82 protein-coding genes and 1 rRNA gene are annotated in these 94,407 nt (G+C 49.6%); 63 read left to right on the top strand and 20 right to left on the bottom strand.

Translation table 11 applies throughout. The features are described 5' to 3' along the window. Positions 1-158: 158 nt before the first annotated feature. The 3 genes from ACX1DY_RS26810 to ACX1DY_RS26800 all read left to right on the top strand — a co-directional run bounded on the left by ACX1DY_RS26810 (position 159) and on the right by ACX1DY_RS26800 (position 3,046). Complete coding sequence (locus ACX1DY_RS26810) at positions 159-1,166, top strand: restriction endonuclease (RefSeq protein WP_458967240.1); 1,008 nt, start codon at positions 159-161, stop codon at positions 1,164-1,166. 166 nt (positions 1,167-1,332) lie between these two features. Further along, complete coding sequence (locus ACX1DY_RS26805) at positions 1,333-2,208, top strand: hypothetical protein (RefSeq protein ID WP_458967235.1); 876 nt, start codon at positions 1,333-1,335, stop codon at positions 2,206-2,208. Between the two features lie 103 nt (positions 2,209-2,311). Beyond that, the gene (locus ACX1DY_RS26800) at positions 2,312-3,046 is read left to right on the top strand and encodes a Fic family protein (RefSeq protein ID WP_458967234.1); all 735 of its coding nucleotides are present in this window, start codon (positions 2,312-2,314) and stop codon (positions 3,044-3,046) included. A gap of 41 nt (positions 3,047-3,087) precedes the next feature. Here ACX1DY_RS26800 and ACX1DY_RS26795 read toward each other — a convergent pair whose 3' ends face one another. Beyond that, on the bottom strand, positions 3,088-3,969 hold the full coding sequence (locus tag ACX1DY_RS26795; RefSeq protein ID WP_458967233.1) for an AraC family transcriptional regulator: 882 nt from the start codon (positions 3,967-3,969) through the stop codon (positions 3,088-3,090). Between the two features lie 131 nt (positions 3,970-4,100). Between ACX1DY_RS26795 and ACX1DY_RS26790 the strand changes: the two genes are divergently transcribed. The 7 genes from ACX1DY_RS26790 (at position 4,101) to ACX1DY_RS26760 (ending at position 14,747) form a co-directional block, all read left to right on the top strand. Then, positions 4,101-6,170, top strand: a complete 2,070-nt coding sequence (locus ACX1DY_RS26790) for a glycoside hydrolase family 31 protein (RefSeq protein ID WP_458967232.1) — start codon at positions 4,101-4,103, stop codon at positions 6,168-6,170. A 29-nt stretch (positions 6,171-6,199) separates the two neighbouring features. After that, complete coding sequence (locus ACX1DY_RS26785; RefSeq protein ID WP_458967231.1) at positions 6,200-8,608, top strand: WD40/YVTN/BNR-like repeat-containing protein; 2,409 nt, start codon at positions 6,200-6,202, stop codon at positions 8,606-8,608. A gap of 121 nt (positions 8,609-8,729) precedes the next feature. After that, positions 8,730-9,407, top strand: a complete 678-nt coding sequence (locus tag ACX1DY_RS26780; RefSeq protein ID WP_458967230.1) for a response regulator transcription factor — start codon at positions 8,730-8,732, stop codon at positions 9,405-9,407. A 10-nt stretch (positions 9,408-9,417) separates the two neighbouring features. Continuing rightward, positions 9,418-10,683 (top strand): HAMP domain-containing sensor histidine kinase, encoded by a 1,266-nt coding sequence (locus ACX1DY_RS26775; protein ID WP_458967229.1) that lies wholly within the window; start codon positions 9,418-9,420, stop codon positions 10,681-10,683. Positions 10,684-10,789: 106 nt separating this feature from the next. Then, a complete protein-coding gene (locus ACX1DY_RS26770) occupies positions 10,790-11,548 on the top strand; it encodes an ABC transporter ATP-binding protein (RefSeq protein ID WP_458967228.1) in 759 nt (252 codons plus the stop codon). Between the two features lie 2 nt (positions 11,549-11,550). After that, complete coding sequence (locus ACX1DY_RS26765; RefSeq protein WP_458967227.1) at positions 11,551-13,905, top strand: ABC transporter permease; 2,355 nt, start codon at positions 11,551-11,553, stop codon at positions 13,903-13,905. 107 nt (positions 13,906-14,012) lie between these two features. Beyond that, positions 14,013-14,747: a Fic family protein gene (locus tag ACX1DY_RS26760; RefSeq protein WP_458967226.1), complete on the top strand. Its 735-nt coding sequence runs from the start codon at positions 14,013-14,015 to the stop codon at positions 14,745-14,747. A gap of 56 nt (positions 14,748-14,803) precedes the next feature. Here ACX1DY_RS26760 and ACX1DY_RS26755 read toward each other — a convergent pair whose 3' ends face one another. Beyond that, positions 14,804-15,226: a VOC family protein gene (locus ACX1DY_RS26755; protein WP_458967225.1), complete on the bottom strand. Its 423-nt coding sequence runs from the start codon at positions 15,224-15,226 to the stop codon at positions 14,804-14,806. Further along, positions 15,223-15,690 (bottom strand): AraC family transcriptional regulator, encoded by a 468-nt coding sequence (locus tag ACX1DY_RS26750; RefSeq protein WP_458967224.1) that lies wholly within the window; start codon positions 15,688-15,690, stop codon positions 15,223-15,225. Before ACX1DY_RS26750 ends, ACX1DY_RS26755 begins: the two co-directional genes overlap by 4 nt. Before the next feature lie 136 nt (positions 15,691-15,826). Between ACX1DY_RS26750 and ACX1DY_RS26745 the strand changes: the two genes are divergently transcribed. The 4 genes from ACX1DY_RS26745 (at position 15,827) to ACX1DY_RS26730 (ending at position 19,816) form a co-directional block, all read left to right on the top strand. Next, on the top strand, positions 15,827-17,095 hold the full coding sequence (locus ACX1DY_RS26745) for a helix-turn-helix domain-containing protein (RefSeq protein WP_458967223.1): 1,269 nt from the start codon (positions 15,827-15,829) through the stop codon (positions 17,093-17,095). Between the two features lie 51 nt (positions 17,096-17,146). After that, positions 17,147-17,818: a GNAT family N-acetyltransferase gene (locus tag ACX1DY_RS26740; protein ID WP_458967222.1), complete on the top strand. Its 672-nt coding sequence runs from the start codon at positions 17,147-17,149 to the stop codon at positions 17,816-17,818. Continuing rightward, complete coding sequence (locus ACX1DY_RS26735) at positions 17,818-18,978, top strand: GyrI-like domain-containing protein (protein ID WP_458967221.1); 1,161 nt, start codon at positions 17,818-17,820, stop codon at positions 18,976-18,978. The genes ACX1DY_RS26740 and ACX1DY_RS26735 overlap by 1 nt, the downstream gene beginning before the upstream one ends. A 130-nt stretch (positions 18,979-19,108) precedes the next feature. Then, entirely contained in the window at positions 19,109-19,816 is a 708-nt protein-coding gene (locus tag ACX1DY_RS26730) for a DNA alkylation repair protein (RefSeq protein WP_458967220.1), read from the top strand. Here ACX1DY_RS26730 and ACX1DY_RS26725 read toward each other — a convergent pair. The 4 genes from ACX1DY_RS26725 to ACX1DY_RS26710 form a co-directional block, all read right to left on the bottom strand. Further along, positions 19,813-20,649: an aminoglycoside 6-adenylyltransferase gene (locus ACX1DY_RS26725; protein ID WP_458967219.1), complete on the bottom strand. Its 837-nt coding sequence runs from the start codon at positions 20,647-20,649 to the stop codon at positions 19,813-19,815. The two genes, ACX1DY_RS26730 and ACX1DY_RS26725, sit on opposite strands and share 4 nt — an antisense overlap. Before the next feature lie 285 nt (positions 20,650-20,934). Continuing rightward, positions 20,935-22,710, bottom strand: coding sequence for an ABC transporter ATP-binding protein (locus ACX1DY_RS26720; protein WP_458967218.1), 1,776 nt, complete (start codon positions 22,708-22,710; stop codon positions 20,935-20,937). Next, positions 22,697-24,472 carry an ABC transporter ATP-binding protein gene (locus tag ACX1DY_RS26715; RefSeq protein ID WP_458967217.1) on the bottom strand — a complete coding sequence of 592 codons (1,776 nt, stop codon included), beginning with the start codon at positions 24,470-24,472 and terminating at the stop codon, positions 22,697-22,699. The genes ACX1DY_RS26720 and ACX1DY_RS26715 overlap by 14 nt, the downstream gene beginning before the upstream one ends. Positions 24,473-24,496: 24 nt before the next feature. Next, on the bottom strand, positions 24,497-25,492 hold the full coding sequence (locus ACX1DY_RS26710; protein ID WP_458967216.1) for a DUF4003 family protein: 996 nt from the start codon (positions 25,490-25,492) through the stop codon (positions 24,497-24,499). 212 nt (positions 25,493-25,704) lie between these two features. Here ACX1DY_RS26710 and ACX1DY_RS26705 point away from each other — a divergent pair, with 212 nt between their 5' ends. Next, a complete protein-coding gene (locus ACX1DY_RS26705) occupies positions 25,705-27,258 on the top strand; it encodes a glycosyltransferase family 39 protein (protein ID WP_458967215.1) in 1,554 nt (517 codons plus the stop codon). Position 27,259: 1 nt separating this feature from the next. Next, the gene (locus tag ACX1DY_RS26700; RefSeq protein ID WP_458967214.1) at positions 27,260-27,529 is read left to right on the top strand and encodes a hypothetical protein; all 270 of its coding nucleotides are present in this window, start codon (positions 27,260-27,262) and stop codon (positions 27,527-27,529) included. Positions 27,530-27,536: 7 nt separating this feature from the next. Here the strand turns inward: ACX1DY_RS26700 and ACX1DY_RS26695 are convergent, their stop codons facing one another. Both ACX1DY_RS26695 and ACX1DY_RS26690 read right to left on the bottom strand, forming a co-directional pair. Then, complete coding sequence (locus tag ACX1DY_RS26695) at positions 27,537-28,058, bottom strand: ClbS/DfsB family four-helix bundle protein (protein WP_458967213.1); 522 nt, start codon at positions 28,056-28,058, stop codon at positions 27,537-27,539. A gap of 252 nt (positions 28,059-28,310) precedes the next feature. After that, positions 28,311-28,361, bottom strand: a complete 51-nt coding sequence (locus ACX1DY_RS26690; RefSeq protein WP_229521449.1) for a hypothetical protein — start codon at positions 28,359-28,361, stop codon at positions 28,311-28,313. A gap of 153 nt (positions 28,362-28,514) precedes the next feature. Between ACX1DY_RS26690 and ACX1DY_RS26685 the strand changes: the two genes are divergently transcribed. The 8 genes from ACX1DY_RS26685 (at position 28,515) to ACX1DY_RS26650 (ending at position 35,003) form a co-directional block, all read left to right on the top strand. Next, positions 28,515-29,537 (top strand): LacI family DNA-binding transcriptional regulator, encoded by a 1,023-nt coding sequence (locus ACX1DY_RS26685; protein WP_458967212.1) that lies wholly within the window; start codon positions 28,515-28,517, stop codon positions 29,535-29,537. Between the two features lie 105 nt (positions 29,538-29,642). Next, complete coding sequence (locus ACX1DY_RS26680; protein WP_458967211.1) at positions 29,643-29,987, top strand: cupin domain-containing protein; 345 nt, start codon at positions 29,643-29,645, stop codon at positions 29,985-29,987. A gap of 145 nt (positions 29,988-30,132) precedes the next feature. After that, positions 30,133-30,303, top strand: coding sequence for a hypothetical protein (locus tag ACX1DY_RS26675; RefSeq protein ID WP_458967210.1), 171 nt, complete (start codon positions 30,133-30,135; stop codon positions 30,301-30,303). Positions 30,304-30,639: 336 nt separating this feature from the next. Further along, complete coding sequence (locus ACX1DY_RS26670; protein ID WP_458967239.1) at positions 30,640-31,173, top strand: GNAT family N-acetyltransferase; 534 nt, start codon at positions 30,640-30,642, stop codon at positions 31,171-31,173. Positions 31,174-31,435: 262 nt separating this feature from the next. Continuing rightward, positions 31,436-32,074 carry a glycoside hydrolase family 11 protein gene (locus ACX1DY_RS26665; RefSeq protein WP_458967209.1) on the top strand — a complete coding sequence of 213 codons (639 nt, stop codon included), beginning with the start codon at positions 31,436-31,438 and terminating at the stop codon, positions 32,072-32,074. A 141-nt stretch (positions 32,075-32,215) separates the two neighbouring features. Further along, positions 32,216-33,088 carry a formylglycine-generating enzyme family protein gene (locus ACX1DY_RS26660; protein ID WP_458967208.1) on the top strand — a complete coding sequence of 291 codons (873 nt, stop codon included), beginning with the start codon at positions 32,216-32,218 and terminating at the stop codon, positions 33,086-33,088. 163 nt (positions 33,089-33,251) lie between these two features. Then, positions 33,252-34,430 carry an MFS transporter gene (locus ACX1DY_RS26655; protein ID WP_458967207.1) on the top strand — a complete coding sequence of 393 codons (1,179 nt, stop codon included), beginning with the start codon at positions 33,252-33,254 and terminating at the stop codon, positions 34,428-34,430. Positions 34,431-34,442: 12 nt separating this feature from the next. Then, positions 34,443-35,003 carry a MerR family transcriptional regulator gene (locus ACX1DY_RS26650; RefSeq protein WP_458967206.1) on the top strand — a complete coding sequence of 187 codons (561 nt, stop codon included), beginning with the start codon at positions 34,443-34,445 and terminating at the stop codon, positions 35,001-35,003. 57 nt (positions 35,004-35,060) lie between these two features. Here ACX1DY_RS26650 and ACX1DY_RS26645 read toward each other — a convergent pair whose 3' ends face one another. Next, on the bottom strand, positions 35,061-35,942 hold the full coding sequence (locus ACX1DY_RS26645) for a LysR family transcriptional regulator (RefSeq protein ID WP_458967205.1): 882 nt from the start codon (positions 35,940-35,942) through the stop codon (positions 35,061-35,063). 99 nt (positions 35,943-36,041) lie between these two features. Here ACX1DY_RS26645 and zwf point away from each other — a divergent pair, with 99 nt between their 5' ends. From zwf to ACX1DY_RS26550, 19 genes are all read left to right on the top strand, one after another. Beyond that, positions 36,042-37,553: a glucose-6-phosphate dehydrogenase gene (gene zwf, locus ACX1DY_RS26640; RefSeq protein ID WP_458967204.1), complete on the top strand. Its 1,512-nt coding sequence runs from the start codon at positions 36,042-36,044 to the stop codon at positions 37,551-37,553. 39 nt (positions 37,554-37,592) lie between these two features. After that, positions 37,593-38,261, top strand: a complete 669-nt coding sequence (gene fsa, locus ACX1DY_RS26635) for a fructose-6-phosphate aldolase (protein WP_458967203.1) — start codon at positions 37,593-37,595, stop codon at positions 38,259-38,261. A gap of 40 nt (positions 38,262-38,301) precedes the next feature. Next, entirely contained in the window at positions 38,302-39,717 is a 1,416-nt protein-coding gene (gene gndA / locus ACX1DY_RS26630) for an NADP-dependent phosphogluconate dehydrogenase (RefSeq protein ID WP_458967202.1), read from the top strand. 206 nt (positions 39,718-39,923) lie between these two features. Beyond that, on the top strand, positions 39,924-40,397 hold the full coding sequence (locus ACX1DY_RS26625) for a VOC family protein (protein ID WP_458967201.1): 474 nt from the start codon (positions 39,924-39,926) through the stop codon (positions 40,395-40,397). Positions 40,398-40,587: 190 nt separating this feature from the next. Next, on the top strand, positions 40,588-41,967 hold the full coding sequence (locus ACX1DY_RS26620; protein WP_458967200.1) for an amino acid permease: 1,380 nt from the start codon (positions 40,588-40,590) through the stop codon (positions 41,965-41,967). Positions 41,968-42,121: 154 nt separating this feature from the next. Continuing rightward, positions 42,122-44,509 (top strand): GH36-type glycosyl hydrolase domain-containing protein, encoded by a 2,388-nt coding sequence (locus ACX1DY_RS26615; RefSeq protein WP_458967199.1) that lies wholly within the window; start codon positions 42,122-42,124, stop codon positions 44,507-44,509. Between the two features lie 131 nt (positions 44,510-44,640). After that, on the top strand, positions 44,641-45,867 hold the full coding sequence (locus ACX1DY_RS26610; protein WP_458967198.1) for a GGDEF domain-containing protein: 1,227 nt from the start codon (positions 44,641-44,643) through the stop codon (positions 45,865-45,867). 711 nt (positions 45,868-46,578) lie between these two features. Further along, positions 46,579-48,315 (top strand): peptide-binding protein, encoded by a 1,737-nt coding sequence (locus ACX1DY_RS26605; protein ID WP_458967197.1) that lies wholly within the window; start codon positions 46,579-46,581, stop codon positions 48,313-48,315. Between the two features lie 117 nt (positions 48,316-48,432). Further along, positions 48,433-49,404 carry an ABC transporter permease gene (locus ACX1DY_RS26600; RefSeq protein WP_458967196.1) on the top strand — a complete coding sequence of 324 codons (972 nt, stop codon included), beginning with the start codon at positions 48,433-48,435 and terminating at the stop codon, positions 49,402-49,404. Beyond that, entirely contained in the window at positions 49,401-50,381 is a 981-nt protein-coding gene (locus ACX1DY_RS26595; protein ID WP_458967195.1) for an ABC transporter permease, read from the top strand. Before ACX1DY_RS26600 ends, ACX1DY_RS26595 begins: the two co-directional genes overlap by 4 nt. Then, positions 50,348-51,364, top strand: coding sequence for an ABC transporter ATP-binding protein (locus ACX1DY_RS26590; RefSeq protein ID WP_458967194.1), 1,017 nt, complete (start codon positions 50,348-50,350; stop codon positions 51,362-51,364). Before ACX1DY_RS26595 ends, ACX1DY_RS26590 begins: the two co-directional genes overlap by 34 nt. Further along, positions 51,361-52,383, top strand: coding sequence for an ABC transporter ATP-binding protein (locus ACX1DY_RS26585; protein WP_458967193.1), 1,023 nt, complete (start codon positions 51,361-51,363; stop codon positions 52,381-52,383). The genes ACX1DY_RS26590 and ACX1DY_RS26585 overlap by 4 nt, the downstream gene beginning before the upstream one ends. A gap of 121 nt (positions 52,384-52,504) precedes the next feature. After that, complete coding sequence (locus ACX1DY_RS26580; protein ID WP_458967192.1) at positions 52,505-53,158, top strand: M48 family metallopeptidase; 654 nt, start codon at positions 52,505-52,507, stop codon at positions 53,156-53,158. Between the two features lie 320 nt (positions 53,159-53,478). Further along, on the top strand, positions 53,479-55,410 hold the full coding sequence (locus tag ACX1DY_RS26575) for an asparagine synthase-related protein (RefSeq protein ID WP_458967191.1): 1,932 nt from the start codon (positions 53,479-53,481) through the stop codon (positions 55,408-55,410). Positions 55,411-55,439: 29 nt separating this feature from the next. Further along, entirely contained in the window at positions 55,440-55,565 is a 126-nt protein-coding gene (locus tag ACX1DY_RS26570) for a paeninodin family lasso peptide (protein WP_458967190.1), read from the top strand. A 91-nt stretch (positions 55,566-55,656) separates the two neighbouring features. Continuing rightward, entirely contained in the window at positions 55,657-56,577 is a 921-nt protein-coding gene (locus ACX1DY_RS26565) for an aldolase (protein ID WP_458967189.1), read from the top strand. 15 nt (positions 56,578-56,592) lie between these two features. Next, the gene (locus tag ACX1DY_RS26560; RefSeq protein WP_458967188.1) at positions 56,593-56,898 is read left to right on the top strand and encodes a lasso peptide biosynthesis PqqD family chaperone; all 306 of its coding nucleotides are present in this window, start codon (positions 56,593-56,595) and stop codon (positions 56,896-56,898) included. Further along, the gene (locus ACX1DY_RS26555) at positions 56,895-57,353 is read left to right on the top strand and encodes a lasso peptide biosynthesis B2 protein (protein WP_458967187.1); all 459 of its coding nucleotides are present in this window, start codon (positions 56,895-56,897) and stop codon (positions 57,351-57,353) included. The genes ACX1DY_RS26560 and ACX1DY_RS26555 overlap by 4 nt, the downstream gene beginning before the upstream one ends. Before the next feature lie 13 nt (positions 57,354-57,366). After that, the gene (locus tag ACX1DY_RS26550) at positions 57,367-59,166 is read left to right on the top strand and encodes an ABC transporter ATP-binding protein (protein WP_458967186.1); all 1,800 of its coding nucleotides are present in this window, start codon (positions 57,367-57,369) and stop codon (positions 59,164-59,166) included. Between the two features lie 94 nt (positions 59,167-59,260). Here ACX1DY_RS26550 and ACX1DY_RS26545 read toward each other — a convergent pair whose 3' ends face one another. Next, complete coding sequence (locus ACX1DY_RS26545) at positions 59,261-59,602, bottom strand: nitrous oxide-stimulated promoter family protein (RefSeq protein WP_458967185.1); 342 nt, start codon at positions 59,600-59,602, stop codon at positions 59,261-59,263. A gap of 210 nt (positions 59,603-59,812) precedes the next feature. Between ACX1DY_RS26545 and ACX1DY_RS26540 the strand changes: the two genes are divergently transcribed. Next, a complete protein-coding gene (locus tag ACX1DY_RS26540; RefSeq protein WP_458967184.1) occupies positions 59,813-60,316 on the top strand; it encodes a hypothetical protein in 504 nt (167 codons plus the stop codon). Positions 60,317-60,640: 324 nt separating this feature from the next. Here the strand turns inward: ACX1DY_RS26540 and ACX1DY_RS26535 are convergent, their stop codons facing one another. Continuing rightward, positions 60,641-61,825 (bottom strand): nucleotidyltransferase domain-containing protein, encoded by a 1,185-nt coding sequence (locus ACX1DY_RS26535; protein WP_458967183.1) that lies wholly within the window; start codon positions 61,823-61,825, stop codon positions 60,641-60,643. Between the two features lie 136 nt (positions 61,826-61,961). Beyond that, a complete protein-coding gene (locus ACX1DY_RS26530) occupies positions 61,962-62,381 on the bottom strand; it encodes a GNAT family N-acetyltransferase (protein ID WP_458967238.1) in 420 nt (139 codons plus the stop codon). Positions 62,382-62,555: 174 nt separating this feature from the next. Here ACX1DY_RS26530 and ACX1DY_RS26525 point away from each other — a divergent pair, with 174 nt between their 5' ends. Next, the gene (locus tag ACX1DY_RS26525) at positions 62,556-62,999 is read left to right on the top strand and encodes a HEAT repeat domain-containing protein (protein ID WP_458967182.1); all 444 of its coding nucleotides are present in this window, start codon (positions 62,556-62,558) and stop codon (positions 62,997-62,999) included. Positions 63,000-63,003: 4 nt separating this feature from the next. Then, on the top strand, positions 63,004-63,600 hold the full coding sequence (locus tag ACX1DY_RS26520) for a hypothetical protein (RefSeq protein ID WP_458967181.1): 597 nt from the start codon (positions 63,004-63,006) through the stop codon (positions 63,598-63,600). Positions 63,601-63,660: 60 nt separating this feature from the next. On the opposite strand, the gene ACX1DY_RS26515 is transcribed toward ACX1DY_RS26520, so the two are convergent. Beyond that, positions 63,661-65,202 carry an acyl-CoA synthetase gene (locus ACX1DY_RS26515; RefSeq protein ID WP_458967237.1) on the bottom strand — a complete coding sequence of 514 codons (1,542 nt, stop codon included), beginning with the start codon at positions 65,200-65,202 and terminating at the stop codon, positions 63,661-63,663. Between the two features lie 360 nt (positions 65,203-65,562). Between ACX1DY_RS26515 and ACX1DY_RS26510 the strand changes: the two genes are divergently transcribed. After that, positions 65,563-66,129, top strand: coding sequence for a GNAT family N-acetyltransferase (locus ACX1DY_RS26510; protein WP_458967180.1), 567 nt, complete (start codon positions 65,563-65,565; stop codon positions 66,127-66,129). Positions 66,130-66,183: 54 nt separating this feature from the next. Beyond that, the gene (locus ACX1DY_RS26505; protein WP_458967179.1) at positions 66,184-66,900 is read left to right on the top strand and encodes a hypothetical protein; all 717 of its coding nucleotides are present in this window, start codon (positions 66,184-66,186) and stop codon (positions 66,898-66,900) included. 124 nt (positions 66,901-67,024) lie between these two features. On the opposite strand, the gene ACX1DY_RS26500 is transcribed toward ACX1DY_RS26505, so the two are convergent. Continuing rightward, positions 67,025-67,150: a DUF4023 family protein gene (locus ACX1DY_RS26500; RefSeq protein ID WP_458967178.1), complete on the bottom strand. Its 126-nt coding sequence runs from the start codon at positions 67,148-67,150 to the stop codon at positions 67,025-67,027. Positions 67,151-67,314: 164 nt separating this feature from the next. Between ACX1DY_RS26500 and ACX1DY_RS26495 the strand changes: the two genes are divergently transcribed. Then, the gene (locus ACX1DY_RS26495; RefSeq protein WP_458967177.1) at positions 67,315-67,962 is read left to right on the top strand and encodes a TetR/AcrR family transcriptional regulator; all 648 of its coding nucleotides are present in this window, start codon (positions 67,315-67,317) and stop codon (positions 67,960-67,962) included. Between the two features lie 15 nt (positions 67,963-67,977). Further along, the gene (locus tag ACX1DY_RS26490) at positions 67,978-69,180 is read left to right on the top strand and encodes an Acg family FMN-binding oxidoreductase (RefSeq protein WP_458967176.1); all 1,203 of its coding nucleotides are present in this window, start codon (positions 67,978-67,980) and stop codon (positions 69,178-69,180) included. Here ACX1DY_RS26490 and ACX1DY_RS26485 read toward each other — a convergent pair. Genes ACX1DY_RS26485 through ACX1DY_RS26470 form a run of 4 tightly spaced genes read right to left on the bottom strand, consistent with a single transcriptional unit; the run spans position 69,177 to position 74,186 of the window. Then, on the bottom strand, positions 69,177-70,001 hold the full coding sequence (locus ACX1DY_RS26485) for an ABC transporter ATP-binding protein (RefSeq protein ID WP_458967175.1): 825 nt from the start codon (positions 69,999-70,001) through the stop codon (positions 69,177-69,179). The two genes, ACX1DY_RS26490 and ACX1DY_RS26485, sit on opposite strands and share 4 nt — an antisense overlap. Continuing rightward, the gene (locus ACX1DY_RS26480) at positions 69,998-71,053 is read right to left on the bottom strand and encodes a FecCD family ABC transporter permease (RefSeq protein ID WP_458967174.1); all 1,056 of its coding nucleotides are present in this window, start codon (positions 71,051-71,053) and stop codon (positions 69,998-70,000) included. The genes ACX1DY_RS26485 and ACX1DY_RS26480 overlap by 4 nt, the downstream gene beginning before the upstream one ends. Before the next feature lie 34 nt (positions 71,054-71,087). Further along, positions 71,088-72,155, bottom strand: coding sequence for a FecCD family ABC transporter permease (locus tag ACX1DY_RS26475; protein WP_458967173.1), 1,068 nt, complete (start codon positions 72,153-72,155; stop codon positions 71,088-71,090). A gap of 6 nt (positions 72,156-72,161) precedes the next feature. Beyond that, entirely contained in the window at positions 72,162-74,186 is a 2,025-nt protein-coding gene (locus ACX1DY_RS26470; RefSeq protein WP_458967172.1) for an iron-siderophore ABC transporter substrate-binding protein, read from the bottom strand. Between the two features lie 496 nt (positions 74,187-74,682). Here ACX1DY_RS26470 and ACX1DY_RS26465 point away from each other — a divergent pair, with 496 nt between their 5' ends. The 12 genes from ACX1DY_RS26465 to ACX1DY_RS26410 all read left to right on the top strand — a co-directional run bounded on the left by ACX1DY_RS26465 (position 74,683) and on the right by ACX1DY_RS26410 (position 93,218). Beyond that, positions 74,683-76,506, top strand: coding sequence for a cache domain-containing sensor histidine kinase (locus ACX1DY_RS26465; protein WP_458967171.1), 1,824 nt, complete (start codon positions 74,683-74,685; stop codon positions 76,504-76,506). Further along, positions 76,499-78,025: a response regulator gene (locus tag ACX1DY_RS26460; protein ID WP_458967170.1), complete on the top strand. Its 1,527-nt coding sequence runs from the start codon at positions 76,499-76,501 to the stop codon at positions 78,023-78,025. Before ACX1DY_RS26465 ends, ACX1DY_RS26460 begins: the two co-directional genes overlap by 8 nt. 178 nt (positions 78,026-78,203) lie before the next feature. Further along, positions 78,204-79,718: an ABC transporter substrate-binding protein gene (locus ACX1DY_RS26455; protein ID WP_458967169.1), complete on the top strand. Its 1,515-nt coding sequence runs from the start codon at positions 78,204-78,206 to the stop codon at positions 79,716-79,718. A 123-nt stretch (positions 79,719-79,841) separates the two neighbouring features. After that, positions 79,842-80,732 carry an ABC transporter permease gene (locus tag ACX1DY_RS26450; protein ID WP_458967236.1) on the top strand — a complete coding sequence of 297 codons (891 nt, stop codon included), beginning with the start codon at positions 79,842-79,844 and terminating at the stop codon, positions 80,730-80,732. 23 nt (positions 80,733-80,755) lie between these two features. Continuing rightward, positions 80,756-81,673: a carbohydrate ABC transporter permease gene (locus ACX1DY_RS26445; protein ID WP_458967168.1), complete on the top strand. Its 918-nt coding sequence runs from the start codon at positions 80,756-80,758 to the stop codon at positions 81,671-81,673. A 27-nt stretch (positions 81,674-81,700) separates the two neighbouring features. Continuing rightward, entirely contained in the window at positions 81,701-84,007 is a 2,307-nt protein-coding gene (locus tag ACX1DY_RS26440) for a glycoside hydrolase family 3 N-terminal domain-containing protein (protein WP_458967167.1), read from the top strand. Then, entirely contained in the window at positions 83,994-87,242 is a 3,249-nt protein-coding gene (locus ACX1DY_RS26435) for an alpha-mannosidase (protein WP_458967166.1), read from the top strand. Before ACX1DY_RS26440 ends, ACX1DY_RS26435 begins: the two co-directional genes overlap by 14 nt. Positions 87,243-87,275: 33 nt before the next feature. Then, positions 87,276-88,595 (top strand): glycoside hydrolase family 125 protein, encoded by a 1,320-nt coding sequence (locus tag ACX1DY_RS26430; protein ID WP_458967165.1) that lies wholly within the window; start codon positions 87,276-87,278, stop codon positions 88,593-88,595. Between the two features lie 65 nt (positions 88,596-88,660). Then, on the top strand, positions 88,661-89,659 hold the full coding sequence (locus ACX1DY_RS26425; protein WP_458967164.1) for a glycoside hydrolase family 130 protein: 999 nt from the start codon (positions 88,661-88,663) through the stop codon (positions 89,657-89,659). Positions 89,660-89,853: 194 nt separating this feature from the next. Next, entirely contained in the window at positions 89,854-90,018 is a 165-nt protein-coding gene (locus tag ACX1DY_RS26420; protein ID WP_458967163.1) for a hypothetical protein, read from the top strand. 5 nt (positions 90,019-90,023) lie between these two features. Further along, entirely contained in the window at positions 90,024-90,320 is a 297-nt protein-coding gene (locus ACX1DY_RS26415; protein WP_458967162.1) for a hypothetical protein, read from the top strand. A 150-nt stretch (positions 90,321-90,470) separates the two neighbouring features. Continuing rightward, the gene (locus tag ACX1DY_RS26410) at positions 90,471-93,218 is read left to right on the top strand and encodes an alpha-mannosidase (protein WP_458967161.1); all 2,748 of its coding nucleotides are present in this window, start codon (positions 90,471-90,473) and stop codon (positions 93,216-93,218) included. 58 nt (positions 93,219-93,276) lie between these two features. Here the strand turns inward: ACX1DY_RS26410 and ACX1DY_RS26405 are convergent, their stop codons facing one another. Next, positions 93,277-93,564, bottom strand: a complete 288-nt coding sequence (locus tag ACX1DY_RS26405; RefSeq protein ID WP_458967160.1) for a hypothetical protein — start codon at positions 93,562-93,564, stop codon at positions 93,277-93,279. A gap of 542 nt (positions 93,565-94,106) precedes the next feature. Here ACX1DY_RS26405 and ACX1DY_RS26400 point away from each other — a divergent pair. Beyond that, positions 94,107-94,407: ribosomal RNA gene (locus tag ACX1DY_RS26400) — 16S ribosomal RNA — on the top strand; the annotation flags it as partial.

The raw sequence follows: 94,407 nt of genomic DNA, 5'->3' as shown, positions 1-94,407 counted from the left end.
AGTCTCCTTTGTAAGGGGTATGGACAACGTGCCTACCTTCTTACAATAGGGGATTTTTTTATTGATCACCACTTCCTTTTTGAGATTTAGTTCGTGTCAACTTTTATGCAACGCTAGTGGAACAATACATCATAAACGAGGTGCTATAGTTGAAAAATATGTGGTTAGTCCGGGCAGGACAAAAAGCGTATCTTATAGATGAATTTATCGAAAAAAACGCAGTTGCGATTGGTTGGGACCAATTGGAGGATATTGCTAAAGTATCAACATTACAAGAGATGAAGAGAATATTGAAGAAAACTTACCCTGAATACAAAGATGGAAAGATCAATATTACGGCTGGACAGATTTTACGTTTTGTCAATGATTTCAAAAAAGGGGATGAAGTCATCACCTACAATCCTGAAGAACGCCTCTACTATATAGGAAGTATCAGGTCGGATTATGAGTATATACCTGATTATGTTACCGATATGCCTCATGTCCGCCATGTAAATTGGGAGGGTACTGTGTCACGGGATGCTTTATCGGCGGGTGCTAGAAATACATTAGGCTCTATTATGACAATCATTTCTATATCAAATGAGGTGCAAAAGGAATTACATGAACAGATGGGAGAGGGGAAACGGGGGAATAGTCGACAAGGACAACAACCAGAGCCAGTGCAAACTGAAACGGAGGAAGAAGCGGAAGAGCTAATAAAGGAAGATGTCATTGAGAAATCCAATGAATTCATCAAGGATAAAATAGCTAAGCTTGAGTGGGAACAAATGCAGGAACTTGTTGCGGGAATCCTTCGAGGAATGGGTTACAAAACACGTATATCGCCAAAAGGACCGGATCGAGGAAGGGACATTCTTGCATCTCCTGATGGTTTAGGACTTGAAGAGCCCAGAATTATCGTGGAAGTAAAGCACCGCTCAGGTCATATGGGAGCAAATGAAATACGCAGTTTTACTGGAGGATTACGTGCAGGAGACCGTGGTATTTATGTATCTACGGGTGGCTTCACTAAAGAAGCTAAATATGAGGGGGAGCGATCTAACATTCCATTATCACTAATTGATATGGATCTGCTGGCCGAATTGGTAACACAGTATTATGATCAATTTGACTCGGAGACCAGAACGCTAGTGCCATTAAGAAAAATTTACTGGCCTCTTTAATTATAGTTTTAATAGATATATATATTTCTTTATTAGCGGCCTCAATAGTAAACGGAGGTGTGTTGATACGGCAAAATGGAAGTTATACTGGGTTCAATCGGATGGTTATGAGGATTGTTTTGTTGTCGCTAAAAATAGCCGCAGTGCAAAATCTGTTGAGATACATATGAATGGATTTGATTTTTCGGATGTAACGGCTACTCGCATAATGAATATTCCTGATATGTTTGAAGCGAAAGCAGACAACAAATTTAGAGAGTGGTCGAAGATACATGCACCACAACAAGCGAACAATCCTGGCTTGCATCAGTGGCCATGGTATGCTGATAAATGGTTATTAGAAGATTTGGGAGCACAATTTCGAATTATAGATGATGTTGAACAAACACTTCTAAGAGATATTGTTTATGCAAAGAAACCAACTGGCGAATGGTACACCTATAGCGTCGGTGCAAGAGCTCTTTCTGAAAGAAATGAGCATCTTCCTCAATATGATAATTACGACAATGAGCCAAAGATTGATATTGCTGAACAGCTCTATTCTGCTATGGGGTTAGCTTTGACGCAATGCCATGAGATAGAATCTCTATTTTCGAAATCATTTATTTTTGCTATATCAGAGAAGCAAAAGAAAAAATATGAAACGATTAATGATTTTATTAAAGGATGGGAGAAAAAAACGCTTGGGGGATTACTCTCAGCAATACAAGAGGCTTTTGCTATTGAGACCGAGATAAAAAAGGCATTAGATTTATTTCTTGATATGAGAAATACGTTAGTACATGGTATAACAACAAAGCAGAGATACGATATTGACACGGATTGGGGACAAAGAGAATTACTTTCGTTTCTTGATTTGTTCCTTTCCTTATGTACTCCAGTTAAAGAAGTAGCAGCATCATGCTTTGAAGTAAGTGTTGAATTTGCTAATACATTTTTGCTTGAAGAGAGTGATGAAAAGATTCCATTAATGAGATCAGACGAATTATTAGGTTTATTTATTGATTGTTTTAAACTAAGAAGTAGCGATATTGAAAGTTAGAAGCGAGATGCCGCCTGCAGGCTTGAATTGACTTCTGATACATAAAATGTGGTAATAATAATTAACAAGATTCTATCAGATCATAGGGAGAGGAGGGGGCAGAGTGAACTATCCAGAATTGCTGCGCAAAAAAGCCCTGTATGAACAGGCTAAAGACACACTCCCGGAAGTTACAGTCCAAAGCTATGTGCGGGCATTCGAACTGGAGTATACGCATAACTCCACAGCGATTGAAGGCAACACCTTGACGCTTCTGGAAACCAAGGTAATCCTGGAAGATGCCCTGTCTGTGGGCGGAAAAAGACTGCGGGAGATCTATGAGGTCATTAATCATAACAAGGCTTATCAGTATGTAAAGGCAAGCATTACACAGGGATTGCCCCTGGATGAAAACATCATTAAAGACATTCATGCTATTCTGATGGAAAACATTATGGTGGGCGGCATCTACCGGAATGTAGAAGTATATATTTCTGGAGCGGCCCACACGCCGCCTGCGCCTAATGAAATGTACCGTCAAGTGAAGGATTTTTATGCTGATTTGTCTGAAAAAAATGTCGCCGACGTAATTGAGCTAGCGGCCTGGACGCATGCCGAGTTTGTGCGAATTCATCCTTTTGCAGATGGGAATGGGAGAACCTCCCGGCTGATCATGAACTACCAACTGATGGTGAACGGTTTTTTACCTATCTCTATTGCCAAAGAAAGCCGACTGGATTATTTTATTGCTCTGGAAGCCTATGCTGTGGATCGGAATTTGAAGCCCTTTGCTGACATGATCGCTTCGCTGGAGGAGGAGCAGCTTGACCGCTACCTGGGGATGATCGAAAGACGTTAAACGGAAGCAATCACATGACCAACATGTGGTTGCTTTTTCTATTAAACGCCTTCCCTCCGGTATTTACTCGGGGAGCATCCGATGGCTTTGAAGAACTCCCTGTTAAAATAGCTGATATTGTTAAAACCTACACTTTTCGCAATATCGGCAATCTTCCAATCCGTCTCCATTAGCAGCGAACAGCTTTGCAGGAGCCTGTAGCGTATGACGTAGGCGATAGGTGGCATGTTCATCACTTCCTTAAACGCATGGCAGAATTGCCCCTCGCTCATCGGAAGGATGTCGGCCAAAGCTTTTAACGAAATCTCCTCTTTATAATTTGCCTGAATATAAGCGAGGACTGGCTGCATTCGCTCTATTTTATAGTTTTTGCTGTTTCTTGAGTGGGAGGCTGCAGGTGCTCTATTCTGGTAGCAGTAATGCCAGATTTCAAACAGCTTGCTTTTGAGCAGCAACTCGATGTCGTGCAGGCCATAATCCTGAAGGGAGTCGATTTCTTTCATGCGTTCGATCACCGTTTGCTGCCATGCTTCACCGCTTTTTAGTACCTTTTTAAATTCGATATCGCCCTTCAGGAGCGGATATACAAATTTGGAGTAGGCAGACCCCTGCTTGTTATCGCCGAACAGGTTGGGGTGGAACACTACGACGCAGGCTTCGCAAGGCATCCCATCATATGATCTGGCAGCGTGAAGTTGATTTGATGGAACGAATAGTCCTTCTCCCGCCATAACACAATATTCTTCATCCTCAACGGTATATACGATTGCGCCCTGTAGAACTACAAGAAACTCAAATTCATAATGCCAGTGCAGGAAAAAAAAGTTGTCTGCGTTCGGAGGATAGCTTAAATGATGAATCGCAACCGGAAGAAGGGCAGTCCCGTGAACCGCTTTTTCTTTCAAGAACATTTTGGGCTTCATACTATCGCCTCTTAGTTTCGATAATCGGAATATTGTGTTAATCATTAGCAATTTACTTAAAGAATTGAGAGAAAACAATGAATATAATACAACTATAGCACCAAATTTTGTATGTTAGAAGGAGGAGCATAATGAAATTCAGCAGAATCGGAAATCGCCTGATCGGAAAATCGGGTGCAGAGACAATATGGATCGAACCTTGGGGCGAGAATTCCCTGCGCGTCCGAATGTCAAAAGAAGCTACGATGGACCCGAATGATTGGGCACTACTAGACACGCCCGCCGCAACTTCGCCTGTTATCACCATTGATGAGATCGAACTGATCGAGCCGTGGATACCAGAGTCAGAAAAGGCCAAGCGTACAGTCAAAAGTGAAATCGCTTCCATTCAAAATGGTGAAATCATTGCTTCCTTTAATGCGGAAGGCTGGCTCTCTTTTAGGAACAGTGACGGACAATTGCTTACGGAAGAATATTGGCGTGACAGAAACCGGATTGACCGGTACTGTGCTCCGCTGCGGATTGAAGGAAGAGAGCTGAAGCCTCTTACCGGCACAAGCGATTACAGGCTGACCTTACGTTTCGAAGCGTTTGAGGATGAGCAGATCTTCGGGCTTGGCCAATACCAGGAGAAGGTGCTGAACAAAAAAGGAGCAACGCTGGAGCTGGCCCACCGCAATTCCCAAGCCAGCGTTCCGTTTATGCTGTCCAGCCGCGGGTATGGGCTCTTGTGGAATAATCCGGCGATTGGAACGGTCACTTTTGGTACAAACCGTACGGAGTGGGTGGCTGAGAGTACGAAGAAACTGGATTATTTCATTACTGCCGGGGCGACACCTGCGCAAATCGAAGAGCAATATGCAAATGCTGTAGGGAAAGCGCCGATGATGCCTGAATACGGCTTGGGATTTTGGCAGTGCAAGCTTCGGTACCGCTCTCAAGAGGAGCTGCTCGGAGTAGCCAGAGAATACAAACGCCGTGGCCTTCCCCTTGATGTCATTGTGGTGGATTTCTTTCACTGGACAAAACAAGGCGATTTCAAGTTTGAACCGAGAGACTGGCCTGACCCTGAAGCTATGATTGCTGAATTAAAGGGAATGGACATCGAGCTGATGGTATCGGTATGGCCGACCATAGATAGCCGTTCAGAGAATTATGGTCCTATGTCCAGCGAGGGATATTTAATCTCAGCCGATAGAGGCATGAACATTAATATGAACTGGATGGGGGAGACGGTCTTTTTTGACGCTACGCATCCTGGGGCAAGAGATTATGTCTGGCTGGTGTGCAAAAAGAATTACTATGACAAGGGAGTCCGCTTATTCTGGCTCGACGAAGCGGAACCGGAGTACGGCCCTTACGACTTTGACCTCTATCGGTATTACCAGGGCCCGGCGCTGCAATGTACGAACATCTATCCTCTGATGTATGCCAAAGGTTATTATGATGGAATGACGGCGGAAGGTCAGGAGGGAGTCTGCAATCTGGTGCGCTCCGCCTGGGCAGGGGCCCAGCGGTATGGCGCACTGATCTGGTCGGGTGATATTTCCTCTACCTTCAGAGCCATGAGGGAGCAATTGCAGATCGGCCTCAATATGGGGATCGCGGGGATTCCTTGGTGGACAACGGATATCGGGGGATTTTTGGGCGGACATGTTGAAGATCCCGGCTTTCAGGAATTGCTGGTGCGCTGGTTTGCCTTTGGCGTGTTTACTCCCGTATTCCGTCTGCATGGGGAACGCGTTCCTCACATTGAACCCGAGCAGGCCGTTATTGACGGGGTAAGCCAAATGATGACCGGCAGCGATAACGAGATCTGGAGCTATGGTGAAGAGAATTATGAAATCATGAAAGCATATATTCTAATGCGCGAGAGACTGCGTCCTTATATTAGAGAGTGCATGGCAGTGGCCCATGAAAAAGGATCGCCAGTTATGCGCACGATGTTCTACGAATTCCCTGAAGATGCGGCGTGCTGGACTGCGGATTCGCAGTATATGTTTGGCCCGGATATTCTGGTAGCTCCTATATTCGAACTGGGACAGCGGAGCCGGGAAGTATACCTTCCCAAGTACCAAAGCTGGAAAAACGCCAAAACGAATGAGGTCCTGCAAGGCGGCCAGACGGTTACCGTCGATGCGCCAATCCATGAAATCCCGTTGTTCATAAGAGCGGATAAGAGCCTTCCTATTTATGAATAGCGGCGGTGGTCATGAAAGGAGATATAGGAATGCTAAAGGAAAGTGGAAAATACAGCTATAAATCCATATCCGTGCCGGGAGGCGGATTTGTTACCGGATTTGTTTTTCATCCTACGGTCCCGGATATTTTGTATTGCCGAACGGATATCGGCGGTACTTATCGGTTCGATTTCCAGAATAAATCCTGGGTATCGCTAATTGATCATGCAACCGATCCGAATATGTGGGAAACCTACCCCCTTGCCATTGCGCTTGACCGGCAAAACCCAAGCTACATTTATGTCATGGTAGGGCTGTATCCTACGCATAAAATTGCTTTTTCCGACGACTACGGTGCACATTGGGTGTACTTCGACCCCCCTGTTATTGACGAACAAGGGAATACGGCGACGATTCATGGAAATGCCCCAGGCCGTTCCACGGGTGAACGATTGGTTGTAGATCCAAATGACTCGAATATTCTGTATATGGGTACGATGGAAGACGGCTTATGGAAGACTGTTGACCGGTGCAAAACCTGGACCAGGCTTGCGGTAGCTTCTCCGGGGAAAGACCCGGAAACGAATATCGCTTTTGTAGAAATTGATTCTACCAGCGGTGTTAGGGGCAGTGCCTCCAAGCGGATTATCGTGGCTACGAGCGGCCAGCAAGGTTCCCCCGGCAACAACGTTCGTGGACAGAGCGTATATATCAGCCAGGATTCAGGAGTCACCTTCCAGCCTTTAGCGGGAGAACCGTCACCGGTTATTGGCGGCTCTACGGATTATCCTGGGTATGTGGGACAACGGGCTGCTTTCAGTGGAAAATACTTATATATTTCTTATGCCGCATATAACATTGGATGGTCGAATTGGAACAGCTACGGCTGCGATACGGGAAAATGTTATGATGGAGCTCTTGTCCGCTATGAGCTGGATAGCAATGGAGATGTAGCAGAAGCTCTGGATGTCACGCCTCCTAACATTGTGGAGCCTCATTTCCATGACCCGGAGGCGCCGGAGCGCAGGCTGGGTTACGGGATTAGAGGAATCTGTGCAGATTCACAACTTCCAGGAACCTTGATCTGCTCAACGATCACGGCCTCACCGGACACGATTTACCGTTCAACCGATTATGGATTGACTTGGAAGCCGATCATGTCGGGGCTGAATATCGGGAAAATTGATTTTAATGTGTCCTATCAAAAACCTGAATACAACGGAAATGACTCTCTGATCCACTGGATGGCAGATGTGAAAATCAATCCGTTCAACAGCGATATGGCGCTGTTTAATACCGGTGCCGGCATATTCATGACGATGGACTTGACTGGGGCGGATCAGGATGAGACAGTGACCTGGGCTTGCTGCGATACAGGCGTCGAAGAAACCGTTCACTTGAACATTTACTCTCCACCGGCTGGTGATGTTCAATTGATTGATATTATTGGCGATTATGGCGGCTTTGTATTTACCGATCTGGATCAGCCTGCGGAGAATACCTTTGCCAACCATAATCAAGACAGATGGATTACGGCCATGAACGCGGATTATCCCGACAGCAATCCTAATCTGTTAGTGACAACACCCCGAGGGAACTGGAAAGGGAAGACCAAAGGAGGGCTAATCCTATCGAGGGATCAAGGCCGCACATGGGAGCAATTAAGCAATCCTGTTGGCCTTGGTGAAGCTGTGGATTACTGGGTCCGTTACTTGCAGACACCTAACGTGACCTCGGGCTGGACTGCCATATCTGCCGACGGAAGGGCGATTCTCTGGGTGCTGGGACTTCCGGTTTATGCATCCAGATTGGTCTATACGCATAACTTCGGAGAGACCTGGAATAAATCTCAAGTATATGATGGCGAAGGGAACCTTCTGGGTGGCGATTTGCTACCTTTTAAGGTCATGTCTGATCGTGTCAATCCTGAACTTTTCTACGGTTTTAGTGACAACACCTATGGCAAGGGCTTCTATGTCAGTCTCGACAAGGGCAAAAGCTTTCATCAATTGAAAGCGCCGGATGGATTTCCTGAGGTTGATCTTGCCGGGATCGACAGTGAGCAGCATTACGAGATTCGGCTCGAGTCCGGCAAAGAGGGGGTAATCTGGATGGCTATGCAGCAGTACGGGCTTTGGCGGGTAACCTATGATCGTGCGCAGCATGTATTTTCTGGGTATAGAGTTTCGAAGGCTGGCGACGTTATCAAAAGAATCGGGCTTGGCAAGCCAAGCGAAGGAAGCGATATCCAAACGCTGTTCACCAGCGGAACGATCCAAGGAGCGTATGGCTTCTATCGTTCCCATGATGGGGGGGTGAGTTGGAAGCGGATTAATGACGACAATCATCAATACGGTGATATCCGCTCCATAACAGGCGATCCGAGAGTGTTCGGACGGATTTACGTTGCAACTGGTACAAGAGGGTTAGTGTACGGTGATATTATTTGGGAAGAGTAAATAGGATTTAATCCAGAAGACGCTTTGGGACCTCTTCCCCAAGGCGTCTTTAATTTTGGCGCTCTATTCTTCATGGTATAATAGCTTTTGTTATTCAAGTTATATTTGTGGAGGAAAATGGATGATTAAATACGACTGTCTAATCGTTGATGATGAAGAAGCGCTGTCGAAAAGCACCTGCGAATACTTGAATATGTGCGGAGTGAAAACCTTTTGGGCAGCAGATGAACAGGCGTGCTTTGATTTTTTTGCAGAGCATGAAGCCGACTTAGTCCTGCTTGATATTAATGTTGGGGAGCAATCCTCCGGATTTGAAATATGCAAAAAACTGCGGAATTCGACGAATATACCTATTTTGTTCATAAGTGCACGAACAAGTGACGATGATGTGCTGCTTGCACTAAATATCGGTGGAGACGACTATATCCAGAAGCCGTATGCACTCAGCATTATCCTGGCTAAAGTAAAAGCGGTACTGAAAAGGTATAGAGGCGATGCTGATGTCTTAAGCTTTGGGAGCTTTAAAATGGATCTTGTCACGGAAAAGCTTATGAATGATGGCAGCGAAATTAAACTAAAGGCTATGGAATATAAGCTGCTTGCCTATTTAATCCAGAACAAAAACCGCCCTCTCGCCAAAGAGGAATTGTTCTCTAACGTTTGGAACGACGTTATCACCAGTGATGGAACCCTAAATGTCCACATCCGCAAGCTGCGGGAGAAAATTGAAGTAAACCCAAATGAGCCGCGTTATATTAAGACGATATGGGGAACCGGTTATGTATTTGAAGCCGACTAGGGGGGGGAAGATGAGCATCAAAAAGGTAACGGGCTTGGCGGTAGCCATTCTGTTCATTGGCATCAGTGTAATTCTTTTTGCTTTTCGCAGCTTGAATGAAGAAGGAATTGATGTTGTTGCTGTGAATGATATTACACAATCGCTTGTTGAGCATTGGGACAGTCTGGATCAGTCAGACTTGCCAGGACGTCAATACAGCTTGGAGTATACTGTACTGGATAACCGTGGGGAGCTAATCGGGGCCACACGGCGCGGATTAAGTGAGGATGTTAACTCTGCCATCAATAATCGGGATACGATTGTTGATATTACGCGGGATGGCACGGTTTTGGGAAAAGTAATTATTTTTAATAATACAAGTGAGCTGTGGATGCGATACAGGGATAACCTGCTTATTCTTTTTGGAGTAATCATGTTTTTTATCATTTTGTTTTGTCTTATTTACGCGGAATACATCGACAGATCAATTTTTCGTCCGTTTCGTAAGCTGCAGGCCTTTGCACGTCATGTGGCAGAGGGCAAGCTGGACATGCCGCTCGAAATGGAAAAAGGCAATGGGTTCGGTGCATTCGCAGAAAGCTTCGACATCATGCGGGAGGAGCTTGCGAAAGCGCGCGAGAACGAAAGAATAGCCAATCAGAGCAAAAAGGAGCTGGTAGCCTCACTCAGCCATGATATAAAAACACCAGTCGCCTCCATCAAGGCTGTTTCCGAGGTAATGATTATGAAATCTGCTAATGAGGATGACATCAGCCAGCTTGAAGTAATTAATTCAAAAGCTGACCAGATCAATACACTGATCACAAATATGTTCACTGCCACATTAGAAGAGTTACAGGAGCTGAACGTTACAGTAACGGAGGAGTCGAGTGCTGTGCTGGGGGATGTAATCAAAAATGTTGACTATAATAACAGGGCTACTATATCGTCTATCCCTGAATGTATTGTGCTCGTAGATATGCTGCGGCTGTTGCAGGTCATTGACAATGTAATAAGCAACTCCTACAAATACGCAGGTACATCCATTGGTGTAATGGCAAGCATCAAAGGGCAATATCTGGAGATCGAGTTCAAGGACTATGGACATGGGGTCTCCCGGGAGGAAATCCCGCTGTTATTCAATAAGTTCTATCGTGCCAAAAATTCGGTGGGCAAAAGCGGAACAGGGCTTGGCTTGTACATATCCAAATATCTGATGAACAAAATGTCCGGAGATATCAATTGCAGGAATATGGATGGCGGCTTTGCGGTGATCTTAAGATTACATATCGCGTAAAAAGATTTTAGAATTGGTTAAGAACTGATTAAAGACCCGTTAAGAATATATAAGCTAAGATAAGACTGTAAATAAAACAGTCTTATTTTTATTAGGGGGCCAAGTAATGAGTGAAGTAATTATCACAACCGATAAGCTTAGCAAATCGTTTTCAAGCGGAGGCATGCAGCAGCATGTTCTTAAAAATCTTGATTTGGAGATATTATCCGGGGATTTCACTGTCATCATGGGTTCATCCGGCGCGGGGAAATCCACGCTCATGTATGCCTTATCAGGTATGGATAAGCCGACACTCGGTTCCATTACATACTTTGATCAGGAAATCGCCAAGCTGTCCAATGATAAGCTGGCTGTTTTTCGCAGATTAAATTGCGGATTTGTATTTCAGCAAATGTTCCTGCTCGATAATATGAGTATATTGGATAATGTTATTGCTGCAGGACTGCTTGTCAGTAAGGACAGAAAAGCCATCACAGCAAGAGCAAAAGATCTGCTTACGCAGGTTGGATTAACCGAAACGATTTGGCGGAAATTTCCTACCCAATTATCTGGCGGAGAAGCGCAGCGTGCTGCGATTGTGCGTGCATTAATCAACCAGCCAAAGGTTGTTTTTGCCGATGAACCTACAGGTGCCCTTAACTCCGCGTCCGGTAAAGCGGTGCTTGATGTGCTGACCGACCTGAACAGCAAGGGGCAAAGCATCATCATGGTTACCCATGATTTGAAATCCGCGAGAAGAGGAAACCGGATTTTATATATGCGTGACGGTGTTATTCATGGCATTTGCAACTTAGGCAAATACGTAAGCGGCGACAGGGAGCGGCACGACAAGCTTCAGGCCTTCCTCTCTGAAATGGGGTGGTGAATTTGCGGAAATTAGTTATGCTCAGCTTTGCAAATATACGAAAAACCAAAGGACACACGGTTTCACTGTTGCTAATGTTCCTCATTGCCGGATTGCTGTTAAATGCGGGCTCGCTCGTGTTTGTGAATTTTGGCAGTTTTTTTGAAAAAGTCACCAAAGAGCTTAAGACAACTGATGTGTACTATATCATGCCAAGTCATTTATATAACGGAGAGGTAGATAAGTACATCAGAAATAATAAAAATATATCAAACATGCAAAAAGAGGAAGCAATATGGGCTCAGGCATCCATCCCTTATAATGATGATACACGCGAGATGAGTTTTATTCTAAATGATGCAGATAAAGAACGTGATTTCTCTAAATGGAAATTTGTTGGCGAGCATTTACCGCCTGATTCAATGTCGATTTATGTGCCGTATGTATTGAATATTGACGGTGGCTACAAGCTGAATGACAAAGTTGAAATGAAATTTGATGATGCAGCCCTTACATTTACAATAAAAGGATTTACAGAAGATGCCTTCTTCAGTTCTCTTGATACTATAAATTTAGGAACTTATTTGCCCCATGAAACCTATGAAAAAGTTGTACAAAAGCTGGATGACAAATATAGTGCAACACTTATTTTTGCTGATCTTGATAAAGTAAATAATGAAGTTGAAACAGGGATAAGAGAATTAGTACAAACAGATCAAAAGGCTACTCTTACTATGGTAGAAGATACCAGCACATTGTCCAGCTTGGATATAGAACGGTTGAGAACGTCCCGTACTTTTATGTCAAGTATGGTGTCGGTAATGGCGATGGCTTTCGCTTTTATTATCGCAATCGTATGCCTTATTGTGGTCCGGTTCAGAATTGGGAACAGCATAGAGGAAGATATGAGCAAAATCGGGTCTTTAAGGGCGATCGGGTACACCAGCAGACAAATTATATTGTCAATTGTAATGCAGTACGTGCTTATTGCCTTGGTTGGCAGTATAGCAGGCATATCGTTATCCTATTTAACAACGCCAGTACTTTCTGATATTTTTGCACATCAATCCGGGCTCATGTGGGTGCAAGGCTTCGATGGAGCAATCAGCAGTATTATTCTATGTACAATTTTATTCGTTGTTATCATTGTTTCTTTCATTTCTTCGGGACGAATTCGTAAGCTTAATCCGATTGTAGCCTTAAGGGGAGGAATCACAACCCATAACTTCAGAAAAAATTATTTGCCGCTTCATAAGTCAATAGGCAGCCTGCCGGTCGTTCTCGGGTTTAAATCCATGCTGCAAAGCAGGAAGCACAGCTTCATGATTGGAGTTATCCTTGCTGCTGTATCTTTTGCCAGTACATTTGGTGCTGTGATGTTTTATAACACCGTCATTGATACAAAGGCATTTGCAAAGACTCCCGGAGTCGAACTTTCAAATGCGGTGGCTGTTTTGAATTCGGATAAGGATCAACCAAAGCTTGTTGATAACATTAAAAACATGAAGAATGTAAGAAAAGTCCAGTATATTGATGAGTCCAAAGTTAAAATTGAGAACTATGATGTAACTGCTTATGTGATGGAGGATTTTTCTACAAAAGAAACGAATACCGTCTATAAGGGCAGATATCCGCTCCACAGCAATGAAGTTGTACTTGCCGGTATCTTAGCGGATGAGATAGACAAAAAGATCGGTGACCGTGTAATGATAAAAGTCGGCGCTAAGCAGGCCGAATATATGATCACAGGCTTATCTCAAGGTGCGAGTATGGGCGGAATGAATGCGTCTATAAGATGGGACGGCATCCTTAAGGTTAACCCGGACTTTAAACAGATGAGCCTGCAAATCTATTTGAACAAAAATAGTAAAGCTGATGAATTTGTAAACAAGCTTGAAAGCGACTATGGAGATTCAATCATAACATCAGTAGATATGGATAAAATTATGGACGATGGCATGGGCATGTACATATCGATTGTCTCGAAGCTTGGTATTGGTATGATGGTTATAACCATAGTTGTCGTGATTCTGGTTCTGTATTTTGTTATTAATTCATCGGTTATTCGTAAGAAACGTGAACTGGGTATACAAAAAGCAATTGGTTTTACAACCTTCCAGCTAATGAATCAGCTCTCGCTTGGTTTTTTGCCGCCTATCATTATAGGCGTATTGCTCGGAAGCGCAACTGGAGTTACCCTAACCAACCCACTCATGTCAGTGGCGATGCGTACTATGGGGATTATGAAGGCGAATTTTACTATCACGACGTCGTGGATTAGTTTGTTTGGAGTGGCAATTGTCATTATTGCCTACTTGACCTCGATGCTGATTACGTATCGCATTCGTAAAATATCCGCGTATGCTTTAGTAAGCTAGTAAGTTCAGGTATATCTTCCCTCAGACTTAGGTCTGGGGGATTTCTTTGTAGGGAATGCTATAATGATAACAGCTAGGTCATTCATTAATAATTAGGAGAATCACTAATGGCAAACCAAACGTTATTGGAGCTTCTACAGGAAGAGATGAAGATGGGGCTTAAGGGAGGTCTGTATCATCAGACCCAAATTAAGCTTGCCTATAACTCCAATCGAATTGAAGGCAGTCGGTTATCGGAGGATCAGACCCGTTATATTTTTGAAACGAATACTATTAATGTGGAACCGGAAGAAACAGCGAGTGTTGACGATATTATAGAGACGGTAAATCATTTTGCTTGCTTTGACTATATGTTGGCCCATGCACAGGAAGATTTGTCCGAAGAGATGATCAAGGAATTCCATCGGATTCTAAAAAGAAATACGTCAGACGAAAGAAAAGACTGGTTCCGTGTTGGTGAATACAAGGCGAGGCCTAATGTGGTTGGGGATATGAAGACGGCTGCTCCGGGAAAAGTGGCAGGTGTTATGGGAAAGCTGTTGACCGCGTATCATCAAAAGCCAGGTGTTTTGTTTGAGGACATTATAGACTTCCATTATGAATTTGAATGTATCCATCCTTTTCAGGATGGCAACGGCCGTGTCGGCAGGATCATCATGTTCAAGGAGTGTCTGAAATATGATATTTTGCCCTTTATCATTGGACATGAGCATAAGCTGTTTTATTACCGCGGCCTTAAGGAATACCCTGTGGAAAAAGGTTATTTGCTGGATACCTGCCTATCCGCGCAGGATCGCTACGAAGCTGAGGTTGATTATTTTTTTCCAGACTTGAAGAGATGAAGAAAAAAGACGCTCTGGGACAGCTTCCCCAAGGCGTCTTTATTTTTAGACTGTGTTCACTTCTCCGTCTGTTCAGTCATGAGTCCCCACCGAAAGCCAAACTTATCAATAAGGGAGACCATACAGGAGCTATATGTCGTACTGCGCATGGGGTGAATGATCGTACCTCCGGTCTTCAGAACCTCGTAGGCCTTTTTTACATGGTCTGCGGTTTCAAAAGTGACCGTAAGGAATAAGGACGTGCTTGCGGCGGGAGCAAGCTCTAATTCATCGGAGAGCATCATGCGCTGTTCCCCAATATAAGCCTCAGCATGATACACATAACCTTGTTGTTCATCAGTTAATTCGATATTCCAATCGCGGTTATCTGCGTCTGAGTAATGCAGGATGAAATCAATTCTTAAGTCAAAAGCTTGTTGATATAAACCGAGTGCCTCTTCGCATTGTCCATGAAAGTGTAATGTAGGGGTTACAATCATCTCTTCATCTCCACTCCAGTTGACTCAGTGATTCTTATGGGCACGAAATAATCCATTTGGCCATATCCCATTGCCTGAATTGCGGATTGGGGAGTAGGGATATTGCCCAGATACTCGCGGGTTGGATCTTCTTCGAAGCAAGCTCTGCTGGAAATGAACGCTTTTATTGAATTAATGACTTCGGTACTATCCTTTCCATCCACTTCGGTTGCCACCGCATATAAGCCGCCGGGGAAATCCACGATTTCAAAATCAGCAGGAACGTCCATCCCCTCGTGATATATGTAGTACCATACAAAGCCGCCCCTTTGCTTATCCATCCACAGAAAATCTTCAGGAAACATGGTTTTAGGCTGCTTGCTGAACCATTCGTCGAATTTCTCAAGCTTTCCGTCGCCGAACATGCCGCACTCAGAGGATACCATTTTGCATGCCGGAATTTCATAAACCCGTACATTTTCCATACCGCTTTCCTCCCCTTCTGAACTTTGTAATAACCTCATTTTACCAATTGCCCCTATATCAAAGTCAAATCTTAAAAATCGTGGTAATGCAGAGTGCATAAGGATTTGATAAGGTAAGAAGGTGGGGGGATCATTGATGGATAAGTCTATCCGTTTCAGAAGGTCTATACAGCATATTGAGGAGCATTTGCATGACAGCATCCATCTTGAGCAAGCCGCACAAGCCGGGTTCACCTCGCTGATGCAATTGTATCGTGATTTCTATACCTATACGGGGCATTCGGTTAAGGAATACATTCGCAAACGCCGGCTGTCCAGTGCGCTCAGTCTGATTAAATGCTCGCAGCTGCCGCTTGCCGAGATCGCATATTCTTGTGGCTACAGCTCGCAGCAGGCCTTATGCAAAGGCGTGAAATCCGCTACCGCCATGACACCGCTGGAATACCGGAAGAGTGAAGCCTACTATTATTTCCCCAGATTCGACACCGATGCGGTGCGGCAGGTCACCGTTATGCAAGAAACCATTCCCAAGGTCATATGGGCCAAATTCTATCATCCCAAGCTGCAAGGTATTGAGCATCAGGCACTTTGTGCGCTCAGGTCGCTGCTTCCTGAATATAAGGGCAGAATCTTCGGTAAAAACGGACAGCAGGCAGGCAGCCGGTTCTGCTATGAAATCTCTGTGGAATATGATCCTGCGGTGCTGAACAAGCTGAGAAGCAGTGTCTTTGTGGAAGCAAGCGTGCTTCCCGAGTCCAGTCTGACCTTCGCCAAAACCACAGTCAAGGACGATGAGGAAGAGATCGGACTGGCGTGGAACTATCTGTACCATAGCTGGCTGAAGACCAGCATGTTCAACCAGGATAACGAGAGCTACTTTGAAGAATACATACATAAGAATGGAGTCGTGAAGAAGCTTGTGTTATATATGCCTGTGACGAGGCGGAAGGATTACAACAAGATCAGTCTGATGAACTGTGAAAGCATGCTGTTTCTGGTGTCGTCCAGCAAGGGGCTTCATGCAGAGGAAGAGGCTTCCCAAGCGGTAATGAACTATCTTTCGCGGCATAATCCCGGTGCGATAAGAAGGGCTAGACAATTCTATGTCACCAGAACGGGGATGAGCTGCACCTGCGGCATCAGGATCGAACAGGAACTGGAGCTTCCCTTGGATAGCGGGCTTGAGAATCTGCGGCATGAAGAGGGCAGCTACGCTGTTATCGAGAGCGATTGCTGCAGTGACAGCCGGGTATTTGAAGCGCTTTTAGATACATGGATCAATGAAAGCGGATTCAAGAGGGGTTCGCAGCATGTCTTTACTATCTATGAGACAGACGGCACCTTTGAACCGGAAGCGATTAAGACGAAGGTATGGATCAAGCTGGAAAATGTTAAAAACGGATAATACAGAATGTCCGATTCCCGGTACATTGGGGGTAAGAGAGGAGTGCTAGATATGGAGGCTGTCAAAAAACTTTCATTTCAGGAAATGCCTCAAGATTATTCCCCAAACAAGCTGCCTGAAATCATCAAGCTTGCCAGAGCACTTGGCGGGCAGGAGGCGGTTATTTATCAGACTGCGGCGGCCAAGCCTTTTCTGTTTGAAACCAGCCGGCTGATGATCCGCCGTTTTTATCCGGAGGATGCGGCAGGTGTGCATGAGCTGGCGAACAATCGGCAAAATTCAGAGATGAAGAACTTCGATCATCAGTGGCCAACGGATTACAAGGGCTGTAAGGAGGCGACAGATTGGTTCTGTACCCAGGAGAATATGTGGGCAGTATGCCTCAAGCCGGAATATACCCTGATCGGAATGATTGTGTTCAACTCGGTGGACGCGAATAACAGGGTGGATTTGGGCCATGTATGGCATACGGAGTACTGGAACAGCCGATTGGATACAGAGGCGATTTCGCTGATGGTTCAATATGCTTTTGAAGAGCTGGGTGCTGATGGCGTTTACGCCGGAAATCCTTTGGAGTGCGCTCCGCAGATCGCCCCTTTGCAGGAGATTGGCATGGAAATTACGGAGACCCGGCAAGCTTCATTTGTAAATGATGAGTTAGGGAATCCGATTTTTTTTACAGGCTGTAAGATGGAAATTACCCGGGAAAGGTGGAATGCATGATGAACAAGCAAAGAAAGGCGATGCCGGAGCAAGCAGCCGAAGGTTATAGTCCCCTTGTAAAGCCGGCAATCCTCCGAATAGCGGAGGAGAGAAACATGGAAATCCAGGATGAAATTTTTGTTCAGCAAGTCAGTGAGTTCTGCAGCATTGTGGACAGGCCGGAAATGAAGCTTGTGGGCATTGCGCTGCCCATTACCTATGAAAGCCGGGGCTACGGCGGTTTCTATGGCTTTGAGCATGCGAACTGTATTATGAACGATTATTTTTTCACCAAAAAATTGATTGCAGAGGGTGATATGGCCCTGCTCTCCGGCATCATCGGCGGACAAATCCGCAGCAAGGACATTGTCACGGCAAGAACAGAGGTTGGCGGTGACGGCAATTATAAGGTCATTGTGGGCTATGAAATAGGCAGCTTTGAAGCTTTGCCTGATGCTTTGCCGGAATATACGGAGACGGTTACTATACCTGCCTGCCGTTACGCTAAAGTTCTCATTAACGAGACCAAGCAAGCGGACCGGATCGGCTACGGGGAGCGGATGCACGCGGATGAATACTTCATTGGCTCCTTCCGCGAGGATACGGGGTATGTCTACAACCCGGCGGGGTACGGATTTAATACTTACGATGCTTCGGGAGATATTCTCACTAAATATGAGCCGGTGAAGATCCCGTCAAGCAATTCAGAGCGCTACGACTCTTTGCGCCTCAAGCCGGTTGTTCTGCCGGAAATGAAGATTGCCTGCAGCGTAACTCCGCCGGACTCCGAGGAGTTTGTGATTTCCAAGTATTTCGGCGTCCAGGATCAGGTATTTGCCACCGAGGCAGCCAAATACTATTTGCATGATTATTACGGGTTCCCTACGAACAGCGATCAGGAAGGGAAGATCAATTCCTGCTTCGGCACAAGGGTCAGCAGCTTTGAAGGAATTCCCGATTGCGTCGAAAAGCTTACGCTGCCAGGCGGGCTCTATCTGCACATTTCCCAGCTTGAGGTGAACGGAGATAATCCATCCCTTCCGTATGATGCGGCCTTTAACCATCTCGAAGAGCTGTTCTTGTCCTCCCATCCTGAGTACCAGCGCGACTGGAGCAGACATGTCATCGCCCGGTTCCGGCAGGCCAATTGTGCTTCTGTGTTTGTGCCGCTTATGAAGTGAATAGAGTGCAATAAGCGGGATACGCTGCACGTTGAGTGCTGTGTGTGTTTGTGAGAGAATAGTCACAGAGGAATGAAGGATTATTCTCTCTAAACCGCATGGACCTCACAGAGAAGGAAGTGGACAAGCTATGGATTTAGAAATGGTTATGCAGGAGCTTGAAGCTCGCGGTAAGGATCGAACCAAGAAAATATATATGTCGAATGGCGCGCATGAGCCGCTTTTTGGCGTGGCTACAGGAGAAATGAAGCCCATCGCCAAGAAGATCAAGCAAAATCAGCTGCTGGCCGAGCAGCTTTACAACACCGGGAACTACGACGCCATGTATTTTGCCGGCGTAATTGCAGACCCCAAGGCAATGACCGCAGCGGATTTTGAGCGATGGATAGATGCCGCATATTTTTACATGCTGTCCGATTTTGTGGTTGCAGTAACCTTGGCAGAGACAGATATAGCGCAGGATGTTGCCGATAAATGGATCGCATCGGGTGAAGAACTGAGAATGTCAGCGGGCTGGAGTTGCTATTGCTGGCTGCTCGGGAATCGTCCGGACAGCGAATTTTCCGAACCCAAGCTCTCCGGTATGCTTGAACGGGTACAAACAACGATTCATGATTCCCCCGAACGAACCAAATACGCCATGAATAATTTTATATACACAGTGGCGGTATCCTATTTGCCGCTTCATGATAAAGCAGTCGAGATTGCAGAGGCAGTAGGCCCGGTAGAAGTCAAACGGGATAAGAAAAAAAGCAGCTTCCTGAACGCTTCCGAAAATATTCAAAAGGCATTAGCAAGAGGGCAGCTTGGGTTCAAGCGTAAATATGTAAGGTGTTAAGAGTTCGCCATTCTTTTACGGAAAAATGTAACTACCTGCTCAGCTATTCTATCAGGATAAGCAATTCCTTTGGCTTGGCAAATTTCCGCGGCATCCTGTTGGAACAAAGTCATGCACCGCTCTACCGCTGTCTGTAAATCGTGAAAGTCTGCATTGGTAAAATAGCCCTTCAAATGCTGTTGCTTCTCTTCCGGCACACACAGCTTTACTTTGCTCTCCCATGCACCCCAATCCAGCGTGTCGTACCGGCTTAACAGCAGATCAACATGCGAATGGAACAAGATATCCATGTTTTTGATGATTTTGAAGAGATCCTGCCGCTTAAAATATTTAACGAGCATCTCTATATGTAACCAGTAGGTATCCATAGCCCTGACAGGATCGGGGATATCATTATCTGTACGATACCCTTTATCGAGGAACGCCGTGGCTTCTCCGGTTCTGTCAAAAATAAGCTGATCCCTTGTACAGCCCTTGCAATGCTGTCTGCACATCCAATCTTCAGGATAATTCTCGTTAATAATGAAGAAATCGAACTGGTGCAGTTGATCGCCCAGACGAATCACACTGCAATAGTTTTTGAAATGCGCATCATTAAAGCTCTCCCCCCAGAAAACTATAAGCTCATCCGAAGCAGCTGCAAGAACTTTTGGAACATCTGCGGCAAAGGCTTCAAAGTCTTGATCCGCTACGAGAAAAACAGGATCATAATCCGAATACATATCCTCCGTTCCTCTGCTGATCGACCCGTAGTGCCATCCGCCTTTGCAGCGCTGGTCTTTTTTTAATATCTCTACGACTCTGTTAAAGGCTGCTTCTAAATCCTTGTGCATGATATCGCTTCCAATCGTTGTCTGATGCTGTCATATTATCACATTCGTTTCGGGAAAAATTGCTCGTTTTCAACCAGTTGTAATACAATTTCATGCGTGGCTCGTAACAATCAGAAGGATATCCGTCTGTATACGCAGATCGGCTACGAGCTGTACGGGTTCAGATTGACGGTTGGTTATGAATTTCATTAGAAAAAGAAAACAGGCTCTCGCTTATCCAAGCGAGAGCCTGTTTCTTGGAGAATCGGTAGGGAACAAGCCCCCGATTCCATGCTTTCCTGTATCTCAAGCCTCCATCTTCTGCGCCGTGTAGAGCCTGTGATACAGCCCCTTACGTGCCATCAGCTCATCATGCGAGCCGCTCTCGGCAATGCCTTTGTTCGAGACATACATGATGCGGTCACAGTTTTTGACGGTGGACAGCCGGTGCGCGATAATGAACGATGTTCTTCCCTTGAGCAGCTCATTCAGGCCTCTCTGGAGCAAGCGCTCGGTCTTCGCGTCTATGGAAGAGGTCGCTTCGTCCAGGATCAGAATGCGCGGATCGGCCAGGAGTGTTCTGGCGAATGAGATGAGCTGCCGCTGTCCCTGGGACAGCTTGGAGCCGCGCTCGTTGACCTCTGTCAGGTAGCCCTGCTCAAATTCACGGATGAAATCGTCGGCACATACCGCCTTCGCCGCAGCGATGACTTCATCCTCCGTAGCATCCAGTCTGCCGTAACGGATGTTGTCCAGGATCGTGCCGGAGAAAATGAAGCTGTCCTGCAGCATAATTCCCATTTGGCTGCGCAGGGACTTCAACGTAATCTGCGAGATGTCCTGGCCGTCAATCAAAATTTTGCCCCCGGTAAGATTGTAGAAGCGGGAGATCAGATTGACGACGGTTGTTTTGCCTGCGCCTGTTGGTCCTACCAAGGCAACGCTCTCTCCCGCTTTGACATCGAAGGAGATATTCTCCAGGATGTTCAGACCCGGGTCATAGGCGAAGGTCACGTTGTCGAAGGTAACCCGGCCCTGAACGGACGGAAGCTCTCCTGCATCCGGAATATCGCTGACGGTAACCGGCTCATCCAGCGTTTCGAAGATACGCTCAAGGTAGGCAACGGCATTGATAAAGTTGTTGTACAGGTTCGAGAGGTTCAGGATCGGCTGCCAGAAGCGGGCGGCGTAGGTGCTCATAGCCAGAATGACGCCAAACGTTACGTCCTTAGGGTCCAGGGTCAAGAGGCCCACAAGAAAAATCAACGCCGAAACGATGGTAGACAGGTTATCGACCGAAAACGGGATCAGCAGGTTGAAATTCATTGCCCGCATCCATTCCTTGCGGAAATTGCCGGCCAGCCGCGTGAAGATGCCCTCATTGTGCTGTTCACGGGAGAAGATTTGCGTCACGCCAATGCCGCTGATGCTCTCCTGCAAATAGGCGTTCAGGTTGGAGCTCTTGTTGGACACAGCCTGCCAGGCCCGCCGCTGCCGGGTTTTGATAAGCAGCATGATGCCCATGAAGACAGGCAATCCGGCAAGAATGACGAACGAGAGCCGTACATCCACGGCGAACATGAATGCGGCGATAAAGATCAAGTTAACGATTTCGAGAATAAAGTTGATAATCCCGTTGGATAACACATCCGACACCGAGTTGACGTAGTTCACGACCCGGATCAGGATTTTGCCCTGCGGGCGGTCGTCGTAATATTTGAACGGCAGCTCCTGCAAATGCTTGAACAGATCCGTACGGATATCAAAAATAATGTCCTGCCCGACGCTGGTCATGATACGCGAGCGGATGGTAGCCAGAATGACGCTGACCACGATGGTCAGCAGCATCAGCGCTGACCAGCCCAGCAGTGCAAGCTTATCCCTCGCGGGAATGGTGACATCCACCACATGCTGCATAATAAGCGGTGCCGATAATCCAACCGCCGCCGAGATCGCACTGAGCACAAATGCAACGATCATCGGCGTTTTCTTCCGTTTAATATAGACCATTGCCCGTCGGAAGTGCTTGATGTCAAAAGGGGATTCCAGGTTCTCGTCGACGTCGAATTTATTTCTGGCCATGAGCGGTCACCTGCCTTCCAATACCCTCGTTCTGCAGCATAAATACATCGTAGTAATACCCCCGCTGCGCCAGCAGCTCGGCGTGGGTGCCTTCCTCAATCAGCCGTCCGCCGTCAAGGATGAGAATGCGGTCAGCCTCTGCTGTAGTGGATACCCGCTGCGCAATGATAAGCTTCGTGCAGGGATAATCCAGCTCACGCAGGCTTTTCTGAATATGCTCCTCGGTCTCCAGATCCACGGCGGAGGTCGTGTCATCCAGAATCAGGATGGGACGGTGGACCGCCAGGGCGCGAGCGAGCGCAATACGCTGCTTCTGTCCTCCTGACAGGCCGACCCCGCGTTCACCGACAACGGTATCATACCCTTCAGGCATGCGGGAGATGAAATCATGTGCGGCTGCCAGTCCGGCATATTCGACCACATTTTCCTCCGGTAATTCGGGGTCGCCATAGGCGATGTTTCCGTCGATGGTATCGGAGAACAGGAGCACGTCCTGGGTCGCCATACCGATGTTGCCGCGCAGCTCATCCAGCTCCAGCTCCCGAACGTCAACGCCGTCTACCAGCACACGCCCGCCGGATACGTCATAGAAGCGCGGGATCAGGTTGATGAGCGATGTTTTACCTGAACCTGTGGAGCCCATAATGGCAATGGTTTCGCCCGGCTCCACCGTAAAGCTGACATCGTCCAGCACTGTAGCGCTGTCATATTTGAAGCTGACATGCTCAAAGGCAAGGCGGCCTTCATAGCGGCGTTTGGTTACCGGTCTATGCTCGTTGACAATCGAAGGGTGGGCGTAATAAATCTCGACGATCTTGCTTAAGCTGGCAAAGAATCGCTGAATGTCATTGATAATAATTCCGATATTCCGCATAGGGTTGGCTATAGCCCAGACCAGCGAAGAGAAGGCTGCGAATTCGCCAAAGGTGATCCGGCCGTTCATCAGGAACAACCCGCCGGCCAGCATCAGGATGACGTTGAAGGCCTGTGCGAAGGTTTCCAGATAAGGAAAGTAATCGAGCCAGACGAGCGCGGCTTTTTTGTTCGCTGTGGAGTAGTTGACGTTCTTCTCAGTAAATTTCTCAATCTCGAACTCCTCACGCGCGAAAGCCTTGACCACCCGGTTGCCTGAAATATTCTCCTGGGTAGTGGTGTTAAGCTGGGACAGCCGCTCGCGAAGGTCCACATACATGGGACGGACGTGCTTTGCAAATATGTAAGCCACGATAAAAATCAGCGGCGACAGCGTCAGCATCCACAGTGTCAGCCCGGTATCAATGGTGAAGAAATAGATAACGGCGGCAACGAAGATGGTAAAGGATTCGATGATCGTTTTGAAAATCCATGCCATCGAGTGCCGGACCATATCGAGGTCCCCGGTCATTTTGGTCATCAAATCGCCTGTACGGTTATGGTCGTAATACTCTCTGTCTTGTCCCTGAATCTTGTTGTACAGATAAATGCGGATACGGTAGAGCATGTTCTGCGAGGACCATTCATACTGCATAGTTGTAAGATAAGCAAGACCCGTGCGCAGCAGGGAAAATCCGATCATCCCAAGGCAGAGCATGATGAGCAGCCCCCGCTTATCCGTCAGATTCTGCATGGCATTGTCACCAGCAATAAAGGTATCGACAATGCGCTGGCTGAGGTACGGATTCACTATGGTCAGACTTGAGCCAATTACCGATAGACACAGCGCCAAAATATACCGTGCCCGGTTGCCCTCCAGATTCTGCCACAGCCATTTCAATTCAAACATCTGATCACCTGTTTCTGTGTGTTCTTAATTCCCCGAGGTCGCTGCCGCAGCAGCCGTTGCAGCAGCCGCTGCACTTGCAGCCTGCTGCGCAATTACAATATTGGTAATGCTGGTGGAGAGCATCGTGCTCACAACGCCGCTTTTTACCTCATCTACATACTTAAACGCCACTAGCCCGGCCGACAGCAGCAGCAATTCCTGCTTCGTAATGGACCAATTGCCAAAGCCTTTTTTGGTGCGCAAAAATTCGTACGACTCCGAGACATCATTCACGATATTCTCCTTGCTGCCGGGAAGCAGCGACAACACGCCAAGCGAGGAAAGGGTGTATTCTTTGTCCATTCGCAGGCCCCGTTCACGGAAGGCATCGCTTAATGCAAGTACACGGCCGGCAGTTTCAGCGGCTTCTCCTCCAAGAACCAGCACCTGGGTCAGAGCCTGCACACTGTTCCCTGACAGGAACTCGGGCTTCAGCGTTGCATAGAGCTGCTCCATGCGTTCAACACCGCTGTGGACATCAATATCGGAGAGTCCGAGCATGGCGGCAAAAATATAGTCGTCCTGCCCTGTAAGGAAGCGGTGCTTCGACTTCATGCTGTCGTAAAATGCTTTTGCCCGTTCCACAGTCCGCAGATATTGCTCCGGTGCAGCATTAGCAGCAATCTGATAGGCGGCAATGACGAGATAATCCGAGGCTCTGAATTTGACGTCCTTCAACAGATCATACACGGCCATAGTGTTTGTAAGCTGTGTCGACCTGTCGGCTGAAAGAGAGAGCATCGCGGCAATGCTGATTACAGAATTCCCTCTAAACGCAGAGAAGCTTCCGGTATTCTCCTTGATCAGCTCATAGCTCGCCCGAATCGCTTCATCATCGGCAATTTTGTTCTCCGCAGTGTAGAGCAGCGCCGCCAGTCGGTTGACCATTGCATTTTTCCAGACGAAGACCTTTTTAACCCGCTGCGAGTTGTCAGCGAACAATTCAAGCCTGGCTGTATAAGGCTCCTTCAATATAAACACTCCTTAACAAAAATAGAAATTATTTAACATATTAATTATGGATACATTTTCATACTACTACAAAATGCAAAAGTTGCGGACATTCATCTGATTTTCAGAATAGGTCCTTATAATACTTCTATTATATTGCCGAAGCATATGCTTCCGAAGCTAGTTTTGTTTGAAGCAATATCGACGAAGCATCGCTCACAAAACTTTTAGGAGGTTATCCATTGATAAGGGGAACTCAGCGAATATTGTATTTCATGTTTGCTTTTTTTACAGCGCTTTTTATCGCTTCCTCTTTTTTTCTCAGGGCGGAGTATAACTATTTCGCATTCGGCGATAAGCCGGTGCTGGAGAAGCAGCAGCCGGTTCTTTTTATAGCGCTAATTGCAATCGTTCTTGCTCTAAGCTTCGTCCTGTACAGAATGTGCTTGAGGCTTAACAGGTACAGCGCCAAAATCGTGATTCCGGCTACGCTCCTGTTTTCTTTTGCCATTCAAATTGTGATCATCTTCCTGTTCACCAGACTGCCGACGGATGATTCGCAAACGGTGCTGTCACTGGCAATGGATATGCTGTATCGGCAGGATTATTCCTCCTTTCAAACGGGGGGATATCTGCACATGTTCCCTTTCCAATTCTCCATCGTCCTGTACCTAAAAACGCTGCTGCAGTTATTTCCCGATAACTATCTGGTGATCAAGATATTCAACATCCTGTTCACACTCGTTACGACGTTAATGATCTACTTGCTGTATAAGGAGCTCAATTATAAGTCCAAGAGCCATGACTATGGTGTTCTGGTATTTGCCGCAACCTATATTCCGTCCCTGTTCATGAGCAATCTTATTTATAACGATGTAATCGCGACAGCTTTTCTGACCAGCGCTTTATATTTCGCCATCCGGTTCATTCGAACTCAGTCTATGAAGGATATTCTGGCTGCTGCAATTTTACTGGCTATTGGCAATTATTTCAGAAGCATCGGGATGATCTTTCTAATCGCCATTATTCTTAGTCTTGTGTTCAGCTTGCGTACTCTGGGTATCAAAAAGGCTGTCGCTGCTTTGTGCTTAACAGTTCTGCTGTTCAATGTTCCGGGCTGGACCCAGAATGCTGTGTTGCAGGGAACGGGCATCGTAAATGAGCCGGTTAACCGCAATTCCGCACCTGTCTATATGTGGCTGAATATGGGGATCAATCTGGAGACGCTTGGATTCTGGGATAATCAGGAGAGCTATAACATCTATCAAAGAGAAGCGAACTATAACAAGGCGGAAAGTGTGGAGCTGTTCAAGGAATCTATCCGCAATAAAATCTCGGGTGCCACGGTGGGCGAATTAATGGAAATGTACTATAAGAAGCTGGTATGGACCTGGACGGAAGGGACTTATCAGATGGAAAGATACGGCCTTGGCAATGATAGCTCGTCCAGCACCAGGGGAAGAATGGGGTTTGTAATGGACCGCTATATCTATAGCACCTTTGCTTCGGATTTGTTCAAGGGAGATTCGAATTACAGAAGCGGGCTGCTCTGGGTGCTGTATGTGATGAATTTTCTGATGTATTGTTTCATTCTCGTCCGGTTGATTGGCGGCATCAAAGCCAAAAGGTATGAGGAGACTTCACTCATTCTGGTGGTGCTCGGGTTCATCGGGTTCTATCTGCTATGGGAGATCAAATCCCGGTATATTTATCCGGTGTATCCGCTGTTGATCGTGTTGTCCTATATGGGATTTAAAGACGTCTATGATTATATGTTCAGAAAAAGGGGGGCATAAGATGCGGACTAAGAGGGGTTATATCTCTTTGCTGATCGTAGTGCTTGCCTGCTCTATGGTGCTTGTCTCCTGTGATGCCATAACCGCCCAAAAGATCACGGATTCGGACTCCGGCTCCAGGATGAACGGGTTCCCGGGAATGAACGGCGGCAGGAATTTTAACGGGGGAGGCCGTGGCATGGATGGTGGCGGACCCGGCATGAATGGGAGAACACAAAGAAATGGCGGTCAAGGGCAAGGGACGGATGGGGGAACAAGCGGCAGAAGGTGAGCATAAATTACACTTGAATGCTGTATTTCTTCCACTTTCTGATCTTTGCCCGGAAGGTTGTAAAAGGTGCAGCCGAATTGATGTGAATCCATCTGGCCATCGGCCAGTTTTCCTTACTGCCTGTCCATTTGCGGATGCCTTGTGTGAAAAGCTCTTCCTCCGTCAATGTGCCGACCCAGTCTAGCCACTGCCGTTCCGCCTGGCGGAATAAGTCCCGCAGCTCAGAAATGGAATATCCGGCGTATTTCTCGTAAAAAGACTGGTACAGTCCGCCAAGCTGGTTCCATTTATAGCCCGGGGCAGGCATGATCACTTCACGGCCTTCCCGTTCAGCTTCATCCCAGCCCATCACAAGCTGAAGCCAGCCTAGCTGGTAGGCGATAATCTCGGCCGGAGTTTTATCCACCTCGGGTATTCTGGCATCCCGCTGGCTGTTATCTATGTCCTCAAATTCTGCGTCCAGAAGCACATATTTGGCGTGGATACTTTCCATTAAATCTGCTTTGGACGAATACTCATAGCTTGCCATGCGTGCACCTCGTTTTTATTTTAGTTATAGCATGGGGGAGTGACAGCAGTATGTCATGTTTATTGAATATATAATCAGTATATAATTATTTTTACTTTATAAAACGAATTGTGGTATAGTGTGGGTAGAAAAGACGTACAATGCAAAGAGAGCCGTGCGCTAACACGACTCTCGGAGCAATAGCCGCTTTTAAGGGCGGCGGCTTTCGGAATAGTGGTCAAGAAATAGACCGTCTCCTTTGACCAGGGCGGTCTATTTCTTTTTGAGGTAATTCAGCAAAGCAATAATGAACATGCCGAACATGAACATCAAAGACAACGCTTGATAAACCTCCATTGGCCTCACCTCCCTTCCGGGAGATTAGCCGACCGCCCTATTAAGCCTTCCATTGCTGCCAATGATTATATCACGTAGATAGGTAATTTGGATAGATTTGGTTTTCCGGGAGGATGAAAGATGGTAGTCACAATGAAGGAAGTGGCGGAGCGTGCAGGGGTGTCCAAGAGTACGGTTTCGCAGTTTCTGAGCAAAAGATACAACTATATGAGTCTGGATACCAAGCGGAGGATCGAGCAGGCGATTGAGGAGCTGAACTATATTCCCAATGAGGTGGCCCGCAGCCTCAAGCATAAGAAGACGTACATTGTGGGCGTGATTTCTTCCACCATTCTATCGAAATTCACAACAGAAATTGTGCGGGCAATAGAGGATGAATGCCAGCTCAAGGGAATCCAGGTTATAATCTGCAACACCGACGACGATTCGCTCAAGGAAAAAAGTTACGTCCAGTCGATGATCGCGCGGCAGGTGGACGGTCTGATCATTTTCCCGACGGAAGAGAATAAGAAGCTGTATGCTTCCCTTGTGAAGAACAGGTACCCTTTTGTATTTGTTGACCGGAAAATCGACGAGATTAGCGTAGACACGGTGCTGCTGAGTAATGAGAAAGCCAGCGAGCTGGCCGTGGAAACCTTCGTTCAGCATGGTCATACGAACATTGGAATGGTTACATTCCCTTTGGGCAAAAAAACAATCACCACCCGTATTGAGCGGCTGTCCGGCTACCGGAAGACGATGGAGCATTATGGGCTGCCAGTTAATGAAGACTATATCAAAAGCGGCAGGCTGGAGGAGATGCCGGCGCTGCTTGCAGAACTGTTCCACATGGACAATCCCCCCACTGCACTCATCGCCACCAATGATATGATTCTGGAGCAGGTGCTGATCTATGCCAAAAACAACCGCCGGACTATCCCGGAGGATTTCTCCCTGATCGGTATTGATGATGTATCTTTTGCAGCTTTGTATAGTCCGCCGATTACTACGATCTCCCAGCCCACCTTCGAGATGGGGAAGAGAAGCGCCCGGCTTCTGCTGGACAAAATTGACCGGAGGGAACAGGAACAGGAGGAGACGTCCGAAATTATCCGTTTGAATCCGGCCCTTAACCATAGAGAATCTGTACGGCGATTGAATTAAAAAAGAAAGTCATCAGCGGCTTCTGCATCCGGGTTGTATATCGCTGGGGCAGGTGTTAAGCTGTTAATAGTGCATTACTAAATCGATTTAGTGGAGGGATCATTCATGTTTTTTAAAGACCAAGACATTCAAACTGATACCGTCGATAGCAATACCACCCGCAAGGTTCTGGCACACAGCGAACAGCTCATGTATACCAAAGTGATGTTTGCCAAAGCCCAGCAGGGCGAGATTCCACTCCATAAGCATGTTCATGAACAGGTCACCTATGTGCTGAAGGGAAGCTTCCGGTTCATGATCGACAACGGCGAAACCAAGGATGTGCAGATCGTCAAGGAAGGCGACAGCATCCACTTCCCGTCCGATGTGCTGCATGGCTGCATCCCGCTGGAGGATGACGGCATCCTGCTGGATGCTTTTACCCCGGCGCGTGCGGATTTTTTGAAGTAATAAGAAGAGAGTGAACAGGCAAGTGTGAGAAAAACATGCCGAACCGTTTGGTCAGGAGTAGAAGCTGATGAAATGGCCGGCGTGTTTTTTATTTTCCAGCAGGGTGGATCATATGATAGATTAGGTGGCAGAAGGGGGGATGTGTATGTTTGTAATTGAGGTGAGAGAGGAAAGGCGGAGTTGGATCTCGGGTATTTTTGAAGATGAAGTGGAAGCTGATGTCTATATGAGGCAGATCCCTTCCGAATTGAGCTCAATCCAACGCAAGGTTCCTCTTCATGAAATCCAATATCCTTTTTATATGATTGAGAATTAAAGAATTTTTAGATGGCCTGAGGCTGGTTGAGGATGAGGACTGGGTCTATTTTAATTTGTACTACATCACTGGAGACTTCAAACCTAGCATTCCAGGAACCGATTACATGGGGATTATTAAGCATCTTCATATTGATAACCGTTTTATGCAACACTACAAAACCTTTGGAAAAGACATATTAATAAGAAACAATATGGCTTAGGGCGAAATGCAGCGGCCAAAGCACACGCTCAGGCAAAACTTCCAGCCTAAGGAGACATCTATATGGACCAACAAGAAGCATGGAAACAACCTGCTGAAGACCCTTCCGCACCCCGCGAAATTTCAATCAGAGCAATGATTGCAGAAGATCAAATTCGCAGGATGGACATTGAGGATTCTTTTACCGTGGATTCGGTGCTTGTCCTGTCATTCAAGGAGAATCAGTTCAGCTATACAGTAAAAGACATTCCAAGCTATGAGAAGCGATATATGGAGGATCGCAGTGAACCTGAAGACACAACTGACTATTCGGGATATATCAACAGCCCGGATCAAGCGGTTTATTTGGCATTTGCGAAGCAGCAGGCCGTAGGTTATATCATGTTAAAGAAAAATTGGAACAATTATGCGCTTATCGAAATGATCCAGGTGGATAAAAGGTTCAGAAGGCACAGGGTTGGCAGTCAATTGATGGAGCAGGCCAAGCGCTGGGCACTGGAGCGGGGGTTGCCCGGAATTATGCTGGAGACGCAGAGCAACAACGTTAGGGCCTGCAGGTTCTATGAGAAATGCGGGTTTGTGATAGGCGGTTTTGATCTCTGTGTGTATCGAGGGATTCAAGAGGTTAGTGAAGAGGTTGCGGTGTACTGGTATCTGTATTTTGAATAATGATATGCAGCTTCAGGAATTGTTCTCCAACTTTTCCTAGTGACACGGAGTTCCTGTAACCACGGTTCACCCTGGAACTTTATAAAAGTAAGTGAGAAAATCCAGGTAAAAGCTTTAATTTAGCAAATTGAAATGTATGCGCTTACTTACTATAATTTGCTATATATAGTATTTGACAATGAAAGGGAGGGATTCATAGAAGGTAATATTCAAGTGGTATGTAGGTAAGCAGTGAGAAACAAAAAAATTTAGGAGGTTGGATATGTTTAAGGTGAACAAGAAAATCATGACGTTAGTTATTGCAGCTTCAATGAGTTGTTTAAGCTTGTTTGCGGCAACTGCAAATGCAGCGACAGACTACTGGCAAAATTGGACCGATGGTGGAGGCACAGTAAATGCTGTCAACGGATCTGGTGGAAACTACAGTGTTAACTGGTCGAATACCGGGAATTTTGTTGTCGGAAAAGGCTGGACTACCGGATCACCAACCAGAACAATCAACTATAATGCTGGCGTCTGGGCGCCTTCGGGCAATGGGTATTTGACTCTCTACGGGTGGACGAGGAACTCACTCATTGAGTATTACGTCGTTGATAGTTGGGGCACTTATAGACCTACTGGAACGTATAAAGGCAACGTGACCAGTGATGGAGGCACATATGACATTTATACGACTACACGATACAACGCACCTTCCATTGACGGCACACAAACTTTCACCCAGTTCTGGAGTGTAAGGCAGTCGAAGAGAGCGACCGGGAGCAACGCCGCTATCACTTTTAGCAACCACGTTAACGCATGGGCTAGTAAAGGAATGAATCTGGGGAGTAGCTGGGCTTACCAGGTGTTAGCGACAGAGGGATACCAAAGCAGTGGAAGCTCTAACGTAACGGTGTGGTAACCGGTGACTTAACCACTTGATATTTGCTAAGGCTGCCCGGTCTCACAGCCGGCGGCCTTATTTATTCCAAGAAACGATACAACCTACATACTACTTGAATTGGCCTATAGCTTGTACTATCAGTTTTAAGGAGATATATCAATGAGAAAGCTATTTGTTTTCCTTTTAGTGGCAATTACGGTTGTTGTCAGCGCATGTTCGCAAGAAAAGGCTAACAGCGTGCAAGAAAATCCTGATAGCTTGCAAGAAAAGTCTGAACCCTTTGTATTCGTCAAAGGCGGGGCTTTTATAAACACAAAGTCCAACTACTATGGAAAAGGTGTAACCTTAGCAAATTTCTATATCGCCAAATACGAGGTAACTCAAAAAGAGTGGGTTGAGGTGATGGGAAGTAACCCCTCAGAATTCAAAGGCGACAATTTGCCGGTAGAAAGGGTAAGTTGGTATGACGTTGTTGAGTATTGTAATGAAAGGAGCATAAAAGAGGGCTTAAAGCCTTATTACAATATAAATAAGATCAGAATAGACCCGAATAATAAGAGTGAATACGATAATTTAAAATGGACAGTAACGATCAATGAGGGAGCTAATGGTTACCGATTGCCGACGGAGGCGGAGTGGGAATATGCTGCGGGCGGAGGTCAGATGAGCAAGAGTTACACCTACAGCGGAAGCAATAATGCAGATGAAGTAGCATGGTATTGGAAAAATGCTGGAGATAAATACTTATCAGGAGAATGGAACTGGCCTATTATAGAAAACAACCATAATAAAACAAAACCTGCCGGTGACAAGAAGCCCAACGAGTTAGGACTTTACGATATGTCAGGCAATGTAAGAGAGTGGTGCTGGAACTGGTACGGAGACTTGGATAGTAACAGCGGCTCCTTACGGGTTCTGAAGGGCGGCGGTTGGATGGGCGACGTCAGCAGCAGCGAGTTGTCTTATCGGGGCAAGTTCGAGGCGAATGGCCAGGGTCCTGACCAAGGTTTTCGTGTGTGCCGGGGCGAGTAAGTATTGAACAAAAATGTATAACGTCTTTCCTTAAGCAGCGCTTCTCCAACTCCCGGAGCAGCGCTGCTTTGCTATGTCAAGGGCTGGGCAATTCAGGATTGACCTGTCTATAGCTTCATAGTTTATCTTTGCAGATGAACAATCTTATTACCGGGAGGTCTACATGAATAAAATTAATATCAATCGAAATCTGTTTCTATTATTATCAGGTCAGCTTATTTCGCAAATGGGAGATAAATTCTATTCCCTTGCGCTTGCCTATTGGGTTCTGCAGACTACGCATTCTCCATCGCTGACGGGCCTGATGCTGTTTTTCTCTATGGCCCCCGCAATCGTAACCGGATTGCTGTCCGGGGGGATTATTGATTTTTTGAACAGAAAAAAACTAATGGTTACTATTGATATTATCAGGGGGCTGGTTGTCTTCATGTTAGTCATCGCCTATGAAGCAGGTGTGCTTAATGTGGCGATCATCCTTACTGCTCAGGTCATTCTATCCATCTGCTCTGCATTTTTTGATCCTACAGTTCAGGCGGTCATTCCGCAGATCGTCAAGGAAGATGAATTGATCAGCGCCAATGCCAAAAGCCAGTTTGTTGGCGGTGTTGCCCTGGTCGCAGGCCCATTGCTAGGCGGTATGTGTGCAGCTTTGCTTGTGCTTGAGCCTGCTTCAAAAGCAAAGCCTGGAAACAAAAAAATCAGGGAAAATATCCTGGATGGCTATAAATACATCTTCAAAAATAGGAGTATAATTTTAATTGTGAGCGTTATTGCTATTTTGCACTTTTTTGTAGGCTCCGTTCAGGTGATCATCCCCGTATTTGCAGTGACTTTGAAGGGAGATGGTGCACAAAATCTCGGAATTCTTGAGTCCTTTTACGGGGCAGGGGTTATTCTTACAGGGGTAGTGCTAAGCTTGAAGAGCATAAATAAACATGAACACAAATTTATGTACGGTGGCATCTGCTTTATCGGTCTGGTCTATACGTTATTTGGTATTGTAAGTCGTTCGGGTGTAAATCATGTTCTCCCCTATTTTTTCATATTTTGCGCAATGAGCGCTGCAGTTGTTGTCATCAGCACCTGTTATCGCGCTATTCTGCAGAAAAAGGTTGAGAACGAAATGGCGGGAAGGGTCTTCGGCATTATTGGTTCTATTGGTAATTTCACTTATCCGGCTGCAATGCTTCTGTTCGGCATCTGGTTGGAGCGGTTCAATTATGGCCTGTTGTTGATGTTCTGTGGAACGATCATTATTATTCTGGGTTTCGGGTTACTCATGCTCGACAGACGGAGTACTACGGGTTCTGTTAGGGCATTTACTTTTATCAAGAAAAGATGAGGTGAGGTGTGCATGACAGTATCTGTGAGCAAAGTTGCAGCCCAATTCGGAATTTCCAGGAGTACGTTATTGTACTACGACTCTATAAATTTACTCAAACCATCCGCAAGGAATATGGCGGGGTATCGGTTGTATAGCGATGCAGATATGGAACGATTACGCAGAATTTTACTGTTCCGGGACGCAGGAGTGCCTCTGGGCGACATTTCTAATCTTTTAGCTGCCGAGAACCTGGAGGTCACATCATTGCTTTTGAAGAGGATGGGTGAGCTGAACCAGGAAATAGATGCCATCAAACAACAACAGGCTGTAATCATAAAATTATTAGAACATAGTGTTCTCTATAAAAATTTAAAGCATCTTGATGAAAGCACGTGGCTCACCATATTGAATTTGGCCGGGATAAGCAGGGGAACGTCAGATGAATGGCATTCTGAATTTGAAAGGCATTCCCCCTTGCAGCATCAATATTTTCTGGAACTGCTAGGATTCAGTGAAGAAGAGATCCATCATCAAAGAGAGTATTATGAAGGGTTGAATCAATCTCGTGCTTCACTCTTCCCCAAACCGTAAACGGCTACGCTGTCCAGTCAAGGATGGCATAGCCGTTTTATGCTTTTACAAGCCGGCCTACCGGGTAAGCTCAATAAACTTGCTGGCCGCACTCGTCAGCGGCATATTGCGCATGGTCATCATGCCGACCTGGGCAGGGGGAAGCTGCACGTCCAGCTTAATTTCGAAAAGGGAGCCTTCTTCCAGCTCCTTGGATACAAATTCCCGGGTGACGAAGGAGATGCCGAGTCCTTTGCGGGCAAATTCGATCAGCAGGCCAACGCTACCGACCTCGAATGCGGGCTTCAGCTCATAGCCATAGTCACGGAATAAGTCCGTGATCGCCATACGGGCGCGGCTGCTGCGGGAGAACAGGGTGATAGGATACTGGAGCAGCTCCTTGATGGACAGCACCTTTTGGCTAAGCTCAGCAAAGTGGCTGCCTGCAATGAAGCAGTCCTGAAGCTGCAGCCCCTGCCGCACTTCAAGCTGGGGATCGGCGATAGGTATGCGCACTACACCCAGGTCGACTTGCCCTTCTTTTAAATAGGAAATGACTTCCGGGGTGGTTCCGTGGATCAGATGCAGCCGGATGCCGGGATACTTCTGATGAAAGATTTCAATAAAGGGCAGCAGGTAATGCTTGAACAAGGAGTCACTGCCGCCAATCCGCAGCTCGCCGTTGTCGAGATTTTTCAGCTCGGCCATTTTTTTCTCCGCTTGGGTAATCAGGATATGGGACTGCTCAATATAGGAGTATAGTGTGGCGCCTTCCGGTGTCAGATCGACGCCTTTGGAATTCCGGGTAAACAGAGTGAGGCCAAAGCTGTCCTCAAGCTGCTTGATGGCATGGCTGACGCTCGGCTGGGTGATATACAGGGATTTGGCGGCTTGGGTCAGGCTCCCGGTCTTAGCAGCCCAATAAAAAACCTTATACAGCTCAAAGTTGTTCATAGACATGGTCTATAGCTCCTGTAAAATATATTAATTACATGTATGGGTCGTATTTGTATTATAGTGTAACCAGGAAAGATAAACCAGAGTAAAAGGAGAATGGAGATGGAGGCAACTACGTTTGTTTTGTTTGGGGCGACAGGAGATTTGGCCCGAAGAAAAATCTATCCTGCGCTGTATAATCTGTATCTCGACCACAAGCTGCACCATTCATTCTCTGTGGTGGGTCTTGGCCGAAGAGAGCTGGCTGATGAAGTTTTTCAGGCCATGGTTGAGCAGTCGCTTCGGGACTTTTCCCGGCGTGAAGTGGACGGCCCTGAGTCTGTAAGCAGCTTCCTGAAGGCCTTTAGATATCATGTGCTGGATGTAGGGCACAAAGAGGACTATCTCAAGCTTTTGCAGGGAATTGAACAGCAGGAAAAGGGTATGGGCAGTTCGCCTAACCGGATGTTTTATTTGTCCGTCGGCCCTGAGTTTTTTGAGACGATTGCCTTGAACATTAAGGAGAGCGGGCTGGGTGCGGCCAAAGGCTGGAAGCGTCTGGTGATAGAGAAGCCCTTCGGGCATGATCTGCAGTCTGCGCAGGAGCTGAATCTCAAGCTGAGCGAAGCTTTTACCGAGGATGAAATTTTCCGCATCGACCATTACCTTGGCAAACCGATGGTGCAGGAGCTGGATGTGTTCCAGCAGACGAATCCGGTGCTTCATGCGCTGTGGAACAACCGCTACATCGCCAATGTGCAGATTACCGCAGGCGAAACGGTGGGTGTGGAAGAAAGAGCGGGCTATTACGATCATGTAGGTGCGCTCCGGGACATGTTCCAGAACCATATGCTGCAGCTCCTGATGATGCTGGCGATCCGGCTGCCGAAGGACAGTACCGCTGATGAGGTGCGCTTCAAAAAGAAAGAGGTTATGGAAGCTCTTGTGCCGCTGAAGGAAGCAGATGTTAAGTTCAACGTGATCCGGGGGCAATACGCCGCAGGCGCCATTCAAGGCAAGCCGGTCATTGGGTATACCTCTGAGCCAGGCATTGCCGAAGGATCACTTAATGATACATTTATTGCAGCCAGATTGCAGATTGATGATCCTTTTTGGAAGGACGTTCCTTTCTATATCCGAACCGGGAAAAGAATGAAGGAGAAATCGACGCGGATTGTCATCGAGTTCAAAGAGCCGATTAAGATGAACTCTTCAACCACCGAGGATGATATCCCTAATCTGCTGGTGTTCGAGATCAGCCCGAATGAAGGTATCACCCTGCAGCTCAAGGCGAGAGATCCTAAGCACAAAGGAAAATTCAAAGCGATGCACATTGATTTTCATACCAGCCATATTGATGTGCCGGAAGCCTATGAGAACCTGATCTATGACGCGCTGAATGGAGATCCGTCGTTCTTCGCGCACTGGAATGAAGTGGAGCTGTCCTGGAAATGGGTGCAGCCGATCTTGGATACTTTTGCGAAGAATTCGGTTCCTCTGTATCATTATGCTGCGGGTACGTTCGGTCCTGCCGAATCGGATCAATTGCTTGCGAGAGACGGGAATCACTGGTGGTTTGACTCTGCAATTGATGAAGAAAGCGAACTGCTGCTGCCTGATGCTTCAAATTTTTAATATAGCAATTAATTCAACTAAAAATGGAGGATTACGATTATGAAATTTTTTATCGACACCGCAAATGTAGAGGATATTAAAAAAGCATACCAGATTGGCGTATTGTCCGGGGTTACAACCAACCCTTCCCTAGTAGCCAAAGAAGGCGTGAAATTCGAGGACCGCATTGCGGAAATTCTGCGTACCGTTCCTGAAGTGGAATCCGTATCCGCCGAGGTTACACCGGATGCCGTTACCGCTGAAGAGATGATTGCACAGGCGAACGAGCTGATCAAGATCAATAACAATGATAAGAACATTACCATTAAGCTCCCAATGACGCTTGCGGGTCTTGAAGCCTGCCGTTACCTCTCTAAAAAAGGTGTAAAAACCAACGTAACGCTGATCTTCACCGTGAACCAGGCGCTGCTCGCTGCCCGTGCAGGAGCTACCTATGTATCGCCGTTCCTGGGCCGTCTCGATGATATTTCGGAGGATGGTGTGCAGCTTATCGTGAAGGTTGCCGAGCTGTTCCGCATTCATAACCTGGACGCGCAGATTATCGCCGCTTCGGTCCGTCACCCGGACCACGTAACCCGCGTAGCTATGGCTGGCGCGCACATTGCCACCATTCCGTTCAGCGTGATCGAGCAAATCTCCAAGCACCCATTGACTGAACAAGGGCTGGAGAAATTCGCTGCCGACTGGAAGAAGGCACCGCAGGTTTAATACGGTTAATTCACCACATATCAATGGGAGGTTATTGAGGATGGGTAAACAGCAGATTGGCGTGGTCGGCTTAGCCGTCATGGGTAAGAATCTGGCCTTGAATATGGAAAGCAAAGGGTTCTCGGTGGCCTTGTACAACCGTTCTTCGGAGAAGACGGATGAGCTGCTTGCAGAAGCAGCAGGCAAAAACTTCAAAGGCGCTTACAGCATTGAAGAATTCGTACAGTCCCTGGAAACGCCGCGCAAAATCATGATTATGGTCAAAGCCGGCAAGCCGACAGATGATACCATTCAGCAGCTTGTGCCTTACCTGTCGCCAGGGGATATCCTGATCGACGGCGGGAACGCCTTTTTCCCGGATACGCAAAGACGGAACAAGGAGCTGCAGGCTCAAGGCTTCCGCTTTATCGGTGCAGGGGTATCGGGCGGTGAAGAAGGCGCACTGAAAGGTCCGGCTATTATGCCGGGCGGGCAGAAGGATGCCTATGAGCTGGTGGAGCCAATTCTGACAGCCATTTCGGCCAAAGTAAACGGTGATCCTTGCTCGACTTACATTGGTGAAGACGGTGCCGGACACTACGTCAAAATGGTCCACAACGGCATCGAATACGGCGATATGCAGCTCATTGGCGAAGCGTATCAACTGCTGAGGGATGTGCTGGGCCTTACCACCGGGGAATTGCATGAGATTTTCTCGGAATGGAACCGTGGCGAGCTGAACAGCTATTTGATCGAGATTACAGCGGATATTTTCGCCAAGGCAGACCCGGATACAGGCAAGCCGATGGTCGATGTGATCCTGGATTCCGCCGGACAAAAGGGAACAGGCAAATGGACGAGCCAAAATGCCCTCGATCTGGGCGTTCCCCTCTCAATCATTACCGAATCCGTATTTGCGCGTTTCATCTCCGCGATGAAGGAAGAGCGCGTAGCTGCAAGCAAGCGCCTGCAGGGTCCTGCGGCAAAGAGCTTTGACGGCGATGCCAAAGAATTCATTGAAGCGGTCCGCAAAGCGCTGTATGCCAGCAAAATCGCTTCCTACGCCCAGGGCTTTGCCCAGATGCGGGTAGCTTCGGATGAATATAACTGGAACCTCAATTATGGCAGCATTGCGATGATCTTCCGCGGGGGCTGCATTATCCGCGCAGGTTTCCTGCAGAACATCAAGGATGCCTATGACCGCGATCCAGAGCTCAAAAACCTGTTCCTGGACGAGTACTTCAGCAGCGTGGTTCATAACTATCAGGAAGCCTGGAGAGAGGTTGTAGCGGTTGCAGTGAAAAGAGGCATTCCGGTTCCGGCGTTTGCCTCCGCACTGGCCTATTACGACAGCTACCGTTCCGAACGGCTTCCGGCTAACCTGCTGCAGGCGCAAAGAGACTACTTTGGAGCGCATACCTTTGAGCGTGTGGATCAGCCAGGCAGCTTCCATTTTCAATGGATGGACAATAAGTAATAACGGAACCAGCGTTTTCTATTGATCACAATGAAGATAGAAGTCCGGGTGTAAAGCCCCGGGCTTTTTTCTTTTTCAGAACAATCCATTAACAAATCATCCTGTCCGATGCTTTATAATGAAGGAGAACGTTTGAGGATTTCAGCCGGAGGGAACGATAAGAGCAGAGCTTGAATCTACCAAAGAATATTCAGGAGGGACCTGTCATGCCAAAGATTGTTACGAATTTATGGTTTGATACCGAGGCGGAAGAAGCGGCGAAATTGTACACCTCCATATTCAAAAATTCAAAAATCATCAATACGTCATATTTCGGCGAAGGCGGCAGGCGGCCAGCGGGGATGGTGATGACAGTAACGTTTGAACTAGACGGGCAGATGTTCACTGCACTGAACGGCGGTCCGGAATTCACCTTCTCAGAGGCAATTTCTCTGCTCGTCAACTGTGAGGGGCAGGAGGAAGTGGATGAGCTGTGGGAGAAGCTGTCCGAAGGCGGCTCGGAAGGGCCGTGCGGGTGGCTGAAGGATAAATACGGCTTATCGTGGCAGATTTTTCCGACCATTCTGGGGAAGCTGCTGAATGATCCTGACCCTGTAAAAGCGCAAAGAGTCACGCAGGCTATGCTGCAAATGGGCAAGCTGGATATTGCTGCTCTGAAGCGGGCGCATAGCGGGGAATAGGATGAGCTGATACTTAATTGTTGATGCAAAGGATGCGCGCGATACGCATTCTTTTTTTTGTATTTTTTTGGATGGGGACGATCTCTCCCGCTCTATTGTGTTTCTATGTGAATTAACTTACAATTTTGTAGGGTAATCCTGCAATGCGTTAATGACATAACACGAGACACATACGAAGGGGAGCATTCTTTTGGAGGCAAAGCAACTGACTAGAAGCCTTAAGACACGGCATGTTGAACTGATTGCGCTTGGCGGTACGATTGGGGTAGGGTTATTTATGGGGTCGGCAAGCACGATCAAATGGGCGGGGCCTTCGGTGCTGCTGGCCTATTTGCTGGCAGGAATCATTATGTTTTTTGTCATGCGGATGATGGGTGAAATGTTGATTGTGGAACCGGTTACCGGCTCCTTCGCCACGTTCGCCCACAAGTATATTCATCCCCTGGCCGGCTTCCTGACGGCTTGGAGCTATTGGTTCCTGTGGGTTACAGTGGGGATGGCGGAGGTCACCGCAATTGGAATCTATGTAGGCTACTGGTTCCCGGATATTCCGCAATGGCTCCCGGCTTTGGCAGGTGTAGGGATTATTGCCGCAGCCAATCTGGCCGCAGTGAAGTTCTATGGGGAGCTTGAATTCTGGTTCGCCATAATCAAGGTCGTTGCGATTTCGGTGCTGCTGGTTGTGGGAACAGGGATGATCTTTTTTGGTCTCGGGAATGGAGGACATCCGATTGGCCTTTCGAACCTTTACAGTCATGGCGGATTTTTTGCGGGGGGCCTTAAAGGCTTTCTGTTTGCGCTTTGTATTGTAACTGCGGCCTATCAGGGAGTAGAAATGATAGGGATTACTGCCGGAGAAGCTGAGAATCCGAAGCATACACTGAAAAAAGCGATCAAAAATATCATCTGGCGTATTCTGATTTTTTATGCAGGCGCGATCTTTGTGATTGTCACGATCTACCCTTGGGATCAGGTGGGGGAAATCGGCAGTCCGTTTGTGATGACCTTTGCCAAGGTAGGTATTGTGGCCGCTGCAGGGATTATTAATTTCGTGGTTCTGACCGCAGCTATGTCAGGCTGTAACAGCGGAATCTACAGTGCAGGGCGGATGCTGTATACTCTGGCGAAGAATGGACAGGCCCCGAAATTTTTCGGCAAAGTCTCGAAGGGCGGTGTTCCCCGGAACAGCCTTATTACGACAATAGCCCTCCTGCTTGTGGGGGTGCTGCTCAACTATCTTATGCCGGACTCCAAGCTGTTTCTGTACATTTACAGTGCCAGCATTCTTCCCGGAATGGTGCCGTGGTTTGCCTTGGCAATCAGCCAGTTCAAGTTCCGGGCCAAATGGAAAGAGGAGCTCAGTACACATCCCTTCAAGTCTATGTTCTTCCCGGTCAGCAACTATATCACGATTGTGTTCCTCCTGCTGGTGCTGATTGGCATGTGGTTCAACCCGGATACCCGTACCTCTCTGATTGTCGGAGCAGCCTTCATCCTGCTTGTCTTCATAGGATATTATGTCTTTGGAATGGGCAAAAGCGGGCGCTTGGAAGAGATAGAGAAGGACTAGCCAAAGAATGAACCGCTAGATTTAGTACAATATACCAGATTAGGGACGCGAGCGATTCGTGTCCCTTTTTATTGCGCTATGATTCTATACCCGCTGCACGAAGGTGCTGTATAATTTAGGCATTATAGTTAGTGAATCCGAAGGAGGTACGATGATGATCAGAGCAACAGAAGACAATGAATATGTTGAATTAACAAGCCCGACCCTGCTGCCCAAGGCTTCGGGGTTTCTGTGGAATGAGAAGATGATGATCCACGTGAACTGCCGGGGTTATGCGGTAGCCCAGTTTATGCAGCCGGAGCCTTCGAAATACTCCTATGCCCCCAACCTGGAAGCAAAGACATTTATGCAGCCGGAGCAGCCTTATTATGCGCATCATCCTGGCCGTTTTGTCTATGTGAAGGACGAGGAGAACGGTGAGATTTTCTCTGCGCCTTATGAGCCTGTACGCGTGCATCCCGATAAATATACATTTGCCGTAGGGAAGCATAATATCGTTTGGAGGATTGAACACCACGATATTGCTATCGAAATGACCTTGAGTCTGCCCAAAGACGATGCCCTGGAGCTATGGCGGGTGAAGGTGAAGAATCTCGCAGACCGGAAGCGGAAGCTCAGCATTTATCCTTATTTTACTGTAGGCTACATGTCGTGGATGAATCAGTCCGCAGAGTACAGTGAAGATTTACAGGCGATGGTTTGCTCCGCAATTACGCCTTACCAGAAATATCAGGACTATGCGAAGATCAAGCTGCTGAAGGATAAGACCTTCCTGCTTGCAGAGCAGAAGCCGCGAAGCTGGGAGGCCAGTCAGGAAGCCTTTGAAGGAGAAGGCGGGCTTGCTATGCCATCCGCGATTCAGCAGGAAATACTGTCCCAAGGGGATGCCCGGTATGAGATGCCGCTGTGTGTCCTGCAATACAGCCCTGAGCTGGAGCCTGGAGAAGAGAAGGAGTACCGCTTTATTTTCGGACCGGCTAAAAATGAAGCTGAGATCACGCATATCCGCCAGCATTATTTTCAGAATAGAGCGTCCAGTGGTGAGGATGGTTTTGCTGTAGCTGAGAAAGAATACGGGGAGTACATACGGGAGGGTCGGGGCTGTATTGAGATCAAGACCCCTGACGCGGATCTGGACAACTTCGTGAATCACTGGCTGCCCCGGCAAATGTACTATCATGGGCAGACCAACCGTCTGACAACAGACCCGCAGACCCGCAATTACCTGCAGGATAATATGGGTATGAGCTATATCAAGCCGCAGATGGCGAGAAATGCTTTTCTCACGGCGTTAAGCCAGCAAAATGCAAGCGGTGCTATGCCGGACGGCATTATTCTCCATGAAGCGGCCGAGCTGAAATATATCAATCAGGTTCCGCATATGGACCATTGTGTCTGGCTGCCGATCTGCTTAAGTACTTACCTGGACGAAACGAATGATTATACCGTCCTGGATGAGGTGGTTCCTTTTGCCGGAGGAGGGGAAACGGGGACGGTCTTTGAGCACATTAACCGGGCGATGCACTGGCTGATGGACGCAACGGATGAGCGGGGCTTGAATTATATTGATCAGGGCGACTGGTGCGATCCGATGAACATGGTGGGCTACAAAGGAAAAGGCGTGTCCGGCTGGCTCACGATGGCTTCGGCTTACGCTTTTCTGATCTGGTCGGACATCTGTGGCACAAGCGGACGGCAGGAACTGCGCGAGGAATTTGCCATAGCGGCGGACAAGACGAACGCAGTCATTAATCAGTACTTATGGGATGGCAACTGGTACGCCCGAGGGATTACAGATGATAATGTGGTGTTTGGTATCAGCACGGATACGGAGGGGCGGATCTTCATTAACCCTCAGGGCTGGGCCTTGCTGTGCGGGGCCGCGGATGCATCGCGGCAGCAGAAGCTGATGCAGGCGGTTAAGGAGCAGCTCGAAACCCCTTATGGTCTGGAAAAGCTGGCACCATCCTACACCGCGATGCGCGAGGATGTGGGACGCGTGACGCAGAAGCATCCGGGAACCGCCGAGAACGGTGCGGTATATAATCATGCGGCGGCCTTTTATATCTATGCGCTTTACGCTGTGGGCGAGCCGGATGATGCCTACCGCCTGCTGCGGAAAATGCTCCCCGGACCAGACCTTGAGGACCTGGTCAGACGCGGCCAATTGCCTGTGTTCATCCCCAACTATTATCGCGGGGCCTACAGACAATTTCCGCGTACCGCCGGGCGCTCCAGCCATTTGTTCAACACAGGGACGGTTCCGTGGGTCTACCGCTGCCTGATTGACGGCCTGTTCGGCGTACAGGGGAATGCGGCGGGAATCCGCATTCAGCCGCAGCTTCCAGCACACTGGCAAGAGGCTGCGGTCAGACGTACCTTTAGAGGGGCGGAGCTGCATATTGAAATGAAGCGCGAACCCGGCGTCACCGCTGCAGAAGTATATGTGGACGGCAACCATATCGTAGATGGAAGAGTCACAGATTTGGAGGCGGGCAGGGAGTATAAGGTGCTGGTCAAGCTGCCGCTAGTGAATAGATAAATAGTACATCCCTGCTTGTTCTCTGCCGGAGATAAGCGGGGATTTTTTCTCCGAAGAATAAGCTGGCGGCTTCGAAAAGCCGATAATAATAGGGAGCCAAAGAAAAACTCCATGAAGGGAATTACCACAGCTTGAAGACGACGATCAGAGCAGCCTTTTCCAAAGCAATACCGTTTATCTTAATTGCTGCGGCCTACTTTTTTTATACAAAAACGAAATCAATGACAAGCCAGCAGTTAGAGGTTATCCAAATTTCTCCGTATGTTATTGCCTTTGTGGGGGCTGTGCTGTCCTGGAAGTTTAACCGGAGCCGAGAATTTTATATCCTGATTATCCTTACCATGAGTCTAGCGTTAATTAATGATCTGCCGGAATTCTACGGTACAGCATTGCGGACTGAGGACATTTATACCGTCGTTTGTCTGGTAATTCCTCTGAACATCGCACTGTTCTCCTTTTTCAAGGAAAGGGGCATTTTGAGTTTATGGGGGATGCTTCGATTAGGTGTGATACTCGCGCAATTCTTGCTTTTCGCTTGGCAGATGAAGTCAGGAGCAAGAGAACTCTTCAATCTGTTGAATAAAGACCTAGTGCCTGTAAATCTTTACTCTATGACTCCGATGTCCCAATTGCCGATCATCGTCTTTTTGGTTGCTTTTATTATCCTTATCGCCAGGGCAATCATATACGGATCCTCTTCACAGGATATTTCCTTTACCGGTGTTCTGCTTGCATTGTTTTTTGTACTGCATAATAATAACAGTCCCGTGATGTATGCCATCTTCTTCGGGGCTTCGGTAATTATTCTGATCACTTCAATTATTCAGGATTCATATTCGATGGCTTTTTCGGATGAGCTTACCGGTCTCCCATCACGGCGGGCGCTCAAGCAGGATATGATGAAGCTGGGCTTTAACTACGTGATTGCAATGCTGGACATTGATTTTTTCAAAAAATTCAACGATACCTATGGACATGATACGGGAGATGAAGTACTCAAGCTGGTTGCTTCCACCATCAAGGACGTTACGGGCGGGGGAAGAGCGTTCCGCTACGGCGGAGAGGAATTCACGATTCTTTTTCCGGGAAAAAGCATTAATGACGTCCTTCCCCATCTCGAAGAGCTGCGGGAAAAGATATCTAAACGTCCCTTTACCATACGCGGGAAAAGCAGATCCAAAGGCAAATCCCGAAAAAGCTCCCAAAGCTCAAGGTCCACAAAACAAATATACATAACCGTAAGCATCGGCGTCTCGCAAAAAAATGAAAAGAACAAAACGACGGATAGTGTGATGAAGTCTGCGGACAAGGCTTTATACCGTGCAAAGAAAAAAGGCAGGAACTGTGTTAGTAAATAGGGGGCTCTGAACTGCTTGCTAATGATGATTGAAGCGGGGAGTGGCATGCCTTAGCAGCAGATTGACCGGTAGTTTGGTATGAATATACGGTATACTGAATAAGAGTAAATGGAGAGTAACAAAAGAAAAGCGGGCAGTTCAAAGAGGAAATCTTTGTGACTGTTCGTTTTTTTATGTTGTATTAAAATCCAATATATAGGATAATAACCCGAAGGAAATAAAATCCATGGTGATATTTGCTAGCTAGTATCCATATGATAAATATGACTCTCATAGTTAACTGTTAGTTATATTAATTAACGTATTTTTAACTATTAATAGGTCGAAAGAAAATAGTCTGTGAGCATTATTGGGCGGCCAGGAATTATACACCATTAATTAGAACGAACACTAGGTAAAAAACTAATAAAAAAGTTATTGACGTGAGAATTATTAACATGTAATATAAACCATAATTTATAAGGGAAGGCTAAGCCTCCCAAACAGGTTTTAAGTTTGGCGCTAATTGACCGACGGTCTATTTATGGGATGGTGGTCAAGAAAGCAAGAGAGTTTTCTGTGAGGTATTGTTACATACTTTGGAAGTCGATTGTGAGAAGGTTTTGACTTGCACAAGGGAGGTTGAACAAAGCTTCAACAGAGAGAGCATGAATGCAATGCGGCTTCACTGGCAGCAACATTACACGAACCCACTAAGGAGGAGTAATTTGGATGGCGAAAAAGAAAAAATGGTGGTCTGGTCTGCTTGTTCTATCACTTGTAGGGGTACTATTCACAGGTTGCAGTACGAATGACAGCTCAAGCAATTCACCGAGTGCAACAGCAAGTACTGCTCCGGCTGCGAGCGATGCTGCCGCCTCTTCTGAACCGGCTAAAGATGGACCGGTTGATGGCGGAACCCTCGTAATGAGCACATTCTCCGATATTGTTAATATTAATCCTCTCATGATTAATGATACTTCTTCCGGTGATTTGGCTGAATTCGTATTTGCCAAACTTTACAATCTGGACCGCGAAGGAAACGTAAAGGCAGAGCCTTGGTCTCTGGCAGCGGATGTGCCGGAAATCTCTGCTGATGGATTAACTTATACTGTGAAGCTGAAAGACGGCATCAAATGGAGCGATGGCCAGCCGGTCACTGCAGACGATGTGGTATTTACGGTTGATATGGCGAAGAATCCGGAAACCGGATCGCCGCTTACCAGTCTATTCGACAAGGTAAAGACCGTTGAGAAGGTCGATGACAAGACAGTGAAGTTCACAATGAAGCAAGTGTATGCGCCATTCTTGTACGCCTTGGTTCAGGCCATTGTGCCGTCCCATGTTCTGAAGGATGTCAAGCCGAAAGAAATGCAAACTAATCCATATGGTACCGACCCGGCTAAAACCGTTACAAACGGACCGTGGAAATGGACTTCCTGGAAACAGGGCGACAGCCATACTATGGATGCCGATCCAAACTACTGGGGCGAGGTTAAACCTCATATTGCCCAACTGGTATACAAAATTTATGCAGACCAAAACACCGAGGTTCAAGCTCTCCTGAAGGGCGACACGGACCATATCAGTGCCATTCCGGTTACTCAGGTTGAAGCTGTCAAAGCAAATGACTCTATTGACATCATCCAAAAACCGGGTGCTCAGTATGAATATGTAATGTTCAACTTTGACTCCAAGAACTTCAAAGATAATTATGGGCTATTCGGTGGACAGAAAACCAGACAGGCGATTGCGCATGCACTGAACCGTCAAGGTATGGTCGACAACATTCTGAAGGGTGTCGGCGCGCTGATGAATGCACCGTTCCTGCCAGGAACGTGGGCTGATCCAGGTGATGCAGCAGTCAATTATGATTACAATGCGGAAACTGCGAAGAAGCTCCTGGCTGAAGATGGATGGGTTGCCGGCAAGGATGGCATCCTTACTAAAGAAGGCCACCGGTTCTCATTTGAACTGCAGTACAATGCCGGTAACAGCAGACGTGAGCAAGTAGCCGCTGTTATCCAGCAGAACCTGAAGGAAGTAGGCATTGAAGTTACACCGAAGGCTATCGACTTCGCGGCATGGATCGACCAGAACGTTACACCAGGTAAATTCCAAGCCCTGCTGTTGGCGTGGTCCCTGAACACTCCTGACCCGGATTCAGAGAGCGTCTTCTCCTCCAAGTACTTCCCGCCTGCTGGCCAGAACAGCGGCTGGTATAAGAATGAGAAGCTGGATAAGCTGTGGGTGGATGGATATTCTACCGTTGACCAAGCCAAACGTAAAGAGATCTACAAAGAAGTAGGTAAAGAAATCTCTACAGATCTGCCTTACGTGTTCCTGTATCAATATGGTCAGGCCATTGGTACAGGGCCTAGAGTTCATTGGGCAGACGAAGACGCTCCAGAGCCGTCACTGGGCTATGGACAGTTCTTCCATGCTATCAAATGGTGGGTAACTGACTAAACAAACAGACACAGGAAATAGAATTACGGGAGGGGAAAGAGAATTCTCTTTCCTCTTCTCCTTTTGTCAAAAGGGAGTTCCGGGTTCTATGTCTTACCATCTCTAGGAGGACATTTGATGACAGAATATTTGATCCGCCGCGTATTGCAATCGGTGCTGGTAATCTTTTTGATTACCATTGTTACCTTTCTTCTTATTCATGCGGCCCCAGGAGGGCCGACCCAAATGATGCTGTCCCCTGGCCTTTCGCCGGAAGTCTTCAAGCAGCAAGCACATAATTTGGGCCTGGATAAGCCTATCTATATTCAATATTTCCGCTGGGTCGGCGATCTGCTGCAGGGCGATCTGGGGTATACTTTCAAAAATCATCTGGCGGTCTCCGATTTGCTGTGGCCGCGTATCGGCAACACCTTTATCTTGATGGGGGCAGCTTGGCTGGTGTCTCTGGTCATTGCGATTCCGTGGGGGATCTATAACAGTACCAAGGTGTACGGGTTATCCGACCAGTCCGCATCCTTCATCTCCTATCTCGGTTTTGCAATGCCGACTTTCTGGTTCGGGATCCTGCTGCAGCAGTGGTTCTCTCTGAAGCTGAAATGGTTCCCCTTATCGGATATGCACACACGGGGCAAAGAAGGGGACATCGGGGATTTATTTATGCACCTTGTGCTGCCGATTACCGTTCTGGCCCTTGGTTTTCTGGCGTCTTATATGAAATATTCGAGAGCAAGCATGCTTGAAGTGCTGGATCAGGATTATATCAGAACGGCACGTGCAAAGGGTGTTAAAGAACGCAGGGTCGTTTTCCACCATGCGCTGCGCAATGCACTTATTCCGATTATTACCGTTCTGGGTATGGATCTTCCTATATTGGTTGGAGGGGCCGCATTAACCGAGAGTGTATTCAACTGGCCGGGCATGGGCCGCTGGTTCGTGCAAATGGCGACTCAGCGGGAATATTCAGTACTCATGGCAATAACCATCGTAACGGCGGTTATGGTAGTACTAGGCAATTTGCTGGCAGACATTCTGTATGCGATAGTAGATCCTCGTGTCAAGCTTGGCAAGCAAGGAGGCAAGGCGGCATGAGTATAGAGCAATCACAACTTCCAACTGATCCATTGAAAGCAGAATCCGGAGCGCTTGCGGCAGAGCTTAAAAGACCTCCCGGTCCTTGGGTCATCCTGTGGAAAAAATTCTCGCGCAATCCATATGCTATGAGCGGGCTTTTCGTTCTGCTCTTTTTCATCATCCTGGCGATACTCGCTCCGGCTCTAACCAAATATAAGCCAGACGCTATTGACATGATGTTCCCCAACCTGAAGCCCGGAGCTGAAGGACATCTTTTAGGGACGGACGAACTGGGCCGCGACATTCTCACCCGTCTATTGTACAGTGCGAGAATCTCCCTGGTTATCGGGTTTTCAGTAGCTTTTGCTTCGGTAGTTATCGGTTCGATTGTCGGCGCAATTTCGGGGTACTTTGGCGGTTGGGTAGATACGGTATTCATGCGTATTGTTGACGTGATGAACTCTGTGCCTACACTTTTCCTTAACATTTTGGTGCTGGCCATCTTCGGTTCACAGATTAAGTATATGATCCTCATTCTGGCCCTAACCAGCTGGATGAGCATTGCCCGCCTGGTACGGGGGAATTTTTTGCAGCTTAGAGAGATGCAGTATGTCGAGGCTGCCAGAGCGATTGGGGTATCGAGCTGGGGGATTATTTTCCGGCATCTGCTCCGCAATGCGAGCTTTCCGATTATCGTCAATGCCACTCTGATGGTCGGCGGTGCAATTCTCAGTGAATCGGCATTGTCCTATCTCGGTCTTGGCATTCAGGCTCCGGCCACAAGCTGGGGACTTATGCTCAGCAACGCGCAGGAATTCATGCTGATAGATCCGATGCAAGCCGTTTATCCGGGCCTTTGCATCCTGCTGGTGGTGCTGGCGGTTAACTTTATCGGCGATGGCATTCGGGACGCTCTTGATCCCAGACAGCAAGTAACGAAATCCCGGAGGAGGCTGGACAAATGGCGGAAAAATTACTCGAAATCCGGAAACTGACCACCGGCTTTGTAACAGAGAAGGGGCTGGTTAAGGCAACGGACCATATCTCCCTCACTGTGGATAAAGGCCAGACACTGTGTCTTGTCGGTGAGTCCGGCAGCGGTAAAAGTGTGACCTCGCTCGCAATTATGCGGCTTATTGATTACGCCGGCGGAATGATTCTTGAAGGCAATATTGATTTCCACGGACAGGATCTTGCCGCCAAGAAGCAGGAGGAGATGCGGGAAATCCGCGGCAACCGGATCGCGATGATTTTTCAGGACCCGATGTCTTCACTGAATCCGGTGTTTACGGTAGGTGACCAAATTGCCGAGAGTCTGCAGCTGCACCAGAACAAACCTGCCAAAGAAGCTGCACAAATGGCGATTGATCTGCTGAGGCTGGTAGGTATTCCGGCACCGGAGATCCGGGCGAAGCAGTACCCTCATGAGCTGTCAGGCGGGATGTGCCAACGTATTGTTATCGCAATTGCCCTCGCTTGTAATCCCGAGCTATTGATTGCCGATGAACCTACGACGGCCCTTGATGTTACGGTACAGGCACAAATTCTGGATCTGCTGCGCAAGCTTCAGGCAGAGCTTGGCATGTCCATTCTGCTGATTACGCATGATATGGGCGTGGCTGCAGAGATTGCCGACCGCATCGCTGTAATGTATGCCGGAGCTATCGTGGAAGAAGGCACAGTTGAAGAAATATTTGACCATCCGAGTCATCCTTATACGATTGGGCTGCTGCAGTCCATTCCCGGGTTTGAAGGCGGGCGTGGCGGCGAGCTGTATACCATTAAAGGGACGATTCCGCCGATTGGGCAGCTTCCGACAGGCTGCCGCTTTCATCCGCGCTGTCCGCATGCCATGCAGATTTGCCGGGAGCGGGAGCCGCAGGATTTCATGCTCTCGGAGGATCACCGTGCTGCCTGCTGGCTATTCGGCGACAAACCCGCTCAGGCTGACGATAGAGAAGAGGTGAACCATGCATGAGCACTGAATCAGCAGTTAAACCTATCATTAATGATGTACCTCCCGCCGAGGTGCTGGTAGAGGTAAAGGATGTCAAAAAGTATTTCCCTATCACCAAGGGCTTGCTTAACCGGACGGTTGGTCAGGTAAAAGCTGTGGATGGCGTCTCATTGTCTATCCGCAAAGGAGAGACCTTCGGCCTAGTTGGCGAGTCCGGCTGCGGCAAATCCACCTTCGGGCGGGTATTGCTTCGGCTGCAGAGCGCAACCGGGGGAGAGGTGCTCTTCAAGGGCCAGAATATTCATTCGCTGGGTCATCAGGACATGCGCAAGCTGCGCGAGGATTTGCAGATTATATTCCAGGACCCGTTCGGTTCGCTGAACCCGCGTTTTCTGGTCAAGGATATTATCGGAGAACCGCTGCGGATTCACCGGAACCTCTCGGCCAAGGAGATTGATGCCAAGGTCGTGGAACTGATGGAACTGGTGGGGCTAGATGCTACGCGCCGAAATCGTTATCCGCATGAATTCTCGGGCGGCCAGCGCCAGCGGATCGGGATCGCACGCGCGATTGCCCTGAACCCGCAATTCATTGTAGCCGATGAAGCGGTATCCGCACTCGACGTATCTGTACAGTCGCAGGTCATTAACCTGCTGATGAAGCTGCAGAAGGAGCTTGGACTGACATTTCTGTTCATTGCGCATGGCCTTAACATCGTCCGCCATATCTCGGATCGTGTAGGGGTCATGTATTTGGGCAAGCTGGTTGAGGTGGCAGAGACTGAGGCGCTATTCGCGGCTCCGCTGCATCCTTATACAGCAGCCCTGCTCTCGGCGATTCCGAAGCCGACGCCAAGACGCAAGCAGGAGCGAATTGTCCTGCAGGGGGATGTTCCTTCGCCGGCGAATCCGCCGTCCGGCTGCCGGTTTCACACCCGCTGCCCGATGGCCCAGGACAAATGCCGCCAGCAGGAACCGGTGCTTACGGAAGTGCTTCCTGAGCGTATGGTGGCCTGTCATTTTCCGCTGACAACTTCGTAATATTGCATGAATTACAGCCTTTCCCTTCTCGGGAGAGGCTTTTTTTCTGCCCCGAATGACCGGAACGTGTTCGTCGTGATAAGCTTAAGGCAAACCCAATTCTACAGAAATGATGGTGGCTATGCAGATTCAGCTTCAAGATCAAATCATACAGCTTCACGTTCAATATGCGAAACGGAAGAAAATCTCCCTTCAAATAGATATGCTGGGACTGATTACAGTTAAAGCCCCTACGGGCATAAGCGAGGAACTGATTCTGGGCGCAGTGCAGCGCCATGAAGAGTGGATTCTGGAGAGTCTGCGCAAGATCGCAGCGGCCCGGCAGGTTCCGGTGCCCAAGGAGTATCAGGAGGAAGGCAGATTCTTGTACCTTGGTCAGGAGTATCCACTGCATGAATTGATTGAGATCGGAGAGCAGGATGGAGAGAAGCTGAGGCTTGCGCTGAAGAAGTTTTATTTTGCCAGCCTGAAAAGGATTATTGCCGAACGGATCACCGGGTACCAGACGATGCTGAAGGTCAAACCCAAGTCGATTGAAATTGTAGAGTCCCATACTAAATGGGGGAGCTGCAGTGCGGACAAAAAGCTGACCTTCAACTACCGGCTCGCGATGGCACCGCCCGAGGTGATCGACTATGTTATCATTCATGAGCTGTGCCACCTGCTGCATATGAATCACGACCGCTCTTTTTGGCGGCGTCTCGGAAGTATTATGCCGGATTACAAGGAGAAGGAGGCTTATCTGGCCCGGCACGGGCAGTTTATGACACTTTAGGTATAAGTTCTTGTGCCATGTCAGAAGGTCCCATAGTCTCAACTCCCAGAAAATGTTTCCAATTAACCATAACATAACCTCTATTTCCTGTTCAAATGGGTCTGCAATAACCTTTTTTCCTAGCTCAATACCACAGAAATTCAACTGCGTCAATACGCTAAAGGATACCTAATTGTACCCGCTGGTGTTATTCACATTTAATAGGAAGAACGGTATCTTATATATTAAGAAATGTTCTTTATTAAGAACTATGAGAAAGCTTAGCTTGGGTGCTTTAGACAAGCACAGGGGAGGCTTTTGAACCAGGTGGGGGTCTTACGATGAGTGCGATTGCCGGAATCTATCATTTGCAGCATCAAACGTTGGACCCGCAGTTGGGACTTGACCTTATAGAGCAGCTTAAGCGTTACCCGGCTGATGATATCAGTGCGTGGCAGAGCAAGGACATTTACCTTGGCTGCTTGTCGCAGTGGATTACTCCTCAGTCCGTGGGAGAGACGCTTCCTTATTATGATTCTATGCGCAGGCTGGCTATTACGGCTGATGCGATTATTGACAACCGGGAGGAGCTGTGCGAGCAGCTTCACGTGCCGCATGGGGACAGAAAGTCCATACCGGACAGTCTGCTCATTCTGCTGGCTTATGAGAAATGGGGCGATCAGACTCCGGTCCATCTTGTCGGGGACTTTGCCTTTATGATCTGGGATGAAGAGAAACGGTCGCTGTTCGGGGCCAGGGATTTCTCCGGGAACCGGTCGCTGTACTTCCGCCGGTCCGGGGGACTGTTCTCCTTCTGTACCGTCATCCACCCGCTGTTGTCTATGCCTGGGGCGGACCGGTCGCTGAATGAGAGCTGGGCATCCGAGTTCCTGGCGATCCAGACACGGACTGATGTCACGGACCTGTTCTCTACCGTCTATCAATCAGTCGAGCAGCTGCCGCCGTCACATTCCATATCAGTAAGCGGCGGGAACATCGTGTTCTCCCGCTATTATACACTCAAGGCTCCGCCGGAGCTGCGTTTACGCTCAAGCGGGGAGTATGAGGAAGCCTTCCGTGAAGTCTTTGGGCGTGCGGTGCGGGACCGGCTTCGGACTCATTTGGCGGTTGGCGCCAACCTTAGCGGGGGTCTCGATTCAGGATCGGTGGTCAGCTTTGCCTCTGCCGAGCTTCGCCGCCGGGGCAAGCCTCTTCACACCTTCAGCTCTTATCCGGTGGACAGCTTTGTCGATTTCAATCTTGGCAAGCGTGTAGCCGATGAACGTCCCTATATCCAGGAGACCATCAACTATGTAGGCAATATTCAGCCGAGCTTTCTGAACTTTCCCGAGCTGAGCCCCTACAGTGAAATTGACGAGTGGCTGGATATCATGGAGATGCCTTATAAATTTATTGAAAATTCCTATTGGCTAAAAGGGATCTTTGAGCAGGCGCAAATGAAGAACATCGGCGTGCTGCTCAGCGGACAACGCGGCAACTGGAGTATTTCCTGGGGGCCGGCCCTGGATTACCAGGCCAAGCTGCTTCGGGAGTTCCGGTGGCTGACCTTTTACCGGGAGAACAAGCAATATAATGAGTCGATGGGCGCGAACCGCAGGAAGGTGCTGCAGATTGTCGGCAAAAAAGCGTTCCCGTCTCTGACGCGGCTGCTGCGGGCCGGGCAGGAAGCACCGCTGGAGCTGATTCATCCTGATTTTGCGAAGCGTACGGAAGTGCAAGAACGGATAAACAGGGCAGGGGTGAACAGCGGTTCAGCTTCCCAGACGATCTATGATATACGCCGCAAGCATTTTGAACAGCCGTATGTCTGGAATGTCAACGGAACGGTGGCCACTAAGCTGTCGCTGAAATATCGGGTGTGGGACCGTGATCCCACAAATGATCTGCGTGTTATCCGCTTCTGCTTATCCGTGCCGGAAGGCCAGTATGTGCAGAATGGGGTGGACCGCTCACTGATCCGCAGGTCGATGAAGGGGCTGCTGCCGGACGAGGTGCGCCTGAACCGGAAGCAGCGCGGCGTTCAGGGGGCGGATGGGATTTACCGCATGCTTCCGCAGTGGAATGCTTTTCTTCAGGAGCTCAGGGAGATGATCAAGGACCCGCGCACCTCCTCTTACCTCAATAGTACCGGGCTCGCCGGATGCTTGAACCGGCTGGGTAGTGAGCCCGCACCAAGCATGATTTTCAACTCGGATTTTCGCCTTCTGACACGTGGACTTGTATTCTACCGTTTCTTGAAGCGTCTGTCCTGATGAAGCAATGCCTGAAAGGGGGTGAGAATATGAAGAAGGAATACAGCAAGCCTGAATTGGAAGTGCTCGACGTCAAAATGACAATGGCTGGACCTGGTGTCGCTATCGTTGACTCATTCCAGGATGATCCAGATGAAATTCAACACTACTCCTAAAATTTCTGGTTCTTGCAGCCCTCATCCCCCTGTGCTTGCTGAGGGGGATAAGGGCTATCTTTTAATAATACGGTGATATGGAGTGAACCGCATGGAGAGTACCGTTCAAGGTCTGGCCTACCAGGCATTTGGCCTGCAGATTCACAGTGAATTTCCTTTGCCGGAGCTTCCCCTCACGGATAAGATGGGACTGGCCGGCAGCGTATCGGTGGTTCAGGCAGACCTGGCAGAACGCTGGCAAGCGATACCGAAGGTTACGCCCAGCCTGGGAGTGTCCGGGAAAGAGGTAATGTTCGAGGCCAAGGGTACGGCTATTTTTTCAATTCAAGACGGCAATACCATCACGGTATCTCCTGCACCGGAAGCAGACCCGGACTGTGTCCGTCTGTTCATTCTGGGAAGCTGCATGGGTGTGTTGCTGATGCAAAAACAGATTCTCCCGCTTCACGGCAGCGCGCTTGTAATTGGCAGCCAGGCTTACGCGCTGGTTGGGCGTTCAGGAGCAGGCAAATCGACGCTTGCTTCCTATTTGATGGATCAGGGCAGCCCGCTGATCAGTGACGACGTTATTCCCGTTATGGTGCAAAATGGACATCCATTAGCTATTCCAGGTTATCCGCAGCAGAAGCTGTGGCAGCAAAGCTTGGACTATTTGGGAATGAATTCGTCCCTCTACCGTCCGCTTTTTGAGCGGGAGACCAAATTTGCTGTGCCGGTGCATGACCGTTTCCATAGTGAACCTCTGCCGCTCGCCGGAGTGTTTGAGCTGTCGGTGACCCAGGAGGGGCCAGTCGCCCTCCAGCCGATTCAGGGCATGCAGCGGTTTCACACGTTATACAATCATACCTATCAAAGAGCAATTGTGGACCGGATTGGCATCCGTGAATGGCATTTCGGCATGCTGGCTTCGTTCATTAACCGGCTCCCGATGTACCGTCTGACCCGGCCTGAGCAAGGCTTCAACGCTCCGGCGCAAGCAGCGCTTATCCTTGAAACGATTGGCAACAAGTGAAGGAGAGATAACCCAATGAATATGAAGCCAGCAGATGTATTGTCCCTTGAATCGGTGCTCGTGCAGCGCGAAGGCAATATTGCCAGCGACATGGATGGCGAGAAGGTCATGCTGAATGTGAAGAACGGAAAATACTACAACCTCGGAGAGGTTGGGGGAGAAATCTGGACGGCGCTGTCATCGCCGGTTACTGCGGGCCGGGTAGTGGAGATTATTCAGATGAGCTTCGAGGTGCCGGAAGAGCTTGCCCGTCAGGATGTGTTTGCCTTTTTGCAAAGTCTGCTGGATGAGGATCTTGCCGCAGTAGTAAGCCAGCCATGACCACCCTCCGGCGCATGCGTAAGCTGCTGACCCATGACAAAGCCGCCCTGGCGCTCATTCCTGAGGCGCTTTGGAGGCTTTTTCTTGTGAGAATCCAGCTGTTGTTTCCTTTCGCCAGGACAGCACCACAGCTTGGGATACAGTCCCGGGAGACCCCGGCAGTGTCCAAAGATGTTGATATTTCCCGCATCCAGCATATAACCAAAGCCATCCGGGTCATGAGCCGTTATACCCCCTGGAAAAGCACCTGCATGGTCCGAGCGGTAGCGGGACTCAAAATGCTCGAAAAACGCGGGATCGAGAGCACTCTCTACATGGGGGTTGCCAAGGATAAGCAGGGCCGGATGATTGCCCATGCCTGGCTGCGCAGCGGGGCTTATTATGTCTCCGGCGATGATGCCATGAAGGGGTTTGTCGTGGTGGAGAAATTCGCCAAAGTGTTACATGCCGAGTAATCGAGGTGGTTCCATGCAAGTCATAATCCATTATATCCGGCAGCTTCAGCGCTTGTCCGGGGTCAAACTTTATCTGAATCTATTTGGTATGGTGATCAGCGGTTTACTGGAGAGCTCTGCCATGCTGCTGCTGGTGCCGATGCTGGGTATGGCGGGTATTCAGCTTGGGGGGGCTTCGGCGGGTTATAATCTTCCAATGCTCGGCTTCATATCGGAGCTGCCGCAGACGTCAGCACTAATGCTGGTGCTCGGTGCCTATGTGCTCATCGTTCTGTGCCAGAATCTGATCTCACGCTCTGTCGCCGTGCGGAACGTGGATATTCAGCAGACCTACAGCCGGCAGTTGCGATATGAGGTGTACAGCGCGTTGCTGCGGGCCGAGTGGTCTTTTTTTCTGAAGAAGCGCACCTCCGACCTGATTAATGTAATGACCACCGAGATAGCGAGAGTGCTGGCGGGAATCAGCGCTTTTCTGCAATTCCTGACTTCACTGCTGTTCACGCTGGTGCAGATCGGCTTCGCCTTCTGGCTGTCCCCTACAATGACGCTTTCCGTACTCGTATGTGCCGTCCTGTTATCCTTATTCTCACGCCGCTTTATCCGCAAGGCCAAGAAGCTGGGCAGCCGCAGTTCTGTGCTGGGCCGGCAATATCTGGCCGGGATTACGGATCAATTGAATGGCATCAAGGATATCAAAAGCAACAATCTGGAGTACTCGCGGCTGAGCTGGATGCATGAGTTCACCGGCGAGGTCAAGGGCGAGCAACTTGATTATACGCGGCTGCGCTCGAACTCCCAGATGCTCTACAAAATGTCCTCCACGCTGCTGATCGCGGTGTTTATCTTCGTATCTTTCCGCTTCCTGCATGCGGAGGGGCCGAATCTGCTGCTGGTGATTCTGGTCTTTGCCCGGCTGTGGCCGACCTTCTCCGCGCTGCAGTCCCTAATGGAGCAGCTCGCTTCTGTGCTGCCTTCCTTCAAGCAGCTGCAGCTGCTTCAGGAGGAATGTCTGCAGGCTGCGGAGCATGGTGCACAGGGGGGAGAGGGAGCCGAGGTGACTCCGCTGAGCCTGAAGACGGGTCTGGAAGCGCGGGGCGTTGATTTCCGCTACCAGCCGCAGGAGCCGAAGTATTCACTGCAAGATGTGAACGTGGTGATTCCGGCCAACCAGATGACGGCGATTGTCGGACGTTCAGGCGCAGGCAAAAGCACGCTTGTCGACCTGCTCATGGGCCTCATGCAGCCGGAATCGGGCGAGATTCTGGCGGACGGGCAGCCAATCACGGGGGAGAGGCTGCTTCCTTACCGGCGCTCGATTGGCTATGTGGCGCAGGACCCTTTTCTGTATAATGCAACGATCCGCGATAATCTGACGATGATCAAGCCGGATGCAAGCGAGGAGGAGCTGTGGGAGGCGCTGGAGTTCGCTTCATCGGCAGACTTCGTCCGCAAGCTGCCTGAGGGGCTGGATACGCTGCTCGGCGACCGCGGCGTCCGCCTCTCCGGCGGAGAACGGCAGCGGCTCGTGCTGGCCCGGGCGATCATCCGCAAGCCGTCCATTCTCGTACTGGATGAAGCGACAAGTGCGCTGGATACAGAGAACGAGAAACGGATTCAGGAGGCACTAGAGCGCTTGAAAGCTTCAGTAACGGTAATTGTCATAGCCCACCGCCTGTCCACTATCCGGGGAGCGGATCAGATTCTGGTCATCGACCAGGGCCGGGTCATTCAGCAGGGCGTGTATAACGGCCTGGCCTCCGAGACAGGCGGCATGTTCAGCCGTCTGCTCAGCAGCCAGGAAGAAGCGATGTAGGAGGGAATGGGGAGCGGCTACAGCTCTGGAATTTCAACGAAAAAAAGGATTCTAATGCACAGAGTGCAGCAGAATCCTTTTTTTGTGCAGTGGGTTATTTTCTTAACTTGCCTGGTATTGGGATGTGCCTAATTGACTCAATTGGATGATAGAGCAGCATCCACGGACCTGAGTAACGCATAATATCCTTAATTCTTTGACGGTAATCCTGTTTGTAACAATGGATAGGGCACTTTGCACAAGCCGTTTTCTCTTCACCGAACGGGCAGAGGGATAGTCTATGTATAGCATAATCATTCAAGTCCTGACATTCCGCGCATAGCACTTTTTGATGATGCTTTTTCTTGCAGTATATACGAATCATTTTTGATACAATTTCTTTTTCTTTTCGGATTTTCAGACCATCGTTCAACTGCCGTTTTACTTCTATTGTCATGTTGGAAAGATCCCTTTCAGGTGGTATAAACAATGCACTATGCATTAACTATATCATCTAATTATTTAAGAAAACGGGTATGTTATTTTACAGTTCTGAGGCAATTTCATGTTGTATTGTGTTTACTATGTAGACGACTTAAAATAAGGATGGAACATATGTTTGTGCATATTTTGTGAGATCTAATTGGGAAGCTAGGGTGATAAAACGATGTCAGAGGTTATAGATTTACTTGAACAAAAGCTTAAATCAAATGACTTGGACTTTATGAAAAAGCCTATTTTAATCGGTGGAATGGCTATGGAATATTACGGGATGCGAAAGTCTGGTGCAGATATTGATTTGCTGATTTGCGACGAGGATTATCAATCACTTGCTATGAAAAAACCTGATAAAAGGAAGGATTTATACGGCGATTTAGGCGTTGTTATTGATTCATTTGAAATATGGAGAAGTATAGCACTTTTAGATTATGATTTTTATCTTAAGGACGCCATTGATGAAGGAGTTGTATTTGTTGTTTCGCTAGATAGATTGCTATTCATGAGGGTTATTGCTATGGATGTTGAAAAATACATGAACGATTTGAAGAGGATGAGAGAGTATTATTACGAAAATTTTCGTAATCAAGCTTTTTTGCAAGAAGCGGAGAAACATATATCATCTTATGAAAAAAATAATGGCGTAGTATTTGAAGGCAACTATATTGATTGATGGACAGGAGAAGTAAGAAAATAAAATGCCTACTGGCTGTGATATACAATTGTAAGGTCAGCCTGTCTCTCTAAAATGCAAGATAGCTGCACTTTGTGCAGCTATTATCAGCCGGAATAGCTATTTTTGAGAGATAAATGTAGTTTCTGCAATTAAAAATGTGGAAGATGAGCCATTCCGCTGATTTCAGCCCATATACCTGTATGAAATACAGTTATCCCCCCGATGTCCCTCGATAGCGAAACTTTAGCTGTACGAAGTACAGTTTAACCATTAATTGAGCGACTCGGGCGGGATGACCGGACAGCAGAGATATAGGCTTGTTCACTTTTCCCCGCCGCTGACCTTACGCCAGGTCCACAGAAAGGGACGCAGCGGGAAATACAGCACATGCAGCGGCTTCGGCAGCGGGAGTGTCTTCGCATCCGCCGCATATGGATACAGAAAGCCGGCCATATACAAGAACTGATGCCAGCGCGTCATAATGGCTGGCTGATAATATTTGTAATGCCGCTCGACCTCCGGCTCCAGGGGAGGATTATGCAGGTTGACCATTCGTGTCACATAGAAAAGAGCAAGCTGGGCAATACGGCGGGACTTCGGTCTCTCCGTGAGACTGGATAGAGCGGGCGCGACAGGCGCCGCCAGCAAATCGGCGGCAAGCAGCAGCGCCTGCCCGCCAACATCGGTGTAATTATATCGCTGCAGCAACCCGATTAACCTGGCGGGGTCCGGTTTTTGCAGCAGCAACTGCTTGATATCCAGCAGCCATCTCAGCCTGGACCAGCCATGTCTGGCCCCATGGGCGGCAAGGAAGAGGAACAAATCCTCTTGACCTAAATAATGGACGTGCTGCCCGAAGTGGCTGCTGGTCCGCGAGCGTTCCCACAGCTCGTCGAACCCCGGCTCCTTGGACGGACCCGGGCTTAATCTCCAGTGAACCTCCACCTTGATGTTTTTGCCGGGATGATTGAATGTGGTATGATGCTCTCTCCATTTCCAATCCCCCAGAATACTCTCGAAATCCTCTTCCTTCACATACCCAAGACGGACCAGCAGCGCTTCCGTTTCAGTGAGCTGTGCCATAGGCACCAGAAAGTCGAGATCACGTGAGGTCCGCTGCGAAATTTCGCCGTAAAGCTCCTGGGCGAGCACCGGTCCCTTCAGGAATAGAGAACGTATATGCAGCTTGGCAAGCTCCTCGCCGATAAATCCCATTTCACCGCTGAGCTGTAGCATTTGCACAGTGTTTCTGCGATACTCCCATTTTAAACGCTGGGTGACCGTGGCAGGCACACACTCTTCACGCATCCGGCTAAGCTTGGGATAGATGTACGGAAACACACGATGATGCAAGGACAGCCGTACCCATAGCTCCCAGTCGATATCCTTGAATAATTGCGGATTCTGTTCCGCCGTTTCATTGATGTCGTCACTATTAAGAACTGCAAGCAGAAGCCACAGCTCCTTGGACAAGTTTTCCTTATCCAGGCTATACCCGTCAGTCATAGGAAATCTCCTTAATTGGATTTGTAACGTTTTGACGGTGAATTTGTGTAAAAACAGTTCGGTGTAGAGAACGCACTGTGAGCGTACCATCGTTTACAGAAATCTGTCAATTTATTGGGTGATCTGCTGTGGCGGCCTACAGATTCTTTTTCAAATAGTAGTGGTTAAAGCCTCCGGCATTTGGAATGGTGCCATACACCTCGAAGCCCTGTTTCAGATAAAAATCCAAGGCTTGAAAACTCAAGGTGTCGAGTTTGATGAAATCGCAGCCTTTGGACCGGGCAAGCTGTTCGGCTTCGGATATAAGCATGCTGCCATAACTGGATTTGCGGCAGGCCTCCTCCACGAACAGGTACTGCACCTCCAGCCAGTTCCAGCAGATTTCACCGATCAGGCCGCCAAACGTCAGGCCTTCGGCATTTTTTAGCAGCAGCTGAACCTCCTGGTATCTGCCCTTTAATGCGTCAGGGAAATGCTGCCGGTTGAACTCGATCATTTTATTCGTTACATAATTCTTGCCTTCAGGCGTTGATTCGTGAGAAATAAAAAGCTCCATCATGTAATTTTTCCTTTCACTTTGAGTGGATCCTAGTAGCTTAAGCTTATCATACGCTGCGGGGGCTTGGGGATAAATACGGTTCATTCCGCGAATTTGTCCAAAAGATTGAAATCAAGGAGTGCAGTAGGGTAGAATTGGGACTATATTTAACCAAGAAGGGGATTGTATCGTTTGAATAATGAAGAAGTGAACAACGGGCTGCCGGAGAATTACGCAGAACTGAAGAAGGCTGCCGGACGCTCCGCCGATTGGAGAGCGCGTCTTGAGGCCGTGGAGGAGCTTGGCCGCCACAACCACAAACAGATTATCGACATCCTGAACCGTCTGATGGTCAGCGATCCTGTATATACCGTTCAAGAAGCTGCATACGAGAAGCTGAAGGCCTTCGGCGAAGATGTAAAGGTACCGACGAAGAACAAAGCCGAGCTGTTCAAAGGCATATCCAAGATTGTGCTGCGGATCAAGAAAAGTCTCCCGAGAGACCATTCGTATGAGGAGTTCAAGGAGAAGCTGAAGAAGATGCGGATTGACGTCTACGATGCTTATGAAGGTGAGAAGGGCGAGAATTTTGATGCCTGGCTTCAGAAAATGTGGGCTTCTGCCACTAAAGGATGATGATATGCTAAACCATCCATCAATCGAACGGTTAACCGTCAAATTTCAGGAATACCTTAAGCTATCAAGCGGGCTGCGCCCCGGCTATACTGCCAGTCTGGGAACCGGCGGGGAGAACGTGACGGCCAAGCTGGGCAGTCTGATGCCGAGTGTGCCGGATGTATTGCAAGCGATTTACAGCCAGGTTTCCGGTACAAGCAGCAAAGAAGAGGAGCCGAACCTGATCGAGTTCATTCCGGGCTACAGACTGATCCATATTGATGAATACGAGCAGGAAATCAAGGTGCTGGAAAGTATTCTGGTGGAAAAAGGCTACAGCGGCGGAGGCACAGTGCTGCCGCTCCTGACCAACTACGGGAGTGATTTCATCTGCTATTTTCAATCGGAGGATGGCGTAGAACGGGTATGCGATCTGCTGCATGACTACGGTGATCTTGTAGTGATGTACGACTCCCCGGAGAACTTTCTGGAGACACTCTGCGAGTTCTATAAGCAGGAGGTTTATTTTGTGGATGAAGAGGGCTATCTGGACTGCGACCTGATCAAAGAGGGCGAAGTAGGCGCGGCTCTGAATCCTGAGGCGAATTATTGGTCGGAATAACAATACAAACGGGTACCCTTCAACATGCGGGGTACCCGTTTTGTATCAGCAGGCCTGGTGTTACTTCTGAGCGGCCTTCTTTTCCTGTTCACGCAGTGCGACTCTACGGATCTTGCCGGAGGCGGTTTTCGGAAGATCGGCGATGAATTCGATTTTACGCGGGTACTTGTAGGGAGCGGTCCACTCTTTGACGGAGGATTGCAGCTCCCGCACCAGTTCAGGTGTACCGGTGTGGCCGTCTTTCAGTACAACGAAGGCCTTTACAATTGAGCCGCGAATTTCGTCCGGACTGGCCACAACGGCACATTCCTTGACCAAAGCGTGCTTCATCAGAGCTTCTTCTACTTCAAACGGTCCGATGGTATAACCCGAGCTGATGATAATATCGTCACCCCGGCCCTCGAACCAGAAATAACCTTCCTCATCCTTCCGCGCCCGGTCCCCGGTGATAAAATACTCCCCATGCGAGCTGTCAGCCTTCCGTTCAGGGTCCTTGTAATAGCTCTTGAACAAGGCTGGCATGCTAAGATGCACGGCAATATCTCCAACCTCTCCCGCAGGCAGCGGGTGGCCGTCTTCGTCCACGACCTCTACAATGCCCGGTGCAATCGACTTGCCCATTGAACCGATTCGCAGCGGTTCATCCTTCAGCGCCGCGATGATCAGCGTGCTCTCCGTCTGCCCGTAGCCATCGCGGATCGTAATACCAAAATGCTGCTGGAAGGCGTTGATTACCTCCTGGTTGAGCGGCTCGCCGGCGGACACTGCGCAGCGCAGCTTCGACAGGTCAAACCCTGGCAGCCCTTCCGTCTTGGCCATCAGGCGGTATTCCGTCGGTGTGCAGCATAACACCTGGATGCCCTGATCCTGAAGCAGCTGCAAATAACGGTGCGGGTGGAAAGAACCATTGTAGACGAAGCCTGTTGCGCCATTGCCGAGAACGGTCAGGAACGGACTCCAGATCCATTTTTGCCAGCCTGGTGCGGCGGTTGCCCACACGATATCCGACTCCTGAATATCGAACCATAGCGACGAAACGATCCGCAGATGGGCGTAACCCCAGCCGTGGGTATGAACGACAGCCTTAGGGTTGCCGGTCGTTCCAGAAGTATAAGCCAGGATGGCGATATCATCGCGGCGGCTGGCAACGGTAGGGAAGTTATCCGGCTGGCCGTCCATCAGGCTCTCAAGACCCGTCCATCCGCCCTGCAGCTCATCTTCAGCGCCGCCAACGGAGAGCCGGTAATCCAGTGCAGGCAGATCCTCGGTGATTTTATTGACTTCTCCGGTTACCTCCGACCAGACAATAACGGCTCTGGCTTCGGAGTGCCGCAGGCGGTAGGCGAGGTCCTTGGCCCGCAGCATTTCGGAGGAAGGGATAACAGCAAGCCCCAGCTTCAGGCAGGCCAGATAAATAACGTAAGCGATAATGCGGCGCGGTACCATTACGAGCACCCGGTCACCTTTCTCAAGCCCAAGCCCGGACAGTCCTCCGGCAAGCCGACCCGCCTGCTTCATCAGCTCACCGTAAGTGATTTCTTCATAATCCCCATTCTCATGCAACCATTTAAGCGCAATCTTATCGGCAGGATGCTTCTCCATTTCCGAAGTGATATTGTAGAATTCAGGTGCAACCCAGCGCGCATTCTCCACAACGAACCTCTCCTATCTCCTATATAAACATAATGGTTTCTAATATCTACAGTATAGCACGTTCTCCTAGTACCAGGTTCTAAATGGAAGGGGTGTCAGTAGCGAATGTTCTGTGACTATTTTCAAAAATATAAGAAAGTATAAGTTTCACGCTATACTTTATCCTTATATTTCTCGCTGAAACGGATACCTGAAAGCGATACAGAGTATCGCTGCTTCGGAAGCATAGGCTCCTTTTTAAGGACGGTGTAGCCGTTTATACTTGTTTGCTATAATACAGAAATTAACCAGAAAGCAGGTAGAAAATTAATGAACCCTACAGCGTTTGATGAAATATTCGCCATAATGGAAGCTTCCTTTCCAGTAAGTGAGATCAGAACCTATAGCGGGCAAAAGTCCTTGCTGGACAATCCGAATTACCGCCTGTACATCGAGCGTGATGCTGAAGGCAGGACAGTGGCTTTTTTAGCGGCTTGGGAGTTCCCTGAACTAAGGTTTGTTGAGCACATCGCGGTGAATCCGGAAATTAGAGGCGGCGGAATCGGCAAAAAGCTGATGAATTCATACCTTAGCCTCTCGGACAAGCCCGTTCTGCTGGAGGTGGAGCCGCCGGAAGGTTCGCCCCAGCAGCGCAGAGTCGGCTTTTACGAGCGTCTGGGCTTTCATCTGAATCCTTTTCCTTATGTGCAGCCGCCGCTGCGTGAAGGCCAGGCCGATCTGCCGCTGATGATCATGACCTATCCCCGGGCTGTAAGCCAGCAGGAATTCGAGCGGTTCAGAGAAATTTTGTACACTGAGGTGTATAAAGTACCGGCAGCCGGTTTGGAATCACTTCTTTACAATCACGATACAAGTTCGAAACAAGTTCATGATTAAATTGAATCATAGCAAGGCACACAATAATATGAACTTACAAGGAGACGATATGTAATGAAAAGCAAAAAAATGATCATAGCAACAATGGTATTCGGAATGGCAGTGACAGGCTCGGCGGGGGTATATGCGGGAACAAATATGCAGAAGATCAGTGCATACCTGAATCACAGCATTGGCTTTACAGTAAACGGAGCAGAATATACACCAGTGGATAACAATGGAAAAACGCTGGCCCCAATCACTTACAAAGATACGACTTACCTGCCTGTCCGTGCGATGGCGGATGCGCTGAAGGTGCCGGTAACCTTCGATCCTTCAACCAATCAGGTGGTTTTGGGTTCATCAGCAGAGACAACAACGCCGGGTAACGGTTCAGCGATCACTTTGGCACCGATCCAATACAGCGCCGCACAAAAAGAAACAATCACCAAGGCCTTCGCAGCCTTCCAGGGCTTTGAAACTGCTTATGCACCGACGCAAATGACCAGCGGAGATGTTTTCCAGAAAGCAGCCCAAGGCTCCGATGGCGTAAGATTCCTCTTCAAACATATGAACGTGGAGATTTCACCACGGGACTACTCCTATGATTACAAAGGTACGACAGTGAAGCTTTCGACCGGAGCAGAAGGCAAATGGTATACCCCTTCGGATATCCCGATGCTGACCTTCAAGCTGGATGACCGTTACGTTACGCTTAGCTCGCCGGACAAAACACTGAGCAAGGCAAAGCTGGAGAAAGTGGCTGCAAGTGTTGCTAAACTGAGCAAATAAGATTATTCAATCCGAGGTGTAGAAAAAGGGATGTCCGTCGAAGCCAATCATTTGGCTTTGCAGGCATCCCTTTTGTGCAAATATAGATATATCCGGCTGAATCGGGCGCGGCCGTTCCCGGCGCTTATTTGTTCGTGCTATGCTGTTTGTTCGACAGTCTCGCTTCCGGCGAGCCTTTGCCGCGGCGTTTGTTTTTCTCGGCCTTCTTCATATTCTCCCGAAACTTCTCCACGAATTCGTGTGTGTCCATCGTTGCCCTCCTAATAGTTGTCCCAGACCTGCTGTTACTGTGTCCACTTCTGGTAAAGTTCATTCACTGTAAGGAATCTTACAGACAGGAGACTTGACTTGAACGCGAAGTAAACTTATAGTTTACTTAACGACACTATAGTGCAAAATCAAGGAGGGGACAGGATGGGAAGCGGAGAGCGCAGAGAGAAGGAGAAGGAAATCCGCAGGAACGATATTATCGAGGCGGCAGAAGCGGTCTTTTTTGCCAAGGGATATAATCAGGCGACTATGGATGATGTAGCCAAGGCGGCAGAGTTCAGCAAAAGAACCTTATACGTCTATTTCAGCAGCAAGGAACAAATCTATTTTGAGATTATGACCCGGGGCTACAGGCTGATGCTGGAGATGCTGCGGCAAGACATCCGTGAGAATCCGGCTGCCAACGCTTTGGGGGGTATTCGGCAGATGGGCGATGTATTTTACCGGTTCAGCAAGGAGCATCCTGAATATTTCGAAGCGATGATTCAATATGAGACTGCGGAGATTGACTTCATTGCCGAAGCTGCTGACAAGACGAGAGAAGAATGTTATGCCCTGGGGGAAGAGATCACAGAGTATTTAATTACGATGCTGCGGCGGGGAATGGACGAGGGGGTTATCCGTAAGGAGCTTAACGTTGTACATACCGCACTTATGCTGTGGTCGAGCGTCATGGGGGTGCTGAACACAGCGCTGAAGAAGGAGAATTATCTCCGCCACATGCATGCGACAACGCCGGATGAGCTGGTTACGACAGCTTTTAGCCTAATGGTTGAATCTATAAGCGTATAGAAGGGGTGTTCTCAAGTGAAAGGGAAGAAACGGGGGAAAAAGATTATGTTGGTCGTTGTTTCGAGCATTGTCGGTCTGGTTGCTATCGTATTTGCTACCTTGCTGCTTGTCAGTGGAGTGTTCACCCAGCAGCGTTATTTGCAGCCCTGGAAACCCGGCTATTCCGCGAAAATGACTGATCCAAGACTGCAGCTAGCCGCTCATGGTCTGCTCGCCGCCAGCGGGCATAATATGCAGCCTTGGCGGATCGAGCTTGATCCTAATAATGACATGGTTTTTTCGCTGTATGCGGACAGCTCCCGGGTATCTCCGGCAGTTGATCCCGACGCACGGCAGTTTATGGTTTCACAGGGAACCTTTCTGGAGTACATACGGGTTGCCGGAGAGAAGCTCGGTTATGACGCTGCCATTAAGTTGTTTCCTGAAGGGGAGTATGAGGAGAGCAGGCTTGCCGAGAGCATGGACAGCAAACCCGTTGCAAGAATCACCCTCACGAAGATCAGCGCCGCTGCCGGGCCGCTCTATCCTTATTTGTTCCAGCCGGATACGAACAGGGGAGGTTATAAGGCAGATCCGCTTACTGATTCGCAAGTGCAGGAGTTAAAGGGCGTTAATGATGACAGTAATATGACCATTGAGATTTTCCAAGATGCCGCTAACATGAAGAAGCTTGCAGACTATGCCAATCAGGCGGCTAAGGTAGAGGCGGGTGTTGGCCGTGTAATGGAGGAGTCGGCCCAAATCTTCCGTCCTAATGAGCGGGAAAAGAATAAATACCGCTACGGCTTCTCCGTGGAAGGCCAAGGAACCAGTGGGCTCATGCGCCATATCCTGCAGGGCGCTGTAACTCTGTTTCCGTCTCTGAACAAGGGGCAGGCTGCTTCCGACCAGCTTATCCAGTCTACGGAAGCCTCTGTGAACAAAACGCCTGCTTATGCACTGATTGTCAGCGGCGATAACAGCCGCACAAGCCAGGTCAGAAGCGGGATGCTGTACAGCAGGCTAATCCTGACCGCCCACAGCTTGGGGCTGGCTATGCAGCCGTTAAGCCAGGCCATCGAGGAATATCCTGAGATGAAAGGGATCTACAGTGATATTCACCGAAGCTATGCCCCAGGCGGCGGGACCATTCAGATGCTCGTACGTCTGGGAACCCCGCTTACCGAGGTGCCATTAAGCATGCGGCGGGATGTGCAGGAGTTAATCATCAACAATTAGATTTTACCAACGGGAACGACCAGCGGAGTGCCTGTAACCGGGTCTTCAATGATTTTGCATGATAGATTAAATACATCCTGGGCCAGTTCCTCCGTAACAATGTCCCGGGGATGGCCCTGTGCGACAATTGCACCGTCCTTCATCGCAATGAGATGTGTGGCGTATCTGGCTGCATGATTCAAATCATGCAGCACAGCCACCAGCGTACGCCCCTTCTTGTTCAGCTCCGTAAAAAGCTCCATCAGCTCAATCTGGTGCGCAATGTCAAGAAACGTCGTAGGCTCGTCCAGGAGCAGCAGAGGAGTCTGCTGCGCCAGCGCCATTGCGACCCACACCCGCTGGCGTTGGCCGCCGGACAGCTCATCCACCAGACGATGCGCCAGGCTGGTTGTGCCTGTAGCCTCCATGGCTGCGGCAACAATATGCTCGTCCTCTTCCGTCCACTGTCTGAAAATGCTTTGGTGGGGATAACGGCCGCGTGCCACCAGATCGGATACCGTAATGCCTTCGGGAGCGATGGCCGTCTGGGGCAGCAGCCCTAGCTTACGGGCAACCTCCTTTCCCTTACAGGCCGCAAGCTCCTTCCCGTCCAGCATAACAAGCCCGTGCTCCGGCTTCAGCAGCCCGGACAATGCGCGCAGAAGCGTAGACTTCCCGCAGGCATTCGGACCGATAATGACTGTAAAAGAATTCGGCGGTATTGCCACCGACAAGTTTTTTATAATAGCACGCTTGTCATAATTGACGGTCAGGTCCTTGGCCCACAGCGGCGAAGCACCAGCCATGCTGTCTTGAGCGTATTTTTTTTCAGATGTTGTCATGTTTGTTCCTTCCTTTTCCTGGCCTGCACGAACAGCAGCCACACCAGATAACCTCCACCCAGCGACAAAGTTACGACGCCAACCGGAAACACAGTTCCACGGATAAGCCGCTGCGCCAGAAAGTCTGATCCCAGCAACAGCAATGAGCCCATTGCAGCTGCCGGGATCAGACTATGCGATGCTCCCGCAAGCCGTCTAGCCATCTGGGGCGCTGCCAGAGCAACGAAGGAAACCGGGCCCATAACAGCCGTAGGTACAGCGGTTAACGCTACCCCCGTTGCAATGAGCAGAAAACGGGACTGTTCAACCACGACGCCATGCGCCTTGGCCGTATCGTCTCCCAGCTCCATTTCCCGCAGCGGTCTCGTCTGGAGGATGGCCCCCATAAGAAGAGCGATTACCATAATCGAAGCTGGCATTACCTGTGACCAGTCCACTCCGTTTAAGGAGCCAACGCCCCACGCCGCGGCTGTAAATGCCGCATCCGGCTCGCTGCGCAGAAGCAGCATGGAATTAAGGCTACCCAACATGGCGGATATTCCAATCCCGACGATAATCAGGCGGAAGCCTTTGGACCCGCCGCGAAACGCCAGCACATACACGATAACAGCCGTTCCGATACCGCCGATTATCGCACCTGAAGCCACCGCCGCAAAGGAAACCGCTCCTGTACCAAGCAGCACCAAAAGCGCCCCCGTATAGGAACCGGAAGTAAACCCGATAATGTCGGGCGAACCGAGCGGGTTTTTGGTCAGCGACTGAAAAATCGCCCCGCTGGCTCCAAGTCCCGCCCCAAACACAATCGCAGCAACGGCCCTTGGGAGCCTCCATTCCACCACAACGGTCCGGGCTATGCCTTCGGCATGACCCGTTATTGCCTTGAACACATCAACCACGCTTACCGGCATCGTACCAACAGTCAGCGAAAATACTCCAACCGCGATGACTACTCCAAGCATCGCCAGTGTGGCCAGCATCGCCTTGACCCTCAGCCTGATCTTCAGCGGCCAGGCTAGTACCAGCTCGCGGCGGCCATATTGAACGGGTCGCAATCGTCTCATCTCCCTTATGTCGCCATCAACCCGCTTAGAGGTCGCTTGCTTTTTTTCTTCGAATCAGCAGAATCAGTATGGGAGCGCCGAGGAAAGCCGTAATGATGCCCACTGGAATTTCGGCGGGCGGCATCAGCACTCTGCCGATGACATCCGATACGAGTAGTAGAAGCGGTGCCGCCACCAATGAATATAGAAAAATCCAGCGTTGATCCGGACCAATGATCCAGCGGACGCTATGCGGCACCATCAGGCCGATAAACCCGATGGGACCGGCTACAGCAGTCGCTCCGCCAGCCAGAAGGGTAACGGCGATCAGGCAGATCAAGCGGGTACGATGAATATGTACACCCATGGAAGCGGCCCGTTCATCCCCAAGGGCAACTGCATTAAGCGCCGGCGATACGGCCAGGGCAAGCAATACTCCAATCAGCATAAACGGCAACACCGGCCATAAATCACTCAAGCTTCTTCTGGCTAATGAACCCACGCTCCATTGCAGCATTTGGGAGAAAGCTTCGCTGTTCATCATCCGAAATACGGTTGTAATCCCGCTCAAGGCCGCTCCAAGAGCCACTCCCGCCAGCGTAATCTGCACCGGAGTCGGCGAGATTCGCCCAGCACCGCCGCTGATGATGTAAACGGCAATCGTAGTAAGAAGGGCCCCCGCAAAGGCAAACCACATATAACCGGATAGGCTCGATACAGAAAATAAGCCTATCCCTGCCGCTACAGCGAACGCTGCGCCTGCATTCACACCCAGAATTCCGGGATCGGCAAGCGGATTTCGCGTAAAAGCCTGAATAAGCGCACCGGACAAGCCCAAAGCGCTGCCAACCGCCAAAGCGAGCATTGTACGCGGTACCCGCGACTCCAGCACCGCTGTATGGTCATAACTTCCGTCAGGGGATGTCAGTGCGGCCCATACGGTAGCAGCAGAAAGCGGCTTGGCGCCAACCATCAGGCTGATCACCATGCCGCCCGCCAACAGGACCAGCAATGCCAGCAGGCCCGTTGATCTTGTTATTGCCACTCTCGTGTTCTGCGCATTTCCGGCTTCCTCCGGCCTATCCTTTTTCATTGATCGACTGGCTGATGCCACAACAGCTTACTCCTTTCCTTTCAGCGCATCCGCGAATTGAGGAACGAGATTTTCCACTGTCCACAGCAGGGCAGGGATGCTTCCCGTCGAAAATGCACGTGAGGATTGCCGGTCCAGCACCAATCCTCTTCCAGCAGCTACTGAAGGGATTTTTTGAAACAATGCCTGTTCAGTTACTGCGCCCGGTTCCACACCGATTGGCACAATTACGGTCAGATCCGCATCCAGAAGCTCCAGTCGTTCATCAGCTACTTTAATGGCAAAGTTGGAGTTCTCTATTGCTTCGATTTCCGGCTTCGTAACAAATCCGAGACGCTTAACGAAATCAATGCGCGTGCTTCCTGTTACATAGGCGCCAAATCCGCTGGTCTGGTAGGAACCAACAACTGCTGTTTTGCCGGCAAATTCCGGATGCTCGCTTGCAGCCTTGGCGAACGCTTCATTCACCTTTGCCAGCAGCTCCTCGCCTTCTTTCTCCTTGTTCAATGCTTTGGCAATAATGCGAAGCTGGTCCTCGGAGGAAGTTTTGTAACGGTCCGCTCCTTTCGGAATGCCGATGGTAGGGGCAATTTCGGTTAGGCGCTTGTAACGCTCCTCATCACCGGAAGATTTAACATCAAGAATCAGGTCCGGCTTCAGGCTTGCAATAAGCTCGTAGTCTGGCTCCAGCGTTCCAATAATTGTTGGTGAAGTATGATAGCTGCCTTCCAGCCAAGGCCCCACACCGTCGCCGCCGAATGCTACCCAATCGCTGGCCCCGATCGGTTCCACTCCAAGACTAAGAACTGTTTCCGCATCTCCCCATCCAAGCGCAACGATTTGTTTCGGCTCTGCCGTTATTTCTACCGTCCCGAACTTGGTATCAATAGAGGCATGATAAGGCTGTGATGCTGCCGTCTCCTCCGCAGCAGACTGAACGGCTGCGTTTTGCTGAGTAACAGCAGAGTTTTGGTTCTCGGGCGCATTCTTTGCCGCTCCATTAGAACCGCCGTTCCCTGCCGAGCAAGCGCTAAGCGCCATAGTAAAACATAGCAGCATGGTTACTGCCCACTTTTTGCTGCGAAACATTGGTGAATCCCCCTCTTTGGTGTACAAATAAGAATGATAATCCTTATCAATACTATACTGTGCCCAAAAAGGCTCTCCAATGTCATATCGTGCCAACCCTGATGTTATATATGGACACTCAGAGACATAGCGGTTTTCGTTTCGATAGCGAAGAGGGGATGTGCCGACATGCTTTTTGAACATTTTGCTGAAATAATAACTGTCGGGCTGCCCGATGCTTTCAGCTATTTCCTGAAGAGTGGCATCTGTTGTGACGAGAAGCTCCTTGGATTTCGTAATCCGCAAATGAATAATGTAATCAATAGGGCTTTTCCCGGTCTCGTTCTTGAATATTCTTGAAAAGTGGCGTGAGCTGCAGCCGAGCCTTGCCGCGAGCTCCTCAAGCGTAATGGACCGGGCATAATTAGCTTGCATGTATTGAATTGCCCGGGATACCAAATCATTGCGGACAAGCAGTGCTCCTCCGGCGTTGGCCTGATGAAGAACCTCGTATACAAACTGGTACATCAGCGATTTTACGCGAATCTTCTGAAGCTTGTCCTGTGCCTGGCTTTCCCAGGCCGCAAGCATCTCCTGAACCTGATGCAGCAAAAAGGCCGAAGATATCGGGGCTATGCTGTAGCTTTGATGATATGCGCCGTTTCGCTCGTTACCAGATAATAATCTATGCTTAATCAGTTCGGGCAGAGTAGCGCCATAATAAATCAGATAGTACTCAAAGAGGGTTTCAATTTTGTCTATCGCAAGTACACTGCCCTTAATACCATGCAGGACAAGAAAACGCTTGACGGGCTGATCGGCATCCTCCAGACGGATTGTCGCTGCTCCTTTTACTGCGTATAAAAAACAGTTTGCGGGCAAGCGGTACGATCTTGCTTCCCCCTCATATTGCACAATGCGGCGGATATCCAATACATTGATGTGCGAATAGCTCCAAACGAGCAACTGCTGGCCCGCTTGCATGATATGTCCACCTCCTCGGTCTCACGTGCTGTTGCTATATAAGTTGAACTTTAGATTTTTATATTAGGGTACTAGTCGTAACTGCGGGGAATGTTTGGACTTCCGGCCGCTGCCCGCCTGCAGATTTCTTGATTTATACCGCTCTTCGCGGTGGAAATCGGCAGACAAAGGCGGTCGCTTCCGCTCCGTAAGTATCCAAACTTCCCCTCCGTCACTTCTGCCCTTTTTATTCTTTTTTCAAGTTCAACCTATATAGAACTATTATATTATAATTGAGAACAATTCTCATTACAAAATAATGAAATTCTATGGAACAGACTGATAGAGGAGGCTTCCTGCCTTTACTTTTTACAGTAAACCTTTATTTTTTACCCTATTTGCGTAAGTAGGCCATAGCTTATTGTTGAAGTATATAAGTTGAACTTGAAAGCCGACAAAACATATATAATGAAGTGTAGTTCATTAGGCAACAAGAGCAGGAGGGACATCTGAGATTATGCTGCTTCCGAAATGGTATAAGAAGCATTTTAAGAACAATCTGTTTATGAAGATCATCCTGATTTTCTCCATTATAGCTGTGGTCACCACGATTACGTTCTCCTACCTGATGTTCCTCTTAATGTCGCAGCCTGTAGTGCAGAGGCAATTGGATATCCAGAAGCGGACCGTCGAAAGCGTGAACAATTATATTCAGAATAAATACGATGCTGTGCAGACGATGATGCGCGATGTCTACAGGGACAGTGAGCTTGCATCCAATACATCTTATCTGCTGGAGCATCCTTATCAGGACTATGTAACCTACAGGCTGGACCGGTATCTGAATGAGAGCAGCATCACTACAGACAGCGTGCAGTTCTTTCGAAATCAGATGGAGGATGACCCGGATATACGCAGGCTGCTGCTCTACAGCTCTGCCAAGCAGCAGTTGTATGTGTTCAATGAACGGAAAAATTTCAATATTATCTCCACCAACGCGGCGCGTTCGCTTGTCCCGGATGCCTTGTATCTGGAAGAAGCCAGCAGCGTGACAGCTCCGAACATCTGGGTCCGCAAAACCATATCCCTCGCGGATTCCCCCATGTTCTCGATCCGGGTGCCTATCAATGACAAGCAGTCGCTGCGCAATATCGGGCAATTGCTGGTGTTCTATGATGCGGAGCATATCTGGGAGAGTATGGGCGACTACAAGGATGATTTCAAAGGCAACATTGTTGTGCTCTCGGCGGACAACGATGTGTTGTTCGACAGCTCGGGGAAGCTCTACGGCAAGAAATACCCCTATCCTGAACAGGTTGAAGCGATCTTCTCAGACGGTGAAGAAGTAAACGGGATGATGATTACGAAGCTGACGCACAGCCAGGGCGGCTTCACGGTGCTTAGCGCAGTCCCGGAGCAGGAGCTTGCAGCGACTTATAGAGGTCTGCGCAACATGATTATTATCATCTGCCTGATCTGTATTCTGTTTGCGGTGATTACGCCATCCCTGTTCATCAGCAATTTCGCCTACCGGGCGCATAACATTATCCGCTTTACCCGCAAGGTGAAGAATGGCGACCTTGCCGCCCGGATCACAGATGTGAAGGAAGACGAGCTGGGTCAAATCTCCAAAAGCTTCAATGATATGCTAGATGAGCTTAATCTCTATATCGACCGTGTCTTTAAGGCGGAGATCAAGCAGAAGCACAGCGAAATCTCGGCGCTTGAGGCGAGAGTCAACCCGCATTTCCTATACAATACACTGGAGGTAATCCGCATGCGCGCCATCTCCCAAGGGGCGCCCGATGTAGGAGAGATGATCTACAGCCTGTCTGTTCTGTTCAAAAGCTATGTCCATCCCAAGAGCAAGCACACTATGAAGGATGAGCTTGAAGCCTGCCGGCTGTATCTGGAGCTGTTCCGCATCCGGTACAAGGACAAATTCTCCTATGAGCTGCATTGTCCGAAGGAGCTGGAGGGGCGGGTAGTCCTGAAGATGTCACTGCAGCCCATCGTGGAGAACTATATTCTTCACGGGATGAGAACAGACCGGAGCGATAATCACATCTCTATTCAACTGGTCAAGGAAGGCGAGATTCTCCGCGCCGTGGTAGCGGATAACGGCCGGGGCATTCAGCCGGAGCGGCTGCAGCAGATCCAGAGTGGTCTGCTGCATACAGACGGCTCCTCGCAGTCTTTTGGCCTTCGGAGCATTCATGAGAGAATGATGCTGCTGTACGGAGCGCCGCATGGGGTCCAGATAGAAAGTGTAGAAGGTCTTGGGACAACTGTGACCGTATGTTTTCCCGATTTGGGAGAGGAGGAGCCAACCTATGTATAAGGTATTCATCGTGGATGACGAACCGTTTATTATTGAAGGACTATACGATATCGTCGATTGGGCCGGAATGGGGATGGAGATTGTCGGCCGGGCGGAGAACGGGCAGGACGCGCTGGAAGCGCTGACCTCGCTCCGTGCAGATATTCTGATTACCGATATTTCCATGCCGCTGATGAACGGGCTGGACCTGATTCGCGCCGTCCGCAAGATTCAGCCGGCGCTGAAGGTCATTATTCTCAGCGGGTACGATGAATTCGGTTATCTCAAGGAAGGCATGACGCTGGGCATCGAGAATTACCTGCTCAAGCCGATTAATCTGGAAGAGTTCAAGGCTACGCTAAGCAATGCTGTAGAGAAGCTCAACATGAGCAAAGCCGAAGATGAGATGAACGCGCATAGCATTTCGATATTAAGAGACAACGTGATGCACCGCTGGCTCAAAGATCAGATTGCTCCGAAGGAATTCCACGAACGGGCGGAGCTGCTGGGCATACAGATGAACAAGCCTCTGCTGCTGGCCGCATTGCTGCGCCCGGGCACGGGCTTCGGCAGTGCGGAATTCCTCAAGGCGGTAGGGGAAGCGCTTGCCGGCAGCAGCTCTATCATTCTGTTTCAGGATATCGAAGGAGATGCTGTGCTGCTGCATGGTCTAAGTGAATACCAGCGCGGGAAGGAAGAGGTGGAGCGCTGCCATGAGCGGCTGATTGGACAATTGTCCTCCTTCCAGCCGCTCCGGCTCTCGCTTGGCTCCGTTGTGGAGACCGAAGGGGGCGCGGCCCAGAGTTATGCGCAGGCGAAGAAAGCTCAAGAATATTTCGTGCTGTTCCCGGAGCGGAGCTTGATCCGGTATGAAGAGATAAGGAGCCGTACTGAAGCGGACGGGCGGGAAGTCACCCAGAATTGGGAGCAGGTGCAGCGGCTGATTCTGGCCAAAGACAAGGAGGCGCTGCTGCGGCGCATTGACGAGCGCTTTGAGCAGCTGCGGCATATGGAGGGTGTCACACCGGAAATCCTGCAGGATTTTTCCATGGAATGGCTGATCCGTTTCAAGATGCAGCTCAAGGAAATCAGACATGCAGAAGAGCCGGAGCTGTACCAGGAGGGCTTCCGCAGAATCCGTGAGACGGCGTCGATCCATGAGTGGATATATATTTTGAAGGAAGCGGCAGCGTTTACAATTGATCTGCTGATCCGCGATGTGAAAAGTCCGGTCGTACAGCAGGTGCTTAATTTTATCCATAAGTCCTACTCGGAGGATATTTCGCTGAAGACACTCGGTGCGCAGTTCCATATCCATCCGGTATATTTGGGGCAGCTATTCAGCAAAGAGGTGGGGGATACCTTCACGGAATATATCAACCGCTACCGGATCGAGAAGGCGAAGGAAGAGCTGCGTTATACCTCCTGCAAGGTCCAGGAAATCGCCAGGAAAGTAGGCTACTGGGAGACAGGATACTTCTATAAGCAATTCAAAAAATATGTGGGCATTTCACCTACCGAATACAAGGGGCTTGTCTAGCGGACGTTCGCCGGGCAAGTTCTTTTCTTTATTTTCTACAGGATTTATTTAGTTTAGCTTCTGTTTGAGAATGCTTACATCAACTACAGTTAAAGTAATCCTTGAAGAGGGCGGCGGCGGTCAGGCTTCCGGATGTTCCTGCAAAATTCGAGGTGAATAAAGGGGAGGTTATCAAAGAATGAGCAAGAAAAGAAAACGGTTTTCCCTGTTACTGACATCGCTGATGGCATTCTCGGTGCTGCTTAGCGCCTGCGGCGGCGGTTCCAACAATGCTGCTACGAACAATGCCGGGACAAAGGACACTGCTTCCGAAACGAAAGACACTTCTTCGGAGAAGCCGGTTGAGCTGATCTGGTATACCATCGGCGCGCCGCAGAAGGACCTGGACATGGTCGTGGCTGAGGTCAACAAATATACCAAAGAAAAAATCAATGCTACCCTCAAGGTCAACATGATCGACTACGGTGACTACTCGCAGAAAATGCAGGTCAAGGTTGCCTCCGGTGAGCCTATGGACATCATGTTTACCAGCTCATGGGCTTTGGATTATGTGCAGAATGCCCGCAAAGGCGCATTCCTGGAGCTCGACAGCCTGATTGACAAGTACGGCAAAGGCATCAAGGATACCATCGACCCTGCCTTCCTGGAAGGCTCCAAGGTAGACGGCCACAACTACGCAATTCCTGCCAACAAAGAGCTTCCGGCTCAGGAAGTATGGCGCTTCAACAAGGAACTGGTGGACAAGTACAAGCTGGACATCAGCAAAGTGAAATCACTGGAGAGCATTGAACCTTTGCTCAAGACGATCAAGGAAAACGAGCCGGGCATCACGCCTTACGCGATGGTGAAGGATTTTATGCCGGTGCTGCCTTTTGACTATATCATCGAAAAAATGCCAATGGCGGTATATCTGGACACTAAAGATTATAAAATCGTCAACATTCTCGAAACTCCTGAACTGAAATCCAATCTTGAAACCGTACACAAATATTACAAGGCAGGTTACCTCTCATCGGAAGTAGCGACAACTACGTCCGTGGATGACCTCTACAAATCCGGGAAATGGTTCATGGACCGCGCCACCACACAGCCAATGGCTGACAATCTGTGGACGGCAAGCTACGGTTATCCTGTAGTATCGACTCCTGCCGGTGAATCTTACATTTACAACTGGTCCGTTATGGGTTCGATGCAGGCGATTTCGGCCAACTCCGAGCATCCAGAGAAAGCTATGGAATTCCTCAACCTGCTCAACACCGATCCGGTTCTGCGCAACATGATGGACTCTGGTATCGAAGGCGTGCATTACGAGAAAGTCAACGACACTACGATCAAGAATCTGCCTGAAGCGCAAAACTATGATATGCCGTCCTTCTCCCTGGGCAATATCATGCTCAACTATTTGAACGAAGGCGACCCTGCGGACAAATGGGATCAGTTCAAGAAATTCAATGAAGCGGGTGTAAATGCGCCGCTGCTCGGCTTCAACTTTGATACCTCCAAGGTGACGAATGAAATCGCCGCTGTGCAGAACGTGAAGGAAGAATTCTGGGCTCCGCTCATGACGGGAACCGTAGATCCTGACGAATATCTGCCAAAAGCGATTGAGAAATTCAAAGCTGCCGGTCTCGATAAAATCATCGCAGAAGCACAGACACAAATCGACGCCTGGAAAGCCGCGAACAACAAATAATTCATTCATTTAAGGAAGATCGGGCGGGTGCCAAGCCTCTTGCCCGGTCTTCTTTACAGTTAAGGAGGGCTCCACGTGAAAAGTGTTGGCGGATTCATCCGAAATATCATCAAAAACAAAGTTATGCTGCTCATGGTCCTACCGGGCGCGCTGTGGTTCCTCTTTTTCTCATATCTGCCGATGGTGGGAACGGTCATTGCCTTTAAGGAATACCGCTACAGCCGTGAGGGATTCTGGGCCAGCATCATCAACAGCAAGTGGGTGGGCTGGGACAACTTCAAATTTTTGTTCACCACAAACGACGCATACGTAATCACCCGCAATACGCTTTTATACAATGCAGCTTTCATTCTGCTCGGGCTTGTGCTGTCAGTAGCGATGGCGATTGTGCTGGCGGAGATCGCCAATAAAAGACTTGCTAAGGTCTATCAGACCGGCATGTTTCTGCCGTATTTCCTGTCCTGGGTCGTTGTCGGCTATTTCGCCTTCAGCTTTCTCAGCTCCGAGAGCGGTGTGCTGAACCAGATCCTGAGCTATTTTGGCGCAGAGCCGATCAATTGGTATTCCGAGAAAAAATACTGGCCGCTCATCCTGATACTGGTGTATCTGTGGAAAGCGCTTGGCTATAACAGCGTAGTCTACCTGGCCGCTATCATGGGTATCGACAAATCGCTCTATGAAGCTGCAATGATCGACGGCGCAGGCAAGTTCCAGCAGATCAAGAACATTACGCTGCCGCTCTTGAGCCCGATTATCACCATTATGACGCTGCTCGCCATCGGGAAAATCTTTTATGCCGACTTCGGCTTGTTCTATCAGGTTCCCCGCAATTCCGGGACGCTCTACAGTGTTACGAACGTTATCGACACCTATGTCTACCAAGGCCTCAAATCTACAGGTGAGATTGGCATGAGCACTGCCGCAGGTCTGTATCAATCCGTTGTCGGTTTTGTGCTTGTAATTACTTCGAACTTCATCGTGCGCAAATTCAACAAGGACAGCGCCTTATTCTAATCAGGGCGAAAGGAGTGAACCAGATGTCCACACTAGTCAAAAAAGAACGCGATTTTCACAAGCTCTCCAAGACCTGGAATGTGCTGTTCAATTTGTTTGCCGGCATTTTTGCTTTTTTGTGCGTTTTTCCGTTTATCTTTGTGGTGATCATTTCCTTCACAGATGAAGGGACGCTGGCCCGGGATGGCTACAGTCTGTTTCCGGCGAAATGGAGTCTCGGGGCTTACAAATATGTATTCGAGTCAGGCGATATGCTGCTGCGTTCTTACGGGGTAACCATTCTCGTGACCGTACTCGGTACGCTGATCAGCCTGCTGTTTATTTCTTTTTATGCCTATGCCATTTCGCGTAAAAGCTTCAGATACCGCAATTTCTTTGCGTTCTTTGCCTTTTTCACCATGCTGTTCAACGGGGGGCTCGTTCCGACCTACATCATCGTTACGCAGTTCCTGGGACTCAAGGATTCGATCTGGGCGCTTGTGATGCCGCTGGCGGTCAATGCCTTTTACATTATGATTTTGCGGACGTTCTACAGCACCAGCGTTCCCGATGCCATCATTGAATCCGGTAAAATCGACGGCGCGGGCGAATTCCGCATTTTCCTGACGCTTGTGTTGCCGCTGTCCTTGCCTGGTCTCGCTACGATTGCCCTGTTCAGTACCCTGGGCTACTGGAATGACTGGTTCAACGCGCTGCTCTATATTGATGATCCGAACCTGGTGCCGCTGCAGTCAATGCTGATGCGGATCGAGACCAGCATGCAGTTTATTATGCAGAACTCCACCAACAGCTCGCTCAGTCTGGAGGCGCTGCGCTCCATGCCGCAGGATACGTCGCGGATGGCGATGGTCGTGCTTGCGACCGGACCGATTATTTTTGCTTATCCGTTCTTCCAGCGTTATTTCATTCAGGGTCTTACAGTAGGGGCCGTCAAAGAATAAGAGTGTCAGCAGAAAGGGCGTGGAGAAATGAGCTATAAAGATCCGGGCAGACCGGCCAAGGAACGGGCGGAGCAGCTGCTGGGACTAATGACCTTGGAAGAAAAGGCCGCACAACTGGTTCAGCCCTTCGGCTGGCAGGCCTATGAACATACAGATGGAACCATTACGCTTACGGAAGATTTCAAACGCCAGGTGGCGGAGACAGGCATCGGCTCGCTGTACGGCATGCTTCGTGCCGATCCGTGGACAGGTGTAACTCTGGCGACCGGGCTGTCTCCGCGCCAGGGCGCGGAGGCGGTCAACGCCATTCAGCGCTATGCCATCGAGCATTCCCGCCTGGGCATTCCGATTCTGATCGGGGAAGAATGCTCGCACGGGCATATGGCGATTGGCGCTACCGTGTTCCCGGTGCCGCTCTCGCTGGGCAGCTCCTGGAATGTAGACCTGTACCGGGAGATGTGCCGGGCGGTGGCGCTGGAGACCCGTAGTCAGGGCGGTACAGTGACCTACTCTCCGGTGCTGGATGTAGTGCGCGATCCCCGCTGGGGGCGCACGGAGGAATGCTTCGGCGAAGACGCCTATCTGATCAGCGAGCTGGCCGTCGCCTCTGTGGAGGGGCTGCAGGGTGAATCGCTGAGCAGCCAGGAGAGTGTAGGCGCTACGCTGAAGCACTTTGTCGGCTACGGCAGCTCCGAGGGCGGCAGAAATGCCGGCCCGGTGCATATGGGCTGGCGCGAGCTGCTTGAAGTGGATCTCCTGCCGTTCAAGAAGGCAGTAGAGGCTGGCGCGGTTTCTGTTATGCCTGCCTACAACGAAATCGACGGCATTCCCTGCACGACGAATACCGCGCTCATGGAGGATATTCTCCGGGGAGCGTGGGGCTTTGACGGCCTTGTAATTACCGATTGCGGCGCTATCGAAATGCTGGCTTCCGGCCATGATGTCGCCGAGGATGGACTGGATGCTTCCGTGCAGGCTATCACCTCCGGCATCGACATGGAGATGTCGGGCGCGATGTTCGGCGAGCATCTGGTTGGGGCCGTCCGCACGGGCAGATTGGCTATCGAGATCCTGGACCGCGCTGTGCAGCGGGTGCTGGAGCTGAAATTCAAGCTCGGCCTGTTCGAGCAGCCGTATGCCGATCCGGATGCAGCCGAGAAGTTCATCGGCAGCGAGAAGCACCGGGAGCTTGCCCGCAAGCTGGCGGCGGAGAGCATCATTCTGCTGAAGAATGATGCCGGCACGCTGCCACTCTCCAGTGGCTCCGGCAAGGTTGCCGTCATCGGCCCGAACGCCGATGCGCCTTACAATCAGCTTGGCGACTATACCTCGCCGCAGCAGCGCGCAAGCATCGCCACCGTACTGGACGGTGTGCGCAGCAAGCTGGGGCCGGAGCGGGTGCTGTACGCGCCCGGCTGCCGGATCAAGGGCGACTCCAGAGAAGGCTTCGAAGCGGCGCTGTCCTGCGCGGCGCAGGCCGACACCGTGGTGATGGTGCTCGGCGGCTCCAGTGCCCGCGATTTTGGCGAAGGCACAATTGATCTGAAGACCGGAGCCTCGAAGGTTACGGAGCACTCCTGGAGCGATATGGACTGCGGCGAAGGCATCGACCGGATCTCGCTGGCCCTTTCGGGTGTGCAGCTGGAGCTGGTGCAGGAGATTCACAAGCTGGGCAAACCGGTGATTGTGGTCTACATCAACGGCCGTCCGATAAGCGAGCCGTGGATTGAGGAGCATGCCCACGCCATTCTGGAAGCCTGGTATCCAGGCCAGGAGGGCGGCCACGCGGTAGCTGATATTCTGTTCGGCGAGGTGAATCCTTCAGGCCGATTGACGGTTTCCTGGCCGAAGGATGTCGGGCAGCTTCCGGTGTACTACAACGGCAAGCGTTCCCGGGGCAAAAGATACCTCGAAACGGATTCGCAGCCCCGATACCCGTTCGGCTTCGGACTGAGCTATACAAGCTTCAACTACTCTGAGCTTAAGGTAGAGCCGCAGTCCATCACTGCGGGTGAAACCGCGACGGTAACCGTACAAGTGACTAACACGGGCGAGCGTACAGGAGCTGAAGTCGTTCAACTATATATTTCTGATGTAGCCAGCAAGGTTTCGAGACCTGCCAAGGAATTGAAGGGCTTCCGCAAAATCACGCTGTCTCCGGGTGAATCGAAAATTGTGGAATTTGAAGTCGGCGCAGAGCAACTACAATATATCGGCCCGGATTTTCAGCCTGTCGTGGAGCCGGGAGCCTTCAAGGTGCTGGCCGGCAGCCATGTAAATGATGTGCTGGAAGCCGCGCTTGAGGTAATGGAGGGTTCACATGGAGCGGATTAAAAGATTGATACGCGAGCTGTCCGAGCGGCAATGGCTGGAGCGGCTTGCGCTTGAGGAATGGGATATCCAAGCTTCGGTATATACCGTGCCGGGCCAATACGACGGAAAACGCCCCTATACCGAAGGGGATTTCAGCCTGTTTCCAAGTGTTCAGGGAACCACGTACTTTTTCCGCCGTACGCTTGCAATTCCTCTTGAATGGGGGCAGCAGCATGCGGGTCTGATCTTTGAGTCGGGAGGCGAGGGCTTGCTGAGGGTCAATGGGGAATCCCGGCAGGGCCTCGACCGGAACCATACCTTTGTGACGCTTGAAGCATCCCCGGACGGAAGACCGCTGGAGCTGGAAATTGAATTGTTTGATCCGATCCCGGAGCCGGTGGACCCGCTGAACCAGCAGGCGGTGATCCAGCCGCCGATCCGGGCGATCCGCACGGAGCTTGTGCTCGTGAATGTTCCGGTTCAGAGCTTGATGTACAGTGTCATCATTGTCCGGGATGCGGCCATTCTGCTGCCTGAAGCGGATATGCGCCGGACCCGGATGCTGGAAGCCTTGTACCGCGTAATGGATGAATTTCTGAATTTATCTGAGGCAGTAATCCGTGAGGGAAAGGCTGTCGCAGCCCTCGAAGAGAAGCTGCGTGCAGACATTGCGGGAATTGGCGGAAATGCGGAAGGCACCATTCATATGGTTGGCCAATCCCATATTGATATTGCCTGGCTATGGCCGGCCCGGGAGACTGTGCGCAAGACTAGCCGGACCTTCTCGACCGTGCACGCCTTGATGGAAGAATACCCTGAATACCAATTTGCCCAGAGCCAGCCGCAGTTGTTCGCATATCTCAAGGAGAATGATCCCGTGCTGTTCGCCAAGGTAAAAGAGAGAATCCGCGAAGGCCGCTGGGAGCTTGTCGGCGGCATGTGGGTGGAGCCGGATCTGAACATTCCGAGCGGTGAATCGCTGATGCGCCAGATGCTCTACGGGCAGCGCTTCTATCTGGAGGAATTCGGCAAAACCTCGGACATTGAATGGCTGCCGGATACCTTCGGCTACTGCGCATCGCTTCCGCAGATCCTCCGGCATGGCGGCGTGCGTTATTTCATGACCACAAAGCTCGGCTGGAATGATACCAATGTGTTCCCTTACGATCTGTTCCACTGGGTCGGTATTGACGGCACTGCCATGCTGTCTTATCTCAATCATGGAGTGAATGAGAATACATTGCCGAAGGATGTGCATGATCACTGGCAATCCTTCCGCGAGAAGAAAACCCATAACGAGCAGATGCTGCTCTACGGTCATGGCGACGGCGGCGGGGGCGTGACCCGCGAGATGCTGGAATATATCCGCCGGGCGGAGCTGATGGTCGGCCAGCCGGCCAGCCAAATCAGCAGTGCCGCTGATTTCTTCGCAGGCATCCGGGAACGGCAGCCGAAGCTCCCGGAATGGCGCGGCGATCTGTATCTGGAGCTGCACCGGGGAACCTACACCACCCACGGCCGCAATAAGCGGAACAACCGTAAGGCGGAAATTCTTTACCGCGAGGCGGAGCTGTGGCAGACAGTGGCAGCTTCCTTCATGAAGCCGGAAGAACGGAGCAGCAGCACCGAACAGCTCCATAAAGGCTGGAAGCTGGTGCTGCTGAATCAGTTCCATGATATTATCCCCGGCTCGGCGATCACCGAAGCCTATGAGACCTCGGAGAAGGAATACCGCGAGGTGTTCAACCTTGGACATTCGGCGCTCCAGCCGGGTCTTCAGGCCTTGGCGGGCCAGGTGGCGGCAGAGGGCGAAGGTACGCCGTATGTGCTGTTCAACAGTCTGGGCTGGGCACGGGATGTGGTAGCTGCAATCACTGTGCCGGATCATACGGAATTGGAGAATGCAGCGCTGGCGGACATGCAACTGGCAGGTAAGGAACTGACCAATAGCGGACTGAGCAGCAAGGAACTGGCTAAGGCGGCACCGACTAAGGCGACACCGGCAGACCTGACCTGGACTGCCTATGACGAGGATGGTCATTCACTTTCGATGGATCTTGTGTCCGAATCGTCGGCAGCCGGACCAGTGGAGCAGAAGACAGCCTATATCCATGTCCCACAGGTCCCGGCGTTTGGCTATAAGACAATATGGCTGAGACGCGAAACCACTGAAGCCGTGGCGGCGGTGGAGCACACTCCGTTGACGGGATACGCTCCCCTGAACGATAGCTGGGACACCCCTCACTACCGCCTTGCTTTCAATGAACGGGGCGAAATCACCAGCCTGTTCGACAAGACGGCAGGCCGTGAAATCGTGTTGCCGGGCGGACGCGCCAACCGGTTCCACTTTTTCCATGACCGTCCGACACTCTGGGATGCCTGGGACATTGACAACCGTTACGAAGAACAACCTGCTGGCGAGGCGGAACTGGTGGAGAAATACGTGCTTCACTCCGGTAAAGTTCAGGATGTGCTGAGATTCCGCTGGAAGCTGGGCCAATCGGAAATTACACAGGATTTGATCCTGTATGCGAACGACCGCAGGATTGACTTCAAGACACATGTGGAATGGAATGAAGCCCACAAGCTGCTTAAGGTTGGATTCCCGGTCGATGTGGTTGCTGACAAAGCCACCTACGAGATTCCGTTCGGCGCGCTTGAGCGTCCGACCCACCGCAATACAAGCTGGGAGCAGGCTCAGTATGAGGTGTGCGGCCATCGTTTTGCTGATGTGTCCGAGCATGGCTACGGCGTCAGCCTGCTGAATGACTGCAAATACGGCTATGACGTTCAGGCCAGCACGATTCGCTTATCTCTGCTGCGCGCACCGAAATGGCCGGATGTCACCGCTGACCTGGGCAGCCATGACTTCACCTATTCTTTATATCCCCATGAAGGGGATTGGCGGAGTGCGCACACGCTGCGCAAGGCAGCGGAGCTGAATCATGAAATTCCGGTCATTGCAGCGACTATGAAGACTGGACAACTGCCATCCACTGGAGCCTTAATCAGCTTCCATGGGCAGCATGTTGTGCTGGATACCGTGAAACCGTCCGAGGACGGACAGGGCAGCATTCTGCGGCTCTATGAATCCTCCGGGGGACGCGAAGCCGTGAAGCTTGGCTGGAAACAACCTTTTAGCGAAGTGTACCTGTCCAACGCCCTGGAACAGCAGCTTGAACCCGTAGCCCATCACCAAGGTGAATTCGAGCTGTGCTTCGCTCCTTTTGAGATCAAGACGATTTACATGAAATAAACTACCTATTTGAACATAAGGAGTGTACCTTCCTTGGAACAATTCAGACTACCCAAAATCCCGATGCCGAAGCTCGAACTGCCGCAAGCCGTACAGGAGGTGCTGGCCGAAGCGGAAGAGAAGCTGGCCCACCGGCCAAAGCTGCTGCAGCTATTTAAGAACTGTTTTCCCAATACCCTGGAGACCACGACGAAGCTGATGGAGGATGGCACCACCTTTGTCATCACCGGAGATATCCCGGCTTCCTGGCTGCGTGACTCTGTGGAGCAGGTCATTCATTATGTACCTTTGGCCAAAAATGACCCGGATCTCCAGCGCATCATCGGCGGTCTGATCAAACGTCATATTCAATACATCCACATTGATCCGTACGCCAATGCTTTTAACGAATATGCCAATGACTGGCACTGGAACACCACGGACGTTACCGAGATGTCCCCATGGGTCTGGGAGCGCAAATTCGAGATTGATTCTCTGTGCTTCGTGGTGCGTCTCGCGTATACCTACTGGCAGGAAACCGGGGTGACCGATTTCTTCAATGCAGAGTTCAAGTCTGCCCTGCGTACCATCATCGATGTGTTCAAAAAAGAGCAGCACCACTTCGAGCAGTCACCGTACCGCTTCACCCGTAACAACGGTATTCCTGAGGATTCGCTGCGAAATAGCGGACTTGGCATGCCGGTGAACTATACCGGGATGATCTGGTCCGGGTTTCGTTCCAGTGACGATGCCTGCGACTTCCACTACAACATTCCCGGCAATATGTTTGCCGTTGTAGCCTTACGCCAGATGCAGGAGTTCGCCGAGTGGGTCTTCCGGGACATGGATCTGCTGGCCGAGCTGAAGGAGCTGGAGTCCGAGGTTGATCACGGCATTAAACTGTACGGAATTTACCGCCATCCTGAATTCGGCCCGATTTATGCCTACGAGACCGATGGCTTCGGCAACTACTGCCTGATGGATGATGCCGGAACCCCGGGGCTGATCTCCATTCCTTACCTAGGCTATTTGAAGAACGATGATCCGATCTATCAGAACACCAGACGATTTGCGCTCAGTAAAGAAAATCCTTTCTATTATGAAGGAACAGCTGCCAAAGGCATTGGCAGTCCGCACACACCCAAGAACTATATCTGGCATATGGCCTTGTCGATGCAAGGGATAACGGCGGACACCAAGGAAGAGAAGCTGGCGGTGATCAGCATGCTGGAAGCAACGGACGCCGATACCGGCTTCATGCACGAAGGCTTCCATGCGGACGACCCATCCGTGTTCACCCGCAGCTGGTTCGCCTGGTCGAACAGCCTGTTTTCCCAACTGATCTGGCGGGCGCTACAGGAAGGAATTCTCTAAGTTATTTCAGATACTGATGACAAGATGGAGTAAGGTACTTTTTTATATGAAAAGGAGACATGAGCATGAGTACGATTATTGGAGAAAATCTGTCAAACATCCCTTGGGAGGAGAAGCCGGTAGCCACCAACGCACCCGTGTGGAGATATTCGGCCAATCCGATCATTAACCGGGATGCCATCCCAAACTCCAACAGTGTGTTTAATTCGGCGGTCGTCCCCTTTGGGAATGGTTTCGCCGGCGTCTTCCGCTGCGATTCCAAATCGGTCAGCATGGATATCTTTGCGGGCTTCAGCGAGGGTGGCGTGAACTGGACAATCCAGCATGAGCCGATTGTCTTCCAAGGTGACGAAGAGGTCATTAAACGGGAATACCGCTATGATCCCCGGGTCTGCAAGATAGATGATCGTTACTATATTTCCTGGTGCAACGGCTATCACGGGCCTACCATCGGACTCGCGTACACCACCGATTTTCAAACTTTCCATCAATTGGAGAACGCCTTTCTGCCGTATAACCGCAATGGCGTGCTGTTCCCGCGGAAGATAAACGGGCATTATGCCATGCTTAGCCGTCCAAGCGATACCGGGCATACTCCGTTTGGAGATATTTTCTACAGCGAAAGCCCTGATCTTACCTTCTGGGGCAAGCACCGCTATGTGATGGGCACGGTGAATGGAGATGCCTCCGCCTGGCAGTCCAAGAAGATTGGTCCAGGTCCTATTCCGATTGAAACCAGCGAGGGCTGGCTGCTCATCTATCACGGCGTAATCAACACATGTAATGGATTTGTCTACCGCATGGGCTGTGCGCTCCTGGATCTGGATCAGCCTTGGAAAGTGAAAGCCCGTTCGCGCAATTATATTCTTGGACCGGAAATGTTGTACGAATGTGTGGGAGATGTGCCCAATGTGACCTTCCCTTGCGCGGCTTTGACAGATTCTGCTACAGGACGGATTGCTATCTACTACGGGTGTGCGGATACCGTTACGGGCCTTGCCTTCACCACCGTAGATGAATTGCTTAAATATATGAGGGAGTTCCCTTTGGAGATTGAGGAATAGCATCAATGAACAGTAGCAGGGCATAACATTAAGGCATAATCGAGACGACAGTATTTGAACCTGCGGCTCCTTGCTCCCGAAGTAATGCTGCGCCTGCCATTCCGGGCGGTTTCGGAATATGGCCTGGAAGCGCTGGGGCTCAGCCGCCGAACCTGATTCTGTTGCCAAGTGCGCAGAATTTGGACGATAGCGCGATGGAACAGCTGATTGCTTTTATAGAACGCACTGGAACAGTGCTTGTAGTGACCGGAGCACTTGGACTCAACTCCTACTGGCAACCGTCCGATCGCCTAGGAGGAATTCTTGGTACGCGTGAACTAAGCAACGTGCGGCGCGAGGAGCGGATGAAGTCCAAGTAAAAGAGGTGTCCGCGCCTAATAATTCCCTTGAATCCGGAGATACCGTAATCGATCTTCCGCTCGGCAAGGGACGCCTTATCTGGTGCCCGCTCCCGCTTGAACTGAATGACCACGATGAGCCGATCACCGAACTGTACCGCTTGCTGTGGAGCACTCATCTATTCCTGCGGAGCTGGAGTAGATCAGCGGCGGCGACCTGCCGGGAGTCTACGGGCGCAAGCTGGATTTTGCGGGAGGAGCACTTTATATTTTCGTATCCGAATATGCCTGGTACGCTGACATTGAGGTTAGAGACGCAGTGACTGGCATGAGCTACAGCTTCCGGCTGGAGAAGGAACGTTCCGTGCTGTTTGCGGCAGACTTGCAGGGGCAACTGATTTCTGTGTACAGAGCAGGAGAAACTGCGATTACAATACATTATTAAGCAAGATTTAAGGGGAGAGATGGGATTCATGACGAAGAAAAAAACCGCGCATATCGTTTCCCACACCCACTGGGACCGGGAATGGTATTTGCCCTATGAGAAGCATCATGTTCGTCTGGTAGAGCTGGTGGATGCGCTTTTGGATAAATTGGAGAGCAGTACGGCCTTCCGCAGCTTTTATCTGGATGGGCAGACCATTATTCTGGAGGATTATCTCCAGGTCCGCCCGGAGAACAAGGAACGTCTGGAGCGGCACATCCGGGATGGCCGGATTCTGATTGGGCCGTGGTACATTCTGCAGGATGCTTTCCTAACGAGTGGCGAAGCCAACGTGCGAAATATGCAGATTGGCCATCAGGATGCCCTGAAATACGGCGAGCCTTCCAAAATCGGCTACTTCCCCGATACCTTCGGCCTCGTCGGTCAGACGCCGCAGCTTATGCTCCAATCCGGCATCAAAAACGCCTTCTTCGGCAGAGGAGTCAAGCCGACTGGCTTCAACAATACCGTATCGGACGGCGGTTATGAATCATCCTTCTCCGAGCTGATCTGGGAAGGGCCGGACGGCTCCCGGATCCTCGGCATTCTTTTCGCCAACTGGTACTCCAACGGCAATGAGGTTCCGGCGGACGAAGCTGCTGCCCGGGAGTTTTGGGACCGCAAGCTGGCAGATGCCGAGAAGTATGCCTCCACTGGCGAGTTGCTATTCATGAATGGGTGCGACCATCAGCCGCTGCAGCTAGATTTGCCGGAGGCGATTTCCACAGCACAGGCGCTGTACCCGGAGGTAGAGTTTATTCATTCCAACTTCCCGGATTACCTGGACGCTTTGAATTCCGATCTTGAGCATAACGGGCGTGAACTGTCTTCCGTCACCGGCGAGCTGCGCAGCCAGCGGACTGACGGGTGGGGCACACTGGTCAATACGGCCTCGGCACGTGTGTATTTGAAGCAGATGAACCAGAAGGGCCAGACTCTCCTTGAAAAAGTAGCCGAGCCCCTGGCCTCCATCGCCAAGCTTGCCGGCAAAGACTATCCGCATCACCTGTTCACCTACGCTTGGAAGACTCTGATGCAGAACCATCCACATGACAGCATCTGCGGCTGCAGCGTGGATGAGGTCCACCGCGAGATGGTGACCCGTTTTGATAAAAGCCGCCACGTAGCAGAAAGCATCATAGAAGAAAGCGCCAGATTCATCGCCGATGCTGTGGATACTTCTGTTTTTGACAGATATTCGGATAGTGGTGAGGCTGTACCCTTCGTGGTGATGAATACCACCGGCTGGAGCCGTACGGGGACTGTCAGCGTTGAACTGGACGCAGCCCGCTTATATCTGCGCGAAGGCTATGGCTTGGAAGAAACCTCGCGCAGAATGCAGGAGACCGATCTCTCCGGCCGTGTATTGGTGGATGACAGCGGCAATGTGCTGGCGTGCACCGTAAAGGATTTGGGTCTGGAATTCGGCTATGATCTGCCGGACGACAAGTTCCGCCAGCCGTACATGTGCCGTAGAGTGAGGCTCACCTTCGAAGCGGCTGAAGTCCCGGCACTTGGGCTGCGTGCCTATGCCTGGATTACCCAGCAAGCAGTTGCTCCTGCGGGGCAGCAAGCTTCTCTCTTCAGCGGTGAACATGTGCTGGAGAACGCAGCGATCCGTGTGGAAGTGTCTGCGGATGGCTCCTTCAGCCTTAGTCACAAGCAGAGCGGAGCTGTGTACCGTGATCTTGGTGTTTACGAGAATTCCGGGGACATTGGCAATGAGTATATGTACAGACAGCCTGATGGCGAGACTTCTTTGACGACCAAAGGGTTGAACGCAGCAATCACTGTAATTGAAGACACTCCTTTCCGGGCGGCTGTCGAGATTAAGCATGAATGGGAAATTCCCGCCTCGGCAGACGCCAGACTAAATGAAGAGCAGCGCGCATTAGTGTACTATCCGGAGCGTAAGGCGCAGCGCAGCAGCGAAACAGTGATTTTGCAGCTTCGCACTGTTATTTCTCTGGAGCGTGAAGGCAAGGGGCTGCATATTGAATCGACGATCAATAATGTGGCCAAGGATCACCGGGTGCGGATGCTGTTCCCTACAGATCTGCAAACAGCGGTGCATCATGCCGATTCCATGTTCGAAATTGCCAAGCGGGACAACGAACCGGCAGCAGAGTGGCTTAATCCGAGCAACACGCAGCATCAGCAGGCTTTTGTAGATGTCAGCAGTACAGAGGCAGGCATGACGGTAGCCAATCTCGGTCTGAACGAATATGAAGTGCTGCGTGACGGGCGCAATACGATAGCTGTTACTTTGCTGCGCAGTGTGGGCGAGCTCGGGGATTGGGGCTGGTTCCCGACACCGGAGGCGCAATGCCTCGGCGAGCACACCGCTCAGCTAATGCTGATTCCGCATACTGGGGATGGGATTACTTCAGGTGCTTATGCCGAAGCTTATCAGTTCCAGACGCCGTGGACCGTCTTCCAGACAGGTGTACATGCAGGAGCGCTTGCGTCCGGGTATTCTCCATTGACTTGGAAAGGTGCAGAAGCAGCATTTTCCTCCATGAAAATGAACGAGCATACCGGTGACCTCCTGCTGCGCTGGTATAACATGAGCGGCGGGCAAGCAGACTTGGAGCTGAAGCTAGGGCTTGCCCATGAACATCTATACAAGACAGGCATCCTCGAAGAGAGTGCGAATCCGCTGCCGGATTCCAGAGATGCAGCACATCATCTGCAGTTAGGTGCATGCGAAATCGCAACATTCGGCATCCATCTGTGACCGTACCCCTATATGATAAAAGCTCCACCGGCGCTTCCCTGCCGGTGGAGCTTTTTGCTTACTTCCTGCGGTAATCCTTGCTCCAATTCTGGATAGCCTCAGCTAACGTGGGTGTTCTAAGTTTTCTCCAGTCAGAGGTCTCCCATTCGTGAATCGCCTGCTGTCTGGTTTTGTAGAAGCTGTAATCGCGGATATTCCAAGGGCAGTAGACCTTTCTGTACCATTTACCATCAGAGATCCCGCGGGTATAGCGGCGGACGGCTTTGCTCGCTTGTCTTTTAGCCCAGACAGAACCTGGGGAGCGCTGGTCGTTCCACACCGGGTGTTTCTTTACACTTCTGCTCATTGTGACTCTAACCTCCTTACAGGGAAGGGAAGCTAGAAGTCGTGAACTCTCTTCAAAAAGCAGTCACCTCTTTCGTAACACGTATCCTTCTTGCTTATAGGGGAAGATACATTTATGGACGTTAAGACTTGAATAAAGTTTCACATCAGACTATGATATCAAAGCAAGAAAGGGGCCATGCAGTGTAAGCACAAATAAGTTTTAAATAAATGCTTGCAATGGATCTCTATACATGGTATATTCTTATTCCGGCCAAGAAAGTTCAATGCCGAGCTCGAAAAAAGAAATTAAAAAAAGCTTGCATTAAACGGCCGAACATGATATAGTATAAGAGTTGCTGCTGACGAGAACATCGTCGTGGGCAACGAGCTTGATCTTTGAAAACTGAACAACGAGTGAGTATCGGAAATCACTTCGGTGATTCCAAAATGAGAATTTTAATTCTCGTCAGATGTTTCAAAATGAGCGAATCGCTCTTTCTAATACGTTTCGGTTGGTTCTTTTCTCGAAGTTATTCGGGTGAAGGATCGCTCGAAAAAACCTAATTGGAGAGTTTGATCCTGGCTCAGGACGAACGCTGGCGGCGTGCCTAATACATGCAAGTCGAGCGGAGCTTATCCTTCGGGGTAAGCTTAGCGGCGGACGGGTGAGTAACACGTAGGCAACCTACCCTGTAGACTGGGATAACTACCGGAAACGGTAGCTAATACCGGATAATTCCTTTCTTCTCCTGAAGGAAGGATGAAAGGCGGAGCAATCTGCTACTAGAGGATGGGCCTGCGGCGCATTAGCTAGTTGGTGGGGTAACGGCCCACCAAGGCGACGATGCGTAGCCGACCTGAG

This window comes from Paenibacillus sp. BAC0078, assembly GCF_054483875.1.
This window is presented reverse-complemented; position numbering and strand designations above follow the sequence as displayed.

Excerpts from the sequence above, each read along its gene's own strand:
- ACX1DY_RS26805 (WP_458967235.1), top strand. The coding sequence starts at position 1,333 with ATGAATGGATTTGATTTTTCGGATGTAACGGCTACTCGCATAATGAAT.
- ACX1DY_RS26695 (WP_458967213.1), bottom strand. The coding sequence starts at position 28,058 with ATGGCAAGCTATGAGTATTCGTCCAAAGCAGATTTAATGGAAAGTATC.
- ACX1DY_RS26745 (WP_458967223.1), top strand. The coding sequence starts at position 15,827 with ATGGATAAGTCTATCCGTTTCAGAAGGTCTATACAGCATATTGAGGAG.
- ACX1DY_RS26435 (WP_458967166.1), top strand. The coding sequence starts at position 83,994 with ATGGAGCGGATTAAAAGATTGATACGCGAGCTGTCCGAGCGGCAATGG.
- ACX1DY_RS26570 (WP_458967190.1), top strand. The coding sequence starts at position 55,440 with ATGAAGAAGGAATACAGCAAGCCTGAATTGGAAGTGCTCGACGTCAAA.
- ACX1DY_RS26455 (WP_458967169.1), top strand. The coding sequence starts at position 78,204 with ATGAGCAAGAAAAGAAAACGGTTTTCCCTGTTACTGACATCGCTGATG.
- ACX1DY_RS26785 (WP_458967231.1), top strand. The coding sequence starts at position 6,200 with ATGCTAAAGGAAAGTGGAAAATACAGCTATAAATCCATATCCGTGCCG.
- ACX1DY_RS26595 (WP_458967195.1), top strand. The coding sequence starts at position 49,401 with ATGAGTATAGAGCAATCACAACTTCCAACTGATCCATTGAAAGCAGAA.
- ACX1DY_RS26790 (WP_458967232.1), top strand. The coding sequence starts at position 4,101 with ATGAAATTCAGCAGAATCGGAAATCGCCTGATCGGAAAATCGGGTGCA.
- ACX1DY_RS26580 (WP_458967192.1), top strand. The coding sequence starts at position 52,505 with ATGCAGATTCAGCTTCAAGATCAAATCATACAGCTTCACGTTCAATAT.
- ACX1DY_RS26410 (WP_458967161.1), top strand. The coding sequence starts at position 90,471 with ATGACGAAGAAAAAAACCGCGCATATCGTTTCCCACACCCACTGGGAC.
- ACX1DY_RS26750 (WP_458967224.1), bottom strand. The coding sequence starts at position 15,690 with ATGGAAAATGTACGGGTTTATGAAATTCCGGCATGCAAAATGGTATCC.
- ACX1DY_RS26530 (WP_458967238.1), bottom strand. The coding sequence starts at position 62,381 with ATGGAGCTTTTTATTTCTCACGAATCAACGCCTGAAGGCAAGAATTAT.
- ACX1DY_RS26485 (WP_458967175.1), bottom strand. The coding sequence starts at position 70,001 with ATGACAACATCTGAAAAAAAATACGCTCAAGACAGCATGGCTGGTGCT.
- ACX1DY_RS26680 (WP_458967211.1), top strand. The coding sequence starts at position 29,643 with ATGTTTTTTAAAGACCAAGACATTCAAACTGATACCGTCGATAGCAAT.
- ACX1DY_RS26445 (WP_458967168.1), top strand. The coding sequence starts at position 80,756 with ATGTCCACACTAGTCAAAAAAGAACGCGATTTTCACAAGCTCTCCAAG.
- ACX1DY_RS26500 (WP_458967178.1), bottom strand. The coding sequence starts at position 67,150 with ATGGACACACACGAATTCGTGGAGAAGTTTCGGGAGAATATGAAGAAG.
- ACX1DY_RS26810 (WP_458967240.1), top strand. The coding sequence starts at position 159 with ATGTGGTTAGTCCGGGCAGGACAAAAAGCGTATCTTATAGATGAATTT.
- ACX1DY_RS26700 (WP_458967214.1), top strand. The coding sequence starts at position 27,260 with ATGCGGACTAAGAGGGGTTATATCTCTTTGCTGATCGTAGTGCTTGCC.
- ACX1DY_RS26715 (WP_458967217.1), bottom strand. The coding sequence starts at position 24,472 with ATGTTTGAATTGAAATGGCTGTGGCAGAATCTGGAGGGCAACCGGGCA.
- ACX1DY_RS26755 (WP_458967225.1), bottom strand. The coding sequence starts at position 15,226 with ATGATTGTAACCCCTACATTACACTTTCATGGACAATGCGAAGAGGCA.
- ACX1DY_RS26625 (WP_458967201.1), top strand. The coding sequence starts at position 39,924 with ATGCCAAAGATTGTTACGAATTTATGGTTTGATACCGAGGCGGAAGAA.
- ACX1DY_RS26465 (WP_458967171.1), top strand. The coding sequence starts at position 74,683 with ATGCTGCTTCCGAAATGGTATAAGAAGCATTTTAAGAACAATCTGTTT.
- ACX1DY_RS26660 (WP_458967208.1), top strand. The coding sequence starts at position 32,216 with ATGAGAAAGCTATTTGTTTTCCTTTTAGTGGCAATTACGGTTGTTGTC.
- ACX1DY_RS26460 (WP_458967170.1), top strand. The coding sequence starts at position 76,499 with ATGTATAAGGTATTCATCGTGGATGACGAACCGTTTATTATTGAAGGA.
- ACX1DY_RS26450 (WP_458967236.1), top strand. The coding sequence starts at position 79,842 with ATGCTGCTCATGGTCCTACCGGGCGCGCTGTGGTTCCTCTTTTTCTCA.
- ACX1DY_RS26675 (WP_458967210.1), top strand. The coding sequence starts at position 30,133 with ATGTTTGTAATTGAGGTGAGAGAGGAAAGGCGGAGTTGGATCTCGGGT.
- ACX1DY_RS26575 (WP_458967191.1), top strand. The coding sequence starts at position 53,479 with ATGAGTGCGATTGCCGGAATCTATCATTTGCAGCATCAAACGTTGGAC.
- ACX1DY_RS26540 (WP_458967184.1), top strand. The coding sequence starts at position 59,813 with ATGTCAGAGGTTATAGATTTACTTGAACAAAAGCTTAAATCAAATGAC.
- ACX1DY_RS26665 (WP_458967209.1), top strand. The coding sequence starts at position 31,436 with ATGTTTAAGGTGAACAAGAAAATCATGACGTTAGTTATTGCAGCTTCA.
- ACX1DY_RS26495 (WP_458967177.1), top strand. The coding sequence starts at position 67,315 with ATGGGAAGCGGAGAGCGCAGAGAGAAGGAGAAGGAAATCCGCAGGAAC.
- ACX1DY_RS26615 (WP_458967199.1), top strand. The coding sequence starts at position 42,122 with ATGATCAGAGCAACAGAAGACAATGAATATGTTGAATTAACAAGCCCG.
- ACX1DY_RS26565 (WP_458967189.1), top strand. The coding sequence starts at position 55,657 with ATGGAGAGTACCGTTCAAGGTCTGGCCTACCAGGCATTTGGCCTGCAG.
- ACX1DY_RS26720 (WP_458967218.1), bottom strand. The coding sequence starts at position 22,710 with ATGGCCAGAAATAAATTCGACGTCGACGAGAACCTGGAATCCCCTTTT.
- ACX1DY_RS26670 (WP_458967239.1), top strand. The coding sequence starts at position 30,640 with ATGATTGCAGAAGATCAAATTCGCAGGATGGACATTGAGGATTCTTTT.
- ACX1DY_RS26605 (WP_458967197.1), top strand. The coding sequence starts at position 46,579 with ATGGCGAAAAAGAAAAAATGGTGGTCTGGTCTGCTTGTTCTATCACTT.
- ACX1DY_RS26650 (WP_458967206.1), top strand. The coding sequence starts at position 34,443 with ATGACAGTATCTGTGAGCAAAGTTGCAGCCCAATTCGGAATTTCCAGG.
- gndA (WP_458967202.1), top strand. The coding sequence starts at position 38,302 with ATGGGTAAACAGCAGATTGGCGTGGTCGGCTTAGCCGTCATGGGTAAG.
- ACX1DY_RS26725 (WP_458967219.1), bottom strand. The coding sequence starts at position 20,649 with ATGCACAAGGATTTAGAAGCAGCCTTTAACAGAGTCGTAGAGATATTA.
- ACX1DY_RS26440 (WP_458967167.1), top strand. The coding sequence starts at position 81,701 with ATGAGCTATAAAGATCCGGGCAGACCGGCCAAGGAACGGGCGGAGCAG.
- ACX1DY_RS26730 (WP_458967220.1), top strand. The coding sequence starts at position 19,109 with ATGGATTTAGAAATGGTTATGCAGGAGCTTGAAGCTCGCGGTAAGGAT.
- ACX1DY_RS26780 (WP_458967230.1), top strand. The coding sequence starts at position 8,730 with ATGATTAAATACGACTGTCTAATCGTTGATGATGAAGAAGCGCTGTCG.
- ACX1DY_RS26685 (WP_458967212.1), top strand. The coding sequence starts at position 28,515 with ATGGTAGTCACAATGAAGGAAGTGGCGGAGCGTGCAGGGGTGTCCAAG.
- ACX1DY_RS26510 (WP_458967180.1), top strand. The coding sequence starts at position 65,563 with ATGAACCCTACAGCGTTTGATGAAATATTCGCCATAATGGAAGCTTCC.
- ACX1DY_RS26425 (WP_458967164.1), top strand. The coding sequence starts at position 88,661 with ATGAGTACGATTATTGGAGAAAATCTGTCAAACATCCCTTGGGAGGAG.
- ACX1DY_RS26645 (WP_458967205.1), bottom strand. The coding sequence starts at position 35,942 with ATGTCTATGAACAACTTTGAGCTGTATAAGGTTTTTTATTGGGCTGCT.
- ACX1DY_RS26545 (WP_458967185.1), bottom strand. The coding sequence starts at position 59,602 with ATGACAATAGAAGTAAAACGGCAGTTGAACGATGGTCTGAAAATCCGA.
- ACX1DY_RS26590 (WP_458967194.1), top strand. The coding sequence starts at position 50,348 with ATGGCGGAAAAATTACTCGAAATCCGGAAACTGACCACCGGCTTTGTA.
- zwf (WP_458967204.1), top strand. The coding sequence starts at position 36,042 with ATGGAGGCAACTACGTTTGTTTTGTTTGGGGCGACAGGAGATTTGGCC.
- ACX1DY_RS26795 (WP_458967233.1), bottom strand. The coding sequence starts at position 3,969 with ATGAAGCCCAAAATGTTCTTGAAAGAAAAAGCGGTTCACGGGACTGCC.
- ACX1DY_RS26735 (WP_458967221.1), top strand. The coding sequence starts at position 17,818 with ATGAACAAGCAAAGAAAGGCGATGCCGGAGCAAGCAGCCGAAGGTTAT.
- ACX1DY_RS26555 (WP_458967187.1), top strand. The coding sequence starts at position 56,895 with ATGACCACCCTCCGGCGCATGCGTAAGCTGCTGACCCATGACAAAGCC.
- ACX1DY_RS26770 (WP_458967228.1), top strand. The coding sequence starts at position 10,790 with ATGAGTGAAGTAATTATCACAACCGATAAGCTTAGCAAATCGTTTTCA.
- ACX1DY_RS26560 (WP_458967188.1), top strand. The coding sequence starts at position 56,593 with ATGAATATGAAGCCAGCAGATGTATTGTCCCTTGAATCGGTGCTCGTG.
- ACX1DY_RS26505 (WP_458967179.1), top strand. The coding sequence starts at position 66,184 with ATGAAAAGCAAAAAAATGATCATAGCAACAATGGTATTCGGAATGGCA.
- ACX1DY_RS26585 (WP_458967193.1), top strand. The coding sequence starts at position 51,361 with ATGAGCACTGAATCAGCAGTTAAACCTATCATTAATGATGTACCTCCC.
- ACX1DY_RS26740 (WP_458967222.1), top strand. The coding sequence starts at position 17,147 with ATGGAGGCTGTCAAAAAACTTTCATTTCAGGAAATGCCTCAAGATTAT.
- ACX1DY_RS26520 (WP_458967181.1), top strand. The coding sequence starts at position 63,004 with ATGCTAAACCATCCATCAATCGAACGGTTAACCGTCAAATTTCAGGAA.
- ACX1DY_RS26405 (WP_458967160.1), bottom strand. The coding sequence starts at position 93,564 with ATGAGCAGAAGTGTAAAGAAACACCCGGTGTGGAACGACCAGCGCTCC.
- fsa (WP_458967203.1), top strand. The coding sequence starts at position 37,593 with ATGAAATTTTTTATCGACACCGCAAATGTAGAGGATATTAAAAAAGCA.
- ACX1DY_RS26775 (WP_458967229.1), top strand. The coding sequence starts at position 9,418 with ATGAGCATCAAAAAGGTAACGGGCTTGGCGGTAGCCATTCTGTTCATT.
- ACX1DY_RS26515 (WP_458967237.1), bottom strand. The coding sequence starts at position 65,202 with ATGGAGAAGCATCCTGCCGATAAGATTGCGCTTAAATGGTTGCATGAG.
- ACX1DY_RS26655 (WP_458967207.1), top strand. The coding sequence starts at position 33,252 with ATGAATAAAATTAATATCAATCGAAATCTGTTTCTATTATTATCAGGT.
- ACX1DY_RS26550 (WP_458967186.1), top strand. The coding sequence starts at position 57,367 with ATGCAAGTCATAATCCATTATATCCGGCAGCTTCAGCGCTTGTCCGGG.
- ACX1DY_RS26760 (WP_458967226.1), top strand. The coding sequence starts at position 14,013 with ATGGCAAACCAAACGTTATTGGAGCTTCTACAGGAAGAGATGAAGATG.
- ACX1DY_RS26420 (WP_458967163.1), top strand. The coding sequence starts at position 89,854 with ATGGAACAGCTGATTGCTTTTATAGAACGCACTGGAACAGTGCTTGTA.
- ACX1DY_RS26600 (WP_458967196.1), top strand. The coding sequence starts at position 48,433 with ATGACAGAATATTTGATCCGCCGCGTATTGCAATCGGTGCTGGTAATC.
- ACX1DY_RS26470 (WP_458967172.1), bottom strand. The coding sequence starts at position 74,186 with ATGCAAGCGGGCCAGCAGTTGCTCGTTTGGAGCTATTCGCACATCAAT.
- ACX1DY_RS26535 (WP_458967183.1), bottom strand. The coding sequence starts at position 61,825 with ATGACTGACGGGTATAGCCTGGATAAGGAAAACTTGTCCAAGGAGCTG.